General features: G+C 41.0%; 92 protein-coding genes, 3 tRNA genes and 1 riboswitch. Of the genes, 68 read left to right on the top strand and 27 right to left on the bottom strand.

The window, feature by feature from the left end; all coding sequences use genetic code 11:
• Positions 1 to 224 precede the first annotated feature (224 nt).
• Together GOM48_RS09740 and GOM48_RS09735 are read right to left on the bottom strand one after the other, a co-directional pair.
• Positions 225 to 983 carry a ParB/RepB/Spo0J family partition protein gene (locus GOM48_RS09740; protein ID WP_235097595.1) on the bottom strand — a complete coding sequence of 253 codons (759 nt, stop codon included), beginning with the start codon at positions 981 to 983 and terminating at the stop codon, positions 225 to 227.
• Between the two features lie 57 nt (positions 984 to 1,040).
• Complete coding sequence (locus tag GOM48_RS09735) at positions 1,041 to 2,231, bottom strand: S1C family serine protease (protein ID WP_235097593.1); 1,191 nt, start codon at positions 2,229 to 2,231, stop codon at positions 1,041 to 1,043.
• Between the two features lie 184 nt (positions 2,232 to 2,415).
• Here GOM48_RS09735 and rlmH point away from each other — a divergent pair, with 184 nt between their 5' ends.
• From rlmH to GOM48_RS09700, 7 genes are all read left to right on the top strand, one after another.
• Entirely contained in the window at positions 2,416 to 2,895 is a 480-nt protein-coding gene (gene rlmH, locus GOM48_RS09730) for a 23S rRNA (pseudouridine(1915)-N(3))-methyltransferase RlmH (RefSeq protein ID WP_235097591.1), read from the top strand.
• A 43-nt stretch (positions 2,896 to 2,938) separates the two neighbouring features.
• A tRNA-Arg gene (locus GOM48_RS09725) sits at positions 2,939 to 3,012 on the top strand.
• A gap of 165 nt (positions 3,013 to 3,177) precedes the next feature.
• On the top strand, positions 3,178 to 3,300 hold the full coding sequence (gene comC / locus GOM48_RS09720) for a competence-stimulating peptide ComC (RefSeq protein ID WP_235097589.1): 123 nt from the start codon (positions 3,178 to 3,180) through the stop codon (positions 3,298 to 3,300).
• 12 nt (positions 3,301 to 3,312) lie between these two features.
• Positions 3,313 to 4,632 carry a competence system sensor histidine kinase ComD gene (comD, locus tag GOM48_RS09715; protein WP_235097586.1) on the top strand — a complete coding sequence of 440 codons (1,320 nt, stop codon included), beginning with the start codon at positions 3,313 to 3,315 and terminating at the stop codon, positions 4,630 to 4,632.
• Positions 4,629 to 5,381 (top strand): competence system response regulator transcription factor ComE, encoded by a 753-nt coding sequence (gene comE, locus GOM48_RS09710; protein WP_235097585.1) that lies wholly within the window; start codon positions 4,629 to 4,631, stop codon positions 5,379 to 5,381. Before comD ends, comE begins: the two co-directional genes overlap by 4 nt.
• Positions 5,382 to 5,432: 51 nt before the next feature.
• Positions 5,433 to 5,504 (top strand) — tRNA-Glu (locus GOM48_RS09705).
• A 5-nt stretch (positions 5,505 to 5,509) separates the two neighbouring features.
• A tRNA-Asn gene (locus GOM48_RS09700) sits at positions 5,510 to 5,583 on the top strand.
• Between the two features lie 37 nt (positions 5,584 to 5,620).
• Here GOM48_RS09700 and GOM48_RS09695 read toward each other — a convergent pair.
• Positions 5,621 to 6,163 carry a TetR/AcrR family transcriptional regulator gene (locus GOM48_RS09695; RefSeq protein WP_235097583.1) on the bottom strand — a complete coding sequence of 181 codons (543 nt, stop codon included), beginning with the start codon at positions 6,161 to 6,163 and terminating at the stop codon, positions 5,621 to 5,623.
• Between the two features lie 128 nt (positions 6,164 to 6,291).
• On the opposite strand from GOM48_RS09695, the gene GOM48_RS09690 reads away from it, so the two are divergent.
• Positions 6,292 to 8,934 carry a YhgE/Pip domain-containing protein gene (locus GOM48_RS09690; protein WP_235097582.1) on the top strand — a complete coding sequence of 881 codons (2,643 nt, stop codon included), beginning with the start codon at positions 6,292 to 6,294 and terminating at the stop codon, positions 8,932 to 8,934.
• A 21-nt stretch (positions 8,935 to 8,955) separates the two neighbouring features.
• On the opposite strand, the gene GOM48_RS09685 is transcribed toward GOM48_RS09690, so the two are convergent.
• The gene (locus tag GOM48_RS09685) at positions 8,956 to 11,508 is read right to left on the bottom strand and encodes a YfhO family protein (RefSeq protein WP_235097580.1); all 2,553 of its coding nucleotides are present in this window, start codon (positions 11,506 to 11,508) and stop codon (positions 8,956 to 8,958) included.
• A gap of 61 nt (positions 11,509 to 11,569) precedes the next feature.
• The gene (locus GOM48_RS09680) at positions 11,570 to 13,192 is read right to left on the bottom strand and encodes an ATP-binding cassette domain-containing protein (RefSeq protein WP_125449725.1); all 1,623 of its coding nucleotides are present in this window, start codon (positions 13,190 to 13,192) and stop codon (positions 11,570 to 11,572) included.
• 195 nt (positions 13,193 to 13,387) lie between these two features.
• Between GOM48_RS09680 and trpS the strand changes: the two genes are divergently transcribed.
• Together trpS and guaB are read left to right on the top strand one after the other, a co-directional pair.
• Positions 13,388 to 14,413 (top strand): tryptophan--tRNA ligase, encoded by a 1,026-nt coding sequence (gene trpS, locus GOM48_RS09675; protein WP_235097578.1) that lies wholly within the window; start codon positions 13,388 to 13,390, stop codon positions 14,411 to 14,413.
• Positions 14,414 to 14,574: 161 nt separating this feature from the next.
• Positions 14,575 to 16,053, top strand: a complete 1,479-nt coding sequence (gene guaB / locus GOM48_RS09670; RefSeq protein WP_173259338.1) for an IMP dehydrogenase — start codon at positions 14,575 to 14,577, stop codon at positions 16,051 to 16,053.
• A gap of 52 nt (positions 16,054 to 16,105) precedes the next feature.
• On the opposite strand, the gene recF is transcribed toward guaB, so the two are convergent.
• Both recF and yaaA read right to left on the bottom strand, forming a co-directional pair.
• Positions 16,106 to 17,203: a DNA replication/repair protein RecF gene (gene recF, locus GOM48_RS09665; protein ID WP_125416154.1), complete on the bottom strand. Its 1,098-nt coding sequence runs from the start codon at positions 17,201 to 17,203 to the stop codon at positions 16,106 to 16,108.
• A 2-nt stretch (positions 17,204 to 17,205) separates the two neighbouring features.
• Entirely contained in the window at positions 17,206 to 17,574 is a 369-nt protein-coding gene (gene yaaA, locus GOM48_RS09660) for a S4 domain-containing protein YaaA (RefSeq protein WP_235097576.1), read from the bottom strand.
• A gap of 160 nt (positions 17,575 to 17,734) precedes the next feature.
• Here yaaA and yfmF point away from each other — a divergent pair, with 160 nt between their 5' ends.
• The 12 genes from yfmF (at position 17,735) to tsf (ending at position 28,914) form a co-directional block, all read left to right on the top strand.
• Positions 17,735 to 18,985: an EF-P 5-aminopentanol modification-associated protein YfmF gene (gene yfmF, locus GOM48_RS09655; RefSeq protein ID WP_125416150.1), complete on the top strand. Its 1,251-nt coding sequence runs from the start codon at positions 17,735 to 17,737 to the stop codon at positions 18,983 to 18,985.
• Complete coding sequence (yfmH, locus tag GOM48_RS09650) at positions 18,982 to 20,265, top strand: EF-P 5-aminopentanol modification-associated protein YfmH (protein ID WP_235097574.1); 1,284 nt, start codon at positions 18,982 to 18,984, stop codon at positions 20,263 to 20,265. Before yfmF ends, yfmH begins: the two co-directional genes overlap by 4 nt.
• Positions 20,266 to 20,301: 36 nt before the next feature.
• Positions 20,302 to 21,126 carry a cytoskeleton protein RodZ gene (gene rodZ / locus GOM48_RS09645; RefSeq protein ID WP_235097572.1) on the top strand — a complete coding sequence of 275 codons (825 nt, stop codon included), beginning with the start codon at positions 20,302 to 20,304 and terminating at the stop codon, positions 21,124 to 21,126.
• A gap of 10 nt (positions 21,127 to 21,136) precedes the next feature.
• A complete protein-coding gene (gene pgsA / locus GOM48_RS09640) occupies positions 21,137 to 21,682 on the top strand; it encodes a CDP-diacylglycerol--glycerol-3-phosphate 3-phosphatidyltransferase (RefSeq protein ID WP_235097570.1) in 546 nt (181 codons plus the stop codon).
• A complete protein-coding gene (locus tag GOM48_RS09635) occupies positions 21,679 to 22,506 on the top strand; it encodes an energy-coupling factor ABC transporter ATP-binding protein (protein ID WP_235097568.1) in 828 nt (275 codons plus the stop codon). Before pgsA ends, GOM48_RS09635 begins: the two co-directional genes overlap by 4 nt.
• Positions 22,491 to 23,330, top strand: a complete 840-nt coding sequence (locus GOM48_RS09630; protein ID WP_235097566.1) for an energy-coupling factor transporter ATPase — start codon at positions 22,491 to 22,493, stop codon at positions 23,328 to 23,330. Before GOM48_RS09635 ends, GOM48_RS09630 begins: the two co-directional genes overlap by 16 nt.
• Positions 23,323 to 24,117 (top strand): energy-coupling factor transporter transmembrane component T family protein, encoded by a 795-nt coding sequence (locus GOM48_RS09625; RefSeq protein ID WP_235097565.1) that lies wholly within the window; start codon positions 23,323 to 23,325, stop codon positions 24,115 to 24,117. The genes GOM48_RS09630 and GOM48_RS09625 overlap by 8 nt, the downstream gene beginning before the upstream one ends.
• A 59-nt stretch (positions 24,118 to 24,176) precedes the next feature.
• Entirely contained in the window at positions 24,177 to 24,992 is an 816-nt protein-coding gene (gene mreC / locus GOM48_RS09620) for a rod shape-determining protein MreC (protein WP_235097563.1), read from the top strand.
• Between the two features lie 2 nt (positions 24,993 to 24,994).
• Entirely contained in the window at positions 24,995 to 25,489 is a 495-nt protein-coding gene (gene mreD / locus GOM48_RS09615; RefSeq protein WP_132972919.1) for a rod shape-determining protein MreD, read from the top strand.
• Positions 25,490 to 25,582: 93 nt separating this feature from the next.
• Positions 25,583 to 26,791, top strand: a complete 1,209-nt coding sequence (gene pcsB, locus GOM48_RS09610; RefSeq protein ID WP_235097561.1) for a peptidoglycan hydrolase PcsB — start codon at positions 25,583 to 25,585, stop codon at positions 26,789 to 26,791.
• Positions 26,792 to 27,014: 223 nt separating this feature from the next.
• Positions 27,015 to 27,794, top strand: coding sequence for a 30S ribosomal protein S2 (gene rpsB, locus GOM48_RS09605; RefSeq protein ID WP_125423540.1), 780 nt, complete (start codon positions 27,015 to 27,017; stop codon positions 27,792 to 27,794).
• A gap of 79 nt (positions 27,795 to 27,873) precedes the next feature.
• Positions 27,874 to 28,914 (top strand): translation elongation factor Ts, encoded by a 1,041-nt coding sequence (gene tsf, locus GOM48_RS09600; RefSeq protein ID WP_235097559.1) that lies wholly within the window; start codon positions 27,874 to 27,876, stop codon positions 28,912 to 28,914.
• Positions 28,915 to 29,028: 114 nt separating this feature from the next.
• Here the strand turns inward: tsf and cysK are convergent, their stop codons facing one another.
• The 3 genes from cysK to GOM48_RS09585 form a co-directional block, all read right to left on the bottom strand.
• Positions 29,029 to 29,955 carry a cysteine synthase A gene (gene cysK, locus GOM48_RS09595; RefSeq protein ID WP_235097557.1) on the bottom strand — a complete coding sequence of 309 codons (927 nt, stop codon included), beginning with the start codon at positions 29,953 to 29,955 and terminating at the stop codon, positions 29,029 to 29,031.
• Between the two features lie 96 nt (positions 29,956 to 30,051).
• Positions 30,052 to 30,495 carry a PH domain-containing protein gene (locus GOM48_RS09590; protein WP_235097555.1) on the bottom strand — a complete coding sequence of 148 codons (444 nt, stop codon included), beginning with the start codon at positions 30,493 to 30,495 and terminating at the stop codon, positions 30,052 to 30,054.
• A 14-nt stretch (positions 30,496 to 30,509) separates the two neighbouring features.
• Entirely contained in the window at positions 30,510 to 31,145 is a 636-nt protein-coding gene (locus GOM48_RS09585) for a YigZ family protein (protein ID WP_235097553.1), read from the bottom strand.
• Between the two features lie 56 nt (positions 31,146 to 31,201).
• On the opposite strand from GOM48_RS09585, the gene GOM48_RS09580 reads away from it, so the two are divergent.
• The 21 genes from GOM48_RS09580 to GOM48_RS09480 all read left to right on the top strand — a co-directional run bounded on the left by GOM48_RS09580 (position 31,202) and on the right by GOM48_RS09480 (position 53,859).
• Positions 31,202 to 32,500 (top strand): DEAD/DEAH box helicase, encoded by a 1,299-nt coding sequence (locus tag GOM48_RS09580; RefSeq protein ID WP_235097551.1) that lies wholly within the window; start codon positions 31,202 to 31,204, stop codon positions 32,498 to 32,500.
• On the top strand, positions 32,497 to 33,159 hold the full coding sequence (locus GOM48_RS09575; protein ID WP_235097549.1) for a ComF family protein: 663 nt from the start codon (positions 32,497 to 32,499) through the stop codon (positions 33,157 to 33,159). The genes GOM48_RS09580 and GOM48_RS09575 overlap by 4 nt, the downstream gene beginning before the upstream one ends.
• A 79-nt stretch (positions 33,160 to 33,238) precedes the next feature.
• Positions 33,239 to 33,787 carry a ribosome hibernation-promoting factor, HPF/YfiA family gene (gene hpf / locus GOM48_RS09570; protein WP_000599119.1) on the top strand — a complete coding sequence of 183 codons (549 nt, stop codon included), beginning with the start codon at positions 33,239 to 33,241 and terminating at the stop codon, positions 33,785 to 33,787.
• A gap of 88 nt (positions 33,788 to 33,875) precedes the next feature.
• Complete coding sequence (locus tag GOM48_RS09565) at positions 33,876 to 35,054, top strand: acetyl-CoA C-acetyltransferase (RefSeq protein WP_235098772.1); 1,179 nt, start codon at positions 33,876 to 33,878, stop codon at positions 35,052 to 35,054.
• Between the two features lie 151 nt (positions 35,055 to 35,205).
• Positions 35,206 to 37,179, top strand: coding sequence for a DHH family phosphoesterase (locus GOM48_RS09560; protein ID WP_235097547.1), 1,974 nt, complete (start codon positions 35,206 to 35,208; stop codon positions 37,177 to 37,179).
• On the top strand, positions 37,176 to 37,628 hold the full coding sequence (gene rplI, locus GOM48_RS09555; RefSeq protein WP_000864206.1) for a 50S ribosomal protein L9: 453 nt from the start codon (positions 37,176 to 37,178) through the stop codon (positions 37,626 to 37,628). The genes GOM48_RS09560 and rplI overlap by 4 nt, the downstream gene beginning before the upstream one ends.
• 43 nt (positions 37,629 to 37,671) lie before the next feature.
• On the top strand, positions 37,672 to 39,024 hold the full coding sequence (dnaB, locus tag GOM48_RS09550; RefSeq protein ID WP_000852473.1) for a replicative DNA helicase: 1,353 nt from the start codon (positions 37,672 to 37,674) through the stop codon (positions 39,022 to 39,024).
• Position 39,025: 1 nt separating this feature from the next.
• Entirely contained in the window at positions 39,026 to 39,292 is a 267-nt protein-coding gene (locus GOM48_RS09545) for a Veg family protein (protein WP_001278165.1), read from the top strand.
• 98 nt (positions 39,293 to 39,390) lie between these two features.
• A complete protein-coding gene (locus GOM48_RS09540) occupies positions 39,391 to 40,500 on the top strand; it encodes an SH3 domain-containing protein (RefSeq protein ID WP_235097545.1) in 1,110 nt (369 codons plus the stop codon).
• Positions 40,501 to 40,584: 84 nt separating this feature from the next.
• Positions 40,585 to 43,218, top strand: coding sequence for a DNA polymerase I (polA, locus tag GOM48_RS09535; RefSeq protein WP_235097543.1), 2,634 nt, complete (start codon positions 40,585 to 40,587; stop codon positions 43,216 to 43,218).
• 103 nt (positions 43,219 to 43,321) lie between these two features.
• Positions 43,322 to 43,424: riboswitch (TPP riboswitch) on the top strand.
• 123 nt (positions 43,425 to 43,547) lie between these two features.
• On the top strand, positions 43,548 to 43,784 hold the full coding sequence (locus GOM48_RS09530) for an MTH1187 family thiamine-binding protein (protein ID WP_235098771.1): 237 nt from the start codon (positions 43,548 to 43,550) through the stop codon (positions 43,782 to 43,784).
• A complete protein-coding gene (locus GOM48_RS09525; RefSeq protein ID WP_235097541.1) occupies positions 43,747 to 44,505 on the top strand; it encodes an ABC transporter permease in 759 nt (252 codons plus the stop codon). Before GOM48_RS09530 ends, GOM48_RS09525 begins: the two co-directional genes overlap by 38 nt.
• A gap of 38 nt (positions 44,506 to 44,543) precedes the next feature.
• Entirely contained in the window at positions 44,544 to 45,551 is a 1,008-nt protein-coding gene (locus GOM48_RS09520; protein ID WP_235097539.1) for an ABC transporter substrate-binding protein, read from the top strand.
• A complete protein-coding gene (locus GOM48_RS09515) occupies positions 45,551 to 46,279 on the top strand; it encodes an ABC transporter ATP-binding protein (protein WP_235097537.1) in 729 nt (242 codons plus the stop codon). Before GOM48_RS09520 ends, GOM48_RS09515 begins: the two co-directional genes overlap by 1 nt.
• 118 nt (positions 46,280 to 46,397) lie before the next feature.
• On the top strand, positions 46,398 to 46,856 hold the full coding sequence (locus GOM48_RS09510) for a CtsR family transcriptional regulator (RefSeq protein ID WP_001211258.1): 459 nt from the start codon (positions 46,398 to 46,400) through the stop codon (positions 46,854 to 46,856).
• A 1-nt stretch (position 46,857) separates the two neighbouring features.
• Positions 46,858 to 49,290, top strand: coding sequence for an ATP-dependent Clp protease ATP-binding subunit (locus GOM48_RS09505; RefSeq protein WP_235097535.1), 2,433 nt, complete (start codon positions 46,858 to 46,860; stop codon positions 49,288 to 49,290).
• A 145-nt stretch (positions 49,291 to 49,435) separates the two neighbouring features.
• Positions 49,436 to 50,494: an AAA family ATPase gene (locus GOM48_RS09500; RefSeq protein ID WP_235097533.1), complete on the top strand. Its 1,059-nt coding sequence runs from the start codon at positions 49,436 to 49,438 to the stop codon at positions 50,492 to 50,494.
• A 9-nt stretch (positions 50,495 to 50,503) separates the two neighbouring features.
• Positions 50,504 to 51,283: a nicotinamide riboside transporter PnuC gene (gene pnuC, locus GOM48_RS09495; protein WP_235097532.1), complete on the top strand. Its 780-nt coding sequence runs from the start codon at positions 50,504 to 50,506 to the stop codon at positions 51,281 to 51,283.
• 1 nt (position 51,284) lies between these two features.
• Positions 51,285 to 52,058 (top strand): NUDIX domain-containing protein, encoded by a 774-nt coding sequence (locus tag GOM48_RS09490; RefSeq protein ID WP_235097529.1) that lies wholly within the window; start codon positions 51,285 to 51,287, stop codon positions 52,056 to 52,058.
• 304 nt (positions 52,059 to 52,362) lie between these two features.
• Complete coding sequence (locus GOM48_RS09485; RefSeq protein ID WP_235097527.1) at positions 52,363 to 53,046, top strand: hypothetical protein; 684 nt, start codon at positions 52,363 to 52,365, stop codon at positions 53,044 to 53,046.
• Positions 53,047 to 53,172: 126 nt separating this feature from the next.
• Positions 53,173 to 53,859, top strand: a complete 687-nt coding sequence (locus tag GOM48_RS09480) for a YoaK family protein (protein ID WP_235097525.1) — start codon at positions 53,173 to 53,175, stop codon at positions 53,857 to 53,859.
• A gap of 55 nt (positions 53,860 to 53,914) precedes the next feature.
• Here the strand turns inward: GOM48_RS09480 and dusB are convergent, their stop codons facing one another.
• Positions 53,915 to 54,895, bottom strand: a complete 981-nt coding sequence (dusB, locus tag GOM48_RS09475) for a tRNA dihydrouridine synthase DusB (protein WP_235097523.1) — start codon at positions 54,893 to 54,895, stop codon at positions 53,915 to 53,917.
• A complete protein-coding gene (gene hslO, locus GOM48_RS09470) occupies positions 54,882 to 55,754 on the bottom strand; it encodes an Hsp33 family molecular chaperone HslO (RefSeq protein ID WP_235097521.1) in 873 nt (290 codons plus the stop codon). Before hslO ends, dusB begins: the two co-directional genes overlap by 14 nt.
• A gap of 291 nt (positions 55,755 to 56,045) precedes the next feature.
• Here hslO and GOM48_RS09465 point away from each other — a divergent pair, with 291 nt between their 5' ends.
• From GOM48_RS09465 to GOM48_RS09420, 10 genes are all read left to right on the top strand, one after another.
• Positions 56,046 to 56,177 carry a teichoic acid D-Ala incorporation-associated protein DltX gene (locus GOM48_RS09465; protein ID WP_025168981.1) on the top strand — a complete coding sequence of 44 codons (132 nt, stop codon included), beginning with the start codon at positions 56,046 to 56,048 and terminating at the stop codon, positions 56,175 to 56,177.
• 20 nt (positions 56,178 to 56,197) lie between these two features.
• A complete protein-coding gene (gene dltA / locus GOM48_RS09460; protein ID WP_235097518.1) occupies positions 56,198 to 57,748 on the top strand; it encodes a D-alanine--poly(phosphoribitol) ligase subunit DltA in 1,551 nt (516 codons plus the stop codon).
• Complete coding sequence (gene dltB, locus GOM48_RS09455) at positions 57,745 to 58,989, top strand: D-alanyl-lipoteichoic acid biosynthesis protein DltB (protein WP_235097516.1); 1,245 nt, start codon at positions 57,745 to 57,747, stop codon at positions 58,987 to 58,989. Before dltA ends, dltB begins: the two co-directional genes overlap by 4 nt.
• A 13-nt stretch (positions 58,990 to 59,002) precedes the next feature.
• Positions 59,003 to 59,242 (top strand): D-alanine--poly(phosphoribitol) ligase subunit DltC, encoded by a 240-nt coding sequence (dltC, locus tag GOM48_RS09450; protein ID WP_000351972.1) that lies wholly within the window; start codon positions 59,003 to 59,005, stop codon positions 59,240 to 59,242.
• On the top strand, positions 59,235 to 60,503 hold the full coding sequence (gene dltD / locus GOM48_RS09445; RefSeq protein ID WP_235097515.1) for a D-alanyl-lipoteichoic acid biosynthesis protein DltD: 1,269 nt from the start codon (positions 59,235 to 59,237) through the stop codon (positions 60,501 to 60,503). The genes dltC and dltD overlap by 8 nt, the downstream gene beginning before the upstream one ends.
• A gap of 142 nt (positions 60,504 to 60,645) precedes the next feature.
• Positions 60,646 to 62,673: a cell surface ecto-5'-nucleotidase Nt5e gene (gene nt5e / locus GOM48_RS09440; RefSeq protein WP_235097513.1), complete on the top strand. Its 2,028-nt coding sequence runs from the start codon at positions 60,646 to 60,648 to the stop codon at positions 62,671 to 62,673.
• Positions 62,674 to 62,821: 148 nt separating this feature from the next.
• Positions 62,822 to 63,262: a zinc-dependent transcriptional regulator AdcR gene (adcR, locus tag GOM48_RS09435; protein ID WP_235097510.1), complete on the top strand. Its 441-nt coding sequence runs from the start codon at positions 62,822 to 62,824 to the stop codon at positions 63,260 to 63,262.
• Positions 63,262 to 63,966 carry a metal ABC transporter ATP-binding protein gene (locus GOM48_RS09430; RefSeq protein ID WP_001269483.1) on the top strand — a complete coding sequence of 235 codons (705 nt, stop codon included), beginning with the start codon at positions 63,262 to 63,264 and terminating at the stop codon, positions 63,964 to 63,966. Before adcR ends, GOM48_RS09430 begins: the two co-directional genes overlap by 1 nt.
• A complete protein-coding gene (locus tag GOM48_RS09425) occupies positions 63,959 to 64,765 on the top strand; it encodes a metal ABC transporter permease (RefSeq protein WP_000950023.1) in 807 nt (268 codons plus the stop codon). Before GOM48_RS09430 ends, GOM48_RS09425 begins: the two co-directional genes overlap by 8 nt.
• 9 nt (positions 64,766 to 64,774) lie before the next feature.
• Positions 64,775 to 66,280, top strand: coding sequence for a zinc ABC transporter substrate-binding protein AdcA (locus GOM48_RS09420; protein ID WP_235097509.1), 1,506 nt, complete (start codon positions 64,775 to 64,777; stop codon positions 66,278 to 66,280).
• A 56-nt stretch (positions 66,281 to 66,336) separates the two neighbouring features.
• On the opposite strand, the gene GOM48_RS09415 is transcribed toward GOM48_RS09420, so the two are convergent.
• The 5 genes from GOM48_RS09415 to arcA all read right to left on the bottom strand — a co-directional run bounded on the left by GOM48_RS09415 (position 66,337) and on the right by arcA (position 72,841).
• Complete coding sequence (locus GOM48_RS09415; protein WP_235097506.1) at positions 66,337 to 67,665, bottom strand: dipeptidase; 1,329 nt, start codon at positions 67,663 to 67,665, stop codon at positions 66,337 to 66,339.
• A 22-nt stretch (positions 67,666 to 67,687) separates the two neighbouring features.
• A complete protein-coding gene (locus tag GOM48_RS09410) occupies positions 67,688 to 69,199 on the bottom strand; it encodes a YfcC family protein (protein WP_001291839.1) in 1,512 nt (503 codons plus the stop codon).
• Between the two features lie 97 nt (positions 69,200 to 69,296).
• Positions 69,297 to 70,244: a carbamate kinase gene (arcC, locus tag GOM48_RS09405; RefSeq protein WP_235097504.1), complete on the bottom strand. Its 948-nt coding sequence runs from the start codon at positions 70,242 to 70,244 to the stop codon at positions 69,297 to 69,299.
• Between the two features lie 293 nt (positions 70,245 to 70,537).
• Positions 70,538 to 71,554, bottom strand: coding sequence for an ornithine carbamoyltransferase (gene argF / locus GOM48_RS09400; protein WP_000149839.1), 1,017 nt, complete (start codon positions 71,552 to 71,554; stop codon positions 70,538 to 70,540).
• 57 nt (positions 71,555 to 71,611) lie between these two features.
• Positions 71,612 to 72,841: an arginine deiminase gene (gene arcA / locus GOM48_RS09395; protein ID WP_000094626.1), complete on the bottom strand. Its 1,230-nt coding sequence runs from the start codon at positions 72,839 to 72,841 to the stop codon at positions 71,612 to 71,614.
• 742 nt (positions 72,842 to 73,583) lie between these two features.
• On the opposite strand from arcA, the gene GOM48_RS09390 reads away from it, so the two are divergent.
• Positions 73,584 to 75,263: an alpha-L-fucosidase gene (locus GOM48_RS09390; RefSeq protein ID WP_235098768.1), complete on the top strand. Its 1,680-nt coding sequence runs from the start codon at positions 73,584 to 73,586 to the stop codon at positions 75,261 to 75,263.
• Positions 75,264 to 75,299: 36 nt separating this feature from the next.
• Here GOM48_RS09390 and GOM48_RS09385 read toward each other — a convergent pair whose 3' ends face one another.
• Positions 75,300 to 77,387 carry a GH92 family glycosyl hydrolase gene (locus GOM48_RS09385; protein WP_235097502.1) on the bottom strand — a complete coding sequence of 696 codons (2,088 nt, stop codon included), beginning with the start codon at positions 77,385 to 77,387 and terminating at the stop codon, positions 75,300 to 75,302.
• Positions 77,388 to 77,558: 171 nt separating this feature from the next.
• On the opposite strand from GOM48_RS09385, the gene GOM48_RS09380 reads away from it, so the two are divergent.
• The 12 genes from GOM48_RS09380 to GOM48_RS09325 all read left to right on the top strand — a co-directional run bounded on the left by GOM48_RS09380 (position 77,559) and on the right by GOM48_RS09325 (position 92,788).
• Entirely contained in the window at positions 77,559 to 78,839 is a 1,281-nt protein-coding gene (locus GOM48_RS09380; RefSeq protein ID WP_235097500.1) for a glycoside hydrolase family 125 protein, read from the top strand.
• A gap of 243 nt (positions 78,840 to 79,082) precedes the next feature.
• The gene (locus GOM48_RS09375) at positions 79,083 to 81,728 is read left to right on the top strand and encodes an alpha-mannosidase (RefSeq protein ID WP_235097499.1); all 2,646 of its coding nucleotides are present in this window, start codon (positions 79,083 to 79,085) and stop codon (positions 81,726 to 81,728) included.
• A gap of 99 nt (positions 81,729 to 81,827) precedes the next feature.
• Positions 81,828 to 82,697, top strand: a complete 870-nt coding sequence (locus GOM48_RS09370) for an ROK family protein (RefSeq protein WP_235097497.1) — start codon at positions 81,828 to 81,830, stop codon at positions 82,695 to 82,697.
• On the top strand, positions 82,691 to 84,571 hold the full coding sequence (locus GOM48_RS09365) for a beta-N-acetylhexosaminidase (RefSeq protein WP_235097496.1): 1,881 nt from the start codon (positions 82,691 to 82,693) through the stop codon (positions 84,569 to 84,571). The genes GOM48_RS09370 and GOM48_RS09365 overlap by 7 nt, the downstream gene beginning before the upstream one ends.
• 117 nt (positions 84,572 to 84,688) lie before the next feature.
• Entirely contained in the window at positions 84,689 to 85,804 is a 1,116-nt protein-coding gene (locus tag GOM48_RS09360) for a DUF4767 domain-containing protein (protein ID WP_235097494.1), read from the top strand.
• 209 nt (positions 85,805 to 86,013) lie between these two features.
• Positions 86,014 to 86,943 carry an ABC transporter permease gene (locus GOM48_RS09355; RefSeq protein WP_000714584.1) on the top strand — a complete coding sequence of 310 codons (930 nt, stop codon included), beginning with the start codon at positions 86,014 to 86,016 and terminating at the stop codon, positions 86,941 to 86,943.
• A 13-nt stretch (positions 86,944 to 86,956) separates the two neighbouring features.
• The gene (locus GOM48_RS09350) at positions 86,957 to 87,880 is read left to right on the top strand and encodes a carbohydrate ABC transporter permease (protein ID WP_000818344.1); all 924 of its coding nucleotides are present in this window, start codon (positions 86,957 to 86,959) and stop codon (positions 87,878 to 87,880) included.
• Between the two features lie 108 nt (positions 87,881 to 87,988).
• Positions 87,989 to 89,473 (top strand): ABC transporter substrate-binding protein, encoded by a 1,485-nt coding sequence (locus tag GOM48_RS09345; RefSeq protein ID WP_132972859.1) that lies wholly within the window; start codon positions 87,989 to 87,991, stop codon positions 89,471 to 89,473.
• Between the two features lie 160 nt (positions 89,474 to 89,633).
• Positions 89,634 to 90,323 (top strand): CPBP family intramembrane glutamic endopeptidase, encoded by a 690-nt coding sequence (locus tag GOM48_RS09340; RefSeq protein WP_235097492.1) that lies wholly within the window; start codon positions 89,634 to 89,636, stop codon positions 90,321 to 90,323.
• A gap of 68 nt (positions 90,324 to 90,391) precedes the next feature.
• Complete coding sequence (locus tag GOM48_RS09335; RefSeq protein WP_162284875.1) at positions 90,392 to 90,688, top strand: bacteriocin immunity protein; 297 nt, start codon at positions 90,392 to 90,394, stop codon at positions 90,686 to 90,688.
• Between the two features lie 131 nt (positions 90,689 to 90,819).
• Positions 90,820 to 91,806, top strand: coding sequence for a rhodanese-related sulfurtransferase (locus GOM48_RS09330; protein ID WP_001030024.1), 987 nt, complete (start codon positions 90,820 to 90,822; stop codon positions 91,804 to 91,806).
• A 121-nt stretch (positions 91,807 to 91,927) separates the two neighbouring features.
• Entirely contained in the window at positions 91,928 to 92,788 is an 861-nt protein-coding gene (locus tag GOM48_RS09325) for a DUF4299 family protein (RefSeq protein WP_235097490.1), read from the top strand.
• 62 nt (positions 92,789 to 92,850) lie between these two features.
• Here the strand turns inward: GOM48_RS09325 and GOM48_RS09320 are convergent, their stop codons facing one another.
• The 6 genes from GOM48_RS09320 to GOM48_RS09295 all read right to left on the bottom strand — a co-directional run bounded on the left by GOM48_RS09320 (position 92,851) and on the right by GOM48_RS09295 (position 100,172).
• Entirely contained in the window at positions 92,851 to 93,807 is a 957-nt protein-coding gene (locus GOM48_RS09320; RefSeq protein ID WP_235097487.1) for a DUF6574 domain-containing protein, read from the bottom strand.
• A 62-nt stretch (positions 93,808 to 93,869) separates the two neighbouring features.
• Complete coding sequence (locus GOM48_RS09315; protein ID WP_235097486.1) at positions 93,870 to 94,802, bottom strand: DUF4097 family beta strand repeat-containing protein; 933 nt, start codon at positions 94,800 to 94,802, stop codon at positions 93,870 to 93,872.
• Positions 94,795 to 95,388: a DUF1700 domain-containing protein gene (locus GOM48_RS09310; RefSeq protein WP_235097484.1), complete on the bottom strand. Its 594-nt coding sequence runs from the start codon at positions 95,386 to 95,388 to the stop codon at positions 94,795 to 94,797. The genes GOM48_RS09315 and GOM48_RS09310 overlap by 8 nt, the downstream gene beginning before the upstream one ends.
• Positions 95,375 to 95,701 carry a PadR family transcriptional regulator gene (locus GOM48_RS09305; RefSeq protein ID WP_000273866.1) on the bottom strand — a complete coding sequence of 109 codons (327 nt, stop codon included), beginning with the start codon at positions 95,699 to 95,701 and terminating at the stop codon, positions 95,375 to 95,377. Before GOM48_RS09305 ends, GOM48_RS09310 begins: the two co-directional genes overlap by 14 nt.
• A gap of 155 nt (positions 95,702 to 95,856) precedes the next feature.
• Positions 95,857 to 98,802, bottom strand: a complete 2,946-nt coding sequence (locus GOM48_RS09300) for a hypothetical protein (RefSeq protein WP_235097482.1) — start codon at positions 98,800 to 98,802, stop codon at positions 95,857 to 95,859.
• A 203-nt stretch (positions 98,803 to 99,005) separates the two neighbouring features.
• A complete protein-coding gene (locus GOM48_RS09295; RefSeq protein ID WP_235097480.1) occupies positions 99,006 to 100,172 on the bottom strand; it encodes a CynX/NimT family MFS transporter in 1,167 nt (388 codons plus the stop codon).
• Positions 100,173 to 100,394: 222 nt separating this feature from the next.
• Between GOM48_RS09295 and GOM48_RS09290 the strand changes: the two genes are divergently transcribed.
• Together GOM48_RS09290 and GOM48_RS09285 are read left to right on the top strand one after the other, a co-directional pair.
• A complete protein-coding gene (locus tag GOM48_RS09290; protein ID WP_235097478.1) occupies positions 100,395 to 101,225 on the top strand; it encodes a glycosyltransferase in 831 nt (276 codons plus the stop codon).
• 81 nt (positions 101,226 to 101,306) lie between these two features.
• Positions 101,307 to 103,157: a nucleoside-diphosphate sugar epimerase/dehydratase gene (locus tag GOM48_RS09285; RefSeq protein ID WP_235097476.1), complete on the top strand. Its 1,851-nt coding sequence runs from the start codon at positions 101,307 to 101,309 to the stop codon at positions 103,155 to 103,157.
• A gap of 95 nt (positions 103,158 to 103,252) precedes the next feature.
• On the opposite strand, the gene GOM48_RS09280 is transcribed toward GOM48_RS09285, so the two are convergent.
• Genes GOM48_RS09280 through sdaAB form a run of 3 tightly spaced genes read right to left on the bottom strand, consistent with a single transcriptional unit; the run spans position 103,253 to position 105,456 of the window.
• A complete protein-coding gene (locus GOM48_RS09280; RefSeq protein ID WP_125449862.1) occupies positions 103,253 to 103,882 on the bottom strand; it encodes an HAD-IA family hydrolase in 630 nt (209 codons plus the stop codon).
• A gap of 21 nt (positions 103,883 to 103,903) precedes the next feature.
• Complete coding sequence (gene sdaAA, locus GOM48_RS09275) at positions 103,904 to 104,776, bottom strand: L-serine ammonia-lyase, iron-sulfur-dependent, subunit alpha (RefSeq protein WP_000500025.1); 873 nt, start codon at positions 104,774 to 104,776, stop codon at positions 103,904 to 103,906.
• 8 nt (positions 104,777 to 104,784) lie between these two features.
• Positions 104,785 to 105,456, bottom strand: a complete 672-nt coding sequence (gene sdaAB / locus GOM48_RS09270; protein WP_000555875.1) for an L-serine ammonia-lyase, iron-sulfur-dependent subunit beta — start codon at positions 105,454 to 105,456, stop codon at positions 104,785 to 104,787.
• Positions 105,457 to 105,540 lie beyond the last annotated feature (84 nt).

Here is a 105,540-nt window from a genome sequence, read left to right as displayed (position 1 = left end):
CGATTATCCCCCTCCTTTGCTATATTTGATGTAAAAAGGTTTATTGTTAGATTTATTTTACCATAGATGCTAGCATTTTTCCACAATCTGTGGAAAAGAATCCACAATGTTTACACTTTTTATCCACAGGTTGGGGATAAGTGAGGGATTTCCTTGAATTCTTTGGTTTTTTGCTATAAAAAATAGTGGATAAATTTGTGGGTTGAAAAAATAAAAGAACAGCCTTATTTCAGGCTGTTGATAATTCTGTCATATTCTTCTTGGTTTGAAAAAGAAATAATAACCTTTCCAGTATCTTTTTTAGAAAGTTTAATTTCTACATTTAATCCAAGTAGTTTTTTTAATTTATCTTCCTCATCTTTGATGAAAGAATCACTTTTTTTCTGCTTCTTTTGTTTTTTCTCTGTCAGCAGTGTTTCTAACTTTCTCACAGAGATGTCTTCATTTTTGATCAATTGGAAGAAATATTCCTGTCGCTCTTTATCCAAACCAACTAGTGAGCGTGCATGAGCTTGAGAAATTTTTCCATTTTCTACTTCAGATAAGATATGCTCTGGTAGGGAAAGCAAACGAATAAAATTAGTGATATAAGGACGAGATTTTCCCATTTTATCTGCTATTTCGGTATGGGTATATCCTTTTTCAACTAAAGAGTCATAGGCGCGTGCCTCTTCAACTGGATTCAAGTTTTCTCTCTGTAAATTCTCAATGATAGACTGAATCATCATTTCCTGATCTGAGAGGTGCTTCACAACGGCTGGAATAGAAGTGAGACCAGCTAAGAGAGAAGCCCGATATCGTCTTTCTCCTGCAAGGATTTCATAACCAATTACAGGAGATTGACGAACGATGATGGGTTGGATGACCCCATTTTCTTTGATTGACTCAGCCAATTCCCTTAGTTTATCTGCATTAAATTCTTTTCGAGGTTGATAGGGATTTTTTTGTATTTCCGATATAGAAATCATTTCAAATTTTTCCATGATTCTACACTAACATATCTTTTATTATATGTAAAGTTTTCTTTACACTGATGTCAATTAAGATTCTAAATCACTTGTACTTTTATCTAGTTTAACAGTTGTAGTCTCCTCTTTCCCATTTCGATAGTAGGTGATTTTAATGGTGTCTCCGATAGAATGGTTGTAAAGAGCACTCTGTAAATCTGTTGACGAAGAAGTCTCCTTGTCGTCAACTTTGGTAATAACGTCGTATTTTTCAAGGTGACCAGATGCAGGCATATTACTTTGAACAGATTTTACCACTACACCAGAAGTTACGCTACTTGGAATATTGAGTTTTCTAAGATCACTAGCTCCGATATTAGCTAAATTAACCATTTGAATTCCAAGAGCAGGGCGAGTCACTTTACCATCACTTTCAAGCTGTTTAATAATATTTTGAGCATCATTTGATGGGATTGCAAAACCAAGACCTTCGACAGAGGTTCCACCATTACTTGCAATTTTACTTGATGTAATCCCGATAACTTGGCCCTGAATGTTTACAAGTGGACCACCAGAGTTACCAGGGTTAATAGCAGTATCTGTCTGAATAGCTTTTGTAGAAATCGCTTGACCATCTTGAGATTTTAGAGAGACATTTCGATTGAGACTTGAAATGATTCCTTGGGTAACTGTATTGGCATATTCTGAGCCCAGAGGACTACCAATTGCGATTGCAGTTTCTCCGACATTAAGCTTGCTAGAATCTCCAAATTCTGCTACGGTTGTGACTTTTTCTGAAGAAATTTTTACGACAGCAATATCAGAGAACGTATCAGAACCGACAATTTCACCAGGAACTTTTGTACCGTCTGCTAAACGGATATCAACTTTTGAAGCTCCTTTAATAACGTGGGTATTTGTCACAAGGTAGGCATCTTTCCCATTCTTTTTGTAAATAACACCAGAACCTTCACTTGCTACCTGTTGAGAGTCGGTATCCGTATCTGTCTCGTCATTTCCAAAAACACTATTTTGTCGATTTGATGAATAAGTGATGACCGACACAACGGCATCTTTTACCTTATTAACGGCCTGAGTTGTTGCATTTTCATTTTTGTAGGAAGTCTGAGTAACAGTGTTTGTAGTGTTATTTGTGGCTTGACTTACTTGTTTTTGATAAAGTTGCAGTGTCACAAAACTTCCTAGGGCACCACTCAAAAATCCTATCAGAATGATGATAAGAAAGGTAACTCCTTTTTTGTAAAATTTTTGTAAGTGTTTCATAAACGCCTCCGTTTGTTTTTTATTTGATTAAAGTATAAATCTATTAACTTAATTCAAGCTTAAAGGTAGAAGTTTTACACAAGTTGTGGATAACTCGCTTTTTTTCTGTGAATTTGCTAGTTTTTCTAGATGATTCTTTGTGAATAAGATGTGAAATGAAGTGTGAATATGTTAGAATAGAAGAATGAAAATAAAAATTGTAACAGTTGGAAAACTGAAGGAAAAATACCTTAAAGATGGCATTGCTGAATATACTAAACGAATTTCTCGTTTTGCCACTGTAGAAATCATTGAGTTAGCTGATGAAAAAACTCCAGATAAGGCAAGTGAGTCAGAAAATCATAAAATATTAGAAATAGAGGGAAATCGAATTCTTTCTAAAGTTGGAGAAAGAGATTTTGTTGTTGTGTTGGCAATTGAAGGAAAAACTCTCTCTTCAGAAGAATTCAGTAAACAGCTGGAACAGGCTTCTATAAAGGGATTTTCTACCCTTACATTTATTATTGGTGGAAGTCTGGGACTATCCCCTGCTGTGAAGCATCGAGCGAATCTTTCTGTTAGTTTTGGACGTTTGACCTTGCCACATCAGTTAATGAGATTAGTTCTTGTTGAACAAATTTATCGTGCTTTTACCATTCAGCAGGGATCCCCTTATCATAAATAGAAGATTGACTTACTTCTTGTTTTTTGATAGAATGGTCATGTTAGGTCTCATAGCTCAGCTGGATAGAGCATTCGCCTTCTAAGCGAACGGTCGCAGGTTCGAATCCTGCTGGGATCAGTACATTAGAGAAGAAGCTGGGATTACTCCCAGCTTTTTTCTTAAAAAAGTGCGTTTCAGGTGCAAAACAGTGCAGTTGAGAAGAAATTTTTCTTAAATAATCTTCATTTTGTATAATAAATTTGTAAGTTAATTTACAAGAAAAACAATACAGGAGATTTTATTATGAAAAACACAGTTAAATTGGAACAGTTCAAAAAGCTTACAGAGAAAGAATTGCAGGAGATTCAAGGTGGAGAAATTAGAAAGGAAAATAATTTTTTATTTTATTTTTTTAAAAGAAAGTAAAGGGAGAAAAGAATGGATTTTTTCGCAATAATAAGCGTTATATTACATATTTTTATTACTAGTAAAAGTTATAATTTGATTTGTAACACAACTAGAAAAGAACAATACTTCTTTATTTTTTATACAGTAATAGTAGAATTTGTAGTTGAATTTTTCTTCTATTCTATATATTTAAGTGGACTAGGGATTGAAAAATTTTTATATCCATTTATTTTATACGCTTATTTTATATGGTTTAAAAAGTTTGATAAGTATAGGGGAGTATTCCTAAGTTTCCTACTTTCTCTCTTATATCACAGTACTCATACTTTTATAGCTGTAACGCTATCCTCGATAACAGGTGATGAGCTTGCATTACACTATGAAAGTATATTCTTTCTAGTAGTATTGTTGTTGACTTATTTTGTTATTTTAAAAACAATTCGTTATTTCCATTTGGAGTTTAAATATTTTGACAAAGAATATCTCTATTCTTTTTTGAAAAAAGTGCTATATGCATTTATCTTCTTGCATATCGTCTCTTTTATTTCAGATATCGTGAGTACTATTTCTCATTTAAATAGTTTTGGAAGTATTTTATCAACCATTGTTTTTATTTGCTTGTTATTGATTTTCTTTGCAATGAATTCTTATAAGGTTCAAATTGAAAAAGAGATTGCCCTAAAGCAGAAGAAATTTGAACAAAAGCATTTACAGACTTATACTGATGAAATTGTCAAGTTGTATAATGAAATTCGAGGTTTTCGTCATGACTATGCAGGTATGCTTGTCAGCATGCAAATGGCAATTGACAGTGAAGATTTACAGGAAATTGACAGAGTTTACAAGGAAGTATTAGTAAAAGCGAATCAAAAACTGCGTTCAGAAAAATATACTTACTTTGATTTGAACAATTTAGAAGATTCAGCTTTACGTAGTTTGATTGCTCAATCCATTGTTTATGCACGAAATAATGATGTAGAGTTTACATTGGAAGTAAAGGATGTTATTACTAGATTGTCAATGGATTTACTTGATCTTGTTCGCATCATGAGTATTCTCTTAAACAATGCTGTTGAAGGAGCCGCGGATAGTTACTTGAAACAAATGGAAGTTGCAGTCATTAAAATGGATTTTGAGACAGTTATAGTCATCCAGAATTCATGTAAAATCACTATGACGCCTTCAGAGGACTTATTTGCCTTAGGTTTCTCTACCAAGGGAAGAAATAGAGGTTTAGGGCTTAATAATGTCAAAGAGATTCTAGATAAATATGACAACATTATGTTAGAAACAGAGATGGAAGACAACACATTTAGACAAATTATTAGATTTAAGAGGGAATTCGAATGAAAGTATTAATTTTAGAAGATGTTATTGAGCATCAAGTGAGACTAGAGAGAATATTGAATGAAATCTCGGAGGAATCAAATATTCCTATTTCTTACAAGACAACAGGAAAAGTTCGTGAGTTTAAGGAATATATCGAAAATGATGAAGTAAATCAGCTTTATTTCCTAGATATCGATATTCACGGAATTGAGAAAAAGGGCTTTGAAGTGGCACAGTTTATCCGTCATCACAATCCTTATGCTATTATTGTCTTTATTACCAGTCGATCTGAATTTGCTACTTTAACTTATAAATACCAGGTATCAGCTCTAGATTTTGTAGACAAAGACATCAATGATGAATTGTTCAAAAAACGTATCGAGCAGAGTATTTTTTACACTAAGAGCATGCTGCTTGAAAACGAAGATGTTGTAGACTATTTTGATTACAACTATAAGGGAAATGATTTGAAAATCCCTTACCATGATATTTTGTATATCGAAACAACAGGTGTTTCTCATAAGTTGCGGATTATTGGTAAGAATTTTGCCAAAGAGTTCTATGGAACAATGACAGATATTCAGGAAAAGGACAAACATACCCAGCGATTTTATTCTCCTCATAAATCTTTCCTAATCAATATTGGAAATGTTAGAGAAATTGATCGAAAGAATCTAGAAATTGTCTTTTATGAAGATCATCGCTGTCCCATCACTCGTTTGAAAGTTCGCAAACTGAGAGATATTCTGGAGAAAAAATCTAAAAAGTAATTGACAATTAGTAAGAAATTGATATAATGGTTATATCTGCTACAGATAGATGGTCCGTTGGTCAAGGGGTTAAGACACCGCCTTTTCACGGCGGTAACACGGGTTCGAATCCCGTACGGACTATTTTATCCGCCATAGCTCAGTTGGTAGTAGCGCATGACTGTTAATCATGATGTCGTAGGTTCGAGTCCTACTGGCGGAGTCAGATAAAAAGAACACCACCCGGTGTTCTTTTTCTTTTAGTTAGCATCACCTAACATTTTCATAAGGAAGTCTGTCATTTCTTGCGGGCTTTCTTTTTTTCCATGGGCAATCCAAGTCTGGCAAACTCCAAATAGGGCATTTGTGAGATAAATGCTACTGTATTCTAATTCAATTGGATTTAGTTGTAGTTGCATAAAACGTTTCTGAAGATCAGTACTAAGCATAATATGCAGTTTATTTCTCAAGAAATTTTGGATTTCTTTGGTTCCATTTTCAGAAAGAAGAGAAGCCAGAAGTGGTTCAGACTCTAAATATTCAAATACTTCTAAAATAGCATCTCTTTTATGATGGGCATGTTTTTGGAAAATATACTCAAAGGTATGAAAGAGCTTACTTTGGTAATGTTCAATCATATCATACTTATCCTTGTAGTGAGTGTAAAAGCTGGAACGACTAATTCCGGCTTTTTCTGCTAACTTGACAGTAGAAATTTGATCAAAGGGTTGGTCCATCAATAATTGAACCATGGCATTTTCGATAATTCGTTTTGTTTTTAAACGTTTGTTACTTTCTTTCATACTTTCTCCTTGTACACAAAAATAGACTATATGTCTAAAAAAGTATTTTTTACCTTGTAATTTGGATTTTTTGATGTATAATCTATTATATCAAAATTTTAGACAATATGTTTAAAAAAGGAGGAAATATGTTTAAAGAATGGAAAGCAATATTTAAAAAACCGACCTTTATCATTGTAATGATAGGAATTTCTCTCATTCCAGCTCTATACAACATTATATTTTTATCGTCCATGTGGGATCCATATGGTCAAGTATCGGAGTTACCTGTAGCAGTTGTCAATAAAGATAAGGAAGCTTCTTATAATGGACAGACGATGACAATAGGTGAAGACATGGTGTCTAATTTAAAAGAAAATAAGACTTTAGATTTTCATTTTGTTAATGAAGAGGAAGGGGAAAAAGGGCTAGAAGATGGTGACTACTATATGGTAGTGACTTTACCAAGTGACTTATCTGAAAAAGCTACCTCAATTCTAACGAATCATCCTGAACAGATGCAGATTGATTATCAGACGTCAAGTGGACATAGTTTTATTGCTAGCAAGATGAGCGATTCTGCGATGACACAATTGAAGCAGAATGTTTCTACCAATGTAACCGAGACCTATACTAAAGCCTTATTTGATAAGATGATCGAATTAAAGGATGGTATGAGTCAAGCGGCTTCTGGTAGTGAAAAATTAACTGATGGAGCGAATCAGTTAGTGACAGGTAGTCAAACATTGACTACTAACCTACACTCTTTAGCAGCTTCAAGTTTAACATTTTCAAATGGAACGGAGCAGTTTACTAAAGGATTATCCTCTTATGTCTCTGGTGTTGAACAACTTCATCTTGGCTTAGGGAATTTTAATAGTGGATTGCTTACATATACTGGTGCAGTGAGTCAATTAGATAGGGGATTAGGTCAATTATCTTCTAAAAGTCCTGAATTAGTAAGAGGAATCAATCAATTATATACTGGTGTAGAATCCTATACTGGCGGTGTTTCTCAACTTAATGCTGGTCTTAATCAATTTTCATCTGGTGTTAGTGCCTATACAAACGGAGTGGGAAATCTTGCAACAGGTGCTAATCAGTTATCTAATCAATCAGCTACACTTCGAATGGGTGTGGAGCAATTAAGTGAAGGGATTCAACAACTTTCTAGTAAGTTAGATGCTTCGTCTGGGAAAAAAGATCAAATTAATCAATTATCTTCTGGTCTAAATCAGTTAAATAAAGCCATTCAAAATATTGATGTTGGAGATACAAAACAATTGTCTTCTGTTTTATCAAGTATAGTTTCTCTTTCTAATCAAATGTTAGCAAGTGCTCAGTCTGATAAAGCAGCTATATTAGCAAATATTCAAGCGACAGCAGCTTATCAATCCTTGACAAGTGAGCAACAAGCTGAGATAAGTGCTTCTGTATCTCAAAATTCGACTGATAGTATTCAATCGGCTCAGTCAATTATAGCTTTAGTACAAGGTTTACAGGGAAGTTTAGAAAACTTACAAAATCAATCTTCAAATCTTTCGACGTTAAAAAATCAAGCTAATCAAGTATTACCGCTTGCTTCTACTTCTTTGACAGGATTGTCAAGTGGATTAACAGAAATACAGGGATCAGTGACGAGTAAATTAGTTCCTACTAGTCAGTCGATTGCATCAGGTGTAAATGCATATACTGCACGTGTTGATAAAGTTTCTCAAGGCGCAAGTCAACTAAGTGAAAAAAATGCCACCTTGACAGGTAGTTTGGATCAACTAGTTTCAGGCTCAAACACCTTGACACAAAAATCTTCTAACTTGACAGCAGGAGTTGGTCAATTAGCTAAAAAAACTCCAGAATTAGTATCTGGTATTGAAAAATTATCAACTGGCTCTAACCAATTGAATCAAAAGAGTCAAGAATTAATGGCAGGAGTTGATAAATTACAATCAGGATCTGGTCAATTAGCAGACAAATCCAGTCAGTTACTTTCAGGTGCTTCTCAATTAGAGAATGGAGCTAATAAATTGGCAGATGGATCTGGGAAACTTGCAGAAGGTGGAACAAAGTTAACTTCTGGATTGGAAGATTTACAGACAGGAGTTGATTCATTAGGACAAGGATTAGGCAATGCTAACAATCAACTTAAATCAGCATCAACAGAATCTGAAAATGCAGAAACATTATCTGATCCTCTAGTTCTCTCAAAAACAGACAATGACCAAGTTCCTGTAAATGGGATTGCCATGGCTCCTTATATGATATCAGTTGCTCTTTTTGTTGCTGCTATATCTACCAATATGATTTTTGCTAAGTTGCCTTCTGGACGTCATCCAGAGAGTCGTTGGGCTTGGTTGAAGTCTCGCTCTGAAATAAATGGGATTATAGCTGTCTTAGCAGGTGTTTTAGTTTATGGAGGTGTCCATCTTATTGGATTGACTGCGAACCATGAGATGAGGACCTTGATTCTAATTATAATCACAAGTTTAGCTTTCATGTCTATGGTGACAGCTTTAACAACTTGGAATAGCCGTATAGGAGCTTTCTTCTCTCTTATTTTACTTTTATTACAGTTAGCATCAAGTGCAGGGACCTATCCCCTTGCTTTGACAAATGATTTCTTCAAAGGTGTCAATCCTTGGTTACCAATGAGTTATTCTGTATCAGGCTTACGACAAACAATCTCTATGACAGGAAATATTCATCACCAAGTGATTTTCCTTATTATAACTCTAGCTTTCTTTACTGCTTTAGGTATGCTAGCTTATCAACCTAAGAAAATGGAAGAAGATTAAAAAGATTGGCCAAGGAATTGGTCAATCTTTTTCTGTCTTAGATAAATTTCGTCTGTGATTATAGATCCCAAAAAGAAGAAGGGCAGTTAGTGAGCAGGCTGCTCCAATAACAAAACCATTGGGTATAAAGGAAAGTGTAATGGTGCCTTTTCCCTTTGGAACATCAACTTTCATAAAACCAGTCTGAGCCTGCTTGATTTCAAGTTTTTTCCCATCTTGGAATGCAGACCAACCTTTGTCATAAGGAATAGTGAAGAAAATAGAGGTATCTTGTTTTACTTCATATGTAGCAAATACTTTATTTTTAGAGGTGGATACTTCTACAGGTTGTTCTTTAATCTTTTGAATTGCCTCAGTAAGAGCCTGAGTATCTAAACGATAGAAGGTTGGAGATTCAAATGACACCTGAGAATTTCCAGGGAAACTAACACTGATATTGAAAGTTTTTTGTTCTTCAGTATAACCCAAATTAAAGAAATTAAATGCATTGTCAGTTGTAAAAGTCTTTTTTTCTCCATTGACAATGATGTCAACTTTCTTTTGCTTATCGTTTGTAAAATGAAGATTTGAAAAAGAGAGATAGACTTGACTATTTTGAGGAACCTCAATTTGATAATCAATCTTTGCATCTTCATTCGCAGAACCTGTGATGCTCGTTAAACCATCTGAAGTATCTGTTTTATCATATGCTATTTGGGAGAAGTAATCCATGTTGAGATTAGCAAGCTGGTTTATAAATAAAGCCTGATTATCTAGAGTGTGATTGTTAAAGTTTACATCTGTGTAAATAGATTGAGTGGCAAAGGCAATGGGTAAAGAGAGTTGATTTTTATATAAGGTTAAATGATCCTTTTGATAAATCCCTTGAAAGCCATACTTGTCAAGTGAAGTTTCAGAAATATTGTACTGGATTCCAAATAAACTATCTGCTAAAAGACTATTATTTGCATAACGGAGATTGAGGTTAGTTCCAGAGGATTTGAATCCAAGTTTGTCCAAACTAGTGCTAGCTGAACGATTTCGTACAGACGAAAATTGAGAGATTCCATTGTAGTTAAATTTCATACTGTCATTCCCTGTCTGAATTTGCAGTTTTTCAGTACGTGTAAATGGATTGTCAATTTGGTTTAGAATGGATTCCATAGCAGTAATATTTTTATTATAGGCGCTACGAGAAGCAAAGGCCCATTCTTTAGCTATTCCTTCCATTTGAGATGATGCATTTAAGCTTATCTCAGCTGTTATAAATAAAGACAAAAGAATTGCAAACAGATTTACAGAGATAAATTTTCTAATGACTGCAAGAAGTAAAAGAGCATAAACTAGTAGAAATTCAAGAGTGAGTAAGATATTCAAATCAGTTAAAAAAGAATAGTGTGATTTTAAATAGACAGTAGCCAAAAATCCTGTTAGTACAAGAAAAAGTGAGATAAATAGGTTCCAGAGCTTCAGTTCTTTCAGACGATTTAAGACTTCTGCTGCAGTATAAATTAACAGAGTGGAAAAAATCCAAGCATAGCGATGCAAAAACATATTTGGGGTGTGCATCCCTTGCCAAAATAAATCAAGTGCTTCTATGTAAAAGCTTGTTATTAAAAAAGTAAAGAAAATTGCATAGGTAAGTTTCACGTGAAACCTTATGGATTTTATTGTGAAAAATAGAATGGTCAAAATAAAAGGAAGTAATCCAACAAAAATCATTGGTATAGATCCATACTTAGTTGTATCAAAAGATCCAATGAATTGTTTTGCGAAAATATCCAGATACCAGCTACTATCTGTCTTTAATTTTGTGATGGCAGTCAACTTCTCACCATGAGTTTGTAAATCAAACAGTGTAGGAAGAGTCATAATCAAACTAGCCATTCCAGCTAAAAAGGAGGTAACAACAAAATCAAGAAAAGATGATTTTCGAGTTTTAAAGTCCCAAGAAATTTGGCAGATATACCAGAAAATTAGAAACAAAGCTGTCATGTAGCCAAAATAATAATTTTGAATAAACAAGATTGACAGACTTGTAAAGTATAGTAGGTGCTTCTTTTCTGTTATAAGCATGTGTAAGCCAGTTATAATTAAAGGAATCAAGATGAAAACATCTAGCCAGGTTTTTATCTCTAACTGACTGACAGTGAAGCTCATTAAAGCATAGGAAGTAGATAAGGCCAGTTTTAAAAATTTTGGGGTATCTTTAAATAATCTATTCAAACTAAAGAAGGTTGACAGACCAATCAATCCAAATTTTAAAAGAGTTGTCAGATAAACAGCATCTGGCATATTCGACAGATTAAAAAAGTAAACCAGAGGCGAGAGAAAACTACCCAAGTAATAACTAGATAGAGCATAGAAATTCAGTCCGAGACCACTTGTAAAAGTGTAAAACAAACTACCATTTCCATGTAGAATATTTCGTAAAGCTACATCAAAAATAACGTATTGATGGAAACCGTCTCCTAATAGTGGAGATGTATCGCTATTCCAGTAGATACCTTGAGATAGGTATACTCCTGTCATAATTACTACAGGAATGATAAAAGAAACAAAATAGGTCCGATATGTTTTAAAAAATGATTTCATGTTACCTCATAGAATGATAGAAAACTCAGTTGGTTAACCCAACTGAGTTTTGAAGTCTTATTTAGTCTTTCCAAAGGTCTTTGACTTTTGCTTGTACTTCTGCATTTTCTAAGAATTCATCATAGGTTTCATCGATACGATCGATGACGCCATTCTTAGACAAAACAATAATATGGTTTGCCAAAGTTTGAATGAACTCGTGGTCATGGCTGGCAAAGATGATTGATTCTTTAAAGTTTTTCAATCCATCGTTCAAGCTTGAGATAGATTCCAAGTCCAAGTGATTTGTTGGATCATCAAGTACAAGGACATTTGATTTCAAGAGCATGAGTTTTGAAAGCATGACACGCACTTTTTCTCCCCCTGATAAGACGTTTACAGGTTTGTTAACCTCATCTCCAGAAAAGAGCATACGACCAAGGAAACCACGTAAGAAAGTATTGTCATCTTCTTCTTTACTTGCAAATTGACGCAACCAGTCAAGAATTGACTCTCCTCCTGCAAAATCAGCCGAGTTGTCTTTTGGCAAGTAAGAACGGCTAGTAGTAACTCCCCACTTGACAGTTCCTTCATAGTCGATGTCACCCATAATTGCACGAATTAATGCAGTTGTTTGGATGTCATTTTGTCCAATAAGAGCTGTCTTGTCACCTGGACGCAAGATGAAACTAATATTGTCTAGGATAGTTTCGCCATCAATCTTTACAGTTAGATTTTCTACTGTCAAGAGATCATTACCAATCTCACGTTCTGCTTTAAAGTTGATAAATGGATATTTACGACTAGATGGCACAATTTCTTCTAGTTCAATCTTGTCAAGCATTTTTTTACGAGACGTTGCCTGTCTTGACTTAGAAGCGTTGGCAGAGAATCGAGCAACGAATTCTTGCAATTGTTTAATTTTTTCTTCCGCTTTGGCATTACGGTCTGCTAGCAATTTAGCAGCAAGCTCAGAAGATTCCTTCCAGAAGTCATAGTTTCCGACATAGAGTTTGATTTTTCCAAAGTCAAGGTCGGCCATGTGAGTACATACTTTGTTTAAGAAGTGGCGGTCGTGGGATACAACGATAACGGTGTTATCAAAGTCAATCAAGAAGTCTTCTAACCAAGTAATAGACTGGATATCAAGACCGTTGGTCGGCTCGTCCAAGAGAAGAACATCAGGTTTACCAAATAAGGCTTTAGCAAGGAGAACCTTCACTTTTTCACCATTGGCCAATTCGCTCATGTTTTGGTAGTGCAATTCTTCTGGAATATTTAGGTTTTGAAGTAGTTGAGATGCTTCGCTCTCTGCCTCCCAACCTCCAAGTTCGGCAAATTCACCTTCAAGTTCAGCTGCACGAACACCATCTTCATCGGAAAAATCTTCCTTCATGTAAATAGCATCTTTTTCCTTCATGATGCTATAAAGTTTTTCATTTCCCATAATGACGACATCAATGACACGCTCATCTTCATAGTCAAAGTGATTTTGACGGAGGACAGAGAGACGTTCATCTGGACCAAGAGAGATGTGGCCAGTTGTAGGTTCGATATCACCAGCTAGAATTTTTAAGAATGTAGACTTCCCAGCACCATTAGCACCAATTAATCCGTATGTATTTCCTTCTGTAAATTTGATGTTGACATCATCAAAAAGTTTGCGATCACTAAAACGTAGTGAAACATCAGATACTGTAAGCAATGTTTTTCTCCTATAATATGTAATACATTTATTCTACTAGAAAAGAGAGAAATATTCAAATTTTTGTTTGTCAATTTTATGTCAATTAAGTTTACAGGTTTATTTACAAAGAGTTAGTTGTTTGATTTAAATAATTTTCTGTTATTTTAACAAAAAAATGCTATAATTGAAGAGACCATTTCGAAGGAGAAAAAAATGACGAAACCTATTATTTTAACAGGAGATCGCCCAACAGGAAAACTGCATATTGGACATTATGTTGGGAGTCTTAAAAATAGAGTATTACTGCAGGAAGAAGACAAGTATGACATGTTTGTTTTTTTGGCGGACCAACAAGCATTGACAGATCACGCCAAAGATCCTCAAACGATTGTAGAATCGATTGGGAATGTTGCCTTGGATTATTTAGCAGTTGGATTGGATCCAAGTAAATCAACTATCTTTATTCAAAGTCAAATTCCAGAGTTGGCTGAATTATCTATGTACTATATGAATTTGGTTTCACTAGCTCGTTTGGAACGGAATCCGACAGTAAAAACAGAGATTGCTCAGAAAGGATTTGGAGAAAGTATTCCGACAGGATTTTTGGTTTATCCAATTGCGCAAGCAGCTGATATCACAGCCTTTAAGGCTAATTATGTTCCTGTAGGAACAGACCAAAAACCAATGATTGAACAGACTCGTGAAATTGTTCGTTCTTTTAACAACGCATATAACTGTGATGTTTTGGTGGAACCAGAAGGTATTTATCCAGAAAATGAGAGAGCAGGACGTTTGCCTGGTTTAGATGGAAATGCCAAGATGTCTAAATCCCTTAATAATGGTATTTATCTAGCTGATGATGCGGATACCTTGCGTAAAAAAGTCATGAGCATGTATACTGATCCGAACCATATTCGAGTCGAGGATCCAGGTAAGATTGAAGGGAATATGGTTTTCCATTATCTACATGTTTTTGGTCGCCCAGAAGATGCTCAAGACATTGCAGAGATGAAAGAACACTATCAACGTGGTGGTCTTGGCGATGTGAAGACGAAGCGTTATCTACTTGAAATACTCGAACGCGAACTTGGTCCTATTCGTGAGCGCCGTATCGAATTTGCTAAGGATATGGGTGAAGTGTATAATATGCTTCAAAAAGGTAGTGAAAAAGCTCGTGAGGTTGCAGGGCAAACTCTATCTGAAGTTAAGGGAGCAATGGGACTAAATTATTTTAAATAATAGATAAAATATGAATCGTAAAACTATCTCTTCCATAGAATCACAGGGATAGTTTTTTATGTTTTCTGTTATAAATATAATTGACAAATTTTCATAGAATGGTATGATAGATACAATACAAAAAGAGTCAAGCTCAAAAAGAAAGAAAAGAGGAAACTTCAATGTCTAATTGGGACACTAAATTTTTGAAAAAAGGTTTTACCTTTGATGATGTATTGCTCATTCCAGCAGAAAGTCATGTGTTGCCTAATGATGCAGATTTAACAACAAAATTGGCAGATAATCTGACTTTAAATATCCCAATTATAACAGCCGCCATGGACACAGTCACAGAAAGTCAAATGGCTATTGCCATTGCTCGTGCGGGTGGTCTTGGAGTAATCCATAAAAATATGTCTATTGCGCAACAGGCAGATGAAGTTCGCAAGGTAAAACGTTCTGAAAATGGTGTTATTATTGATCCATTCTTCTTGACTCCAGAACACACTATTGCTGAAGCAGACGAACTGATGGGACGCTACCGTATCAGTGGTATTCCAGTTGTGGAAACACTTGAAAATCGTAAATTGGTTGGTATTTTGACAAACCGAGATCTTCGCTTTATTTCAGATTACAATCAGCCAATCTCAAACCACATGACCAGCGAAAATCTTGTTACTGCTCCTGTTGGTACAGATCTTGCAACAGCTGAAAGCATTCTTCAAGAACACCGTATTGAAAAACTTCCTTTGGTAGACGAAGAAGGTCGTCTTTCTGGATTGATTACTATTAAAGATATTGAAAAAGTGATTGAATTTCCAAATGCAGCAAAGGATGAATTTGGCCGTCTTCTAGTTGCTGGTGCGGTAGGTGTTACTTCAGATACATTTGAACGTGCCGAAGCCCTTTTTGAAGCAGGTGCTGATGCAATTGTTATTGATACTGCGCATGGTCATTCTGCAGGTGTCTTGCGTAAAATTGCTGAGATTCGTGCTCATTTCCCAGATCGCACTTTGATTGCTGGTAATATTGCAACTGCAGAAGGTGCGCGTGCTCTTTATGATGCAGGTGTAGATGTTGTCAAAGTCGGTATCGGACCAGGTTCTATCTGTACTACTCGTGTGATTGCAGGTGTGGGTGTCCCACAAGTGACAGCAATCTATGATGCGGCAGCCGTTGCGCGCGAATATGGAAAAACAATTATTGCTGATGGTGGAATCAAGTATTCTGGAGATATTGTAAAAGCCCTTGCCGCAGGTGGAAATGCAGTTATGCTTGGATCAATGTTTGCTGGAACAGACGAAGCACCAGGTGAAACGGAAATCTTCCAAGGACGTAAATTCAAGACTTACCGTGGTATGGGGTCAATCGCTGCAATGAAGAAAGGTTCAAGTGACCGTTACTTCCAAGGTTCTGTCAATGAAGCGAACAAACTTGTTCCAGAAGGAATTGAAGGTCGCGTAGCCTATAAAGGCGCAGCAGCTGATATTGTTTTCCAAATGATTGGTGGTATTCGCTCTGGTATGGGTTACTGTGGTGCAGCTAACCTTAAAGAATTGCATGACAACGCTCAATTTATTGAAATGTCTGGGGCTGGCCTGAAAGAAAGCCATCCTCATGATGTACAAATCACTAATGAGGCGCCAAACTACTCTATGTAAGAAGTAAAAAAGAACTCCTGAATTTCAGGAGTTCTTTTTGTTTACAAAGTTGTCAATTTGGGTTTACAGATACTTTACCACTTTGGATATTGAAGATACTAAGATTTTCTGGCAAATTTTGCAAGTGGTCTAAACTTGTTGTTGTGATAAAGGTTTGGATAGATTGTGAAATCGTTTCTAATAATTTTAGTTGTCTAGTGTTGTCAAGTTCGCTCATAACATCGTCAAGTAGTAGTATCGGAGACTCGTTGGTAATACTTTCCATTAACTCTATTTCTGCTAATTTTATAGAGAGTACAAGACTACGATGTTGACCTTGACTTCCAAAACTAGCATCTATACCATTGATATAGAAAGTAATGTCATCTCGATGAGGGCCGACACCAGTATTCTTTTTATATAAATCTCTTGATCTACTTTTTTCTAAAGCCGTTTTAAAAGAATCCATTAACAGTTCTTCATTAGTAAAGTTGACAGATGATTGATAAGATATTGACAACTCTTCTAATTGATTTGAGATTTCTAAGTGTTTTTTTTGACCAAATTTCTCTAAATCTTTAATGAATTTTATTCGATGCTTTATAACGCGACAACCATACTCTACTAACTGATCATCTAAGACTGACAGAAATGTTTCGTCAATCTTTTGACTGGATTTTAGGTAAGTGTTTCTCTGCTTGAGTATATGGTTGTAGTTTGACAGGTCTGACAAGTAGATTGGTTTAATTTGTCCCAGTTCGATGTCTATAAATTTTCGACGAACGGAGGGCGCTCCTTTAATTAACTGGAGATCTTCAGGTGCGAAGAGAACCACATTCATATGTCCGATGTAGTCTGAGAGGCGAGCTTGTTTTAAGTGATTGACTTTAGTCACACGCCCTTTTGGTGTTAAATCAATTTCTAGAGGTATAGAACCTGTTTTTTTCTGTAGCAAGCCAGAAAGATGGAGTTGTTCTTCATCAAAATGAATAAGATTTCTATCTGTTCGAGTACGATGACTGCGTGTTAAGGCCAAGAAATAGATTGCTTCTAGAATATTGGTCTTTCCTTGCGCATTTTGGCCTAAAAAGACGTTTAGTTTTGGATTAAAATCAATTTTTGCCTCTTTGTAATTTCGAAAGGTCTTAATTGTTAAATGTTGAAGCCACATAGTTATCTTCCTGGAAAACGTGGAGCTTGTTTGGCTTTAGGTGATGAAGTAGTTTTTTGTTTTTCTTTCTTTACACCCTTGTTCATCTCTTTGACAAGTTTAGCAATCCGCTCTTTTTCAATCTTATCTGCTTGGTATTCTTCTTGCTCTTTTAAACTTGGTTGTGTCAAGGTGATATCAATTTTTAAATCAGGGATATCAATCGTATCTCCAATACGGATTTTTTTCCCACGTCTACTTTCTAATTCACCATTAAAGTAAACTTGATGCTCCATTAAAAAGGATTTGATAGCACCGCCGCTTTGTATAATTTCAAGCTCTTTTAGGAGGGCTTGGAGCGTAATAAATTCTTCAAATAATTTGTATTCCATAATTCACCTCAATCTAAGGTATTATACCATATTTTCCCTGAAATAACTGAAGGAAAGTCAGTCAAAATGAAAACGATTTTACTTTTGAAAGCTATAAAGAGAACAAGAAAAATTTTGATTTTCGTGGTATAATAGAACTCTATATGTAAGGAGGTAAGGTATGGAGTTGGTGCCTGGAATTTCAGCACATTTTGTTCAATCCAAAAAGTTTAAAACAAATAAAATCACTATTCGTTTTACTGCTTCCTTATCTCTTGAGACAATAGCAGGACGCATGTTAAGTGCAAGTATGTTGGAAACTGCCAATAAAGCTCACCCAACATCTCAAGCTTTTCGCAGATACTTGGCAAGTTTATATGGAACAGATATTTCTACGAGTGCTTATCGTAGGGGACAGGTACATATTCTTGACCTAACATTTACCTATGTGAGGGATGATTTTTTAAGTAAAAAGAATGTCTTGACTTCTCAAATATTTGAATTGGTGAAACAGACTTTATTTTCCCCCTTAGCTCAAGATGGTGCTTTTGAGCCAGCCTTATTTGAAATTGAAAGAAAACAGTTATTGGCTAGTTTGGCTACTGATATGGATGATTCATTTTATTTTGCTCATAAGGAATTGGATAACTTGTTCTTTCATGATGAACGTCTTCAATTGAGATATAGTGATTTACGAAATCGCATTTCAAATGAGTCTCCGGGAAGTAGCTACACTTGCTTTCAAGATGCTCTCAACAAAGATCGGATTGATTTCTTTTTCTTAGGTGATTTTAATGAAGTTGAAGTGGAGGAGTGGTTGAGATCATTCTCCTTTACAGGGCGTCAAATCGATGTCAAGCCTCAGTACCAACAACCATATTCAAATGTCCTTCGGGAAGGAATGATTCGTAAGAATGTGGGCCAATCCGTTTTGGAATTGGCTTACCATTGTTCTACGAGCTATGGAGACAAGCATCATTTAGCCATGGTAGTAATGAATGGTCTGTTAGGTGGTTTTGCTCACTCTAAGCTTTTTACAAATGTTCGGGAAAATGCTGGTCTAGCCTACACTATCTCCAGTCAATTGGATTTATTTAGTGGTCAATTGAGGATGTATGCTGGCATTGATCGGGAAAAGCGCAATCAAGCCAGAAAATTGATGAATCATCAATTACTTGAACTAAAGAAAGGTAATTTTACAGATTTGGAGATTGAACAGACTAAGGAGATGATTCGCAGAACCTTATTGCTTGCGCAAGATAGTCAGAGCTCACTAATCGAGCGAGTTTACTTGAATAGTTTGTTAGGGAAATCTACATCAGATTTTGACAATTGGATTGAAAAATTAAATCAAGTTGATAAAGAAGCTATCTGCAAAGCAGCAAATAGTGTTCGGTTACAAGCGATATACTTTATGGAAGGAATAGAATGATACCAGTTACCTTTGAAGAAAAATACTATCCTGCCGTAAAGGAGACGGTTTATCAGACTCGTCTATCAAATGGATTGACAGTGTCTCTCCTTCCTAAGAAACAATTTAATGAAGTTTACGGAGTTGTAACAGTTCGATTTGGATCAGTAGACACAAGCTTTACACTATCTAAAAAAGGTTTACAGTGTTATCCAGCTGGAATTGCACATTTTCTTGAACATAAACTATTTGAGAGAGAAAATGCTGAAGATATTATGGAGTCTTTTACACGCTTGGGAGCTGATAGCAATGCTTTTACAAGTTTTACAAAGACGAGTTATTTGTTTTCGACAATAGATCATTTATCAGAAAATTTGGATTTGCTTGAAGAATTGGTAACAGTTGCTCATTTTACAGAAGATTCAGTTGAGCGAGAGAGGGAAATTATCCAACAGGAACGTGAGATGTACCAAGACGATCCAGATTCGCGTCTGTTTTTTGCAACCTTAGCAAATCTTTATCCCAATACTCCTCTGGCAGCAGATATTGTTGGAAGCGAAAAATCAATTAACAATATCCAGCTAAATGACTTAAAAGATAACTTTACAGCCTTTTACAAACCTGTCAATATGTCTTTGTTTTTAGTTGGCAATTTTGATGTAGATACGGTTGAGAAGTATTTTTCACAAAAGAAACTTAGAAACTTGGAAGACATGGTAGTAAGGAAGGAGAAGCTTACTTTACAAGCTGTCAAAGAAACAGATAGCCTTCGGATGGAAGTCTCTTCACCAAAACTTGCTGTTGGAATTAGGGGAGCAGGTGAGGTGGCAGCAGAAGATTGCTACCGTTATAATATTTTGCTAAAATTATTGTTTACGATGATGTTTGGTTGGACTTCTGAGCGATTTCAAAAGTTATATGAGAATGGGAAGTTAGATGCGTCATTGTCACTTGAGGTTGAAGTCAACAGTCGCTTTCATTTTGTGATGTTGACGATGGAAACGAAAGAACCTGTTTCGTTGTCGCATCAATTTCGAAAGGCTATTCGCAACTTTACGAAAGATTCAGATCTTACAGAGGAACATCTCGATATTGTTAAGAGTGAGATGTTTGGGGAATTTTTTAGTAGTATGAACTCCTTGGAGTTTATTGCGACACAGTATGAACCAGTCGACAGAGGAGAAACTATTTTTGATTTACCAAAAATTTTACAAGAAATTACTTTGGAAGATGTTTTAGAAGCTGGTCATCGTTTGATAGATGATGGTGATCTAGTTGATTTTACAATCTTTCCAGCTTAAAAGATTAAGTAACCCTAGAAAGAAGGAATGCTAAGTATGAGAAAAAAAACAATTGGTGAGGTTCTGCGTCTAGCCAGAATCAACCAAGGATTGAGTATAGAAGAACTGCAGGCAAAAACTGATATTCAGATGAATTTATTAGAAGCTATGGAGGCAGATGATTTTGATCAACTCCCTAGTACCTTCTACGCTCGTTCTTTTTTGAGAAAATATGCCTGGGCAGTTGAATTGGACGAGCGAATTATTTTGGATGCCTATGATTCGGGAAGCATGATTACCTACGAAGAGGTAGATGTTGATGAAGAAGACTTGTCTGGTCGTAGACGATCAAATAAGAAAAAAACGTCTTATCTCCCCTTGTTTTATTTCGTTCTATTTGCTTTGTCGATTTTAATTTTTGTGACTTATTATGTTTGGAATTATATCCAGACTCAACCAACGCGTCCTTCTTCGCCTAATTATAGTATTGTGAGCTCAACTAGTTCAACAACTTCAACTAGTTCATCTTCTAGTAGTCAGACGTCTAGCTCGTCTTCTACTACGGAATCAACTATTACCGTCTCAGGTGAAGGGAACCGCATTGAAGCTCGGTATAAAACGAGTAAGGAAACAGCTACGGTTCAGCTGGCAGTTTCGGATGTAACTAGCTGGGTTAGTGTTTCAGGAAGCGAGCTAGAGGGTGGTGTGACACTATCCGCAGACAATAAAAATGCAAAAACAACAGTTTCAACGAAAGATTCTGTAACGATTACTTTGGGTGTGGTAAAGGGAGTTACTGTGACTGTAGATAATCAAACGATTGATACTTCCAAGTTGACGACTCAGACTGGAACTGTAACACTTACATTTACTACAGATTAAGGAAAAATCAATGAAAAAAGAACAAATTCCTAATGTATTAACTATTGGTAGAATTCTCTTTATACCTCTCTTTATTCTTATTTTGACTTTGGGTCATTCACAAGGCAGTCACCTTCTGGCAGCAATCATCTTTGCAGTTGCTAGTATAACGGATTATCTCGATGGCTATCTTGCTCGAAAATGGAATGTAGTCAGCAACTTTGGAAAGTTTGCAGATCCGATGGCCGATAAGTTGCTGGTTATGTCAGCTTTTATCATGTTGATTGAGTTAGGTATGGCTCCAGCTTGGGTTGTTGCTATTATCATCTGTCGTGAACTTGCGGTGACAGGCTTGCGTTTGTTGCTTGTTGAGACGGGAGGGACAGTTCTAGCAGCAGCGATGCCAGGGAAAATCAAGACCTTTAGTCAAATGTTTGCCATTATCTTTTTGCTCTTACATTGGAATTTAATTGGGCAACTGTTGCTTTATATAGCTTTGTTTTTCACTATCTACTCTGGTTATGATTATTTCAAGGGTAGCGCTTATGTACTCAAAGGGACATTTGGTTCGAAATGAAATCGATTATTGAAGTAAAAGATCTGTCTTTTCGTTATAAGGAAGACCAGGAACATTATGACGTTAATAATGTCTCGTTTCACGTGAAACGTGGAGAATGGCTTTCGATTGTAGGCCATAATGGGAGTGGAAAATCAACAACTATCCGTTTGATTGATGGCTTGCTTGAAGCAGAGTCTGGAGAAATCTGGATAGATGGCCAACTGCTGTCCTCTGAGAACGTTTGGGACTTGCGTCGTCAAATTGGTATGGTTTTTCAAAATCCAGATAACCAATTTGTGGGGGCGACTGTTGAAGATGATGTTGCCTTTGGCCTAGAAAATCAGGGACTTCCTCGTGAAGAAATGAAAAAGAGAGTGGCTGAATCTTTGGAGTTGGTAGGGATGCTGGACTTTAAGAAGAGAGAACCAGCTCGTTTATCTGGTGGACAAAAACAGCGTGTGGCTATTGCGGGAGTTGTTGCCCTGAGACCAGCTATTTTAATTCTGGACGAGGCTACCAGCATGTTGGATCCCGAGGGGCGCAGAGAACTGATTCAGACTGTTCAAGAGATTCGAAAAGATCACCAGATGACAGTCATCTCCATTACGCACGACTTAGAAGAAGTTGCGATGAGTGATCGTGTCTTGGTCATGAAAAAAGGACAAGTGGAGTCAACCAGCAACCCAAGAGAACTTTTTTCTCGGGATGACCTTGACCAGATAGGGTTAGATGAGCCTTTTACTAATCAATTGAGAGAATCTTTGAGAGAGACTGGTTATCAGTTGCCGGATGGCTATTTGACAGAAGGAGAGCTAGAGGACAAGTTATGGGAATTACTCTAGAAAATGTGAGCTTTACCTATCAAGAGGGGACTCCCCTATCTTCATCAGCCTTGACTGATGTTTCCTTGACGATTGAGGATGGTTCCTATACGGCTTTGGTAGGGCACACAGGTAGTGGGAAATCAACGATTTTACAGCTTTTAAATGGCTTATTGGTACCAAGTAAGGGTTCTGTTCGAGTTTTTGATACCGTCATTACCCCTACATCAACCAATAAAGAAATTCGCCAGATTCGAAAGCAGGTTGGTCTAGTGTTTCAATTTGCTGAAAATCAGATTTTTGAAGAGACTGTTTTGAAAGATGTTGCATTTGGACCGCAAAATTTTGGAGTTTCTGAGGAAGAGGCCAAGAAAATTGCGCGTGAAAAGTTAGCCTTGGTAGGCATCGATGAGTCACTCTTTGAGCGCAGTCCTTTTGAACTTTCGGGTGGCCAGATGAGACGTGTGGCTATAGCGGGTATGCTAGCCATGGAGCCAACTGTATTGGTTTTGGATGAGCCGACAGCAGGGCTAGATCCTCTGGGCAGAAAAGAATTGATGACCCTGTTTAAAAAACTTCACCTTTCTGGAATGACAATTGTTCTGGTAACGCATTTGATGGATGATGTAGCTGAGTATGCTGATCAGGTCTATGTTATGGAAAAGGGGCGTTTAGTCAAAAGTGGTAAACCGAGCGAAGTTTTCCAAGATGTAGCCTCTATGGAAAAAGTGCAGTTAGGTGTGCCTAAAATTACTGCTTTTTGTAAACGTTTGGCAGATAGAGGTGTAGCTTTTAAAAAACTGCCAATCAAGATAGAGGAGTTTAAGGAGTCGCTAAATGGATAGTATGATTTTAGGGCGTTATATACCAGGGGATTCTATCATTCATCGCTTGGATCCTCGTAGTAAATTGCTTGCCATGATCCTGCTGATTTTGGTTGTGTTTTGGGCCAATAATCCCCTCACCAATCTCATTCTATTTGTAGCGACAGGTATATTTATCGCTTTGTCGGGTGTTTCTCTCTCATTTTTCGTTCAGGGATTAAAATCCATGTTCTTCTTGATCGCTTTTACGACTCTTTTTCAGCTCTTTTTCATTTCAAGTGGAAATGTTCTATTTGAGTTTTCTTTTATAAGAATAACAGACTATGCTTTGCAACAAGCTGGAATCATTTTCTGTCGTTTTGTGTTGATTATTTTCTTTTCAACCTTGCTGACATTAACGACCATGCCTTTGAGTCTGGCAGCTGCAGTTGAAGCTCTTTTAGCACCGCTGAAACGCGTGAAAGTTCCCGTTCATGAAATTGGTCTCATGTTATCAATGAGTTTGCGTTTTGTTCCAACCTTGATGGATGACACGACGCGAATTATGAATGCTCAGAAAGCTCGTGGAGTTGACTTTGGTGAGGGAAGCATCGTTCAAAAAGTAAAGGCTATGATTCCGATTTTAATTCCTCTTTTTGCTACGAGCTTAAAGCGTGCAGATTCATTGGCAATAGCCATGGAAGCGCGTGGTTATCAGGGAGGAAAGGGTAGAAGTCAGTATAGACAGTTGAGATGGAGTCAAAAGGATACACTGGCGATTCTTGTGATTCTGGTGCTGGGATGTCTCTTATTTTTCTTAAAATCTTAGTGGATTCGTAAGATTGATAAAAAATCACAGTAGTAGATCTTTAGTAAAAAGGTAGGAATATGAACCGTTTTAAAAAATCAAAATATCTAATCATCGTTTTTGTCACAGTTCTGGCAGTTTCTGTACTATTAGTGACAACCTATTCAAGTGCTATTGTGACAAAACTAGGAGATGGCATTTCCTTAGTAGATAGAATTGTTCAAAAACCCTTTCAATGGTTTGATGCTTTCAAATCGGATTTGGGACATTTGACGCAGACTTACAATGAAAACGAGAGTCTAAAAAAACAACTTTATCAACTAGAGGTAGAATCTAATCAATCAGAACGTTTAAAAACAGAAAATGAACAACTACGTCAGTTGCTAGAGATGAAGTCAAAATTACAGGCTACAAAAACCCTAGCAGCAGATGTGATTATGCGTGCTCCAGTATCTTGGAAGCAAGAGTTAACAATTGATGTAGGAAGTTCAAAAGGAGCTTCTGAAAATATGTTGGTCATTGCAAACGGTGGCTTGGTTGGTAGTGTTTCAAAGGTGGAAGATCATTCAACAACTGTCAATCTTTTAACCAACGCTGAAAACACGGATAAGATCTCTGTTAAAATCCAACATGGTTCTACTGAAATTTACGGAATTATCGTTGGTTATGACAAGGAATCTGAACTGCTTAAAATCAGTCAATTAAATAGTAATAGTGACATCAGTGCTGGAGACAAGGTGACTACAGGTGGGCTAGGAAACTTTAATGTCAAAGATATTCCTGTTGGAGAGATTGTTGGTACAACGCACAGCAGTGACTATCTAACACGAGAGGTAACTGTAAAGTTAAGTGCTGATATCAAAGATCTTCATGTGGTAGAGTTAGTGGGGAATTAGCAATGAGATTGTTAAAACAAATTGGTATTTTCTTTTTACTCCCTTTTGTTGTGCTAATTGATGCACATATTGGACAATTGGTGGGATCCTTTTTCCCCCACTTTCATTTAGCCAGTCATTTTCTATTTTTATTTCTCTTATTTGAAACAATCGAAGTGTCAGAATATCTCTACCTAGCCTATTGTTTTATAGTGGGTTTGGTTTACGATATCTATTTTTTCCACTTGATTGGAATTGCCACGCTTTTGTTTATCTTGATAGGTGCTTCGCTCCACAAGTTCAATAGCGTGATTTTGACAAATCGTTGGACAAGGATGTTGACCATTATTGTGATCAGTTTTCTGTTTGATATGGGGAGCTATCTTTTGGCTCTTGCCGTGGGACTGACTGTAGATTCCATGCCGATATTCATCGTCTATAGCCTTGTCCCATCAATGATTCTGAACTTCTTATGGATTGTCATTTTTCAATTTATTTTTGAAAAAATTTATCTATAAGAAAGAAATATAAATGTAACAAAGGCGTAATATTTATTATGTCTTTTTTTGGTATACTAGTAATGTCTCAAATAGAAGGAGTATCGACAGAATATGAAGAAAAAAATCTTAGCGTCACTTTTGTTAAGTACAGTATTGGTCTCACAAACAGCAGTATTGACAACTGTTCGTGCAGAAACAACTGATGAAAAAATTGCTGCTCAAGATAATAAAATTAGCAGTTTAACAGCGCAACAACAAGAAGCTCAAAAGCAAGTGGATCAAATCCAAGGTCAAGTTTCAACAATTCAAGCAGAGCAAGCAAGCTTGCAAGCCGAAAACGAAAAATTACAAGCTGAATCTAAAAAACTTGAAGGAGAAATTACAGAGCTTTCTAAAAATATCGTGGCTCGTAATGCTTCTTTAGAAAAACAAGCACGTAGCGCACAGACAAATGGAGCTGCGACTAGCTACATTAATACAATTGTAAACTCAAAATCAATCACAGAAGCCATTTCGCGTGTTGCTGCAATGAGCGAGATTGTATCGGCTAACAACAAAATGTTGGAGCAACAAAAGGCTGATAAAAAAGCAATTTCTGATAAACAAGTAGCCAATAATGAAGCAATTAATACAGTTATTGCGAACCAACAAAAACTGGCTGATGATGCGCAGGCATTGACAACTAAGCAAGCTGAGTTGAAGGTTGCAGAGTTGAATCTTGCTGCTGAGAAAGCTACTGCAGAAGGTGAGAAAGCTAGTTTGCTAGAGCAGAAAGCGGCAGCAGAGGCAGAAGCACGTGCTGCTGCAGAAGCAGAAGCAGCTTATAAAGCACGTCAAACAAGTCAACAACAATCAGTTGTTGCTTCTGGAAATACAACACTTTCAGATCAAGTGCAAGCGACTTCAAGCTCTTCATCAGATGATGATTCAAGCTACACTCCAGCACCTGCACCAACTCCAACAAGACAGCGTCCAACATACAGTACAAATGCTTCAAGTTATCCAACTGGTGAATGTACTTGGGGAGCTAAGACATTAGCACCTTGGGCTGGAGATTACTGGGGCAACGGAGCACAGTGGGCTACAAGTGCAGCAGCTGCAGGATTCCGTACTGGATCAACTCCACAAGTTGGTGCGATTGCATGTTGGAATGACGGTGGATATGGACACGTAGCGGTTGTTACAGCAGTTTCATCATCAACTAGCATTCAAGTATCAGAATCAAACTATGGTGGAGATCGTACAATCGGTAACAAGCGTGGATGGTTCAACCCAACTACAACTTCTGAAGGTTATGTTACTTACATCTATCCAAACTAATGAATGAAATAAAGAGGCTCGATTTGAGTCTCTTTTATTATTTTTTATCGAAAGCAAGGCCGAAATCTATTAAAACCACTTGAAAATATCGTTAAAATATGGTAAAATAAAACTTGTCGTGTAAACGATAATACTCATTCTTGATGAATTGTGAAACTGTTGCCCTTGGGTCGTTTTGCAAGTTGAAATCGAGAAGAGGAAAAAACAAAAAGGAGAAATACTCATGGCAGTAATTTCAATGAAACAACTTCTTGAGGCTGGTGTACACTTTGGTCACCAAACTCGTCGCTGGAACCCTAAGATGGCTAAGTACATCTTCACTGAGCGTAACGGAATCCACGTTATCGACTTGCAACAAACTGTAAAATACGCTGACCAAGCATACGACTTTATGCGTGATGCAGCAGCTAACGATGCAGTTGTATTGTTTGTTGGTACTAAAAAACAAGCTGCTGACGCTGTTAAAGAAGAAGCAGAACGTTCAGGTCAATACTACATCAACCACCGTTGGTTGGGTGGAACTCTTACTAACTGGGGAACTATCCAAAAACGTATTGCTCGTTTGAAAGAAATCAAACGTATGGAAGAAGAAGGAATCTTCGACGTTCTTCCTAAGAAAGAAGTTGCACTTCTTAACAAACAACGTGCACGTCTTGAAAAATTCTTGGGTGGTATCGAAGACATGCCTCGTATCCCAGATGTAATGTACGTAGTTGACCCACATAAAGAACAAATCGCTGTTAAAGAAGCTAAAAAATTGGGTATTCCAGTTGTAGCGATGGTTGACACAAACACTGATCCAGACGATATCGATGTAATCATCCCAGCTAACGATGACGCTATCCGCGCTGTTAAATTGATCACAGCTAAATTGGCTGACGCTATCATCGAAGGACGTCAAGGTGAAGATGCAGCAGCAGTTGAAGCAGAATTTGTAGCTTCAGAAGCTCAAGCTGACTCAATCGAAGAAATCGTTGAAGTTGTAGAAGGCGACAATGCTTAATTCATATAAATAGTAATTACCTAGGAGGGCGGGGCGTAGCCCGGCTCTCCTATTTTTTAAAAAATATAGGAGAATCAAAATGGCAGAAATTACAGCTAAACTTGTAAAAGAGTTGCGTGAAAAATCTGGTGCCGGTGTTATGGACGCTAAAAAAGCGCTTGTAGAAACAGACGGTGATATCGAAAAAGCGATTGAATTGCTTCGTGAAAAAGGTATGGCGAAAGCAGCTAAGAAAGCTGATCGTGTTGCTGCAGAAGGTTTGACAGGTGTTTATGTTAACGGTAACGTTGCAGCAGTAATTGAAGTAAACGCTGAAACTGACTTCGTTGCGAAAAACGCTCAATTCGTTGAATTGGTAAATGCAACTGCTAAAGTAATCGCTGAAGGAAAACCAGCTAACAACGAAGAAGCACTTGCTTTGACAATGCCTTCAGGTGAAACTCTTGAAGCAGCTTATGTGTCTGCAACTGCAACTATCGGGGAAAAAATCTCATTCCGTCGCTTTGCTTTGATCGAAAAAACAGATGCACAACACTTTGGAGCTTACCAACACAATGGTGGTCGTATCGGTGTTATCTCAGTTATCGAAGGTGGAGACGAAGCTCTTGCTAAACAATTGTCAATGCACATCGCAGCGATGAAACCAACAGTTCTTTCATACAAAGAATTGGACGCTCAATTCGTTAAAGATGAGTTGGCACAATTGAACCACGTAATCGACCAAGACAACGAAAGTCGTGCAATGGTTAACAAACCAGCCCTTCCACACTTAAAATATGGATCGAAAGCACAATTGACTGAAGAAGTAATCGCTCAAGCTGAAGCTGACATCAAAGCTGAGTTGGCTGCAGAAGGCAAACCTGAAAAAATCTGGGACAAAATCATCCCAGGTAAAATGGATCGCTTCATGCTTGACAACACTAAAGTTGACCAAGCTTACACACTTCTTGCCCAAGTCTACATCATGGACGATAGCAAGACAGTTGAAGCATACCTTGATTCAGTTAACGCTTCAGTAGTTGAGTTCGCTCGCTTTGAAGTTGGTGAAGGTATCGAGAAAGCTGCAAATGACTTCGAAGCTGAAGTTGCAGCTACAATGGCAGCAGCCTTGAATAACTAATGATAAAAGAGGAAGCAATTTGCTTCCTTTTTCTTTTGCTGTAGGGAACTTAGATTTTTCTTTAAATTGAACAAAGAAAAAGCCCTATAATAAGGGCTAAGTGCATTTAGGAGACTACACTTCAAATTCATAGAGTGCTGTAGACAGATAACGTTCGCCGTTATCTGGTGCTAAAGCAAGGACTTTCTTACCTGTACCTAATTTTTTGGCAACTTCAATTGCCCCGTAAATCGCTGCGGCTGAAGAAATCCCAACAAGAAACCCTTCTTTTCCGCCGATTTCACGGCCAAGCGCAAGGGCATCATCTGACGTTACACGGACGATACCGTCATAGGCTTTTGTATCAAGTGTATCAGGAATAAATCCAGCTGAGATACCTTGAATTTTGTGAGGTCCTGGTTTTTCACCAGACAAAATCGCAGATTCATCAGCTTCAACCGCAAAAACCTGAATGTTTGGATTGACAGCTTTTAGTGCATGAGAAACACCTGAGATCGTTCCACCAGTACCAACACCACCTACAAAGGCATCTAGTCCATCAGAACCGAAAGCAGCTAGAATTTCAGCTCCTGTTGTTCTTTCGTGTACTTCAGGATTAGCTGGATTGTTAAATTGGAGCGGAAGAAAGCCATCGCGTTCAGCTGCGATCTCCTGAGCCTTTGCAATCGCGCCTTTCATTCCTTTGCTACCAGGAGTGAGAACGAGTTCGGCACCATAGGCTTGGATAATCTTACGTCGTTCCACACTCATCGTTTCAGGCATAACGATAACAACTTTATATCCTTTCGCAGCACCAACCCAAGAAAGTCCGATTCCAGTATTCCCGCTTGTTGCTTCAACAATAGTAGCACCAGGCTTTAGAATGCCATCCTGCTCAGCCTTTTCAATCATGCTAAGGGCAATACGGTCTTTTACTGACGATCCAGGGTTAAAAGCTTCAAGTTTTACATAAACATCTGCGGAACCTTCTGGAACGACATTGTTGAGTTTAACAATTGGTGTTTGTCCGATTAGTTCAGTGATATTGTTATAAATAGTCATAGATGTACCTCTTTGTATAAGATGATACTAGTATAACGTGCTCTAGGCTATTTGTAAAATATAGAAATCCTATCGAAGCGATAGGATTTTTTTATATCAAAGGTCTAAGCCGTTAATTTTTAATCGATTGTGATAAGCAAGTTCTAGTAAATAGCTGTAAAGGGGGAGGATATCCGTTTTTTTAGGAAATTCAAATTTGTGGTAACTAAAATGTTCATTATGTGCTTTTAGAAAGACATTTTCTAAATAAGTGATTGTAATCTCACTATCATCTATGCCTGCTCCAGCTGTTTCCATTTCAACGTTTACAATGTTCATCAAAAAGAGAGACTTAACAGACATCTTGCGACCAGTAGTACCTTGCTTATCTGTAAAAATGATACGGATATTTGTAAAGATGATTGAATCACGAATAAGTTTATATCCACTTTGAATTTCTTCATTCTCTAGTAAGTATTGGCCATATTCTTTGATAAGAGTCTCTTTGTTTTGCTCGCTAAAGTTTCCAGCAAGTCCTTGAATAAATTTCCCAAAAGCCATAATTTCTCCTTTGTTTACAGTAAGTTTACAGGAACTTCAACTTCTCGTAAACCTTGATCTGTTAAAGTAACCTTTCCATTAAAAAACTCTACAAGAGCAGACTTGATATTTTCTTTCTCTTCCTTATCAACATAAATTATGGTATCGATTTGATCTGTAAAGTTTGTATCGATTTCCGTGAGTTTATGTTCTCTAAGAAAATTGCTATATTCTTGATACTGAGCGTAAGACATCTGAATGGCTATGCCAGCTTGCTCTTTGATTTCAATAATGCCAATTTCTTTGACAGCCAAGGCCACACTACCTGCATAAGCGCGAATCAAGCCGCCAGCGCCTAACTTAATTCCCCCAAAGTAGCGAGTAACCACTACACAGACATTAGTAAGGTTATGATTTTCTAAGACGCCAAGCATAGGGACTCCAGCAGTACCACTAGGCTCACCATCATCACTCGTGCGCTTAATCTCACTGCGTTCTCCTATAATAAAAGCAGAGCAGTTATGGGTAGCTTTGTAGTGTTCTTTTTTGATAGCAGTGATAAAGTCACGAGCTTCTTCTTCACTATAGACACGCTTGGCATGACAGATAAAACGGGATTTTTTAATTTCTTCTTGGACCTGCCCATCCTCTTTAATTGTTCTAAATTCCATGATTTAATTGTACTAAAAAAATACCAAAAGCGCTAGAGATTTACGAATAAAGAAGTATGAAAGTAAATCCAAACTATCTCGGTCGCTTGTTTACTGAGAAAGAATTAACTAAAGAAGAATGTCAGATGGCCGTGAAACTGCCAGCAATGAGAAAAGAGAAGGGAAAACTTTTCTGTCAACGGTGTAATAGTAGCATTCTAGAAGAATGGTATTTGCCTATTGGTGCTTACTACTGCAGGGAGTGCTTGCTGATGAAACGAGTCAGGAGTGATCAAGCTTTATACTATTTTCCACAGGAGGATTTTCCTAAGCAAGACGTCCTCAAATGGCGTGGTCAGTTAACACCTTTTCAAGAAAAAGTTTCAGAGGGACTTCTTCAAGCGGTAGACAAGCAAGAGCCAACCTTGGTTCACGCTGTAACAGGAGCGGGAAAGACAGAGATGATTTATCAAGTTGTGGCTAAAGTGATTGATGAAGGTGGTGCAGTTTGTTTAGCCAGCCCTCGAATAGATGTTTGCTTGGAGTTATATAAGCGACTGCAGAATGACTTTGCTTGTGAGATAGCACTACTTCATGGTGAGTCAGAACCCTATTTTCGAACACCACTAGTTGTTGCAACGACTCACCAGCTATTAAAATTTCATCATGCTTTTGATTTGCTGATAGTGGACGAAGTAGATGCCTTTCCTTATGTTGACAACCCTATGCTTTACTACGCTGTAAACCAATGTGTAAAGGTGGAGGGGGTGAAGATATTCCTTACGGCGACTTCTACAGATGAGTTAGATAAGAGGGTTCGCACAGGAGAATTAAAACGATTGAGCTTGCCAAGACGATTTCATGGAAATCCATTGATTATTCCAAAGCCAGTTTGGTTATCGGATTTTAATCGTTATTTAGATAAGAGTCAGTTGTCACCTAAGTTAAAGAGCTCCATTGAGAAGCAGAGAAGAACAGGTTATCCCTTGTTAATCTTTGCATCAGAAATTAAAAAAGGCGAGAAACTAAAAGAAATATTGCAGGAACAGTTTCCAAATGAAAATATCGGCTTTGTTTCCTCTGTCACAGAAAATCGATTAGAGCAGGTGCAAGCTTTTCGAGATGGAGAGTTGACGATACTGATCAGTACGACAATTTTAGAGCGTGGAGTTACCTTCCCTTGTGTGGATGTTTTCGTAGTAGAAGCTAATCATCGTCTCTTTACCAAGTCTAGCTTGATTCAGATTGGTGGGCGAGTTGGGCGTAGTATGGACAGACCAACTGGTGAGTTGCTCTTCTTTCATGATGGATTAAATACTTCCATCAAAAAGGCAATCAAGGAAATCAAGCAGATGAACAAGGAGGCGGGATTATGAATTGTTTATTATGTGGCCAGTCAACAAAGAGTGACTTGACATTTAGTCACCTCTTACTGTTTAAGAATGAGCACAACTATCTTTGCTCAGCTTGTGATTCTACTTTTGAGAAGATTGGTGAAGACCATTGTCCAAACTGCATGAAAAGAGGGTTGTCAACAACGTGTCAAGATTGTAAACTTTGGTGTGAAGATGGGATTCAAGTTGATCATAAAGCAATCTTCACCTATAATCAAGCTATGAAAGACTTCTTTAGTCGATATAAGTTTGATGGGGATTTTCTGCTTAGAAAGGTTTTTACTCCTGTACTTGCAGATGAGTTGAAAAAGTATAGAGACTATGAATTTGTGGTAATTCCCCTAAGTCCTGAAAGATTGCTTGAGAGAGGATTTAATCAGGTTGAAGGTTTGGTTGAGACGGCAGGATTTTCCTTTCAAGATTTACTAGGGAAAAGAGAAGAGAAGGCTAGTTCTTCTAAGAATCGCTCAGAACGATTAGCTACGGAAATTCCCTTTTATATTAAAACGGAAGCCCCTCTTCCTAAGAAGATTTTGGTTATTGATGACATCTATACGACAGGGGCGACTATCAATCGTGTGAAGCGACTTTTTGAAGAGGTAGGTGTTTTGGAAGTCAAAACTTTTTCTCTTGTAAGATAAGGAAAAAATTTGCAAAATGAAAATGAAAGCGTTATAATATAGTTAGAAAAATAAAAATGTTTAGAAAGAAGGTACTTATATGATTAAATATAGTATCCGTGGTGAAAACCTAGAAGTAACAGAAGCAATTCGCAATTATGTAGTTTCTAAACTCGAAAAGATCGAAAAATATTTTCAACCTGAACAAGAGTTGGATGCACGTGTCAACTTGAAAGTTTACCGTGAAAAAACAGCAAAAGTTGAAGTAACAATTCCACTTGGATCAATTACCCTTCGTGCAGAAGATATTTCTCAAGATATGTATGGTTCTATCGATCTTGTAACAGATAAAATTGAACGCCAGATTCGAAAAAATAAAACAAAAATCGAACGCAAGAATAAAAATAAGGTTGCAACAAGCCAACTCTTTACAGATGCTCTAGTTGAAGATGCAAATGTTGTGCAGCCAAAAGTGGTTCGTTCAAAACAAATTGATTTAAAACCAATGGATTTGGAAGAAGCTCTTCTTCAAATGGACTTGTTGGGACATGATTTCTTTATCTATGTAGATGTAGAAGATCAAACAACAAATGTTTTGTATCGCCGCGAAGATGGTGAAGTTGGTTTGCTAGAAGTTAAGGAATCATAAAATCTTGACAACTATGTAAAAGTGGTTTACACAATTGTAAACCACTTTTGTATTGCATCATTAATAAGAGGTATAAATGGAGGTAGTTATGAAAGACGTGGTGATTGTTTCGGCAGTGCGGACTCCTATAGGCTCCTTTGGAGGAAGCTTGAAGAATGTTTCTGCTGTTGATTTGGGATCTTTGGTCATTAAGAGTGCTTTGGAAAAAGCGAATATTAAACCAGAGCAGGTAGATGAAGTGATTATGGGGAATGTCCTTGGCGCTGGTTTAGGACAAAATGTGGCTCGCCAAATGAGCATTCATGCGGGGCTTTCTGAGTTTACACCAGCCTTTACTATTAATAAGGTTTGCGGTTCTGGTTTGAAGGCAGTTCAGTTAGCTGCTCAAGCGATTCAGTGTGGCGATGCAGATATTGTCGTAGCTGGTGGTGCAGAAAACATGAGTCAGGCTCCATATGTTTTGCCAAACTTCCGTTGGGGCTGCCGTATGGGCGATTCGAAAGTTGTAGATACCATGATTAAGGACGGTTTGTCTGATGCCTTTAACGAATACCATATGGGGATTACAGCCGAGAATGTGGCCGAAGAATATGGTATTAGCCGGGATGATCAAGATGCTCTTGCTTTGGAATCACAAAAACGAGCAGTAGCGGCTATAGAATCTGGACGCTTTAAGGAAGAGATTGTTCCGGTGGTTATTCCTCAACGCAAAGGTGATCCTATTGTCTTTGATACAGATGAATTTCCTAGAAAAGATGCCAGCTTGGAGAGCTTGTCTAAGCTAGGTCCTGTTTTCAAAAAAGACGGTTCTGTTACAGCGGGAAATGCCTCAGGCATCAATGATGGGGCAGCAGCAGTCCTAATCATGAGTGCTGAAAAAGCTGAAGAATTAGGATTGCCAGTGATTGTCCGCATTCGTTCGTATGCAAGTGCAGGTTTGGATCCTAAGATGATGGGATGTGGGCCGATTTATGCAACTCGCAAGGCTCTTGAAAAAGGTAATTTGACAGTTGATGATCTCGACTTGATCGAGTCAAATGAAGCTTTTGCTGCCCAGACTTATGCAGTCGGTAAAACTCTAGGCTTCAACACAGATATTGTCAATGTCAATGGTGGCGCGATTGCTCTCGGTCACCCAATTGGAGCTTCAGGCTGTCGTATCTTAGTGACTCTGGTACATGAGATGATGAAGCGTGATGCTAAAACTGGGTTAGCAACTCTCTGTATCGGAGGGGGAATGGGAACAGCTCTTATCGTGGAACGTTAGATGGTAGTAATCTTAGTGCAGGAGGATAATGAGCTTATTCTCCTTTTTGCATTAAAACCATAAAAAATCAATAAGGAAAAGGAGGCTTACCACTTTTTAAAGGTCGCTTTTTAAGGGCTTTTGTGATATAATAATGCGCAAGAGGTTTAGAATGAAAAAAAATAATTTAACTCCGATTTCTGCGGTTCTACTAGGGATTGCAACTTTCGGAACCTTAACAATGCTGATTATTTTTTCACAAAATAATGTTGTAACAATCAGTGCCTTGTTTTTATTTGTACTTCTTTATCTGCTTTTATTCATCTGGCAAAAAAAACAGTATGAAAAGAGCGAAATTGAACAAATCCAATACGTAAACCATCAAGCGGAAGATAGCTTGAACACGTTGCTCGATCAAATGCCAGTTGGTGTTCTGAAATTAGACTTATCTAGTGGCGAAGTCGAATGGTTTAATCCTTATGCTGAGTTGATTTTGACGACTGAAGAAGGCGAAATTGATGTTGACTTGATTCAAACTATCATCAAGGCTTCTGTGGGGAACCCTGGTTCTTATGCTAACTTGGGGGAAACACGCTATGCCGTTCATATGGACAAGGTTTCGGGTGTTTTGTATTTCTTTGATGTTTCTGGGGAGTACGAAGCAACTGTCGAATTGGTAACCAGTCGACCAGTGATTGGGGTTATCTCGGTAGACAACTACGATGATCTAGAAGATGCAACCTCCGACTCCGATATTAGTCATATCAATAGCTTTGTGGCAAATTTTGTTTCAGAATTTGCTAGTAAGTATGCTATGTTTTCTCGGCGTGTGGGTATGGACCGCTTTTATTTATTTACTGATTACACAGTTCTTGAGGGATTGATGAATGATAAATTCTCTGTGATTGATGCCTTTCGTGAGGAGGCAAAACAGAGACAGCTGCCATTGACCTTGAGCATGGGCTTTTCTTATGGTGATGGAAATCATGATGAGATAGGGAAAGTTGCTTTAAGAAACTTGAACTTAGCTGAGGTTCGTGGTGGGGACCAGGTGGTTGTCAAGGAAAATGATGAAACCAAGAATCCAGTCTACTTTGGTGGTGGTTCCGCAGCCTCTGTTAAGAGAACAAGAACACGTACCAGAGCAATGATGACAGCTATTTCAGATAAAATTAGAAGTGTAGACCAAGTCTTTGTAGTCGGGCACAAGAATCTGGATATGGATGCCTTGGGGTCTGCGGTTGGCATGCAGTTGTTTGCTAACAATATCACTGAAAATAGCTATGCTGTTTATGATGCAGAACAAATGTCACCAGACATTGAGCGCGCGGTCAACTTCTTGGAAAAAGAGGGTGTCACTAAGCTCTTGCCTCTGACTGATGCGATGAGATTGGTCACCAAGCGCTCTTTGTTGATTTTAGTGGATCATTCCAAGACGGCTTTGACTTTATCGAAAGATTTTTACGAACTGTTCACTCAAACCATTGTCATTGACCATCATAGACGTGATCAGGATTTTCCAGAGAATGCAGTCATCACCTATATTGAAAGTGGGGCAAGTAGTGCCAGTGAGTTGGTCACAGAATTGATTCAGTTCCAAAATTCTAAGAAAAATCGTTTAAGTCGTATGCAGGCCAGTGTTTTGATGGCTGGTATGATGCTGGATACCAAGAATTTTACATCTCGCGTGACGAGTCGAACCTTTGATGTGGCTAGCTATCTGAGAACACGGGGAAGTGACAGTATCGCAATTCAGGAGATTGCTGCGACAGATTTTGAAGAGTACCGTGAGGTAAATGAACTCATTTTACAAGGTCGTAAGCTGGGTGCCGATGTCTTGATTGCCCAAGCGAAGGACTCAACTACTTATGATACGGTTGTCATCAGTAAGGCTGCCGATGCTATGTTGGCTATGTCTGGTATTGAGGCTAGTTTCGTTCTAGCAAAAAATACACAAGGATTTATCTCTATCTCAGCTCGAAGCCGCAGTAAAATCAATGTCCAACGCATTATGGAAGAGTTGGGTGGCGGTGGTCACTTTAATCTAGCTGCTGCACAAATCGAGAATATGGGTCTGTCAGAAGCTGGAGACAAATTGACTCAACTTGTCTTAGATGAACTAAAGGAAAAGGAGAAAGAAGAATGAAAGTAATCTTTTTAGCAGATGTTAAAGGAAAAGGGAAAAAAGGCGAAATCAAGGAAGTGCCAACTGGCTATGCTCAAAACTTCCTGATTAAAAAGAATTTGGCTAAGGAAGCGACTGCACAGGCAATCGGTGAATTGCGTGGAAAACAAAAATCAGAGGAAAAGGCTCATGCAGAGATGTTAGCAGAGGCAAGAGCCATCAAGGCTAAGCTTGAAGCAGAAGAAACGGTTGTAGAGTTTGTTGAAAAAGTTGGACCAGATGGCCGTACCTTTGGATCCATCACCAACAAGAAAATTGCAGAAGAATTGCAAAAGCAGTTTGGTATCAATATTGACAAGCGTCATATTCAAGTAAAGGCACCAATTCGAGCAGTAGGTTTGATTGATGTACCAGTGAAGATCTATCAAGATGTTACAAGTGTCATCAATCTTCGTGTAAAAGAAGGGTAAGTTTACAACTTCTTGACAAGATTGTAAAAGGAAGGAAAGTCGGATGGCAGAAGTAGAGGAACTGCGAGTTCAACCTCAGGATATTTTGGCCGAACAATCTGTTTTGGGGGCTATTTTTATAGATGAGAGCAAGCTCGTTTTTGTCCGAGAATACATTGATTCTAGAGACTTCTTTAAGTATGCTCATCGGTTGATTTTCCAAGCGATGGTAGACTTGTCGGATCGTGGAGAGGCGATTGATGCGACGACAGTTCGAACGATTTTGGATAGCCAAGGGGATCTCCAAAATATTGGTGGCTTGTCCTATCTTGTTGAAATTGTCAACTCTGTACCAACTTCAGCCAACGCGGAGTATTATGCTAAAATCGTTGCAGAAAAGGCTATGCTACGTCGCTTGATTTCCAAGTTGACAGACTCTGTCAACCAAGCCTATGAGGCTTCTAAGCCTGTAGATGAAATCATTGCTCAAGCTGAAAAGGGACTCATTGATGTTAGCGAAAATGCCAATCGTAGTGGTTTCAAGAACATCCGTGATATTCTAAATATCAACTTTGGGAACCTAGAAGTTCGGTCACAACAAACAACGGATATCACTGGTATTGCAACGGGCTACCGTGATTTGGATCATATGACGACAGGTCTCCATGAGGAGGAACTGATTATTATCGCAGCTCGTCCTGCGGTCGGTAAAACAGCCTTTGCCTTGAACATTGCTCAGAACATCGGGACTAAGTTGGACAAGACTGTAGCTATCTTTTCACTGGAAATGGGTGCGGAAAGTCTAGTAGATCGTATGTTGGCGGCCGAAGGCTTGGTGGAGTCCCATTCTATCCGTACGGGTCAATTGACTGATGAGGAATGGCAAAAGTATACCATTGCCCAAGGGAATCTGGCCAACGCGAGTATCTATATCGATGATACACCAGGGATTCGAATCACGGAGATTCGTTCGCGCTCACGCAAACTGGCTCAAGAAACAGGCAATCTAGGCTTGATTTTGATCGACTACCTACAGCTTATCACAGGGACTGGTCGTGAAAACCGCCAACAAGAAGTTTCTGAAATTTCTCGTCAGCTAAAAATTCTAGCCAAGGAATTGAAAGTTCCAGTCATTGCTCTTAGTCAGTTATCTCGTGGAGTGGAACAGCGTCAGGATAAGAGACCAGTCTTGTCTGATATTCGTGAATCGGGTTCTATCGAGCAGGATGCAGATATCGTAGCCTTTCTATACCGTGACGACTACTACGATCGTGCGGGTGAAGAAGAGGAAGGAATTCCAAATAACAAGGTAGAGGTTATCATCGAGAAAAACCGTAGTGGAGCTCGTGGAACGGTGGAATTGATTTTCCAAAAAGAATACAATAAATTTTCAAGTATCTCAAAGAGGGAGGCATAAGATGTCAGATGCATTTACAGATGTAGCCAAGATGAAAAAAATCAAAGAAGAGATCAAGGCGCATGAGGGACAAGTCGTTGAAATGACTTTGGAGAATGGCCGTAAGCGCCAAAAAAATAGACTGGGTAAGCTAATTGAAGTTTATCCGTCTCTATTTATCGTTGAATTTGGGGATGTTGAGGGAGATAAACAAGCTAATGTTTACGTTGAATCTTTCACCTACTCAGATATCTTGACAGAAAAGAATTTGATTCGCTATCTAGACTAAGAATCCTAAAATGAAGTGAGCTTTGCTCACTTTTTTCTTTTTTTCCGAATAGTATAAACGAGGGGAACCTCGGAAATTTATATTATTAAGGAGAATGAATGACGTTTTTAAAATCAGGAGTTAAGAAGAGTAGATATACGCAGTTGGGTGTAGGGTTGGCTACATTGTTCGTTACAAGTACCTTTTTGTTTGGTGGAGAATCAGTTCAGGCTGACAGTGTAGCGCGTGGTGATGATTACCCGCTTCACTATAAAAATGGTAGTGTGGAAATCGATCAGTGGCGGATGTATTCTCGCCAGTGTACGTCTTTTGCGGCCTTTCGTTTGAGTAGTGTAAATGGCTTTGAAATTCCGCCTGCTTATGGAAATGCAAATGAATGGGGGCACCGCGCAAGGCGAGAAGGCTACCGTGTTGACAGCAAGCCAGAAATTGGTTCAATTGCTTGGTCGACAGAAGGTTACTACGGACATGTGGCCTGGGTATCAAATGTATCAGGGGATACGATTGAGATCGAAGAATATAACTATGGAGTTAGGGAGAAATACAATCGTCGTAGCGTAAAAGCTAGCTCTATGACAGGCTTTATCCATTTTAAGGACTTGGTAGGGAATGGTGGTAGAACTGGAAATCCTATCAGGTCAGGGCTGGCATCTAGTGGGACTCACACGTTTACTCAAAAGTCCGCTATTAGAAACCAGCCGTCAAGTACAGCACAAGTTATTGACTACTACTATCCTGGTGAAAATGTTAGCTACGATCAAATCGTAGAAAAGGACGGTTATAAGTGGCTTAGTTACATGTCCTATAGTGGAATGAGGAGATACGTCCAGTATATGGAAACAGAATTGGTAGAGAATGGTTGGAAGAAGCAAAACGGTATTTGGAATTACCGTGAGAACGGGAAACTCGCAACTGGTTGGAAGAAAATAAATGGCAGTTGGTATCACTTTAAAGACAATGGAACCATGTCAACAGGTTGGGTGAAGGATGGCTCGCATTGGTACTATCTAAAGACATCAGGAGAGATGCAGACAGGATGGCTCAAGGAAAATGGAACATGGTATTATTTGGAGAGTTCAGGGGCTATGAAGTCTAGCCAGTGGTTCCAAGTAGGAGGAAAGTATTACTACGTTAATGCTTCAGGGGCTTTAGCAGTGAATACCACTGTGGATGGCTATCAAGTAGATAGTAACGGAGCTAGAATCTAGAAAGAATATAAAAAAGAGGACTTCATTACCATTTGCCTATTCTTTCCGATGGTATTTTTCCCTGCTTTCCTTTATAATGGGTGTATGGACAAGAAAAAATTATTATTAATTGATGGATCTTCAGTTGCTTTTCGAGCTTTTTTTGCGCTCTATCAGCAGTTGGATCGTTTTAAAAATGCTAATGGCCTTCATACCAATGCAATCTATGGCTTTCAACTCATGTTGAATCATGTCTTGGAGCGGGTTGAGCCCAGTCATGTTTTGGTAGCCTTTGATGCAGGTAAGACGACTTTCCGTACAGAGATGTATGCAGACTACAAGGGTGGCCGTGCTAAAACTCCAGATGAGTTTCGTGAGCAATTTCCCTTCATTCGTGAGTTGTTAGACCATCTTGGGATTCGCCATTATGAGTTGGCCCAGTATGAAGCGGATGATATCATCGGGACCCTAGGTCGCTTGGCTGAGAAGGATTCTTTTGATGTGACAATCGTTAGCGGAGATAAGGATTTGATCCAGTTGACGGACGAGCACACGGTGGTCGAGATTTCCAAAAAAGGTGTGGCTGAGTTTGAGGCCTTTACGCCAGACTATCTCATGGAAAAGATGGGCCTCACGCCAGCTCAGTTCATTGATCTTAAGGCCCTCATGGGGGATAAGTCTGATAATATCCCTGGTGTCACGAAAATCGGTGAAAAGACGGGTATCAAGCTCTTGCTGGAGCATGGTTCGCTTGAGGGTATTTATGAAAATATCGATGGGATGAAGGCTTCTAAGATGAAGGAAAATCTCATCAATGACAAGGAACAAGCTTTTCTGTCTAAAACCTTGGCGACCATTGAAACTCAGGCACCAATTGAGATTGGCCTTGATGATTTGGTCTATAGTGGTCCAGATGTGGAAAATCTCGGGAAATTCTACGATGAGATGGGCTTCAAACAGCTCAAGCAAGCTTTAAATGTGTCATCAACGGATGCGCCCGAAAGTTTGGATTTCGCCATCGTTGACCAAGTCAGTCAAGACATGCTGAGTGGCGACTCTATCTTCCACTTTGAGCTCTTTGGTGAGAATTACCATACGGATGATTTGGTTGGTTTTGCCTGGTCCTGTGGGGATAAACTTTACGCCACAGACAAACTTGAGCTCTTGCAGGAGCCGATTTTCAAGGATTTTCTAGAAAAAACACCTCTGAAAGTGTATGACTTTAAGAAAGCGAAGGTTCTTTTAAATCGCTTGGGCTTGAACCTGCAGGCCCCTGCTTTTGACAGCCGTTTGGCAAAATACTTACTCTCAACAGTCGAGAACAATGAAATCTCAACAATTGCTAGTCTCTACGGCCAAACATACTTGGTTGATGATGAGACTTTCTATGGTAAGGGAGTTAAGAAAGCCATCCCTGAACGAGAGAAATTCTTGGAGCATTTGGCTCGCAAGGTTGCTGTTTTGGTTGAGACCGAGCCTGTTTTGCTTGAAAAACTCAGTGAACACGGGCAGTTAGATCTCCTCTATGACATGGAGCAACCTCTGGCTTTTGTCCTTGCCAAGATGGAAATCGCTGGGATCAAGGTAAAAAAAGAAACCCTACTTGAAATGCAGGCTGAAAATGAGGTCGTCATTGAGCAACTCACTCAAGAGATTTACGAACTGGCTGGTGAAGAGTTTAATATCAACTCGCCTAAGCAGTTGGGCGTGCTTCTCTTTGAAAAACTGGGTCTTCCTCTAGAGTACACTAAGAAAACCAAGACAGGTTACTCGACGGCCGTGGATGTGCTAGAGCGTCTAGCTCCTATTGCTCCGATTGTTAAGAAAATCCTCGACTACCGTCAGATTGCGAAGATTCAGTCTACCTATGTGATTGGCTTGCAGGACTGGATTTTGGATGATGGTAAGATTCACACGCGCTATGTACAGGATTTGACTCAGACTGGGCGTTTGTCTAGTGTAGATCCAAACTTGCAAAATATCCCTGTTCGTTTGGAGCAAGGCCGTCTCATTCGTAAGGCTTTTGTGCCTGAGTGGGAGGATAGTGTTCTTCTTAGCTCCGACTATTCGCAGATTGAGTTGCGCGTTTTGGCACATATCTCTAAAGATGAGCACTTGATTAAGGCCTTTCAAGAGGGGGCAGATATCCATACCTCGACGGCCATGCGTGTCTTTGGAATTGAACGCCCTGAGGATGTGACTCCAAACGACCGTCGTAATGCCAAGGCGGTAAACTTTGGAGTGGTTTACGGGATTTCAGACTTTGGCTTGTCTAATAATCTGGGCATCAGCCGTAAGGAAGCAAAAGCCTACATTGACACTTACTTTGAACGCTTCCCAGGTATTAAAAACTACATGGATGAAGTGGTGCGTGAGGCGCGTGATAAGGGCTATGTAGAGACCCTCTTCAAGCGTCGTCGTGAGTTGCCAGATATTAATTCGCGCAACTTCAACATTCGTGGTTTTGCAGAGCGGACTGCCATCAACTCTCCTATCCAGGGTTCAGCAGCAGATATTCTCAAGATTGCTATGATCCAGCTAGACAAGGCTTTAGTAGCAGGCGGTTATCAGACCAAGATGCTGTTGCAAGTACATGATGAAATCGTCCTTGAGGTTCCGAAATCAGAACTAGCAGCCGTCAAAGTACTGGTGAAACAAACCATGGAAGAAGCCATCCAGCTCAGTGTTCCCCTCATCGCTGATGAGAATGAAGGAGCAACTTGGTACGAGGCTAAATAAGAAAGATATGATAGAGTTTGAAGCATTTGTCTTCAAACTCTTTTTCAAGATTTTCTGTAAGCAGTTTCCTTGACTTATCCTTGCTTTTGCGTTATCATATGTCCATATAAGATACGGGAGTCTGTGTACAGTCTGAGAGGAAGTGTTAAACTTCGACCGCACCTGATCTGGGTAATGCCAGCGTAGGGAAGGATACTTAGCCGAATTCTGCACCTTTTCCGTATATGGAAGGGGTTTTCTTTTTGTCAAAAGGAAGCCTAGAAGAGGAGGTTTTTATGAAAGCAAGCATTGCCTTGCAAGTTTTGCCCCTATCACAGGGGATTGATTGAATTGCTATTATTGATCAAGTGATTGCTTATCTGCAAGCTCAGTCCGTGACCATGGTGGTGACACCCTTTGAAACGGTCTTGGAAGGGGAGTTTGATGAGCTCATGCGCATTCTCAAAGAAGCGCTGAAAGTGGCCGGGCAGGAGGCAGATAATGTCTTTGCCAATGTCAAAATAAATGTAGGAGAGATTTTAAGCATCGATGAGAAACTTGAAAAGTATGATGAGACGACACATTAGTCTTTTGGGCTTTATAGGAGTCTTGTCGGTCTGGCAGTTAGCGGGAATATTCAAACTTTTACCCAAGTTTATCCTGCCAACCCCTTTTGAAATTCTCCAGGCATTTGTTCGTGACAGAGAATTTCTCTGGCACCATAGCTGGGCGACCTTGAGAGTGGCTTTACTGGGGTTGGTTCTGGGAGTCTTGATTGCCTGTATCATGGCTGTGCTTATGGACAGTCTGACTTGGCTCAATGACTTGATTTACCCTATGATGGTGGTTGTCCAGACTATCCCGACCATTGCCATAGCCCCAATCTTGGTCTTGTGGCTAGGATATGGGATTTTGCCCAAGATTGTCTTGATTATCTTGACGACAACCTTCCCTATCATCGTCAGCATTTTAGACGGATTTAGGCATTGTGATAAGGATATGCTGACCTTGTTTAGCCTAATGCGAGCAAATCCTTGGCAAATCCTTTGGCATTTTAAAATACCGGTCAGCCTGCCCTACTTTTATGCAGGTCTGAGGGTCAGTGTCTCCTACGCCTTTATCACAACCGTGGTATCTGAGTGGTTGGGAGGCTTTGAAGGACTAGGTGTTTACATGATTCAGTCTAAGAAACTGTTTCAGTATGATACCATGTTTGCCATTATTATTCTGGTGTCGATTATCAGCCTTTTGGGTATGAAATTGGTCGATATTAGTGAAAAATATGTGATTAGATGGAAACGTCCCTAAGATAAGGATGTTTGAGAAAAAGAAAAGAGGAAATCAAAATGAAAAAAACATGGAAAGTGTTTTTAACGCTTGTAACGGCTTTTGTAGCTGTTGTGCTTGTGGCCTGTGGCCAAGGAACTGCTTCTAAGGATAACAAAGAAGCAGAAGTCAAAAAGATTGATTTTATCCTAGACTGGACACCAAATACCAACCACACAGGGTTGTATGTTGCCAAGGAAAAAGGCTATTTCAAAGAAGCTGGAGTGGATGTTGATTTGAAATTGCCACCAGAAGAAAGCTCATCTGACTTGGTGATCAATGGCAAGGCACCATTTGCTATCTATTTCCAAGACTACATGGCTAAGAAATTGGAAAAAGGAGCAGGAATTACTGCCGTTGCCGCTATCGTTGAGCACAATACATCAGGAGTTATCTCACGTAAATCGGACAATGTCACCAGTCCAAAGGACTTGGTTGGTAAGAAATACGGAACTTGGAACGACCCAACTGAGCTTGCTATGTTGAAAACCTTGGTAGAATCACAAGGCGGAGACTTTGAGAAGGTCGAAAAAGTACCAAACAACGACTCAAACTCGATTACACCGATTGCCAATGGCGTCTTTGATACTGCTTGGATATACTACGGTTGGGATGGTATCCTTGCCAAATCGCAAGGAGTGGATGCTAACTTCATGTACTTGAAAGACTATGTCAAGGAGTTTGACTACTACTCACCCGTTATCATCGCTAACAACGACTATCTAAAAGACAACAAAGAAGAAGCTCGCAAAGTCATCCAAGCTATTAAAAAAGGCTACCAATATGCCATGGAACACCCAGAAGAAGCTGCAGATATCCTCATCAAGAATGCACCTGAACTCAAGGAAAAACGTGACTTTGTTATCGAATCTCAAAAATACTTGTCAAAAGAATATGCAAGTGACAAGGAAAAATGGGGACAATTTGACGCTGACCGCTGGAATGCCTTCTACAAATGGGATAAAGAACATGGTATCCTTAAAGAAGACTTGACAGACAAAGGCTTCACCAATGAATTTGTAAAATAATGACAGAAATTAGACTAGAACATGTAAGTTATGCCTATGGTCAGGAGAGGATTTTAGAGGATATCAACCTGCAGGTGACATCAGGTGAAGTGGTTTCTATCCTAGGTCCAAGTGGTGTTGGGAAGACTACTCTCTTTAACCTAATCGCTGGGATTTTAGAAGTCCAGTCTGGGCGAATTATCCTTGATGGCGAGGAAAATCCTAAGGGGCGCGTGAGTTATATGTTGCAAAAGGATCTCCTCTTGGAGCACAAGACGGTGCTTGGCAATATCATCCTGCCTCTCTTGATTCAAAAGGTGGATAAGTCAGAGGCTATTGCCCGAGCGGATGAAATCCTTGCGACCTTCCAGCTGACAGCTATACGAGATAAGTATCCCCATGAACTCAGTGGTGGGATGCGCCAGCGTGTAGCCTTGCTCCGGACCTATCTTTTTGGACACAAGCTCTTTCTCTTGGATGAGGCCTTTAGTGCCTTAGATGAGATGACCAAGATGGAACTCCACGCTTGGTATCTGGAGATTCACAAACAGTTGCAACTGACGACCCTCATCATCACGCATAGTATTGAGGAGGCACTCAATCTCAGCGATCGCATCTATATTTTGAAAAATCGCCCCGGGCAAATTGTTTCAGAAATTAAACTAGATTGGTCTGAAGGTGAGGACAAGGAAGTCCAAAAGATTGCCTACAAACGTCAAATATTAGTAGAATTAGGCTTAGATAAGTAGAAAAACAGGGAGTTGGTGAAGATTATTCTTTACTTGCTCCCTTTTCCTTTCAAAAAATCAAAAATTTCGGTATAATAGTCAAAGATAGTCAAGGTTCAAAGAAGGAGTTTGATTTGCTATGAGATTTAAAAATACATCAGATCATATCGAAGCCTATATCAAGGCGATTTTAGACCAATCTGGTATCGTGGAATTGCAGCGGAGCCAGTTGGCAGATACCTTTCAGGTTGTGCCGAGTCAGATCAACTATGTAATCAAGACACGTTTTACTGAAAGCAGAGGTTACTTGGTTGAGAGCAAGCGGGGTGGCGGAGGCTACATTCGCATAGGCCGGATTGAGTTTTCCAATCATCATGAGATGCTCCGCGATTTGCTTTACTCGATTGGTGAGCGAGTTAGTCAGGAGATTTATGAGGATATTCTCCAGCTTTTGGTGGAGCAGGACTTGATGACCAAGCAGGAGATGACCTTGCTAACTTCAGTAGCAACAGATCGTGTTCTGGGGGAAGAATCCTCAGTTGTCCGTGCCAATATGCTCCGACAGCTATTACAAGAGGTAGATAGAAAAGAGAAGTAAGATGAACTATTCAAAAGCATTGAATGAATGTATCGAGAGTGCCTACATGGTTGCGAGCCATTTTGGAGCTCGTTACCTAGAGTCATGGCACTTGTTGATTGCCATGTCCAATCACAGTTACAGCGTGGCAGGTGCGACTTTAAATGATTATCCTTATGAAATGGACCGTCTAGAAGAGGTTGCTTTAGAACTGACTGAAACGGACTATAGCCAGGACGAAACCTTTACGGAATTGCCTTTTTCTCATCGTTTGGAGGTCCTATTTGCAGAAGCAGAGTATGTGGCCTCAGTGGTCCATGCAAAGGTGCTAGGGACAGAGCATGTTCTCTATGCGATTTTGCATGATGGCAATGCCTTGGCAACTCGCATCTTGGAGAGAGCAGGCTTCTCTTATGAAGACCAGAAAGATCAGGTCAGAATTGCCGCTCTTCGTCGCAATCTAGAAGAGCGTGCAGGATGGACTCGTGAAGACCTTAAGGCTTTGCGTCAACGCCATCGCACAGTAACTGACAAGCAAAATTCCATGGCCAATATGATGGGCATGCCTCAAGCTCAAAGTGGAGGCCTAGAGGATTACACGCATGACCTGACGGAGCAAGCGCGCTCTGGCAAGTTAGAGCCAGTTATCGGTCGTGACAAGGAAATCTCACGTATGATTCAGATTTTGAGTCGTAAGACCAAGAACAATCCTGTCTTGGTTGGTGATGCTGGTGTTGGGAAAACAGCTCTGGCACTTGGACTTGCCCAGCGTATTGCTAGTGGGGACGTACCTGCAGAAATGGCAAAGATGCGTGTTCTAGAGCTTGATTTGATGAATGTTGTTGCAGGGACACGTTTCCGTGGTGACTTTGAAGAACGTATGAACAACATCATCAAGGATATAGAGGAAGATGGCAAAGTGATTCTCTTTATCGATGAACTCCACACCATTATGGGTTCTGGAAGCGGTATTGACTCGACTCTGGATGCGGCCAATATCTTGAAACCAGCCTTGGCGCGTGGAATTTTGAGAACGGTTGGTGCAACCACTCAGGAAGAATACCAAAAACACATCGAAAAAGATGCTGCCCTTTCTCGTCGTTTTGCAAAAGTGACGATTGAAGAGCCAAGTCTAGCTGACAGTATGACTATTTTGCAAGGTTTGAAGGCTACCTATGAGAAACACCACCGTGTGCAAATCACAGATGAAGCTGTTGAAACAGCTGTTAAGATGGCGCATCGTTACTTGACCAGTCGTCACTTGCCAGACTCTGCTATCGACCTCTTAGATGAGGCGGCAGCAACAGTGCAAAACAAATCCAAGCATGTGAAAGCAGACGAATCCGACTTGACTCCAGCTGACAAGGCACTTATGGATGGCAAGTGGAAACAGGCAGCCCAGCTAATCGCAAAAGAAGAGGAAGTACCTGTCTACAAAGACTTGGTGACAGAGTCTGATATTTTGACTACCTTGAGTCGCTTGTCAGGTATTCCAGTCCAAAAACTGACTCAAACGGATGCTAAGAAATACCTGAACTTGGAAGCTGAACTACACAAACGTGTCATCGGTCAAGATCAAGCTGTTTCAAGTATTAGCCGTGCCATTCGCCGCAATCAGTCAGGTATTCGTAGTCACAAGCGTCCGATTGGTTCCTTTATGTTCCTAGGGCCGACAGGAGTCGGTAAGACCGAATTGGCAAAGGCTCTGGCAGAAGTCCTCTTTGATGACGAATCAGCCCTTATCCGCTTTGATATGAGTGAGTATATGGAGAAATTTGCGGCTAGCCGTCTCAATGGAGCACCTCCTGGCTATGTGGGCTACGAGGAAGGTGGGGAGTTGACTGAGAAGGTTCGCAACAAACCTTACTCAGTGCTTCTCTTTGACGAGGTAGAAAAGGCCCATCCAGACATCTTTAATGTCCTCTTGCAGGTTTTGGACGACGGTGTCTTGACAGATAGCAAGGGGCGCAAGGTTGATTTTTCAAATACCATTATCATCATGACGTCAAACCTTGGTGCGACGGCTCTTCGTGATGACAAGACTGTTGGCTTTGGCGCGAAAGACATTCGTTTTGACCAGGAAAATATGGAAAAACGAATCTTTGAAGAGTTGAAAAAAACTTATCGACCAGAGTTTATCAACCGTATTGATGAAAAGGTGGTTTTCCACAGTTTGGATAGCGAACACATGCAAGAAATTGTCAAGATTATGGTGAAACCATTGATTGCTAGCCTGGCAGAGAAGGGTATCGACCTGAAACTGCAAGCTTCAGCCCTGAAGTTGCTAGCTAGCCAAGGTTACAATCCAGAAATGGGAGCTCGCCCACTTCGCAGAACCCTGCAAACAGAAGTGGAGGACAAGTTGGCAGAACTTCTTCTTAAGGGAGAACTGGTAGCAGGCAAGACACTCAAGATTGGTGTCAAAGCTGGTCAACTAAAATTTGATATTGCTTAAAAATGGAGAGTCAGGAGCAATCCTGATTCTTTTTTTGGTACTTTTTTATAAAAAATGATAAAAACTATTGACAAAACAAAAATATAGTATATAATAAAAACATAGAAAATAAAAATATCAAAAACTATAAAAAGGTAAAACGTTTATGAAAAAGAAAACAGCAGTGGTATTTGGGACCTTTGCCCCTCTTCATCAGGGTCATATCGATCTGATCCAGCGAGCGAAGCGTCAGTGTGACCAGGTCTGGGTAGTCGTTTCAGGCTACGAGGGAGACCGAGGTGAGCAGGTAGGTTTAAGTCTTCAAAAAAGATTTCGCTATATCAGAGAGGCTTTTCGTGATGACGAGTTGACCTCTGTCTGCAAGTTGGATGAGACCAAGCTTCCTCGTTACCCTATGGGCTGGCAGGAGTGGTTGGACCAGATGTTAGCGGAGATTTCCTATGATGAAACCCAGCAAGAACTGACTTTCTTTGTGGGAGAAGAAGACTACCAGCAAGAACTAGCTAATCGTGGCTTTGAGACCGTTTTGCAAGAAAGAAAGTTTGGTATCTCAGCGACTATGATTCGAGAAAATCCAAGCAAATATTGGAAATACATCGCTCAACCCTTCCGTCGTCAGTTTACAAAGAAAGTGTTGATTATGGGAAGTGCTAGCAATGGGAAGACCACTCTGGCCAAGGATTTGGCAAGGTATTACGATGCGCCCGTTAGTCTGGAATACGCGCGTGAGTACCAGATCAAAAACAATGTTCGCGACGATGAATTGACTCCAAAAGATTACTATTATCTCCTGTTGGGGCAGTATGACCAGACCTCTAAGTTAATCGATAGCAATGCCAATCGAGGTCTAGTGATAGCTGACACAAACTCCTTAGTAACCAAGGGCTACTATGATTATTACATGGAGGCTGAGGCTCAAGAGGACTTATCAGGAGAAACCTTTGACAATCTCTTTGTTTCGATCTTGGCTAAGGAAAAATGGGACTTGATTCTCTTTGTGCAACCTGTCGGCTCCTATGTCAATGACGGGTTTAGAGATATGGCCATGGCGGAAGACCATATTCGTCACAGTTTTTCCCAGCATCTGGACCAGATGAGAGAGCGCTATTTAACCACCATTCCACTAGTTTATCTAGCGGAGGATTATCTAGGCAATTATGAAGGAGCCAAAGTAGCTATCGATGCCATTTACCAAGCAGATTAGGAGAAAATGATGAAAACAGTAACTAAAAAAATCACACAATTTATCGAGAACTTTAAAAATGTCCATGCAGAAGCCCGCAAGATTGGTTTTGCAGGAATCATGCACCTGCTCTGGAAAGATCTCTTTGTCGGCCGTAGTCTTTTCCAGTGGTTGTATCTCATCGCCTTGTCAAGTGTTCCCTTGATCTTGGAATTCACGCAAAATACAGAAAGCCATGACTGGCTGAGCTTGTTTGCATCTTGGACTGGGATTGTCTGTGTTATCTTGGTAGCAGAAGGACGGGCTAGCAATTATCTCTTTGGAGCCATTAACTCGGCCATCTATTTGATTTTAGCTATGAATGCGACTTTTTATGGCGAAGTCTTGACGACCGTTTACTTCTTTGTTATGCAGCCGATTGGTCTCTATGCTTGGTTGTCCAATCGTATTAATGATCAAGGAAAACCAGAAGAATCCCACTTTGAAGCTAAGAAATTATCTGTACTTGACTGGCTCAAGTACTTGGCCTTGACTGCTATTATCTGGATTGGTATGGGCTTGGCTTACCAAAGTATCAATAGCGCTCGCCCTTTCCGTGATAGTGTTACCGATGCGACCAATGGTGTTGGTCAGCTCTTGATGACACGTCTCTACCGCGAGCAATGGATTTTCTGGATTGCAACCAATCTCTTTAGTATTTATCTCTGGTGGGGTGAAAATATCCACATCCAAGGGATGTACTGGGTTTACACACTTAACAGTCTAGTGGGTTGGTACCAATGGACCAAGGCAGTTCGAAAGGAGGCATAAGATGGCAGACGTAAAGATTCCAGAAGGGATGACGGAAAAAGAATATTTTGAAATTCATGCCAGTCAGGAGGAGTTTTTGGATTGGTACTACAAGCAGGAACTCCCTCAATATGAAAAACCAAGTGTGACAGTAGATATGGTAGCCTACTGCTTTGTCGAAGGAAAGATCAAGCTCTTGCTAATCCGTCGCAAGGCTCATCCCTATCAGAACTGTTTGGCTTTAGTTGGAGGCTTTATGGACAAGGGAGAAGATGCTGCACATGCCTGTCAACGCGAGGTGAGAGAAGAAGTCAATCTCGATCTACCTTTGGAGAAAATCGAGCAATTGATGACCGTATCGACTCCCGGGCGTGATCCGCGGGGTTGGACGGTGACCATTGCTCACTTAGTGTACCTGCCTAGTCGTGCCTTAGACCTTGTTCAGGCAGGTGACGATGCCAAGGATGTGGTTTTTGTAGATGTCGATTTCCAGACAGGCAAATGCTTCCTAGAGGGAGTCGAGCTGGACGAGAGAGCCTTCGCCTTTGACCATTATGCCATTATCCAAGAATCCATCAAACGAATCCAAGGCCGTCTCGACTGGAATCCAACCTTCCTCTATCTGCTAGAGGAAGAGTTCACTGTCTACGAGGGAACTGAACTGGTCAATCTCATCAACCCAGGACGCCCAATCGTCAGCAATAACTTTCTCGTAAAATACGGCGAATATGTAGAAGAAGTTGGACTCAAACGAGTACCCAAAAAGAAACCAAGAAAAACCTATCGATTGAAATAAAAAGCGAGGTCGGAAACTTTTCCCGACCTCTTTATTTGCTGTTATTAGACGCTTTTATCCTATTTCAATAGTATTGAAGCCTTTTATCTAAAAAGATGCAAGCGATTACATATGAGCGATGCAAAAATAGGACTTTTATGTAAAAAATTTTCTATTTTTTTGTTTCAATTACGAATAGAAATAGTAGAGAGAAATTTTTTTAAAATAGTTTCTCTAAATAGTTGACAGATTCAAAGCCCAATGTTACAATTATATTACAAAAAGATTTCTTAACATTTCAAAAATGTTACAAAGGAGTAGAAAAATGAAAAAGAAAACCTATATCAAATTGATGGCAGCGACTGTATTGGCTTCTACCTTGCTACTAGGAGCTTGTGGAAATAAAAACGAAACCACTCAAACTAGTAGCTCTGCAAAGACAAGTCAATCATCAAGCTCTAAAGCAGCTTCTTCTAGCAAAGAAAGCAAGACTCAAAAATCTTCAAGCTCAGCTTCATCTGAAAAGGCCCAGGCATCTTCTGGTCAGTCTTCTACAGCGGCGGATCAGTCACAAGCGAAACCAGCGCCTGAATCAAGACAAGAACAAGCAGCCCCTAGTCAGCAAGCTCCATCTCAGGCACCTTCAACTCAGCAAGACTCTCAAGCCCAGTCTAACCAGTCAGGCTATGATCCAACAACTGACCGCAAACTTCAAGACAAGCAAGCAGAACACAACAAACGCTACAAGGGTGTTTTAACCATGGTTGATGGTGATTTCTCAGCAGCTGCAGGTAACTGGAAGGGAGCGAATGGCGAAACTATTACGGTTTCATCAGGGGGCCAATTTACAGTAGAAACTGCAGAAGGAAATAAAGAAAACTACTCTATTAGAGGCTACTCTTACACTCTTGATGATGGCAAGTATAATGCCAAAATCGGTGGAGGAAAAATCATCCAAATTACAACAGGTGCGGATGGTCAAGTTTCGAGTGTTGCCTTGATTCAATAATAAAATTTGGTGTTTTAACTCTTACTAGAAATCGTTCTGTAAAAGAGTGAGTCAACTGTTTTTCACTTAGTTTCTCCAAGAGAAAGTGGTATAATAAAAAAATCAAAGGAAAACGAGTGATAATACATGTCGGATAAATTAATCTTACCTCAAAACACACGATTGATGGGAGTATTTCTTGGATTTGTAGGTGGTTCTTTGGATGTGTTTTGCCATATTCAATACCATAGTTTGGTAGCGACACAGACAGGGAATATTCTCCTATTGATATCTGATTGGCACGACTCAAATGTTATCAATACGATGCTACGATTCTGCTCCATTATTTTCTTTTCTCTAGGATTTCTGTTTGCATTGCACATGAAAGAATACCGCAAAACGGCCTACTGGCGGGTTAAGATGCTGCTCCCTTTATTTATTGGAACTCTTATTCTCCCTTTCTTTTCACGATTTCCTCTATTAGAAGTTCCGTTTATCGCTTTTGGAACAGGAATGATGATGCTAACATTTACGGGCAGTTTGATTGAAGATCATCCCTATGTCATTTTTATGACGTCTGGAAATTACCGAAAGATGCTGACCGCTTTGTATCGCATTGCTAGAAGAGAAGGAAATATCCAAGAATACCGTCGTCAGGCCTTAAATTATGGGATTGTTGTGGGAAGTTTCATAGTGGGCGCAATCAGCTTGGCTGTATTGATGCATTTTCTTCATGAATGGTCTATATGGATTGTCAGCCTTAATTTGTTTTTGATTATGTCCTATTATATAGCTAGAGTGAAGCAATTAGACTTACAAGATGAAAATATATAAAAACGGCAAGACTCATTTTTGAGCTTTGCCGTTTTTGTGAGTTGTAGATGTGAGACTATGCTTTGTCTAATTGCAAGAGGGCTTCAATCTCTGCTAGGGTGCTAGCTTGTGAAATGGCTCCACGAAGTTTGGCAGCGCCAGATGTCCCCCGGAGGTAGTGAGGAGCGAGGCCGCGGAATTCACGAACGGCTACGTTTTCTCCTTTGAGGTTAATCAAGCGTTTCAAATGTTCGTAGGCGATTTTCATCTTGTCTTCAAAAGTCAAATCAGGGAGAATTTCTCCTGTTTCAAAGTAGTGGTTGATTTGATTGAAGAGGTAGGGATTTCCCATGGCTGCGCGACCAATCATGACAGCGTCAGCCCCGACTTCTTCGATACGCTGTTTGGCTTCTTGGACAGTGCGGATGTCACCGTTGGCGATGAATGGAATCTTGGTCAAAGCTTGAGCAACCTTGTGAAGGGTCTCAAGGTCAGCGTGGCCAGTATACATTTGTTCGCGGGTACGGCCGTGCATGGCGAGGGCAGAGACACCTGCAGCCTCAGCTGCGAGGGCATTTTCCACGGCTAAGGATGGGTCAGACCAGCCTGTACGCATTTTTACAGTGAGGGGGATATCAAGGACAGATTGGACCTTGTTGATAATAGAGTAGATCTTGTCTGGGTCCTTGAGCCACATAGCGCCAGCTTCGTTCTTCACGATTTTGTTAACTGGGCAGCCCATGTTGATATCGACGATATCGGTCTGGGTGTTTTCTTGGATGAATTCTGCTGCGCGGGCGAGGCTGTCTTCATCACTACCAAAAAGTTGGATAGAAACCGGATTTTCGCCTTCATCGATATGAAGCATGTGCAGGGTTTTTTCGTTATTGTATTGGATTCCCTTGTCAGAGACCATTTCCATGACAACAAGTCCAGCTCCGAGCTCTTTTGCGATGGTACGAAAGGCTGAGTTGGTGACACCAGCCATGGGTGCTAAAACGGTGCGATTGGGAATCTCAACATTGCCAATCATAAAAGGTGTATTAAGATTTGTCACGAATGAGTTCCTCCAGGTCGTTTTCATCAAAGTTGTAAGTAGTTTGGCAGAATTGGCAAGTGATTTCTACTCCGTGGTCTTCCTCTTTCATTTCTTCAAGGTCTGAATTTGGAAGGCTGGCAAGAGCGTTCATAAAACGGTCTTTGCTGCAGTCACATTGGAAACGAATTTCTTCTTCAGATAGGCGTTTGTAGGATTCGTCACCATAGATGGCCTTGAGAAGGGCTTCGATATGGTCATCGCTTTCCAGAAGAGTTGAGATGGCTGGCATTTCTTGGATGCGTTTTTCAAAGCGGGCAATCTCTTCCTCCTTGGCCCCTGGCAATACTTGGAGAAGAAAACCACCAGCAACTTCGACCTTGTCATCTTTGTCTAAAAGAACATTGAGGCCGACTGCTGAAGGGGTTTGTTGGCTTTCAGTCAGGTAATAGGCCAAGTCTTCACCGATTTCCCCAGAGATTAGAGGAGTCATGGAGTTGTAGGGATTTCCAGTACCGTAGTCTGTGATAACGAGAAATTGACCGTTTCCAACAAAAGGACCGACTAGGACTTCACTCGTTGCAGTTTTTTTGATATCTACACCGGGATTTTGCACATAGCCTTTAACATTGCCCTTGGTATCTGCGACCGTGATGATGGCACCGAGAGAGCTCGTTCCCAGAACTTTAACTGTTAGTTTGGTATTTCCTTTTTCATTGGCTGCGAGAATTTGGCTAGCGATAAGGGTACGACCAAGTGCGACAGTTGAACTGGCTTGAGTTTGATGTTTTTCTTGAGCAGTGCGGACGGTTTCTGTGCTATCAAGAACGAAGGCACGAAAAGAACCACTTTCTGATATTGTTTTAATAATTTTATCCATAGCTACTATTTTAGCATAAAAATGCCCAAAGGGGGAGCCGTGTGTTTGCTGTCATTTTTTAATCGTTTAATGTGTGATAATAGGTGTTAGGATTTTGAAGAAATAGAATTGTTGGTAACAATTTTTATTAATATTTTAACTTATCTTAAAATAAGCTAAAACAAACTTTTGAATTATGGTAAACAGTTGAAAAAAAGGTTGATAAAATGGTAAAATGTTAGGAAGATAGGATAGTAAATGCATAGTTGCATAGCTTTTTTGAAAAATCATAGAAAATTGAACACACTAACTATGGGAAAACACAGAAAATTGTATATGTTTTTGGGACAGACCGTCCTATATTTTGTAATCTTACTTGGTTTGCTTTATTTTTTTAGTTACCTTGGTCAGAGTCAAGGAACCTTTATTTATAATGAGTTCTAGTTTGAAGGAGAAGAAAAACCGTGTCTAATAAACCGATAAAAGATATGATTGAAACGATTGAGCACTTTGCTCAAACACAGCCAACATATCCTGTCTACAATGTTTTAGGCCAAGAGCACACTTATGGTGATCTGAAGGCTGATTCAGATAGTTTAGCAGCAGCTATTGATCGACTTGGCTTGCCTGAGAAATCTCCAGTCGTCGTTTTTGGTGGTCAGGAGTATGAGATGTTGGCTACCTTTGTAGCGCTGACTAAGTCGGGGCATGCCTATATTCCAATTGACAGCCATTCGGCCTTGGAACGAGTTTCTGCTATCGTAGAAGTTGCAGAGCCAAGTTTGATTATTGCCATCTCGGATTTTCCATTAGAGCAAACTAGCACACCGATGCTGAATTTGGAGCAAGTTCATGAAGCTTTTGCTCAAGCTTCTAGCTACGAGATTACGCATCCAGTCAAGGGAGATGACAACTACTACATCATCTTTACTTCTGGTACGACTGGTAAGCCAAAGGGAGTGCAGATTTCCCATGATAACCTCCTCAGCTTTACCAACTGGATGATTACGGATCAGGAATTTGCGATACCGAGTCGTCCGCAAATGCTGGCTCAGCCACCTTATTCTTTTGACCTGTCTGTCATGTATTGGGCGCCAACCTTGGCACTAGGTGGTACGCTTTTTGCTCTTCCTTCAGCCATTACCCAGGACTTTAAGCAACTCTTTGCGACCATCTTTTCATTGCCAATCGCTATCTGGACATCGACACCGTCCTTTGCAGATATGGCCATGTTGTCTGAAGACTTCAACAGCGAGAAAATGCCTGGCATCACGCATTTCTACTTTGATGGCGAAGAATTGACGGTTAAAACGGCTCAAAAACTGCGCGAGCATTTCCCCAATGCCCGTATTATCAATGCTTACGGCCCAACAGAAGCGACAGTGGCCCTATCAGCAGTTGCTGTGACAGACGAGATGTTAGCGACTCTCAAACGCCTACCAATCGGCTATAGCAAGGCTGATTCTCCAACCTTTATCATTGATGAGGAAGGCAATAAACTGCCAAATGGTGAACAGGGAGAAATCATTGTGTCTGGGCCAGCTGTGTCAAAAGGATATATGAACAATCCTGAAAAAACAGCAGAAGCCTTCTTTGAGTTTGAAGGTCTGCCAGCCTATCACACAGGCGATGTGGGAACCATGACAGATGAAGGCTTGCTTCTTTACGGTGGACGCATGGACTTCCAGATTAAGTTCAACGGTTACCGCATAGAATTAGAAGATGTCTCTCAAAACCTCAACAAGTCTCGTTATATCGAGTCAGCTGTCGCAGTTCCGCGCTATAACAAAGACCACAAGGTGCAAAATCTACTAGCCTATGTCATCTTAAAAGATGGTGTTCGTGAGCAGTTTGAGCGTGATATCGATATTACCAAGGCTATCAAGGAAGATTTAACAGATATCATGATGTCCTATATGATGCCATCTAAGTTCCTTTATCGGGACAGCCTACCGCTGACTCCTAATGGTAAGATTGACATCAAAGGCTTGATCAATGAGGTAAACAATAGATGATGGAGCTTTACAAACAGCTACCTCATTTGGAACCTTATGGCAATCTTTATTATTTTTTGTATGTGATTGCTGCGACTTTACCTATCTTCATCGGTCTTTTTTTCAAGAAACGTTTTGCCTTGTACGAGGTGCTTGTTAGTCTCTTCTTTATCGTCACCATGTTGGTCGGTGGAAAGACGAATCAAATAAGCGCTCTTATCCTTTATGTTATCTGGCAAGTACTTCTTGTATTTTTCTACAAAAGGTACAGGAAACAACGGGATAGTAAATGGATATTTTACCTGGTTAGCTTTTTATCTCTATTGCCAATCGTCTTTGTGAAAGTATCTCCTGCTATTCATGGCCCTCAATCTTTGTTTGGCTTTTTGGGAATTTCTTACCTGACCTTTCGTTCAGTTGGGGTTATCGTTGAGTTGAGAGACGGTGTCATCAAGGATTTAACGATTTGGCAATTCTTACGTTTTCTTCTCTTCATGCCGACTTTCTCAAGTGGTCCCATTGATCGTTTTAAACGCTTCAATGAAAATTACGAGACCATTCCTGAGTGGGATGAGCTGATGGATATGCTAGAAGAGGCTGTCAAATATATCATGCTTGGCTTCCTCTACAAGTTTATCTTGGCGCATATTTTAGGAGAGACATTATTGCCTCCGTTGAAAAATTTGGCCTTGCAGACAGGTGGTTTCTTTAACCTCTACGCTTTAGCGGTCATGTACACCTTCGGTTTAGAACTGTTCTTTGACTTTGCGGGCTACTCTATGTTTGCCTTAGCCATTTCAAACTTGATGGGTATTCATAGTCCTGTCAACTTTAATAAGCCCTTTTTGTCTAGGGATTTAAAGGAGTTTTGGAATCGCTGGCACATGAGTCTGTCTTTCTGGTTTCGTGACTTTGTCTTTATGCGGATGGTGATGGTGTTGACCAGAAAGAAGGTCTTTAAAAATCGCAATATGACCTCAAGTGTCGCCTATATCCTCAATATGCTGATTATGGGCTTTTGGCATGGTGTAACCTGGTACTACATCGCCTATGGACTTTTTCATGGGATTGGGCTGGTCATCAATGATGCTTGGCTTCGTAAGAAAAAAGCGCTCAATAAAGAACGGAAAAAAGCTGGGAAGGGTTCCTTACCTGAGAATCGCTGGATTCAGTTGCTTGGCATGGTTGTCACCTTCCATGTCGTGATGGTTTCATTCTTAATCTTTTCTGGATTTTTGAATGATTTGTGGTTTAAAAAATAAAAGGAAATAAAAAATGGATATCAAATCAGAAGTTATTGAAATTATTGATGAGTTGTTTATGGAGGATGTTTCTGACATGATGGATGAAGATCTTTTTGATGCCGGTGTCTTGGATAGCATGGGGACGGTTGAATTGATTGTTGAGATTGAAAATCGTTTTGACATTCGTGTTCCAGTGACGGAGTTCGGTCGTGATGACTGGAATACAGCTAATAAAATCGTAGAAGGTATTACGGAGTTAAAGAATGCTTAAACGCTTGTGGCTGATCTTCGGGCCCATCTTTGTTGCAGCTTTTTTGGTTCTTCTACTTATCTTTTTTTATCCAAGTACGACAAGCCATAATCTGACGGAGGAGAAGTACTCTGCTGCTTCCATCAGTAGGGAAAGTTTTAAAGAGAGAAGCCAAAAAGTGAGGGCGCTTACGGATCCCAATATGCGTTTTGTCCCTTTTTTAGGGTCAAGTGAATGGATTCGATTTGATAGTGTCCATCCAGCTGTTTTAGCAGAAAAATACAATCGTCCCTATCGCCCTTATTTTCTAGGTCAGGCAGGAGCGGCCTCGCTTAACCAATATTTCGGTTTGCAGCAAATCTTGCCAGAAATTGAGGAAAAGCAGGCGGTGTTTGTCATCTCTCCTCAGTGGTTTACAGAGACAGATTACGAGCCCGCAGCGTTTCAGAGATTCTTTAATAGCGACCAATTGACAGCTTTTTTGGAAAATCAATCTGAGGACATTTCGGCTAAGCATGCTGCGACGCGTTTGTTGAAGCAGAATCCGAGTGTGGCCTTGAAAGGCATCCTTCAAAAGCTTTCAAAAGGAGAGGAATTGTCAGATGCTGATCGACTTATCATCAACCTCTTTGCACGATTCAATGAAAAGCAGTCCTCTCTTTTTGGTCAATTTTCCATTCGGGGGAAACTCAAGTACAAGGAACATGTGGAAAACTATTTAAAAGATCTTCCTGATCAATTTTCCTATGACGCTTTAGAAGAAATTGCTCGTAAGGATGCAGAAGCAAATACGACCAATAACGATATGGGGATGGAGAATCACTTCTACACGCAAGAGGTCAAAAAAGACTTAAAAAAATGGGAAGGATATCAAAAAAATTATAACTTCCTAAAGTCGTCTGAATACAATGATTTGCAGCTGGTTCTCAATCAATTTGCTAAATCAAAAGTCAATGTGCTCTTTGTTATCCAGCCCGTCAACAAGAAATGGATGGAATATACAGAGCTCAGTGAAGAAATGTATCAACATGCAGTGGAGAAAATTCGTTACCAGCTAGAAAGTCAAGGCTTTACCAACATTGCTGACTTTTCAAAAAACGGAGGAGAACCTTACTTTATCAAGGATACTATCCACTTAGGTTGGTTGGGCTGGTTGGCTTTTGATAAGGTTGTCAATCCCTTCTTGACGGATCCAAAACCAGCCCCAGACTACAAGATGAATGACCGCTTCTTTAGCAAGGACTGGGCGACCTATGATGGAAATATCAAAGATTTCCAATAAATTGATTAAAAAAACTTGAACTGTTTGGTTCAGGTTTTTTGGTTAAATAGCGAATGTTTTATATAAAAACCAGTCAAAAGTTTTATTTTTTCTAGAAATATCGTATAATATAAAGGAAAAAAGAAAAGAAAAGGATTTCAAAATGAATAAACGCTCTTTGTTACCTGTCTTGTCGACAGCTCTATTAGCCCCAGCTTTTTTAGCTGGACAAGTCTATGCTGAGGAAGCAACAACTCCTGCAGAAAGTTCAGCTGTTGTAGCAACTCCCGCTACGTCAGCAACTCCAACAAATGAGGTAGAGACTCCATCAACCGTTGCATCTGCAGAAGCTCCGTCAGCTCCTGTTGAATCTACTAAAAGCGAAGAAAAGGACACCGTTATCTTACATACTAATGATGTTCATGGTCGTATCGTAGAGGAAAAGGGAGTAATTGGAGATGCTAAACTAGCGACTGTCATTGAGCAGGAGCGTGCGAAATCAAATCAAAATACTCTGGTTGTTGATGCGGGAGACGCTTTCCAAGGTTTGCCGATTTCCAACTCTACCAAGGGTGAAGCGCGTGCTGAAATTCTCAATCAGATGCAGTATGATGCCATGGCAGTAGGAAACCATGAGTTTGACTTTGGTCTTGATGAAGTTAAAAAATACAAGGAAATCTTGAAATTCCCATTACTTAGCTCGAATACCTATGTCAATGGAGCTCGTCTTTTTGAAGCTTCTACAATCGTTGATAAAGATAAGACTGTGGAAGGTGATGAGTTTGTTGTGATTGGTGTGACAACACCTGAAACTGCTACAAAAACCCACCCTAAAAACATTAAAGGGGTAACTTTTACTGATCCAATCTCTGAAGTCAATAAGGTCATCGAAGAAGTTCAAGCCAAGGCGCGTGCAGAAGGTAAGGACTACAAACACTATGTTGTGCTTGCTCACTTGGGTGTGGATACCACAACTCCAGTCGAGTGGCGTGGTTCAACCTTGGCAGAAGCCTTGTCTAAAAATCCTCGTTTGAAAGGGAAACGTGTAACAGTAATCGATGGTCACTCTCATACAGTAGCTTCCACAACTTATGGAGACAATGTTACCTATAACCAAACAGGAAGCTACCTTCATAATGTTGGGAAAGTTATCTACAAATCACGTCAGCTTTTGGGCAATCCTACGTTGATTGCAGCTGCTGATGCTAAGAAACTGACTGCCAATCCAAAAGTTGAAAAACTAGTCAAAGACATTAAACAAAAATACGATGCTGAAAATGCTGTTGAAGTCGTTTCAAACAGCCCTGTAGAACTCAACGGAGATCGTGAAAATGTTCGGGTCCGTGAAACCAACCTCGGAAACGTCGTAGCAGATTCTCTCTATCAGTATGGTCAAACAGGATTTAGCCATCCGACAGACATCGCTGTGACAAATGGTGGTGGCTTGCGTGAAACCATTGCAAAAGGCAAACCGATCACTAAAGGAAATGTCATTGCCGTTCTTCCATTTGGAAATACCATCTCACAAATCCAAGTGACGGGGCAACAAGTCTTGGATATGTTTGAAAAATCACTCGGCTCTATCTTGCAGGTCGATAAGGATGGCAAGAAGGTCTTGGATGAGAACGGCCAACCATTGTTAGAACCAAGTGGTGGCTTCTTGCAAGTTTCGGGTGTGAAGGTCTACTATGATACCAACCTACCATCAGGCAAACGTGTCTTGGCCATCCAGGTTAAAAACCGTGCAACTGGTCGTTATGATCTTCTGGACCTCGCCAAAACTTACTATCTTGCAACCAATGATTTCTTAGCTGCGGGTGGCGATGGCTACACGATGTTAGGTGGTGCGCGTGAAGAAGGTCCTTCTATGGATGCAGCCTTTGAAGAGTATCTGAAAACTGCTGATTTGACCCAGTATGAAAAGATCAATCCGAACTCACGGACGATTTCTGTGGACTCTACAACTTTTAGTCTGCCGGTAGAAACACCTCAAACGAATGCAGCTGCTAGCGATGCGACTACGAATGTGCCACTTACTTATGAGGTGGCTGGTCAATTTAGCAAGAAGGCAGTTGTCTCAGAAAAAGCTCTCCCAAATACAGGAAGCGAACAGTCCGTCTTCTTGCTCTTGATGGGAATGGTAACTGGTTTGGCGGGTATCTTATCGAGTCGAAAACCAAAGCAAAAATAGGTTAAATTTTACATCTAGAAGAGTCTAGGGAAACGTTTTTACGCCTTTTTCCCTTGACTCTTTTTTGGTTTGTGATATAATTAACCAGTAAAGAATCGGTAACTATCTATGTTTTTTACGAAAAAGATAGCTAGGGAAGGAGTAACACATGAGACAGCTTGCACAGGAAATCGATAACTTTTTAAACGAGGTGATCTTGAGATCTGAGAACCAGCATGAAATTCTGATCGGGCATTGCACGAGTGACGTAGCCTTGACCAATACTCAGGAACACATCCTCATGCTCTTGTCCGAAGAATCCCTAACCAACTCGGAGTTGGCCCGTCGTCTTAACGTTAGTCAGGCGGCAGTGACCAAGGCTATCAAGTCTTTGGTCAAAGAGGGCATGTTAGAGACATCCAGAGATCCCAAGGATGCGCGTGTGATCTTTTATAAACTGACAGAGCTAGCTCGACCAGTAGCGGCAGAACACCACCATCATCATGAGCACACGCTCTTAGCCTATGAACAAGTGGCAAGTCAGTTTACTCCAAATGAACAAGAAGTTATTCAGCGGTTTTTAACTGCTTTAGTAGGAGAAATCAAATAATGCGGTATATTACAGTAGAGGACTTGTCTTTCTATTATGACAAGGAACCTGTCCTCGAGCACATCAACTACAGTGTTGATAGTGGGGAGTTTGTCACCCTGACTGGTGAAAATGGGGCTGCCAAGACGACGCTTATCAAGGCGAGTCTAGGTATTTTGCAACCAAGATTTGGTAAGGTAACCATCTCAAAGACAAATACTCATGGGAAAAAACTTAGGATAGCCTATCTTCCTCAGCAGATAGCCAGTTTTAATGCTGGCTTTCCGAGTACGGTTTATGAATTTGTCAAGTCGGGTCGCTATCCTCGAAAGGGCTGGTTCCGTCGCTTGAATGCTCACGATGAGGAGCATATCAAGGCCAGTTTAGACTCAGTTGGTATGTGGGAACATCGTGACAAACGAATTGGTTCCCTTTCGGGAGGGCAAAAGCAACGAGCAGTGATTGCCCGGATGTTTGCTTCTGACCCAGATATCTTTGTCTTGGATGAGCCGACGACAGGGATGGATGCTGGAAGCAAAAATGAATTTTACGAACTCATGCACCACAGTGCCCACCATCATGGCAAGGCTGTTTTGATGATTACCCATGACCCTGAGGAGGTCAAGGACTATGCGGATCGCAATATCCATCTAGTGCGCAATCAAGACTCGCCATGGCGTTGTTTCAACGTTCACGAAAGCGACCAGGAGGTGGAACATGCTTAGTTTGTTATCTTATGACTTCATGCAGCGAGCCTTCTTGGCTGTCATTGCCATGAGTCTCTTTTCTCCAGTTCTTGGGACCTTCCTTATCTTACGTCGTCAGAGTTTGATGAGTGATACCCTCAGTCACGTTTCTCTGTCAGGGGTAGCCTTTGGTCTGGTTTTGGGGATTTCTCCAACTATTTCAACCATTGCTATTGTCTTGATCGCTGCGGTCTTTCTGGAGTATCTGCGTACGGTTTACAAGAACTTTATGGAAATCGGGACTGCCATCCTCATGTCGACAGGACTTGCAGTGTCTCTGATTGTCATGAGTAAGGGTAAAAGTTCGAGTTCCATGAGTTTGGACCAATATCTCTTTGGTTCGATTGTGACCATTAGCCAGGAGCAGGTGATTTTCCTCTTTGCCATTGCTGCGGTCGTTTTACTCTTGACTTTCTTGTTCTTGCGACCAATGTATATCCTGACTTTTGATGAGGATACGGCCTTTGTGGATGGCTTGCCAGTTCGTACCATGTCTATCCTCTTTAACATGGTGACAGGGGTGGCTATTGCCCTTATGATTCCAGCAGCAGGAGCTCTTTTGGTGTCGACCATTATGGTCTTGCCAGCTAGTATTGCCCTTCGTCTGGGGAAAAACTTCAAATCCGTTATGTTATTAGCCAGCGCTATTGGCTTTTTGGGAATGGTGGCAGGGCTCTATATTTCCTACTATGCGGAAACTCCTGCTAGCGCTAGTATCACCATTATCTTTGTAGCTGTCTTTTTGTTAGTCAGTCTACTGAAACGTTTTATCAAATAGGAGAATGAAATGAAAAAAATTAGCTTACTACTAGCTAGTCTATGTGCTCTGTTTTTAGTGGCTTGTTCCAATCAAAAACAGGCAGATGGGAAGCTAAATATCGTGACAACCTTTTACCCTGTCTACGAATTTACCAAGCAAGTCGCAGGAGATGCTGCTAATGTAGAACTTCTAATCGGTGCTGGTACAGAACCCCATGAATACGAACCGTCTGCTAAGGCAGTTGCCAAAATCCAAGACGCAGATACCTTTGTCTATGAAAATGAAAATATGGAAACTTGGGTTCCAAAATTGCTAGAATCCTTGGATAAGAAAAAAGTGAAAACCATCAAGGCAACAGGTGATATGCTCCTCTTGCCAGGTGGTGAGGAAGAAGAGGAAGGGCATGATCATGGCGGTGAGGATCACCATCACGACTACGATCCCCACGTTTGGTTATCACCAGTTCGTGCTATTAAACTAGTAGAACACATCCGTGATAGCTTGTCAGCAGATTATCCTGATAAAAAAGAGACTTTTGAGAAGAATGCAGCTGCCTATATTGAAAAATTGCAAGCCTTGGACAAGGCCTACACAGATGGCTTGTCTCAAGTCAAACAAAAGAGCTTTGTGACCCAGCACGCTGCCTTTAACTACCTTGCCTTGGACTACGGTCTCAAGCAAGTATCCATCTCAGGTCTCTCACCAGATGCAGAACCATCAGCAGCACGTTTGGCAGAATTGACAGAGTATATCAAGAAAAACAAGATTTCTTATATCTACTTTGAAGAAAATGCCTCACAAGCCCTCGCAAATACCCTTTCAAAAGAAACAGGTGTCAAACTAGATGTGCTCAATCCGCTGGAAAGTCTGACAGAAGAAGCAACCAAGGCTGGTGAGGACTATATCTCCGTGATGGAGAAAAACCTCAAGGCTTTGAAGCAGACAACAGACCAAGAAGGACCAGAAATTGAGCCAGAGAAGGAAGAAAACACCAAGACCGTTCACAATGGTTACTTTGAGGATGCAGATGTCAAGGACCGCACCTTGAGTGACTATGTTGGTAACTGGCAATCTGTCTATCCTTTCCTTGAGGATGGGACCTTTGATCAAGTCTTTGACTACAAGGCTAAGTTGACTGGCAAGATGACCAAGGATGAGTATAAGGCCTACTATAGAAAAGGCTATCAGACAGATGTGACCAAGATCAACATCACGGACAACACTATGGAATTTGTTCAAGGTGGCCAAAGTAAGAAATTCACTTACAAGTATGTCGGCAAGAAAATCTTGACTTATAAGAAAGGCAATCGTGGTGTGCGCTTCCTCTTTGAAGCGACAGATGCGGACGCTGGACAGTTCAAGTATGTTCAGTTTAGCGACCACAATATCGCCCCAGTCAAGGCAGAACATTTCCATATCTTCTTTGGAGGCACCAGCCAAGAAGCCCTCTTTGAAGAGATGGATAACTGGCCAACTTACTACCCAGATAACCTATCTGGTCAAGAAATCGCCCAAGAAATGTTGGCGCATTGACGCAAGAGAAAATCCCGCAGATTTGCGGGATTTTTTTGCTAGAAGCGATTATCTGGTTAGGTTGTGAGACGGTAAACCGCCTCTGCGTAGATGTCCATAGCGTGATAAAGATCGTCTAGGACAGCTGCTTCATTTGCCTGATGTTCAGTTTGTTGTGCTCCTGGGAAAAGAGCGCCAAAGGCTACACAGTTTGGCATGGTGCGGGCAAAGGTAGCACCACCTGATGAGAGAGGAGGAGTTTTATCTCCGGTTTTTTCTTGGTAGACTTGCATAAGGGTAGTAACGAGTTGGCTATCTCTTGCGACATAGAGGGGTGCTAGATAGTCAAATTCTTGGTAGTCAAGTTGGTAGTCTTTGGCGCACTGAGTGAGCTGTGCCACCAGTTTCTCCTTATCTGCTAGCACAGGTATACGTATGTCGATCCGAATTTCGGAGCGATCGGGATTGATGGTCAACCCTGCAACATTAAAGGAAAGGGAACCAGACGGTTCATCAGTAACCTCTCCAAAGATTCCAAGCCCTCTACCATCTTGCCCTGCTTTGTCGGCTATAAAATGGAGGGCAGGGTGGGGTTGGAGAGGTGCGAGTAAACTAGCAAGCCGAATGACTGCATTGACACCTTGACTAGCATCTTTGGCGTGCTTAGGTACCCCAAGGACGGTCACAGTTTGTTCTGTGGTTTGGTGATCAAAATTTGCTTCCTTCAAACCTCTACAAACCGCTTCATAAAGAGGACCTTGGTAACTTGCCTTATCTGGTACGACATTAAAGGCACCTCCGACATCGAGCTTGAGAAGATCAGAGCCGGAACCATGAAGCTTGACTTGAAGGAGCCCCTTTTCAGCGTATGTCAAAGGAAATGACGAATCCGGTGCAAATCCCATGCTGGCTTGTTCTTCGAGGGCGTTGTAGCGTGCCATACATCTCCAAAGAGTTTCTTCATCCGTACCAAAGATAAAACGCACGCGCTTCTTAAATTGGATGCCTTGGTCAAGCAAGCTTTTCACTGCGTAGAGAGCTGCCAGTGAAGGACCTTTGTCGTCTTGTGCCCCTCGTCCATAGAGTTTTCCTTCTCTGATAGTTGCTTCAAATGGAGGAGATTGCCAATCTGACAAATCTCCTGCAGGCACAACATCCAAGTGACAGAGGATGGCAAGAAGTTCTCCCTCACCAACCTCTGCATAACCATAATAGCCCTTGGGATCAATATAAGTTTTAAAGCCAAGTTCACGGCAGATTTCTAGCGTCTTTTCTAGAACGTCTTGAATAGCTTGTCCAAAAGGTGTGCCATTTTCTCCTTCTTTGAGAACAGATGGGTAGGAGATAAGAGTCTTTAAACTCTGTAAAAAGCTCTGTTTAATGGAGTCGGTGATATATGAATTCATCCGTTTTACCTCATACTTTGTTCTAAAGGAATGGTAGGAAGGTACCTAGGATAAGAAGAAGTATGCTCACAATGACAATAACGACAATGAGTTTAGTAACAAATTTCCACCAAGTTCCTAGACTGATACGGCCGAGCGCGAGAGCCCCCATAACGATACCAGAAGTTGGAGCGACAAGGTTTAGTACACCAGATGCAGATTGATAGGCAGTGATGATGAGACTAGGTTTTACGTTAACGAACTCACCAAGTGGTGCCATGATTCCCATTGTAGCACTAGCAAGTCCAGATGAAGATGGGATAAGGAATGACATAGGAAGGTAGAAGAGGTAGGTCAAAACGATGAAGACCTGAGAAGAGAGACCTTGAAGTCCGACTTCACCCCAGTGTAGAATAGTTGCAGTAATCATACCGTCGTTCATGATAACTTGGATACCACGAGCTACTGCACAAATCAAGGCTACGGTGAGAAGATCTGCTGCACCAGCCATAAAGGTAGAGATAATCTTGCTTTCCTTGAGACCGTAAACAACACCAATAAGAATACCCATCACAGCAAAGAGCATCGCCCCTTCTGGGAAGTACCAGCTACCGAATGGTAGAGCAGATGAACCGATAGCTCCACCGATAACAGGAAGACCAATCAACCAATTCTTGAAGTCTTCAAATAGAGTGATGTGCAAGTCTACCCAAGGGATAAAGCTGGCGATCATGATGATGAAAGTCAAGATGAACAAGGCAAGAACATGTTTTTGTTTCTTGTTCAAGACAGATGGAGCATTTTCGTTATCAGTGACATTGAAGTGTTTAAGGTCTTCTTCACGTTGAGAGTAGACAAGTGATTTTGTGGGATCCTTTTGAATCTTTTCTGCATAGCGGTAGACAAAGTAAGTACTAATACCCGTCATAACAAACCAGAAGATGATACGAAGGATAACCCCGTCCATAGATGACACACCTGCGGTATCAGAAGCGATAACAGTAGCAAAAGGATTGAGAGTAGAGGCAAGACAGCCAACTTGGGAACCTAGTAGAATGATGGCAACGGCAGTAATGCTATCAAAACCAACAGCCATCATAACAGGAACAAGGAGTGGATAAAATGCCATGGTTTCTTCACCCATACCATAAGTTGTTCCTCCAAGTGCAAAGAGGGGCATGAGGATGAGGATCAGCATTTTTTCGCGTCCTTTGTATTTCTTAACAATAGAGGCAATACCAACATCTAATGTGCCTGTCGCATTGACGACACCTAGAAATCCTCCAACCATGAGGATGAAGAAGGCTACGTCAATAGCGGCTTTAGTTGGTTCGTGACCGAGCATCGCCCGAATCGGAGCCATTAGAATATCGTAAATCCCTTGGGGATTAGAGTCAACAGTTTGATAGGTACCTGCAATGAGGCCACCTGCTTCGTTCGTGTCATACTTACCTGCTGGAATGATCCAAGTCAAGATTGCCATGATAGCAATAATAATGATCAAAACAGTGTAAGATGAAGGCATTTGGAACCTTTTTTTTGTTTTTTCACTCATTTGTTTTTCCTCCTAAACTATGCCACAAAGTATAAAAACGAATGATGTTGGTTTACCTGAGTACTCCTAGTTAGAGCTTGTACTTGGGTTTAAATGGCTAGTCTTTAACAATAATTGTTCCGCTTTCGGACTCGATCAAGGCGCCTAGATTGCTGAGGGAAGTGATAACAGCCTTGCCTTCTGGGCGGTTGGTTACAAAATCGATAGCAGCTTCGACTTTTGGTAGCATGCTACCCGGTGCGAATTGTCCTTGTTTGATGTATTCTTTTAGTTGGCTAACGGTAACGTGTTCCAGTTTTTCTTGGTCTGGTTTATTGTAGTTTACATAGACATAGTCTACGCCAGTAAGGACGATAAAGAGGTCAGCTTCAACGAGTTCTGCTAGTCGTTGAGACGCAAAGTCTTTATCAATAACGGCTTCGACTCCACTTAAGTAACCGTTTTCATTTTTGACAACAGGGATACCTCCTCCACCTGCTGCGATGACAACTTGACCATTATCGAGCAAGGTGCGGATGCTGTTGATTTCTTTGATGTCGATTGGTTTTGGTGAAGCTACTACTTTACGCCAGCCACGACCAGCATCTTCTTTGAAGGTTGCTCCTGTTTTTTCGCTCTCAGCTTTGGCATCCTCTTCTGAGTAGAATGGACCGATTGGTTTGGTTGGATTGATAAAGGCAGGGTCTTCTTTGTCTACTATAACTTGGGTAACAACAGAAGTGACATTTTTATCGAGTCCTACATCAAGCAATGCGTTATCAAGAGCACATTGTAGCCAAAAACCGATACTACCCTCGGTCATGGCAACCAAAGAATCAAGGGGGAAGGCAGGGTTTTTTTCCGAATCTGCCATCAAGTGTTGAAGCAAGAGATTACCCACCTGAGGACCATTTCCGTGAGTGATGATCAGTTCATCTCCGTTTTGAATCAACTTGACCAGATGACGAGCTGTTTCTACCAGAGCAGCTTGTTGAGCTTGGGCAGATGGGTCAGTGGAGAGGATGGCATTTCCGCCTAAAGCAACGACGATTTTTCTATGAGACATGAGCTCTCCTTTCTTTAATATGGTAAACCTGACAGAACTCCAAGAGCTACAGGCAGGTATGATGATAAAATATGAAGTGGAGGTAGCGTCTTTTCAAAAGACAAATTAGTCATTACTACTAGTAAAAGGGGTTGAACGCATAGCCGACGTTTATCAGAATGAGACTAGGAAGCAGGAAGATGACAAGAGTAAGGTGGCAAATTTGTCAAAAAGAATCCTTGCTTTCTTTCGCTAGAACTGATAAGCTATCATAGCTTTCGTCTCAACCCCTGTGTTGTGTATATGAGTAAGTTTTATACTTTAGGAATGTAGAGATTTCCAAGAGTAGCAGCCATAACAGCTTTGATAGTGTGCATACGGTTTTCTGCTTGGTCAAAGTGACGAGCATACTTGCTGCGGAAGACTTCGTCTGTTACTTCCATTTCTTCTACGCCAAATTTTTCAGCAACATCTTTACCATAAACAGTGTGAGTGTCGTGGAATGCTGGTAAACAGTGCAAGAAGATCAAGTTTTCGTTGCCTGCTTTTTTCACTAAGTCCATATTGACTTGGTAAGGTTTCAAAAGTGCAACGCGTTCTGCGAATTTGTCCTCTTCACCCATAGATACCCAAACGTCTGTGTAAAGTACATCTGCACCTTTGACAGCTTCGTCTGCATCTTCGGTGATAAGGATGTGTGCGCCACTTTCTTTAGCAAAGCCTTCAGCCAATTCAACGATTTCTTTTTCTGGGAAGAGTTCTTTTGGTGAGAAGATGTGAACGTTAACACCAAGGATAGCACCTGTTACGAGCAAGCTGTTGGCAACGTTGTTACGTCCATCACCACAGTATACCAATGTCAAGCCTTCCAAGCGACCGAAGTTTTCTTGAACAGTCAAGTAGTCAGCGAGCATTTGAGTTGGGTGCCATTCGTCAGTTAGACCATTCCATACTGGAACACCTGAGAATTCTGCCAATTCTTCAACCATACGTTGGCTGAAACCGCGGAATTCAATCCCGTCAAACATGCGTCCCAATACTTTAGCAGTATCTTCAGTAGATTCTTTTTTACCTAACTGAATGTCATTTGCTCCGAGGTATTCTGGATGAGCACCAAGGTCAATAGCTGCAGTTGTAAAGGCTGCACGTGTACGAGTAGAAGTTTTTTCAAACAGGAGGGCGATATTTTTACCAGCAAGGTAGTGGTGTTGGATATTGCGTTTTTTCAAATCTTTCAAGTGAGCTGAAAGACCAATAAGGTATTCTAACTCTGCGCGGGTAAAGTCTTTTTCTGCTAAGAAGCTGCGTCCTTGGAATACTGAATGTGTCATTCTATTATTTCCTCTTTCTATTTTTTACATTTTTTATTGACAAATACTGAACAGCGATTATACTTCTTCACGTTCAAATGGCATAGACATACAACGAGGTCCACCACGGCCCCGAACCAATTCGCTTCCGCGAATCTTAATCAAGCGAAGCCCGTATTCTTCTAGGATCTTATTGGTAATGGTATTGCGGGCATAAACGACTACTACACCAGGTGCGATTGTCAAAGTGTTGGAGCCATCATTCCATTGTTCACGCGCAGCTGCTACGATATTGCCACCACCGCAACGGATCAAATGAACTTTTTCTACGCCGAGGTTCTTTGCAAGAAGTTCAGCTAAGTCACCTTTTTCTTCAACAATCTTGAGTTTTTCATTTTCATAAGTGACAGAGTACACACGAAGATCGCCTTCGATTTCTGGGTGAATTGTGAACTTGTCGTAGTCAACCATGGTGAAGACAGTATCCAAGTGCATGAATTTACGGTTGTTAGCAAATTCAAATGCCAATACTTTCTTGAAGCCAACATTTTTCTTGAAGATGTTCACCAAGAGTTTTTCAATCGAAGCTGCATCTGTACGTTGAGAGATACCTACTGCAAGAACGTCTTTAGAAAGAACGAGTTCGTCTCCACCTTCAATACGTGTATCTTCTTCACGGTTGTAGACTAATTCTACTTTTCCACCATAGATTGGATGGTGTTTGAAAATGTATTTACCATAAAGAGTTTCACGGTTACGAGTATCTGCATACATGTGGTTAAGCGATACGGCATTACCAATAGTTGCAAATGGGTCGCGAGTGAAGTAGAGGTTTGGCATTGGGTCGATAGCAAATGGATAGTCTGACTCAACCAAGTCAGTTAAGCCTTTTGCTTCTTCAGGAATTTCTGGCAATTCAACTTTTTGAACCCCTGCCATAGTTTTTTCAACCAATTCTTGGTTGTCCTTGATACCGTGAAGCAATTCACGAATAGCCGCCTTGGTTTGACGACCACGGATGTTGGCTTCGTCTAAATATTCCTCGATAAATTGATCGCGGATTTCTGGGGAAGTCAATGATTCAGCAGCCAATTGCTCTAGGTAAAGGACCTCAATTCCTTCATCACGAAGAGCTTGAGCAAATGCGTCATGTTCTTTTTGAGCATCTTCCAAGAATGGAATGTCATCAAAAAGAAGCCTTTCGAGATAGTCCGGCAACAAGTTTTCCAACTCTTTGCCTGGACGGTGCAACATAACTTTTTTCAGTTTCCCAATTTCTGAGAATACCTGAATTGGATGTGAAGACATGGTTTTCCTCCTTAAAAATTTTTAACGGTGGCACTTTTTTGGTACCGCTTACATTTACGTTATATCATATTCTCATGGACGTGTCAACAGTAAAAAATGATTAAAAATTCGGACAAAACAAGGTTTTAGTAGTATTTTATGTTATTATACGATCGCAAAAGGAATTAGAGGAAATAAATGTATAAACTTCTACTAAAAAGAATATAATATTTTTTGAAAAGATTATGCTAAATTTCACATTTTAAGAAGAAATGTCCAGATTTTAATTCAGTTCTGACGGGGAATTGAGAGGAGCAGTGATTGAAAGTCGTTTAGAAAATTATATGAAATCTATCTGAAAGCCTTTCTTTTGAATGGCATAAAATGTATATTGTACAAATTATAGAATCTTTTCCGAGTATTTAGGAAGACAGCCTTGTCTTATTGACGGTACCTAGATTTTTTGTTATAGTCAACGAGGTAACAACTAGGAAGAAGGGTTTATTCACAAGTTGTGGATAAGTCTGGGGAGAGCAGGACATTCAGCTAATATCCTAAAGGGTTCTTGATAATAGTACTGGCAACCAGTAACTGGCCAGCTTTCTAGTAGAAATCCTAGTGCAGTTGGGATTTGAGCAGAGTTTGCTGAAGGTGATAGGTTCAAAGTCAAAGAGCTGGAGTCTGGAAAAGCTAGTTTTTAGGCATGTTTTCTTATCCACAAGTTGTGGATAACTTTGTGAACAAGAGAAAGAGATGTGAGATGATGACGAAAATAAAACCGCATGGACCATTACCAAGCCAGGCCCAGCTGGATTATTTAGAGGATGAACTAGCTGCCTTTATCCATTTTGGTCCCAATACCTTTTATGACCAGGAATGGGGAAGTGGGCAAGAGGATCCTATGCGTTTTAACCCGACCAAGTTGGATGCGCGTGAATGGGTTCGGGTACTCAAAGAAACGGGTTTTAAAAAACTGATTTTAGTGGTCAAGCACCACGATGGTTTTGTCCTCTACCCGACAGCACATACAGATTATTCGGTCAAGGCTAGCCCTTGGAGGGATGGAAAGGGGGACTTGCTCCTTGAGGTTTCCCAAGCTGCGACTGAGTTTGACATGGATTTGGGAGTGTATTTGTCTCCTTGGGATGCTCACAGTTCCCTCTATCACGTGGACCGAGAAGCGGACTACAATGCCTACTATCTGGCTCAATTGAAGGAAATTTTGTCAAATCCTGCCTATGGGAATGTCGGTAAGTTCACTGAGGTGTGGATGGATGGTGCTCGAGGGGAAGGGGTCCAGCAAGTCAACTATGAGTTTGAGACTTGGTTTGAAACCATTCGTGACTTGCAGGGCGATTGTTTGATTTTCTCAACTGAAGAGACCAGTATTCGCTGGATTGGAAATGAACGAGGCTACGCAGGGGATCCCTTGTGGCAAAAAGTCAAGCCAGACCAGTTGGGGACAGAGGCGGAATTAGATTATCTACAGCACGGAGACCCCTTGGGAACGCTGTTTTCAATCGGTGAGGCAGATGTTTCTCTTCGGCCGGGCTGGTTTTACCATGAGGATCAGGACCCGAAGTCTCTCGAGGAGTTGGTAGAGATTTATTTTCACTCGGTAGGGCGGGGAACTCCACTCTTGCTTAATATCCCACCGGATCAAGACGGCCTCTTTGACGAAAAGGATATCCGGCGACTGTATGAATTTGCTGCCTACCGTGACACACTCTATAGGGAAGATTTAGCTCTGAGAGCCAAGGTATCTGGCCCTGCTCTATCACCAGACTTTGCTTGTCATCATCTGACAGATGGACTGGAGGCTAGTTCTTGGGCAAGTGATGCAGAGTTGCCAATCCAATTAGAGCTCGATTTAGGATCTCCTAAAACTTTTGATGTGATTGAGTTAAGAGAAGATTTGAAGTTGGGGCAACGCATCGCTGCTTTTCATGTTCAGGTAGAGTTGGATGGTGTCTGGCAGGAGTTTGGGTCTGGTTATACTGTTGGCTACAAACGTCTCTTACGAGGATCAGTCGTTGAGGCTCAGAAGATACGCGTGACCATTACAGAGGCACAGGCTTTGCCTTTGTTGACCAAGATTTCACTCTATAAAACACCTACCTTATTGAGAAAAGAAGCTATTCAGCAACTAGAGTTTTCAGAAAAAAGTCTAGCTGTGACCAAGGGAGAAAATGTCCACTTTACAGTGAAGCGCATAGAATCTAGCAGTCCTTTAGAAGCTAAGATTTCGATTCAACCAAGGACGGGTGTGCATGGTGTCGCTTATCGGGACGAGATTCAAGTCCTTGCGTTTCAAGTTGGCGAGACTGAAAAAAAGCTAACGCTACCAACCTTGTATTTTGCAGGAGATAAAAGCTTAGATTTTTATCTGAATCTGACGGTAGATGGGCAGCTGGTTGACCAGCTTCAGGTCCAAGTTTCATAAAAGAAGAACCTTTGCGCGATGCAAAGGTTCTTTTGGTTATGAGTGACTTGGCAACCAGCTGAGAGTGAAGGTCAGTTGCTCAGCTTTCAAGAGGTCTTGGTGTTGGATGCTAGATACTGGGGACTTGTCCAATCGGCATTCTTTGACAAAGTTGAAGTGGTTGTAGTTTTGCTCGGCATGGATATCCAGCCATTTATTTTCCTTAGCCAGGTAGATACGGAGGCGGTCAAAGAGAGGGATTCCGATATCGTAGCTGGGCTTGCCCGGACAGGTCGGATAGAATCCGAGAGCCGACCAGATGTACCAAGCAGAGAGACTACCATTGTCTTCATCGCCAGGATAGGCTTGCCAGCTTGGGTGAAAGGCTTTCTGACGGAGCGTCTTGATAAGAAGAGCGGTATAGTCAGGGTAGTCGCTGTAGCGGAAGAGATAGGGAATGTGGAAGCTAGGCTGGTTGGAAATGGCGATTTGCCCAAAAGGAGCGGTAGCCATCTCGCTCATTTCATGAATCTCGTAACCATAGCCGGTGGTTTCAAAGAGAGGAGCGTCCTGACAGGCTTTCAAAAGATAGTGGCTAAAGGCTTCTTTTCCACCCATAAGTTGGATTAAACCTGGGATGTCATGTAAGACGCCTAAAGTCGCTTGAATGGCAGAGCATTCGGCGTAGTCGCGTCCCCAACCATAAGGAGAGAAGTCAGGGCGGAAGTTTCCTTGGCTATCTCGCGCACGCATGTAACCTGTCTCAGCGTCAAATAGATGGCGGTAATTTTGTGACGAAGTTCTATAAGTTTCCGCGATGTCATTCTGACCAAGCTTTTCGGCACAGCTAGCGATACAAAAGTTGCTATAGGCATAGTCTAGGGTATGGCTGACGCTTTCGTGGTGGTCGGTAGAGAGGTAGCCAAGCTCTTGGTATTGGGCTAGTCCGTGACGACCATTGATGCCGAGAGGGTCAGACTTGGTGGCTGTTTCAAGCATGGCTTGGAGGAGTTCTTCTTCTAGGTCGGGGGCCATGTCCTTGCAGGTGCTGTCTGCGATAATGCCATCTAGCAGGGTACCAGGCATCATGCCACGTTCATCTGGGGCCAGCCATTTTGGCAGGAAACCAGTATCGCGGTAGCTATTGAGAAAGCCTTTTAAAAAGAGACGATAGTGTTCCGGTATAAGAAGGGCAAAAAGGGGGAAGGTGGTGCGGAAGGTATCCCAGAAACCATTGTTGCTAAAGAGGACACCAGGCTTGACAGTACTAGTAGTCAGGTCCATATGGATGGCTTGCCCTGACTCGTTCACTTCATAAAAAGTCTGCGGGAAGAGGAAGAGTCTGTAGAGGCAGTGGTCAAAGAAGGTCCGGTCAGCCTCTCCTGTCTCTAGTATGTCAAAACGATGGAGGAGATTTTCCCAGTCTGCTTGGGCATTTGCTTTACAGCTGTCAAAGTCCTTTTGAGGTAGATTAAGCAGAGCTTGAGAAGGCGATATGAAAGAAGTTGCTAGCTGGATTTCAGCATGACTATCTGTCAGGTCAATTCGCCAGTCTCCACCTTCTTGGCTGACAGCAAGAATATCCGTATTCATTTGTAGAGCAGTGAACATAGTTAGTAGATTTTTGTTAGTCTCAGTTTTCCCTTCTTGTCGTAGGGAAAGAGTTCGCTTATCTACTTGCTTGACTGTCAGTTCATCTGCTGCGTGAAGATAGAGGGCGAGGGCTTTGCCTTGCTTTTGCTCCAAACGAATAGAAGCGCCATAGCAAGTCGGTGTCAGTTGGCTTTCAATCTGATAGCGCAGGGAGGAAATCTTCAGATAATGAGGTTGGAAAGAGGCCTTATCCATATCATAGGAAGACTGGCGGTGAAAGAGACTGTCTCCACCTAGCTGGCCTATGACAGGTGTCAAAAGTAGCCAAGAATAGTCCCCAATCCAAGGACTGGGCTGGTGGGTTAATCGAATTCCCTGAAAGATGGGCAGATGCGGATCGAAAAACCAAGCACCCTCCTGATCGCTGGTCTGGGGAACAAAATAATTCATCCCGAAAGGGACGCCTGTGTAGGGCAGGGTATTTCCCCGAGAAAAGGCATGCTTGCTAGCAGTCCCAAAGCGGGTATCAATGGTTTCAAGTAGTGGTTTCATAGTCTTTCCTTTAGCTGTTTTTCTACATTCATATCAGAAAAATGAGGCCTTTAGATATGGGGTTCGAAAGTAAGCAATTTTGTAGAAAAATGACTATCATTTGTGTATGTATTTTCTGTCTCAAAAACTATATACTGAACATGAAACTTGTTTGAAAGAGGAAACTGCACGATGATTTATTCGAAAGAAATTGTTAGAAAATGGCTAGACGAAGTAGTGGAGCGGGCTAAGGACCATCCGGAGTGGGTGGACGTCTTCGAGCGTTGCTATACGGACACCTTGGACAATACAGTTGAAATCCTCGAAGATGGCTCGACCTTTGTACTGACAGGGGATATTCCTGCCATGTGGCTTCGGGATTCGACAGCCCAGCTACGCCCCTACCTGCATGTGGCTAAAAGAGATCCTCTCTTGCGTCAGACCATTGCAGGTTTGGTCAAGCGTCAGATGACCTTGGTGCTCAAGGATCCTTATGCCAATTCCTTTAACATTGAGGAAAACTGGAAGGGCCACCACGGGACTGACCACACAGAGCTTAATGGCTGGATTTGGGAGCGTAAGTACGAGGTGGACTCACTTTGCTATCCTTTGCAACTGGCTTATCTCCTTTGGAAAGAGACTGGCGAGACCAGTCAGTTTGATGAGACTTTTGTCGCAGCGACCAAGGAAATTCTTCATCTCTGGACGGTAGAACAAGACCACAATAACTCTCCTTATCGTTTCGTTCGGGATACAGACCGCAAGGAAGACACTCTGGTAAATGATGGTTTTGGACCTGCCTTTGCGGTGACAGGTATGACTTGGTCAGCCTTTCGCCCGAGTGATGACTGCTGCCAGTATAGCTATTTGATTCCGTCCAATATGTTTGCTGTAGTAGTCTTGGGGTACGTGCAAGAAATCTTTACAGAACTAGACCTAGCTGATAGTGAGAGTATTATTGCTGATGCTAGGCGTCTCCAGTCTGAAATTCAAGAAGGCATCGAAAATTACGCCTACACCACTAACAGCAAGGGAGAAAAGATTTACGCCTTTGAAGTGGATGGTTTAGGCAATGCTAGTATCATGGATGATCCAAATGTACCGAGTCTGCTGGCGGCGCCTTATCTGGGCTATTGCGACATTGAAGACGAAGTTTATCAAGCAACTCGTCGCACCATTCTGAGCCCTGAAAATCCATACTTCTACCAAGGAGAATATGCTAGTGGTCTCGGAAGTTCTCATACCTTTTATCGCTATATCTGGCCGATTGCCCTATCTATCCAAGGCTTGACAACAAGAGATAAGGCCGAGAAGAAATTCTTACTCGATCAGCTGGTTGCCTGCGATGGTGGTACAGGTGTTATGCACGAAAGCTTCCACGTTGACGACCCAACGCTTTACTCACGTGAATGGTTCTCTTGGGCCAACATGATGTTCTGTGAGTTGGTCTTGGATTACCTAGATATTCGCTAATACTCTTCGAAAATCTCTTCAAACCACGTCAGCTTCGCCTTGCCGTAGGTATGGTTACTGACTTCATCAGTTCTATCCACAACCTCAAAGCAGTGCTTTGAGCAGCCTGCGGCTAGCTTCCTAGTTTGCTCTTTGATTTTCATTGAGGATAAGGAGCGCGCTTTAGTTTCACCGATTCGTGTCAGAATCACACCTTTACATTTAAAACGTTAAAAAATTTAAGTTAGAATGAGGTTTTACTTCATGGAAAATGTTGTTGTACATATTATCTCACACAGTCACTGGGACCGTGAGTGGTATCTACCTTTTGAAAGCCACCGGATGCAGTTGGTGGAATTATTTGACAATCTTTTTGATCTCTTTGAAAATGACCCTGAGTTCAAGAGTTTCCACTTGGATGGACAAACTATTGTCCTAGATGACTACTTGGAAATTCGCCCTGAAAATCGCGACAAGGTCCAACGTTACATTGACGAAGGCAAACTTAAAATTGGTCCCTTTTACATCTTGCAGGATGATTACTTGATTTCCAGCGAGGCCAACGTCCGCAACACCTTGATTGGTCAAGCTGAATGTGCAAAATGGGGCAAATCAACCCAGATTGGTTACTTCCCAGATACCTTTGGAAATATGGGACAAGCTCCCCAAATCCTTCAAAAATCAGGCATTCACGTGGCAGCCTTTGGTCGTGGTGTGAAGCCGATTGGATTTGACAACCAAGTCCTCGAAGATGAGCAGTTTACTTCCCAGTTTTCAGAAATGTACTGGCAGGGTGCGGACGGAAGTCGCGTTCTCGGTATCCTCTTTGCCAACTGGTACAGTAACGGGAATGAAATCCCAGTTGATAAGGACGAGGCCCTAACTTTCTGGAAACAAAAATTGTCAGACGTGCGTGACTACGCTTCGACCAACCAATGGTTGATGATGAACGGATGTGACCACCAGCCTGTACAGCGAAATCTGAGCGAAGCTATTCGTGTGGCAAATGAACTCTTCCCAGATGTGACCTTTGTGCATAGTTCATTTGATGACTATATCCACGCAGTAGAAAGTGCTCTGCCGGAGCAACTATCAACGGTTATAGGTGAGTTGACAAGTCAGGAAACAGATGGTTGGTACACGCTTGCCAACACTTCCTCATCACGCATTTACCTCAAACAAGCCTTCCAAGAAAATAGCAATCTCCTAGAACAAGTAGTGGAGCCATTGACTGTCATCACTGGCGGGCACAACCATAAGGACCAGTTGACCTATGCTTGGAAAGTCCTTCTACAAAATGCGCCACATGACAGTATCTGTGGCTGTAGCGTGGACGAGGTTCACCGTGAGATGGAGACACGTTTTGCCAAGGTCAACCAAGTCGGAAATTTCGTTAAAACCAATCTTCTCAACGAGTGGAAGGGTAAAATCGCAACCCACGAAGCCCAAAGCGACCATCTCTTTACCGTCATTAACACAGGCTTGCATGACAAGGTTGATACGGTCAGCACAGTGATTGATGTGGCGACTTGTGATTTCAAAGAATTGCACCCAACAGAAGGCTATAAGAAGATGGCAGCCTTGACCTTGCCGTGCTACCGTGTCGAAGACTTAGAAGGGCATGCTGTAGAAGCGAAAATCGAAGATCTGGGAGCTAACTTTGAGTATGATTTGCCAAAAGACAAGTTCCGTCAGGCTCGTATCGCTCGACAAGTGCGCGTGACAGTACCTGTTCATCTGGCACCACTTTCTTGGACAACCTTCCAATTGCTCGAAGGAGAACAGGAACACCGTGACGGTATTTACCAAAATGGAGTGATTGATACGCCATTTGTAACGGTCAGTGTGGATGAAAATATCACAGTCTACGACAAGACAACTCATGAAGCGTATGAAGATGTTGTTCGCTTTGAAGACCGTGGTGATATCGGAAATGAGTATATCTACTTCCAACCAAAAGGAACAGAGCCTATCTACGCCGAGCTGAAAGGATATGAGGTCTTGGAAAATACAGCTCGTTTTGCCAAGATCTTGCTCAAGCATGAATTGACAATTCCAGTAAGTGCAGATGAAAAACTGGATGCGGAACAAAGAGGCATCATTGAGTTTATGACGCGTGAAGCTGGACGTTCAGATGAACTGACAAGCATTCTTCTGGAAACAGAGATGACCGTCTTTGTTGACAATCCTCAAATCCGCTTCAAGACTCGCTTTACCAACACCGCTAAGGACCACCGTATCCGTCTCTTGGTCAAGACTCATAACACACGTCCAAGCAATGATTCTGAAAGCATTTATGAGGTGGTGACACGACCAAATAAACCAGCGGCTTCATGGGAAAATCCTGAAAATCCTCAACACCAACAAGCCTTTGTCAGTCTGTATGATGATGAAAAAGGGGTGACAGTGGCCAATAAAGGATTGCACGAGTATGAAATCCTTGGAGATGACACCATTGCAGTGACCATTCTTCGTGCATCAGGTGAGCTAGGTGACTGGGGTTACTTCCCAACACCAGAGGCTCAATGCTTGCGTGAGTTTGAAGTTGAGTTTGCTCTCGAATGCCACCAAGCACAAGAACGATTCTCAGCCTTCCGTCGTGCCAAAGCCTTCCAAACACCATTCACTAGTCTTCAAGTTGCTAAACAAGAAGGAAGTGTTGCAGCGACTGGTAGCCTTTTGAGCCATGCGGCGCTCAGCTTGCCACAAGTCTGCCCAACAGCCTTTAAGGTAGCTGAAAATGAAGAAGGATATGTCCTCCGTTACTACAATATGAGTCAAGAAAATGTGCGCATATCAGAACACCAACAAACCATTTTGGATTTGCTTGAGCGACCATATCCAGTTCATTCAGGACTCTTAGCACCACAAGAGATTCGCACAGAATTAATCAAAAAAGAAGACATTTAACAGTTTTAAAGTGTTTGATAACTAATACTATGAGATAGAAAGGAGGGGCGAAAGAGTAAGGACTAACTACTGATTCGCCCCTTTTTACGGTAAAGAACAATGACCATTGCAACCATTGATATCGGAGGGACCGGTATAAAATTTGCTAGTCTAACTCCTGATGGAAAAATACTAGATAAGACAAGTACTCCGACGCCAGAAAACTTGGAGTCTTTACTGACTTGGCTAGACCAACGCTTGGCAGAACAAGATTATAAGGGCATTGCTATGAGCGTTCCAGGCGCGGTTAATCAAGAAACAGGTGTGATTGAGGGAATCAGTGCCGTACCTTATATTCATGGCTTTTCTTGGTATGAGGCACTTGCTCATCATCAGCTACCTGTCCATCTAGAAAATGATGCCAACTGTGTTGGGCTTAGTGAATTGCTAGCTCACCCAGAAATTGAAAATGCAGCCTGTGTCGTGATTGGTACAGGAATCGGCGGCGCCATGATTATCAATGGCAAGCTTCACCGAGGTCGCCACGGCTTGGGAGGAGAGTTTGGCTACATGACAACCATTGCACCAGCAGAAAAGCTCAACAACTGGTCGCAACTAGCGTCAACTGGAAATATGGTGCGATACGTGATTGAAAAATCTGGTCAGACTGACTGGGACGGACGCAAGATTTACCAAGAGGCCGCAGCTGGTAATGCTCTTTGTCAAGAAGCTATTTTGCGCATGAACCGTAATCTGGCGCAAGGTTTGCTCAATATTCAGTATCTCATCGACCCAGATGTCATTAGTCTGGGAGGCTCTATTAGCCAAAATCCAGACTTCATCCAAGGTGTCAAAAAGGCTGTCGATGAATTTGTCGAAACCTACGAAGAATACACGGTCGCACCTGTCATCCAAGCCTGCACCTATCATGCAGATGCCAATCTCTACGGTGCCCTTGTCAACTGGCTACAGGAGGAAAACCAATGGTGACATTTACAGGACTTAGTCCCAAACAAACTCAGGCAATCGACTTACTGACAAAGTATATCTCTTTACCAGATGTGGAAGTTGCAGTCGCTCAGTCTGACCAAGCCTCTATCTCTATCAAGGGTGAGGGAGGCCACTATCAACTGACTTATCACAAACCTCACCAACTTTACCGCACCTTGTCCTTATTGGCAACAGCTCTAGTAGAAGGTGATAAAGTAGCGATTGAGGAGCAGGCAGCTTATGAAGATTTGGCCTACATGGCAGACTGTTCTCGAAATGCGGTTCTGAATGTGGCTTCTGCCAAGCAGATGATTGAGGTCTTGGCTCTCATGGGCTACTCAACCTTTGAACTTTACATGGAAGACACCTATCAGATTGAGGGGCAACCTTACTTTGGTTACTTCCGTGGCGCCTATTCAGCAGAGGAGTTGCAGGAAATAGAAGCCTACGCCCAGCAGTTTGACATGACCTTTGTGCCTTGCATCCAGACCTTGGCCCACTTGTCGGCCTTCGTCAAATGGGGCGTTAAGGAAGTGCAAGAACTCCGTGATGTGGAGGATATTCTCCTTATCGGCGAAGAAAAGGTGTATGACCTGATTGATGGCATGTTTGCCACTCTATCTAAACTGCAGACTCGCAAGGTCAATATCGGGATGGATGAAGCCCACTTGGTTGGTTTGGGACGCTACCTTATCTTGAACGGCGTTGTAGATCGTAGTCTCCTCATGTGTCAACACTTGGAGCGCGTGCTAGATATTGCAGACAAGTATGGTTTCCACTGCCAGATGTGGAGTGATATGTTCTTCAAACTCATGTCAGCGGATGGCCAGTACGACCGTGATGTGAAAATTCCAGAGGAAACTCGTGTCTACCTAGACCGTCTCAAAGACCGTGTAACTTTGGTTTACTGGGATTATTATCAGGATAGCGAGGAAAAATACAACCGCAATTTCCGCAACCATCACAAGATTAGCCATGACCTTGCCTTTGCAGGTGGTGCTTGGAAGTGGATCGGTTTCACACCCAACAACCATTTCAGCCGTCTTATTGCTCTTGAAGCCAACAAATCCTGTCGTGCTAATGACATCAAAGAAGTCATTGTAACGGGTTGGGGGGACAATGGTGGAGAAACTGCCCAGTTCTCTATTCTACCAAGTCTGCAAATCTGGGCAGAACTCAGCTACCGCAATGACCTAGACCGTTTGTCTGCTCACTTCAAGACCAATACAGGTCTGTCAGTTGAGGACTTTGTGCAGATTGACCTTGCCAATCTCTTGCCAGACTTGCCAGGCAATCTCAGTGGTATCAATCCCAACCGCTATGTCTTTTATCAGGATGTTCTTTGCCCGATTCTTGACAGACACATGACACCTGAACAGGACAAACCGCACTTCGCTCAGGCTGCTGAGACGCTTGCTGAAATTAAAGAAAAAGCAGGAAATTATGCTTATCTCTTTGAAACACAGGCTCAGTTGAACCAGATTTTAAGCAGTAAAGTGGATGTGGGACGACGCATTCGTCAGGCCTACCAAACAAACGATAAAGAAAGTCTGCAAGAAATCGCCAGACAAGAATTACCAAAACTCAGAAGCGAGATTGAACAATTCCATGCCCTCTTTAGCCGTCAATGGTTGAAAGAAAACAAGGTCTTTGGCTTGGATACAGTCGATATCCGTATGGGCGGACTCTTGCAACGTATCAAACGAGCAGAAAGTCGTATCGAGGCTTATCTGGCAGGGCAGATTGACCGCATCGACGAGCTAGAAGTTGAAATCCTACCATTTACTGACTTCTACGCAGACAAGGACTTCGCAGCCACAACAGCCAACCAGTGGCACACTATTGCGACCGCATCGACGATTTATACGACATAGGCTAGGCATTTATCACAAACAGTTAAACATCTCCTTTTAAATACATGGAGATGTTTTTTGATTTGGAGATAGGGAAGGAGTATAATGAAGGTAGAAAGATAGTTTGGAGGTCTGACCATGAAAAAGCTACTACTAGTCCTAGCTACTAGCATGCTAGTCTTATCTGCCTGCCATAAAACGACAGAGGATGGAGCAACTAGTCCGTCCATACCAAGGGAGCAACAAACCAAGGAGACAACCAACTATTTTCACTATTTAGCAGATTCCTATCAAAAGGCTCTTTCGCACGAAAAAGAATCCAAGGATACAACTGTTCAGTCACCTATGGCTGCTACAGTTGCAGCCATGGAAGAACTTGAGTTATCTAATCCGACTGATCAAGCCTTGATTATGAAGAATTACTTGGGTTTTCAGAAGCTAATTCAATACAATACTGAAAAGTGGGAGGAAGAGTTTGCAAGCTGGGCTTCTTCTATGGGGCAGTCCTATCATAGACTAGAGCATGCAAACTTTGATGAAAAAAATGAACTAATCAAAAAATTAGAAACTACAACAGTCTCTCAGAAAAGTGTCAAATGGAATGTTTTTGGAGTATCGAGTGACAATGCTTATGCCTACTTGATTTTGGATGCTTACTATGACAAGCAGAACAAACATTTCTACCTATTTACACTGAAGGATGGGCAAGCACAGGTCTTGCATGCCGATAAGACACTGGAAACTATCCCTACTGCAAATTTTGAAGAGACTGAGAATACAGATTTAGCGCGACGTTTTAAGGAATTTCTATTAAAAACAAGTGTAACTACAGAGAGCGAGCCAGATACAGATAATAGTTCTTTAATAGACAAGATAAAAACAGCCATGGAATCCTATTCGGATAGTAAAGGTGAAAGATTTAAGTCAACTAACTTAGCAACATATGGTCACTACTATGGACTTGCAGTGCCAGACCAGATAATGCAATTTGGACAAGTAGATGGGGTGAATTATACTTTTAAATGGTATGGGTATAGTGCAGGTTCAGGTTCTGGGCGGTTTGAAATCTTAGCTTGCTATGTGAATGAAGCAGAGACAGAGGTGATTCTCTTTGGCTACAAGGATGGTAATCCTGCTCTTTTACACACCGAAGGAAGACCAGAGATTGATAAAAATGAATCAGGGGCTATCATAAATGCCCAGATTCATTTTGTCGAGTTTCATCACCCAATATTGGAACAAGTTTTCAATTAGTAAAGCGGAAATACATTTATCGCATGCAAAGTGTTTCTCGTGAAACCTATTTCTTATAAAAAACTTCTCCACATAAAATAATTTGTGGAGTTTTTTCTATAATTAGTAGTTTAACCTGACCTTCAAATAGGAGTATACTAATAATGTAATCGTTATCAAACCTAAAAATTCGATGAAATCAGTTTTTAGGAATAAAAAGGGAGGAAATTATGAAAAAGTTTTCAAAGACCTTGAGAGATAACTGGATCTTTCTCTTGATGGTTTTACCAGGGGCACTCTGGTTGATTCTATTCTTTTACATTCCAGTATTTGGGAATGTGGTCGCCTTTAAAGACTACCATATGACCAGTAATGGTTTCATAGATAGTATTGTGAATAGTAAATGGGTCGGGTTAGATAATTTCAGATTCTTGTTTAGTTCAAAAGACGCCTTTATCATCACTCGAAATACCGTTCTCTACAATCTCGGCTTTATCTTTATCGGTTTGATTGTATCAGTAGGAATTGCCATTATCCTCAGCGAGCTTCGCTCTAAGAGAATGGTTAAGATTTTCCAAACGTCTATGTTGTTCCCTTACTTCCTGTCATGGGTTATCATTAGTTTCTTTACAGATGCTTTCCTAAACATTGACAAAGGGGTCTTCAACCATTTCCTAACATCCATTGGCATGAAGGAAGTCAACTTCTACGCTGACTTAGGCATTTGGCCATACCTTCTCCTTTTCCTTGGTATTTGGAAAGGCTTTGGATATAGCAGTGTCATGTACTATGCGACGATCATGGGAATTGACCCAACCTACTACGAAGCAGCAACAGTGGACGGGGCTAGCAAGTGGCAACGTATTCGCAACGTAACCATTCCTCAGTTGACTCCGCTTGTAACAGTCTTGACCATCCTTGCAGTCGGAAATATCTTCCGTGCAGACTTTGGTCTCTTCTATCAAATCCCACACAATGCTGGTCAGCTTTACAATGTAACCAACGTTTTGGATGTATATGTCTTTAATGGTTTGACTCAGACAGCAGATATCGGTATGGCTTCAGCAGCCGGTCTTTACCAATCCGTTGTCGGTTTGATTCTGGTTATCCTATCAAACTTGCTTGCAAGACGAGTCGATCCAAACTCAGCTTTGTTCTAGAAAGGAGGAGAATATGGCAGAAAAGAAAATTAAAAAAGAAAAAATCGATAATGTCGGCATTCACTCCTTCAGTAAGAAAGCAGATATCTTCTTTAGTATCATCTCTGGTTTGATCGCTCTTTCTTGTATATTGCCCTTTATCTTCGTTATCATCATTTCGGTGACAGACGAAAAGAGCATCCTCCAGTATGGATATAGCTTTTTCCCTTCGAAATTTGGTGTAGATGGATTCCAGTTCTTAGCTCAGTTTAAAGATAAGATTCTCCAAGCGCTCTTTATCTCAGTTTTTGTAACCGTAGTCGGAACAGTGACCAACGTCTTCATTACAACCACTTATGCCTACGCCATCTCACGGACAACCTTTAAGTACCGCAGATTCTTCACAATCTTTGCCCTTCTCAGTATGTTGTTCAATGCTGGTTTGGTACCAGGCTATATCGTGGTGACTCGTTTGCTTCAACTTGGTGATACGGTTTGGGCCTTGATTGTTCCAATGCTTCTCTCACCATTCAACATCATCTTGATGCGTTCCTTCTTCAAGAAGACCATTCCAGAAGCCATTCTAGAATCTGCTCGTATCGATGGTGCCAGTGAAGCACGGATCTTCTTCCAGATCTGTTTACCATTGTCACTTCCAGGTATCGCAACTATCACGCTTTTGACAGCTCTTGGTTTCTGGAACGACTGGTTCAACGCCCTTCTTTACATCAAGAGTGACAACTTGTATCCATTGCAATATTTGCTCATGCAAATCCAGCAAAATATGGACTACATTGCAAAAGCAGTCGGCCTATCTGGCCAACTGGGAGTCGCTCTTCCAAAAGAAACAGGTCGTATGGCCATGGTTGTGGTTGCAACCCTTCCAATCGCGATTCTGTATCCATTCTTCCAACGCTACTTTGTAAAAGGTTTGACCATCGGTGGTGTGAAAGAGTAGCACTTGCTGAGAAACACCGTTTCTCCCTTCCCAACTTCATCTTAGTGACTGAAGTTACAAATCATTAAATCGTTTATAAGTTTAAAAATAAAAAAAGGAGTTTTTATCATGAAAAACTGGAAAAAATATGCTTTTGCATCTGCTAGCGTAGTCGCTTTGGCTGCAAGCCTTGCCGCTTGTGGAAACCTTTCAGGTAACAACAAAAAAGCTGCTGACTCAGCTTCAGGTGACAAACCTGTTCTTAAAATGTACCAAATCGGTGACAAACCAGACAACTTGGATGAATTGCTAGAAAATGCTAACAAAATCATCGAAGAAAAAGTTGGTGCTAAATTGGATATCCAATACCTTGGATGGGGTGACTACGGTAAGAAAATGTCAGTTATCACATCATCAGGTGAAAACTACGATATCGCTTTTGCAGATAACTATGTCGTAAATGCTCAAAAAGGTGCTTATGCGGACTTGACAGAATTGTACAAGAAAGAAGGAGCAGAGCTTTACAAAGCACTTGACCCAGCTTACATCAAAGGGAACACTGTAAACGGTAAGATTTACGCTGTTCCAGTTGCAGCCAACGTTGCATCATCTCAAAACTTTGCCTTTAACGGCGCTCTTCTTGCCAAATATGGCATTGACATTTCAGGTGTCACTTCATACGAAACACTTGAACCAGTCTTGAAACAAATCAAAGAAAAAGCTCCAGACGTAGTACCATTTGCGGTTACGAAGAACTTTATCCCATCTGATAACTTTGACTACCCAGTGCCAAATGGACTTCCATTCGTTATCGACCTTGAAGGAGATACTACTAAGATCGTAAACCGTTACGAAGTACCTCGTTTCAAAGAACACTTGAAGACTCTTCACAAATTCTATGAAGCAGGATATATTCCAAAAGACGTAGCAACAAGCGACACTTCATTTGACCTTCAACAAGATACTTGGTTCGTTCGTGAAGAAACAGTAGGACCAGCTGACTATGGTAACAGCTTGCTTTCACGTGTTGCTAACAAAGACATCCAAATCAAACCAATCACTAACTTTATCAAGAAAAATCAAACAACACAAGTTGCTAACTTTGTCATCTCAAACAACTCTAAGAACAAAGAAAAATCAATGGAAGTGTTGAATCTCTTGAACACAAACCCAGAACTCTTGAACGGACTTGTTTACGGTCCAGAAGGCAAGAACTGGGAAAAAGTTGAAGGTAAAGAAAACCGTGTTCGCGTCCTTGATGGATACAAAGGAAACACTCACATGTCAGGTTGGAACACTGGTAACAACTGGATCCTTTACATCAACGAAAACGTTACAGACCAACAAATCGAAGATTCTAAGAAACAATTGGCAGAAGCTAAAGAATCTCCAGCGCTTGGATTCATCTTTAACACTGACAGTGTCAAATCTGAAATTTCAGCAATCTCTAACACAATGCAACAATTCGATACAGCTATCAACACTGGTACTGTAGACCCAGATAAAGCAATCCCAGAATTGATGGAAAAATTGAAATCTGAAGGTGCCTACGAAAAAGTATTGAACGAAATGCAAAAACAATACGACGAATTCTTGAAAAACAAAAAATCATAAGATCGATTGATTTCGTGTATTCATTCCTAATTCCTAAAAATGTGATCACTGCCTTCCTTAGTTCTCTAGGGGAGGTAGTGATTTTTAGGATGCAAAGATGAAAGTAGCAATTCTGAGAGTTTAGGTGATGGGATACACATATATCTACAGGAGGTCTATCATGAAAAGGTATCGTCTTCTTTTTAAAATGAGTGGTGTCTTCTCTTACCTATTTTTCGTATTTGGTCTTTCTCAGCTGACTCTTATCGTCCAAAACTATTGGCAATTTTCTTCTCAGATAGGAAATTTCTTCTGGATTCGAAATATCTTGAGTTTGCTATTTAGTGGAGTTATGATTGGGATTCTTGTTAAGACAGGCCATGGCTATCTTTTTCGCGTTTCGAGAAAAAAATGGCTCTGGTATTCAATCCTAACAGCCCTAGTAGCGGTAGCTCATATATTTTTTAATATTCAAACAGCTAAACACGTTCAGTCAACTGCTGAAGGTTGGGCCGTATTGATCGGTTATAGTGGGACTAACTTTGCCGAGCTAGGTCTCTATATAACCTTGTTCTTTCTGGGGCCATTGATGGAAGAGTTGCTCTATAGAGGATTACTTCAACATGCCTTCTTTAAAGATTCGAGATTTGGTCTTGATTTGATCCTTCCGTCTATTTTATTTGCTCTCCCTCATTTTTCAAACCTGCCTAGTCTGCTAGATGTTTTCGTCTTTGCAACAGTTGGAATCATCTTTGCTGGTTTGACCCGTTATACCAAGAGCATTTATCCTTCCTATGCGGTGCATGTGATCAATAATATTGTAGCGACCTTGCCATTTTTGCTGACTTTTTTACATAGGGTGTTTGGGTAAAATATTAGCATGAGAGTTAGGAATTATAGTTTTTCAATTTATAAGCGAGTTTCAGGAGGAAAATGAGAATGACACCATTAAAATGGTTCGCTGGAGGTAGAGAAAGGCGTTGTGAAGCCATGACTATCATAGATCATCTATTGGAAGATATAAAGGCTGCGCCTCAGCTTGCTCCATTGAAAAATCAGTTAGTTATTTATAAAAGACGATTAAAGGACGATGGGACCTCTGTTCCATTTGTCCTGAGTCAAATGAATGTTGATCTTGCGCGTGTATTGATTGACAATAAGCTGATTTTGTCAGAAAGTCAAGCTGAGCAGATAAAAAAATTGAGAAAATTATCTGCGATTCGGTATGGTTACTGATGAAGTGCAGTGGCAGGTCTCTCTATATAATTTCCGGTCAAATAAATTGCATTCGTTTTCCCAAGTGGGTATACTAGTATAGTTGAATGAAAAATTCTGAAAATTTAAGAATAGAAAAGAGAACAAATCTTATGGCAAAAGATATTCGTGTCTTACTTTACTACCTTTATACTCCAATTGAAAACGCAGAGCAATTTGCTGCAGACCACTTGGCTTTCTGTAAATCAATCGGCCTTAAAGGCCGTATCCTAGTCGCTGACGAGGGAATTAACGGGACTGTTTCAGGTGACTACGAAACAACTCAAAAATACATGGACTACGTTCACAGCCTCCCAGGCATGGAAGACCTCTGGTTCAAGATTGACGAAGAAAGTGAACAAGCCTTCAAGAAGATGTTTGTTCGCTACAAGAAAGAAATTGTCCACCTTGGTTTGGAAGATAACGACTTTGACAACGACATCAACCCACTTGAAACAACAGGTGCTTACTTGTCTCCAAAAGAGTTCAAAGAAGCTCTTCTTGACGAAGATACAGTTGTTCTTGACACACGTAATGATTATGAGTACGACCTAGGACATTTCCGTGGGGCTATCCGCCCAGACATCCGCAACTTCCGTGAGTTGCCACAATGGGTCCGTGATAACAAGGAAAAATTCATGGATAAGCGTGTCGTAGTTTACTGCACAGGTGGCGTTCGCTGTGAGAAATTCTCAGGCTGGATGGTCCGTGAAGGCTACAAAGATGTCGGTCAATTGCATGGAGGAATCGCAACTTACGGTAAAGACCCAGAAGTTCAAGGTGAGCTTTGGGATGGAAAAATGTACGTTTTTGACGAGCGTATTGCCGTAGATGTTAACCATGTCAACCCAACCATCGTAGGAAAAGACTGGTTTGATGGAACACCATGTGAACGTTATGTCAACTGTGGAAATCCATTCTGTAACCGTCGTATCCTAACATCAGAAGAAAATGAAGACAAGTACCTTCGTGGATGCTCACACGAGTGCCGTGTTCACCCACGTAACCGCTATGTTTCAGAAAATGAATTAACACAAGCTGAAGTTGTTGAGCGCCTAGCCGCTATCGGTGAAAGCTTGGATCAAGCAGCTACTGTATAAGATTAAACAGCCTTCAGGGGCTGTTTTTCTATGCTTTTTATCTAAAAATCTAAAATTTGTTTCTGTATCTTTCAGGAAAATAGGGTATACTGTATGTAAACGATTTCAAAGGAGGCCGATTATGGCGAAAACATTTTTTATCCCAAATAAAGAAAGCATTCTAGGACAACAGGAGGTCTTGACTGCCAAGTCTATCTTGGCCTTGGTGGAGGGCTTGGAGTCGCATAGTTATGATGCAGTCTATCTCCGTCAGCCCCTCAATGGTCTCGAATACATGGAGTGTGGGATTGTAGGTCAATCGCAATTTCTCTTCAAAGTGAACTATGCGGATAGTCGAAAAGGTTATCAAGTGGTGATTCCAGACTTCCTTACCAGAGCAGACTGGGAGATTGTAGAAGCTCTCCTCCAAGCCTTATCAAACGAGTTGGGGCAAGTGGTAGAAGGGCTAGAAGACTTTGACTTTGAAACTTATTTCCGACAAACGGTCAAGCAATATTTAGCGGATAAGGCAGTTCGTTTAGTATATTGCCAAGGACTCTTGTCCCCTATCTATCTCAACAAGGAATACCTTGAGAGCTTTTTGGATGAGGATGGATTGGCACGTTTTGAAGAGCTGGTCAAGAAGGTTCAAGGATCTGATGCCTACCTTGCCAGTGTGAAATTTTACCCAGACGCCCAAGGCAAGGTGCATGGTATCTACCACCTAGCCCAGGGAGTCAAGACGATTTTGCCAAAGGAACCCTTTGTACCGGCGCACTATACTGAGCAGCTAGCAGGCAAGGAACTTGTTTGGGAGATTGACCTAGTGGCGATTTCTGGTGATGGTTCAAAAGCCGAAGACTATGAAGCCATCGCTCGCTTGGATTATGAAAAATTCCTAGAGTCACTACCAAAAGCATTTTACCAGCAATTAGATGCTAATCAATTAGAAATAAAATCCATCCTAGGAAAAGATTTTGAAGGATTGGCAACCATTGAATAGGCCTTGTTCAAAAAAGAGTAAGCATAAAAATCCCTGTCATTGGTCAATGGCAGGGATTTTGATTAAAAGAAGGTCAGGATGCGAAGGTAGTCCACTGTCAGCGCGAGCTCTGCAATGAAGAAGGGTAAGAGAATGGCGCCATCAAGTAAGACAGCTAGCAGGAATCGATAAAATGGGTCGAGGCTACTGGTCTTACTTGGCTTGCTAATCACAAAGAGATTTCCAAGGGCAAAGATGGCCATGCTTAGAAGAGTGAGGATACCAGCAAATCGTAAGCCACCAAAGAGTGCAAAGAAACTTGCTAGAGCCGTTAGGACAAGTGGGATAGCAAAGAGTCTGCTATACCGATCAAAGGCTTCTTGGAATGTAAAGTCGCTCTCCTGATCCAGCACATGTCGGACAGTAAAGCCTCCCAAAATGATGGAAAAGTAAAATAGAGCGCTAGCGACCAGAATCGAAAGCCCAGCAAAGAGATCCAAAGGTGGGAGCTGGTTAGGAGAACTATTAGCAATAGAAATCATATAGCCATAGTAGAGGCGCTTGATATGATAGATACTAAAGAAAAGGTTGATTGACGACAGCAAGGTGAGTAGGGCAAAGACACTATAACGATGCTTTTGATCCGTAGTCTTGCTGGCAGTTGGTTCTTGGATAGCATCCAGTAGCCAAGACCAAAATAGTGCGATTTCTTCTTTTAATCGGGCAGTTTTACGGGGGTCAATGTCTGGGATATAGGGGCTCTCTAAAGCTTTGCTGAGGATGCTTTTCTCTTTTACAGAGTTTTCTTGGCTGCGTTCCTCTTTCCCTTCTCCCTCTTCCTCGGTTTGGGTTTCCCCGATTATTTCGGGAGTTTCCTCCTCATGCGTTTCCGACTCTTTAGGTGAGACAGCTGTTTCTTCGCTTACTTGTGGTTCGGTCTCCACAATTTCCGAAGTCTCTGGTTGGTCGGGCTGGATTTCCGATTTCGTCTGAGCTGATTTCTTCTCAAGATCGGCGCTTTCAAACCATTCTTGTGTCATGGTGGAACCTCCTTTTTTATGGTACTTTTCTATCTTTAGACTAGCAGATGAAAGCGTTTTTGTCAATGATTTCTAGGTGGGGCAGAGTACTCTTCTTCCTTGGGGAGGTAGATATCCTGATTGGCTTTTATGATGAGCAGGTCCTTGACATCTGCTTTTTCCGTTTTATAAGGGTTGGCAAGTTCATTCTCTTTTTGTTTAGGATGTTCTCTTTGTGCTTTACGATAAATACCGCCGTGCTTAGAAGACATATCTAGATTGATACGATCGAATTCTGTCTTAGAAAGAAAGAGTCTTAAGTCGTTATGAGAGTCTAGTTCAACCTTGCCGTGAACCTGGATATTTTCAGCATAGATGTGCCCCCCCTCCGTCTTGACTTGACTATCTGTCAATTCTGTATCAAAAATATTGATAATACTAGGTGTCGTTAGTGTACTGTTCTTGATGGAGCTTTCTGTTATTCTTAAGTGGTAGCTTTTTGTTTTGATTGTCGCATTTTCAAGGTTGGCTTGACGAATATTAGTTTGTCCACGATTGGCTGAGACGGTGATAGCTTGCAGCTTTCTTCCTTTAGGTAGGGAGAGAACGACTTCGTCAAAACGATGAGAATAGTTGCTGGCGATACGAAGTAGGCCTTCGATTCCTGAACCGAGAAAACGATGTTGGGAGGCTTGTTTGTCAGTGATGCTCAGTGTTTTGTCACTCATGCCAGTAGTCAGATCGTGACGACCAGACACTGACGGATGATAGGTGATGTGGATCTTGTCATCTACAGACTCTGTGATGGTTAGGCTATGTTCTTCAAGGGTCAAATCAAGTTTTTCCACTTCATTTCCAAAGGTCACTTCTTCGGTACGATTGTCATAGATGGGATCTTTTGACATGGCAAGCAAACTTTGAATACCATTGGACTGGGCCCCTACAATGATCATGATAAAACCAAGGATTGTAGAAACCACACCAAAAATGAGAAATCCTTTCGTCAATTTACGCATGTCTGTCACCTCTCTTTCCTTTTTTAAGAATCCATTGCACCAAGCGGACGACCAGGAGGCCAAAGAAACGAGCTACATAGGAGATGCCTAATAGAACAAGAGAAGAAGCACCGATAGCAAGCAAACCAGCCCCGAAAATCAAGATAAAGGCAGATTTGGCTTCGACTAGGACACTAAAGCTCTCTACGATAAAGAGTCCGCCCAGTAGGATACCCGTCACCGAAACGGTGAAAAAGGCTAGAATGACGGAGACAGCTGCGATAAAAATACCGATGATGGCCATGAGGATGCCGATCCCGACCGGAATGCCGATAGGGGCTGCTAGTAAGGCAAGTAGGGCAATGTGTAGCAGTTGACGGTCATTCTTTTGAGCAGGTGCCTCATTAACTTTTTTATCGAGGAGATTAGAGAGGACATCATGAGCTACTTCTTTTGGTGTTCCTAGACTAGCAATGAGCTCTTCTTCGCCCTCTGGACCTGCATCGTCAAATAGTTCCTTAAAGTAGTCCATGGCTTCGATGCGGTCAGCTTCAGGCAGTTTATGGAGATAGGTTTCTAACTGAGTCAGATAGTCAGTTCTTGTCATGGCGGATACTCCCTTCTATGATGCCGTTGACGGTGTCGGTATAGAGCGTCCACTCTTCCTTTAGAGTAACGAGCTGCTCTACGCCCCGATTGGTCAAGGAGTAGTATTTGCGCATACGCCCCTGAAACTCTCTAGAGTAGGTGGTCAGAAAGCCACTGGCTTCCAATTTTTTGAGAATGGGATAGAGCGTAGATTCTTTGATATTGGCAATGAGCTTAATGGTTTGGCTAATCTCATAACCATAAGAATCTCCCCGCTCCAGTACAGCCAAGATGAGAAACTCAATCAAGGCAGAGGATGTTGGGAAGTACATGGGAAACCTCCTTTATATTATATAAAAATTTTATATATACTCTTTTCAAATATATTGTATCTCAAGTTGAAAGCCCTGTCAAGAAATATGTGTAAAAATTTTATATATAAAAAACTCCTAGTAAAAACTAGAAGTTTAGAGAATGTTGTTAGCCTTTATCTAAATTTTATCGTAGATTTCTTATAGTTAATTTTCTTATCTAAAAGTTTTAATAGAGGAGTCACGTACTCAGGATTTGGAAATTTAGGACCGAAAATGACTTCATCGATTTGAATTGAATTTTCACGTTCTACATAAAGTCTGCCTATCCCAGAGGTTTTATCAATTTTGATTTTATCATTACTTGGGTCTAGGTTAGCATAGCGTAAGATACGCAGTTCATTCTCATATTTATAATCGACAGATTTAAACAAGTAACGAATTTCTTCGATACAGTCAGAAATCGCTTTTTGATAAAAATCATCTCTTTTGTTCAAATTCTTATCTATTTTTTCCTTTAAAGCTTCCAAGAATTCTTCTAATTTTTTGATTTCATCGTCGTTGAAGAGTTCCGTTTTTTCTATGCTAAACTCACCATCTGAATCATTGACATAGGCTATTCGGTAGAGATAATCAATATTCCCTTTAGCTACCTTATCTTTTTTTTCAGGTTGGTGCTGTATTTCTTCAATCCTAGCAGAAAAAGTTTGCTCTTTTTTCTTGGCTTCGTTTGCTGAGATTTTTAAATCACTGCTTAATTCCGACATAGACAAATCAATCTTATTAATGAACTCTAGGGATGTAGTTTCTCGACGCCATGAAACATCATTGAAAGAAGTAAATCTTGAGAAATCATCTTCCTTAAGTACCAGACAAACACCCTGTGCATCATCGCCGTATTGGGACCACATAGTCAAGTCATCTGTTTTACTGGTGAAGCTCATTAAAAACCATGGACTAGGATCTAAAATATTTCGCTTTTCGAAGTAGGATGTTCTTTCCCCATCTTTGCTAGGTTCCAATATTTCTTCGATAACTACACCTTCTTCGGGGTCGTTCATATAATTGGCATTATACAAACGAGTTTTTCCAGATACGGAAAACTTTGTATCATCTGTCTTTCCTGTATCTTGATCTAATAAATTTTGGAGAGTTTTTCCTTTGGTATAATGACCAAATTTAAGATTCGAATTTTTATCTTTTGCTTTCAAGCCAAGTTGATACTTGATTTCTTGAACAATTCTATAGATATCTATTAACTGATTGAGCTTATTTTCATCATCTTTATAGTGTTTTATCCAATCCTTTAAAATATCGTATTTTGTATTTATAACAAGGTCAAGATTTAAAGCCCGAATGAGTAGTTTTCTGTCAAAATCATCATTGGAATAAAAACATAGTTTATCTAAAATCTTTGTGATGCTAGTGGATGGAGTATCATTTGTATCTAATGGAGTATCAGGATTGTTTTCTAATATTTCCACTACAATTTTAAATATTTCAACGCTAGAGAGATTTGTTAAGATAGCTAATGTTTGTTTAACTGTATTGTCTATTTTATCTCTTTCATTTTGAAGGTTTGCTAGATTAAATAAAACCTTAGCATATTGTAACGCAATGTCTTCAGATTGCTTGAACTGCTCAAAGATTTGTTTGACTAAATTAGTGGTATTCTTTCTCTCTTCTACATTTCCTTGTTTAGCTGACAAATTGACTAAAGCTTTAGCATATTGTAACGCAACGCCTTCAGACTGCTGAAACTGCTCAAAAATTTGTTTGACTGAATTAGCAGTATTCCCTCTCTCTTCTACATTTCCTTGTTCAACTGACAAATTCACTAAAACCATAGCGTATTGTAACGCAAAGTCTTCAGACTGTTTAAACTGCTCAAAAATTTGTTTGACTGAATTAACGGTATCGCCTAGTTCTTCTATATTTACTTGTTCAGCTGACAAATTGACTAAGGCCTTAGCATATCGTAACGCAAAGTCTTCAGACTGTTTAAACTGCTCAAAAATTTGTTTGACTGAATTAACGGTATCGCCTAGTTCTTCTATATTTACTTGTTCGATTGACAAATTCACTAAAACCATAGCGTATTGTAACGCAAAGTCTTCAGATTGCTTGAACTGCCCAAAGATTTGTTTGACTAAATTAGCGGTATTCTTTCTCTCTTCTACATTTCCTTGTTTAGCTGACAAATTGACTAAAGCTTTAGCATATTGTAACGCAACGCCTTCAGACTGCTGAAACTGCTCAAAAATTTTTTTGACTGAATTAACGGTATCGCCTAGTTCTTCTACATTTCCTTGTTCAGCTGACAAATTGACTAAAGCCCTAGCATATCGTAACGCAATGTTTTCAGAATGTTGAAACTTTAGGGTTAAAGTTTCTATTTCTGATATGGTTTCTTTACGTTCCTTGCTATCAGTTTGCCTGTTTGAAAGATTGTATAAAACCATAGCGTGTTGTAACGCAATGTCTTCAGAATCCTTGAATTGCTCAAAAATTTCTTTGACTAAATTAGAGGTATTCTTTCTCTCTTCAACATTTATTTGTTTAGCTGATAAATTGACTAAAGCCATAGCGTATCGTAACACAATGTTTTCAGACTGCTGAAACTGCTCAAAAATTTTTTTGACTAAATTAGCGGTATTCTTCCTCTCTTCAACATTTACTTGTTCAACTGACAAATTCACTAAAACCATAGCATATCGTAAAGCAATGTCTTCAGAATCCTTGAACTGCTCAAAAATTTGTTTGATTGAATTAGCAGTGTTTAGTAGTTCCTCAACAATTTCTTGTTTAGCTGACAAATTGACTAAAGCCATAGCATACTGTAACGCAATATCTTCAGACTGGTTGAACTTCTCAAAGATTTGTTTGACTAAATTAGCGGTATTCCCTCTCTCTTCTACATTTACTTGTTCAACTGACAAATTGAACAAAATCCTAGCATACCGCAACGCAATGTCTTCTGATTCAGGGTATTGCTCATAAATTATTCTTGCTTTTTCTGCTAGAGCTTCGCAGGCAGTCTTATCTGTCTCCTTTGCTGATAAGTCAAAGAGCTGATCTAACTCTGCTAAACTTTGATCCAAATTGTATTTCAGTTCATCCATTCTGTACACCTCATTTAAAATAGTAGCTGTCTTATAAACTAATTTATTTTTCGCATGACAATTAGTTTCTATACATCTTATTATATCAAAAATGCCATCTTTCTGCTAACAGATGGATGGTGCTTTTTGTTGGTATAAGCACCAAAAAAGCCAGACAGAGTCTAGCTTTGCATTGTTTATATCTGAGAAGTATTTTAGAAAAATTAAAGGATTTTATCAGCCCGATCCACCATAAAGAGTGAGACGGTCATGATGATATCGATGACTAGAAGGGCAAGGACAGCTGGGATCCAAGATTGGAAAAGTTCAAAACTATAACCAAACAAGGTAGGACCAAAGGCTGCCAAAATGTAGCCCCCTGTTTGCGCTAGTCCAGATAGCTGAGCTGTCTTTTCAGGAGAACTGGTTTTAAGAGAAAAGCAAACCATGAGGTAGGGGAAGAGGGCACTGCAGGCCGTTCCAATCAAGAGATGGACGACTAACCAGTAGAGGAAATTGTTGCTTGGATACAAGAGCATGGCAATTCCTGTCATTCCAGCGATAGAGATAATTGCCAGCATGATTCGACGGTGACCATCTGACAGACGAGTCGTCAGACTTGGAACAGTCATGGAAAAAGGAATGCTGATCAGTGAGAAGATAGAAGCCAGGAGAGCCGCATCGCTATTAGAAAGACCAGCACTAATAGCCATAGTTGGCAACCAGGTCATACTTGTATAAAAGAGCAAGGACTGAAGCCCGCCAAAGATAATGATAGCCCAAACATCTTTACTTTTTAGAATATTCTCTTTGACTTGCTTTTCTTTTTGGCTTTCTAGGTGGTGGTTGTGGCGATGATTTGGCAACCAGACTAGCAGAGTGACCAGACAGAGAAAGCTGAGAACGAGGATGAGGCCCTTCCACGAACTAGCTTGGGTGATAGGGACCGAAAGATAAGAAGCGATGGCCGTTGAAACCCCCATGGCAGTGACATAGAGAGTTGTTAGGAAACTGATCTTTTGAGGCTGACTTGCCTGAATCATACTTGGGAGGAGTACATTGAAAATGGCGATGCTCGCTCCGATGATCAGAGTTCCTAGATAGAGAAGGGGGAGATTGAAAATCCGAATGACAGAGCCAATAGTTAAGAAGAGGAGACAGTAAGTAAAGAGATGCTCCAACCCGATTTTTTGTGCCAAGCGGCTTGCAAAAGCAGAGAAAAGAGCAAACATCAAGAGAGGGAGACTAGTTAAAATCCCAAGAGAGCTAACCTCCACTCCCAGTCCCTGAGCGATATCACCTAAAATAGTTGGAAGAGCAGTAAAAGGAGATCGTAAAACAGTCCCGATTAAGACAATTCCTAGAACAAAAAAGAGTGATTGTTTTTTCATAAAAACCTCGATAGGATGATTTTAATAACAGCTTATTTTAAGGTTTTTTTCTTACAATGTCAAGGAGAGGACTGCTAAGAAAGCTAGAATGATTTAACTGAAAATAGAGTGAAAGGGGACAGATTTCTTTACCAGAATTTTTCTTGATTTGAGATAAAAATAGGAAACTAGGAAATTTTGTGATAAAATAGTGGAAGGAAATCTATAAATTGGAGAAAAACTGTGTCTGAAAAGCAAAAAATCAGCGTCTTGATGTCGGTCTATGTAAAGGAAAATCCGACATTTTTGAGAGATGCTATCAAGAGTATTCAAAACCAGACCTTGAAACCAAGTGAGCTTGTTCTTGTTGAGGACGGGCCGCTCACGCCCGAACTCTATCAAGTGCTAGATGAAGTGGAAGCGCAGTCAGAGATTCCAGTGAAACGTTGCCCCTTAGAGCAAAACCAAGGTTTAGGCTTGGCTCTTCGTTACGGTGTTTTGCAGTGCCAGTATGACATTATTGCCCGCATGGATACGGATGATTTAGCCGTTCCGGATCGTTTTGAGAAACAGCTTCAACTAATGGAGAAAGAAAATCTCGATCTCTTAGGTGGACATATTGCAGAGTTTATTGACAATCCTGACGAGATTGTTTCTTACCGTCGTGTTCCAACTCAGCACGCAGACATTGTGGCTTATCAGAGAATGAGAAGCGCCTTTAACCACATGACAGTCATGTTCAAGAAGGATATGGTTCTCAAGGCAGGCAACTATGAAGATGGGCTTTATATGGAGGATGATCTCCTCTGGCTCAATATGATTGCCGCAGGTGCCAAGACTGGAAACCTCGATCAGATCTTGTGTCAGGTTCGTGTCGGTGCAGGGATGTTTGAACGTCGAGGCGGTCTGCGCTACCTCAGACTCTATCGCCAAGCTCGTCAGCGCATGCTTGAAAGAGGGCAAATTTCCTACATGGAATATGCGAAAAGCATTGCCATTCAGGCGATTGTGGCACTTTGTCCAGGTTTTGTACGTCAGTTTATTTTTGTAAAATTACTAAGAAAAAATAAATAGTATTGTAAAAGATAAAGTAGCCAAAAAATGTTATAATGACAATAAATTTATTTGCATTCTTTTAAGAAAGAGTAAATTCCTATGAATAAAAAACTAACAGATTATGTAATTGATCTGGTTGAAATTTTAAATAAACAGCAAAAGCAGGTGTTCTGGGGTGTATTTGATATTATTAGTATGGTGGTTTCCATCATCGTGTCTTACATTCTCTTTTATGGCTTGATTAACCCAGCGCCTGTGGACTATGTTATCTATACTGGTTTGGCTTTCCTCTTCTATCAAATCATGATTGGATTTTGGGGGCTCAATGCGAGTATTAGTCGCTATAGTAAAATCACAGATTTCTTAAAAATCTTTTTTGGTGTAACCGTCAGCAGCATTGTCTCTTACGGACTCTGCTACGCCTTTCTTCCTCTATTTTCTATCCGGTTCATCATACTCTTTATCTTATTGAGTACTTTCCTCATCTTACTCCCTCGTATCACTTGGCAGCTGATTTATTCTAAGCGCAAGCAGGGTAGTGGGGAGGGCGAACACCGCCGTACCTTCTTGATTGGTGCTGGTGATGGTGGGGCCCTCTTTATGAACAGCTACCAACACCCAACTAGTGACCTTGAGTTAGTGGGAATTTTGGATAATGATGAGAAGAAAAAGGGACAAAAACTAGGTGGAATTTCCGTTTTGGGTTCTTATGATAATCTGCCTGAATTGGCCAAACGTCACCAAATCGAGCGCGTCATCGTAGCCATCCCTTCGCTTGATCCGTCAGAGTACGAACGTATCCTGCAGATGTGTAATAAACTCGGTATCAAATGTTACAAGATGCCCAAGGTTGAGACAGTTGTTCAAGGGCTTCACCAACCAGGTAGTGGTTTCCAGAAGATTGACATTACAGACCTTTTGGGTCGTCAGGAAATTCGTCTCGACGAATCCCGTCTTGGTGCAGAGCTTACAGGCAAGACCATCTTGGTGACAGGAGCCGGCGGTTCGATTGGTTCGGAGATTTGTCGTCAGGTCAGCCGCTTTAATCCTGAACGCGTGATTTTGCTGGGACATGGTGAAAACTCCATCTACCTTATTTATCATGAGTTGATTCGTAAATTCCAAGGGATTGATTATGTTCCCGTTATTGCAGATATTCAGGACTATGACCGTCTTCTACAAGTGTTTGAACAGTACAAACCAGCCATCGTTTACCATGCTGCAGCTCACAAACACGTTCCGATGATGGAACGCAATCCAAAAGAAGCCTTCAAGAACAATATCCTAGGAACCTATAATGTTGCCAAGGCTGTTGATGCAGCCAAAGTACCTAAGATGGTCATGATTTCGACTGACAAGGCGGTCAATCCACCGAATGTTATGGGCGCAACCAAGCGCGTGGCTGAGTTGATTGTCACTGGCTTTAACCAACGTAGCAAATCAACCTACTGTGCAGTTCGTTTTGGGAATGTTCTTGGGAGTCGTGGTAGTGTGATTCCTGTCTTTGAACGCCAGATTGCTGAAGGTGGCCCTGTAACGGTGACAGACTTCCGCATGACACGTTACTTCATGACCATTCCAGAGGCCAGCCGTCTAGTAATCCATGCTGGCGCTTATGCCAAGGACGGAGAAGTCTTTATCCTTGATATGGGCAAACCAGTCAAGATCTATGACTTAGCCAAGAAAATGGTGCTTCTAAGCGGGCACACAGAAAGTGAAATTCCAATCGTTGAGGTTGGGATTCGCCCAGGTGAAAAACTCTATGAAGAACTCTTGGTTTCGACCGAATTGGTTGATAACCAAGTCATGGACAAGATTTTCGTTGGTAAGGTAAATGTCATGCCACTAGAAGCCATCAATCAGAAAATTGAGGAGTTCCGTTCACTCAGTGGAGATGAGCTTAAAGAAGCGATCATTTCCTTTGCAAATGAAACAACTCATATTGAGTAAGAGTGACTCATACAATTAATCATAAATCAAAGACCAAGGTTTTGTATAGACAGAACCTTGGTCTTTTTACTCTGTAGTTTGAAGCTATTAGCTTGTTATAGCTGACTGATGATATCATCAATGGTATGAGCAATCCAGTCGGGTTGATAGCTGAGTAAATCAGCCTCTTCTCCAAATCCCCAAGTAACAGCGAACTTTTTAATGCCAGTTTCTTGGGCTCCGATCATATCAAACTTGGTGTCTCCGATGATGAGGACTTGGTCTGCAGGGAGTTGGTGCGTTTGCAAAGCATAACGGATAACATCCGCCTTGTGTGGCGTTTCAGGACTAGAACCGTAAATGCCATCAAAGAAATGATGGATTCCCAGATTTTTAGTCATATCATGAGCAGTAGGGGTATTCTTTGTAGTGGTGATATAGAGAGGATAGTTTTGCGAGAGTTCTTGAAGCAATTCCGTCATTCGGGGGAAGAGTTGGGCTTCGTGGATTCCTTTTTTCTTGTAGCAAGAACGGTATATCTGCACAGCCTCCGAGATTTGCTCCTTGGGAAGACACGTTGCAAAACTAGTTTCAAGCGGTGGACCCATGAAACCACGAATGGTTTTAGCATCAGGAGTCGGAACTCCCAGTTGTTCAAAGGTATGAGTAAAGGAATTGTGGATCCCGATGGAACTGTCAACCAGAGTTCCGTCTAGATCGAAAAAGATGGCTGAGATTGATGACATAGTTTCTCCTATTAGATAAGGTTATTCTCCGAAGATTTCTTTTTGTAGGCGACGACCAGTTGGGGTGGCTGCGAGTCCACCTTCAGCCGTTTCTCGGAAGGCAGTTGGAAGGCTGGATCCGACTTGGTACATGGCATCGATAACTTCATCGACAGGGATCTTAGATTCGATACCTGCTAAGGCCATATCAGCCGCGATAAAGGCAAAGCTAGCTCCCATGGCATTTCGTTTGACACAGGGAACTTCAACCAAACCAGCGACGGGGTCACAGATGAGACCTAGCATATTTTTAATGACAAAGGCGATGGCTTGGCTAGCCTGATAGGGGGTTCCACCTGCAGCCAAGGTCAAGGCTGCGGCGCTCATGGCAGAGGCGGATCCGACTTCGGCCTGGCAACCACCTTCAGCACCTGAGATAGAGGCATTGTTTGCGATGACTAGTCCAAAGGCACCCGCAGCAAAGAGGAAATCTAGCTGTTCTTCGTGGCTAAGGTCTAGTTTTTGGATAGCAGCAGTGAGAACGGCTGGCAGACAGCCAGCACTTCCTGCGGTTGGAGTGGCGCAGACCAAGCCCATTTTAGCGTTGTGTTCGTTGACCGCGATGGCATTTCGGGCTGCTGATAGGATGGTAAAGTCAGACAAGGCCTTGCCACTTTTGAGATGGCGGTCTAGTTTGGCCGCGTCTCCGCCTGTTAGGCCACTGCGGGATTTGTTTTCACTAAGGCCAAGCTCGACAGAGGCTTTCATGACTTCTAGATTGCGTTCCATGAGGAGGAGAACTTCATCTCGACATCGGCCGGTCAGTTCATATTCTGTCGCAATCATGAGTTCTGCGACATTTCCTTGGAAGTCTAGATCCGCTTGCTCGACCAATTCTTTGATAGAATAAAACATGTTTCCTCCTACTTAAAGAAATTGACATTGTGGAGATGAGGGATTTTTCGGATTTCTTCAATCGCCTCTTCGCAACTTCGACTATCGACTTCGATAATCATAATGGCTTTTTCTCCAGCTTTTTCCCGAGTTACATTCATCTGAGCGATGTTGATATCGAAACGAGAGAGGGCTTCTGTAACATGGGCAATCATCCCCGGAATATCCTGATGCACGATGATGATGGTCGGGGTATTCATGTTGAGAGAGACGGCAAAGCCATTGAGTTCCGTGACCTGGATATTTCCCCCACCAATGGAAATTCCTGTCACACTGATGGACTTGTGTTCATTCTTCACAGTAATTTTAGTGGTGTTAGGGTGAGGAGCGTTGCTGTCTTTCTGAATGGTCCAGACAATCTTGATGCCACGCTTATGAGCAATCTCAAGGCTATTTGGAATGTCAGGATCATCCGTATCCATACCTAAAATTCCAGCAACGAGAGCTAGGTCAGTTCCATGACCACGGTAGGTTTTGGCAAATGAATTAAATAATTGGAATTCCACCTCTGTCGGTCTATCACCAAAGATAGAAGACACGATTTTTCCGATACGAACCGCACCGGCTGTATGGCTACTTGATGGGCCAATCATGACAGGGCCGATAATATCAAAGACAGATTGAAAACGAAGTGAGTGCATCTGTTTCCCCTTACAAAGATTCTTGTTTCTATTATATCAAAGAATGAAGTTCTGTGCTTATTTCCCTTATAAAACTGAAAAAAT

Source organism: Streptococcus oralis, assembly GCF_021497885.1.
Lineage (GTDB): Bacteria > Bacillota > Bacilli > Lactobacillales > Streptococcaceae > Streptococcus > Streptococcus oralis_BQ.
This window is presented reverse-complemented; position numbering and strand designations above follow the sequence as displayed.

Excerpts from the sequence above, each read along its gene's own strand:
- GOM48_RS09380 (WP_235097500.1), top strand. The coding sequence starts at position 77,559 with ATGATTTATTCGAAAGAAATTGTTAGAAAATGGCTAGACGAAGTAGTG.
- GOM48_RS09565 (WP_235098772.1), top strand. The coding sequence starts at position 33,876 with ATGAAAGACGTGGTGATTGTTTCGGCAGTGCGGACTCCTATAGGCTCC.
- GOM48_RS09320 (WP_235097487.1), bottom strand. The coding sequence starts at position 93,807 with ATGACACAAGAATGGTTTGAAAGCGCCGATCTTGAGAAGAAATCAGCT.
- GOM48_RS09485 (WP_235097527.1), top strand. The coding sequence starts at position 52,363 with ATGAAAAAGAAAACCTATATCAAATTGATGGCAGCGACTGTATTGGCT.
- GOM48_RS09430 (WP_001269483.1), top strand. The coding sequence starts at position 63,262 with ATGCGGTATATTACAGTAGAGGACTTGTCTTTCTATTATGACAAGGAA.
- GOM48_RS09285 (WP_235097476.1), top strand. The coding sequence starts at position 101,307 with ATGAATAAAAAACTAACAGATTATGTAATTGATCTGGTTGAAATTTTA.
- polA (WP_235097543.1), top strand. The coding sequence starts at position 40,585 with ATGGACAAGAAAAAATTATTATTAATTGATGGATCTTCAGTTGCTTTT.
- trpS (WP_235097578.1), top strand. The coding sequence starts at position 13,388 with ATGACGAAACCTATTATTTTAACAGGAGATCGCCCAACAGGAAAACTG.
- dnaB (WP_000852473.1), top strand. The coding sequence starts at position 37,672 with ATGGCAGAAGTAGAGGAACTGCGAGTTCAACCTCAGGATATTTTGGCC.
- nt5e (WP_235097513.1), top strand. The coding sequence starts at position 60,646 with ATGAATAAACGCTCTTTGTTACCTGTCTTGTCGACAGCTCTATTAGCC.
- GOM48_RS09420 (WP_235097509.1), top strand. The coding sequence starts at position 64,775 with ATGAAAAAAATTAGCTTACTACTAGCTAGTCTATGTGCTCTGTTTTTA.
- arcC (WP_235097504.1), bottom strand. The coding sequence starts at position 70,244 with ATGTCTCATAGAAAAATCGTCGTTGCTTTAGGCGGAAATGCCATCCTC.
- GOM48_RS09355 (WP_000714584.1), top strand. The coding sequence starts at position 86,014 with ATGAAAAAGTTTTCAAAGACCTTGAGAGATAACTGGATCTTTCTCTTG.
- GOM48_RS09575 (WP_235097549.1), top strand. The coding sequence starts at position 32,497 with ATGAATTGTTTATTATGTGGCCAGTCAACAAAGAGTGACTTGACATTT.
- GOM48_RS09735 (WP_235097593.1), bottom strand. The coding sequence starts at position 2,231 with ATGAAACACTTACAAAAATTTTACAAAAAAGGAGTTACCTTTCTTATC.
- GOM48_RS09325 (WP_235097490.1), top strand. The coding sequence starts at position 91,928 with ATGGCGAAAACATTTTTTATCCCAAATAAAGAAAGCATTCTAGGACAA.
- GOM48_RS09545 (WP_001278165.1), top strand. The coding sequence starts at position 39,026 with ATGTCAGATGCATTTACAGATGTAGCCAAGATGAAAAAAATCAAAGAA.
- cysK (WP_235097557.1), bottom strand. The coding sequence starts at position 29,955 with ATGACTATTTATAACAATATCACTGAACTAATCGGACAAACACCAATT.
- GOM48_RS09480 (WP_235097525.1), top strand. The coding sequence starts at position 53,173 with ATGTCGGATAAATTAATCTTACCTCAAAACACACGATTGATGGGAGTA.
- GOM48_RS09385 (WP_235097502.1), bottom strand. The coding sequence starts at position 77,387 with ATGAAACCACTACTTGAAACCATTGATACCCGCTTTGGGACTGCTAGC.
- GOM48_RS09490 (WP_235097529.1), top strand. The coding sequence starts at position 51,285 with ATGGCAGACGTAAAGATTCCAGAAGGGATGACGGAAAAAGAATATTTT.
- GOM48_RS09315 (WP_235097486.1), bottom strand. The coding sequence starts at position 94,802 with ATGCGTAAATTGACGAAAGGATTTCTCATTTTTGGTGTGGTTTCTACA.
- pnuC (WP_235097532.1), top strand. The coding sequence starts at position 50,504 with ATGAAAACAGTAACTAAAAAAATCACACAATTTATCGAGAACTTTAAA.
- GOM48_RS09300 (WP_235097482.1), bottom strand. The coding sequence starts at position 98,802 with ATGGATGAACTGAAATACAATTTGGATCAAAGTTTAGCAGAGTTAGAT.
- GOM48_RS09520 (WP_235097539.1), top strand. The coding sequence starts at position 44,544 with ATGAAAAAAACATGGAAAGTGTTTTTAACGCTTGTAACGGCTTTTGTA.
- GOM48_RS09540 (WP_235097545.1), top strand. The coding sequence starts at position 39,391 with ATGACGTTTTTAAAATCAGGAGTTAAGAAGAGTAGATATACGCAGTTG.
- pgsA (WP_235097570.1), top strand. The coding sequence starts at position 21,137 with ATGAAAAAAGAACAAATTCCTAATGTATTAACTATTGGTAGAATTCTC.
- GOM48_RS09365 (WP_235097496.1), top strand. The coding sequence starts at position 82,691 with ATGGTGACATTTACAGGACTTAGTCCCAAACAAACTCAGGCAATCGAC.
- comD (WP_235097586.1), top strand. The coding sequence starts at position 3,313 with ATGGATTTTTTCGCAATAATAAGCGTTATATTACATATTTTTATTACT.
- GOM48_RS09305 (WP_000273866.1), bottom strand. The coding sequence starts at position 95,701 with ATGTACTTCCCAACATCCTCTGCCTTGATTGAGTTTCTCATCTTGGCT.
- GOM48_RS09390 (WP_235098768.1), top strand. The coding sequence starts at position 73,584 with ATGACGAAAATAAAACCGCATGGACCATTACCAAGCCAGGCCCAGCTG.
- arcA (WP_000094626.1), bottom strand. The coding sequence starts at position 72,841 with ATGTCTTCACATCCAATTCAGGTATTCTCAGAAATTGGGAAACTGAAA.
- GOM48_RS09370 (WP_235097497.1), top strand. The coding sequence starts at position 81,828 with ATGACCATTGCAACCATTGATATCGGAGGGACCGGTATAAAATTTGCT.
- sdaAA (WP_000500025.1), bottom strand. The coding sequence starts at position 104,776 with ATGTTTTATTCTATCAAAGAATTGGTCGAGCAAGCGGATCTAGACTTC.
- GOM48_RS09295 (WP_235097480.1), bottom strand. The coding sequence starts at position 100,172 with ATGAAAAAACAATCACTCTTTTTTGTTCTAGGAATTGTCTTAATCGGG.
- dltD (WP_235097515.1), top strand. The coding sequence starts at position 59,235 with ATGCTTAAACGCTTGTGGCTGATCTTCGGGCCCATCTTTGTTGCAGCT.
- GOM48_RS09330 (WP_001030024.1), top strand. The coding sequence starts at position 90,820 with ATGGCAAAAGATATTCGTGTCTTACTTTACTACCTTTATACTCCAATT.
- GOM48_RS09350 (WP_000818344.1), top strand. The coding sequence starts at position 86,957 with ATGGCAGAAAAGAAAATTAAAAAAGAAAAAATCGATAATGTCGGCATT.
- dltC (WP_000351972.1), top strand. The coding sequence starts at position 59,003 with ATGGATATCAAATCAGAAGTTATTGAAATTATTGATGAGTTGTTTATG.
- GOM48_RS09590 (WP_235097555.1), bottom strand. The coding sequence starts at position 30,495 with ATGGCTTTTGGGAAATTTATTCAAGGACTTGCTGGAAACTTTAGCGAG.
- hpf (WP_000599119.1), top strand. The coding sequence starts at position 33,239 with ATGATTAAATATAGTATCCGTGGTGAAAACCTAGAAGTAACAGAAGCA.
- GOM48_RS09635 (WP_235097568.1), top strand. The coding sequence starts at position 21,679 with ATGAAATCGATTATTGAAGTAAAAGATCTGTCTTTTCGTTATAAGGAA.
- yfmF (WP_125416150.1), top strand. The coding sequence starts at position 17,735 with ATGGAGTTGGTGCCTGGAATTTCAGCACATTTTGTTCAATCCAAAAAG.
- GOM48_RS09525 (WP_235097541.1), top strand. The coding sequence starts at position 43,747 with ATGAGAAACTTGAAAAGTATGATGAGACGACACATTAGTCTTTTGGGC.
- rlmH (WP_235097591.1), top strand. The coding sequence starts at position 2,416 with ATGAAAATAAAAATTGTAACAGTTGGAAAACTGAAGGAAAAATACCTT.
- pcsB (WP_235097561.1), top strand. The coding sequence starts at position 25,583 with ATGAAGAAAAAAATCTTAGCGTCACTTTTGTTAAGTACAGTATTGGTC.
- GOM48_RS09360 (WP_235097494.1), top strand. The coding sequence starts at position 84,689 with ATGAAAAAGCTACTACTAGTCCTAGCTACTAGCATGCTAGTCTTATCT.
- guaB (WP_173259338.1), top strand. The coding sequence starts at position 14,575 with ATGTCTAATTGGGACACTAAATTTTTGAAAAAAGGTTTTACCTTTGAT.
- mreD (WP_132972919.1), top strand. The coding sequence starts at position 24,995 with ATGAGATTGTTAAAACAAATTGGTATTTTCTTTTTACTCCCTTTTGTT.
- mreC (WP_235097563.1), top strand. The coding sequence starts at position 24,177 with ATGAACCGTTTTAAAAAATCAAAATATCTAATCATCGTTTTTGTCACA.
- sdaAB (WP_000555875.1), bottom strand. The coding sequence starts at position 105,456 with ATGCACTCACTTCGTTTTCAATCTGTCTTTGATATTATCGGCCCTGTC.
- comC (WP_235097589.1), top strand. The coding sequence starts at position 3,178 with ATGAAAAACACAGTTAAATTGGAACAGTTCAAAAAGCTTACAGAGAAA.
- yfmH (WP_235097574.1), top strand. The coding sequence starts at position 18,982 with ATGATACCAGTTACCTTTGAAGAAAAATACTATCCTGCCGTAAAGGAG.
- GOM48_RS09560 (WP_235097547.1), top strand. The coding sequence starts at position 35,206 with ATGAAAAAAAATAATTTAACTCCGATTTCTGCGGTTCTACTAGGGATT.
- GOM48_RS09425 (WP_000950023.1), top strand. The coding sequence starts at position 63,959 with ATGCTTAGTTTGTTATCTTATGACTTCATGCAGCGAGCCTTCTTGGCT.
- GOM48_RS09505 (WP_235097535.1), top strand. The coding sequence starts at position 46,858 with ATGAACTATTCAAAAGCATTGAATGAATGTATCGAGAGTGCCTACATG.
- GOM48_RS09740 (WP_235097595.1), bottom strand. The coding sequence starts at position 983 with ATGGAAAAATTTGAAATGATTTCTATATCGGAAATACAAAAAAATCCC.
- recF (WP_125416154.1), bottom strand. The coding sequence starts at position 17,203 with ATGTGGCTTCAACATTTAACAATTAAGACCTTTCGAAATTACAAAGAG.
- argF (WP_000149839.1), bottom strand. The coding sequence starts at position 71,554 with ATGACACATTCAGTATTCCAAGGACGCAGCTTCTTAGCAGAAAAAGAC.
- rodZ (WP_235097572.1), top strand. The coding sequence starts at position 20,302 with ATGAGAAAAAAAACAATTGGTGAGGTTCTGCGTCTAGCCAGAATCAAC.
- GOM48_RS09690 (WP_235097582.1), top strand. The coding sequence starts at position 6,292 with ATGTTTAAAGAATGGAAAGCAATATTTAAAAAACCGACCTTTATCATT.
- GOM48_RS09465 (WP_025168981.1), top strand. The coding sequence starts at position 56,046 with ATGGGAAAACACAGAAAATTGTATATGTTTTTGGGACAGACCGTCCTA.
- GOM48_RS09695 (WP_235097583.1), bottom strand. The coding sequence starts at position 6,163 with ATGAAAGAAAGTAACAAACGTTTAAAAACAAAACGAATTATCGAAAAT.
- rplI (WP_000864206.1), top strand. The coding sequence starts at position 37,176 with ATGAAAGTAATCTTTTTAGCAGATGTTAAAGGAAAAGGGAAAAAAGGC.
- GOM48_RS09625 (WP_235097565.1), top strand. The coding sequence starts at position 23,323 with ATGGATAGTATGATTTTAGGGCGTTATATACCAGGGGATTCTATCATT.
- rpsB (WP_125423540.1), top strand. The coding sequence starts at position 27,015 with ATGGCAGTAATTTCAATGAAACAACTTCTTGAGGCTGGTGTACACTTT.
- GOM48_RS09585 (WP_235097553.1), bottom strand. The coding sequence starts at position 31,145 with ATGGAATTTAGAACAATTAAAGAGGATGGGCAGGTCCAAGAAGAAATT.
- hslO (WP_235097521.1), bottom strand. The coding sequence starts at position 55,754 with ATGGATAAAATTATTAAAACAATATCAGAAAGTGGTTCTTTTCGTGCC.
- GOM48_RS09335 (WP_162284875.1), top strand. The coding sequence starts at position 90,392 with ATGACACCATTAAAATGGTTCGCTGGAGGTAGAGAAAGGCGTTGTGAA.
- GOM48_RS09310 (WP_235097484.1), bottom strand. The coding sequence starts at position 95,388 with ATGACAAGAACTGACTATCTGACTCAGTTAGAAACCTATCTCCATAAA.
- GOM48_RS09280 (WP_125449862.1), bottom strand. The coding sequence starts at position 103,882 with ATGTCATCAATCTCAGCCATCTTTTTCGATCTAGACGGAACTCTGGTT.
- GOM48_RS09580 (WP_235097551.1), top strand. The coding sequence starts at position 31,202 with ATGAAAGTAAATCCAAACTATCTCGGTCGCTTGTTTACTGAGAAAGAA.
- GOM48_RS09515 (WP_235097537.1), top strand. The coding sequence starts at position 45,551 with ATGACAGAAATTAGACTAGAACATGTAAGTTATGCCTATGGTCAGGAG.
- GOM48_RS09500 (WP_235097533.1), top strand. The coding sequence starts at position 49,436 with ATGAAAAAGAAAACAGCAGTGGTATTTGGGACCTTTGCCCCTCTTCAT.
- GOM48_RS09510 (WP_001211258.1), top strand. The coding sequence starts at position 46,398 with ATGAGATTTAAAAATACATCAGATCATATCGAAGCCTATATCAAGGCG.
- yaaA (WP_235097576.1), bottom strand. The coding sequence starts at position 17,574 with ATGGAATACAAATTATTTGAAGAATTTATTACGCTCCAAGCCCTCCTA.
- comE (WP_235097585.1), top strand. The coding sequence starts at position 4,629 with ATGAAAGTATTAATTTTAGAAGATGTTATTGAGCATCAAGTGAGACTA.
- GOM48_RS09685 (WP_235097580.1), bottom strand. The coding sequence starts at position 11,508 with ATGAAATCATTTTTTAAAACATATCGGACCTATTTTGTTTCTTTTATC.
- GOM48_RS09340 (WP_235097492.1), top strand. The coding sequence starts at position 89,634 with ATGAAAAGGTATCGTCTTCTTTTTAAAATGAGTGGTGTCTTCTCTTAC.
- adcR (WP_235097510.1), top strand. The coding sequence starts at position 62,822 with ATGAGACAGCTTGCACAGGAAATCGATAACTTTTTAAACGAGGTGATC.
- GOM48_RS09375 (WP_235097499.1), top strand. The coding sequence starts at position 79,083 with ATGGAAAATGTTGTTGTACATATTATCTCACACAGTCACTGGGACCGT.
- GOM48_RS09630 (WP_235097566.1), top strand. The coding sequence starts at position 22,491 with ATGGGAATTACTCTAGAAAATGTGAGCTTTACCTATCAAGAGGGGACT.
- GOM48_RS09345 (WP_132972859.1), top strand. The coding sequence starts at position 87,989 with ATGAAAAACTGGAAAAAATATGCTTTTGCATCTGCTAGCGTAGTCGCT.
- dltB (WP_235097516.1), top strand. The coding sequence starts at position 57,745 with ATGATGGAGCTTTACAAACAGCTACCTCATTTGGAACCTTATGGCAAT.
- tsf (WP_235097559.1), top strand. The coding sequence starts at position 27,874 with ATGGCAGAAATTACAGCTAAACTTGTAAAAGAGTTGCGTGAAAAATCT.
- GOM48_RS09415 (WP_235097506.1), bottom strand. The coding sequence starts at position 67,665 with ATGAATTCATATATCACCGACTCCATTAAACAGAGCTTTTTACAGAGT.
- GOM48_RS09410 (WP_001291839.1), bottom strand. The coding sequence starts at position 69,199 with ATGAGTGAAAAAACAAAAAAAAGGTTCCAAATGCCTTCATCTTACACT.